Genomic DNA, 115343 nt, shown 5'->3' with positions numbered 1-115343 from the left:
CGGTCAGCAAAAACGCCGACAGGTGAATGTGACGACTCATGAATATGCTCCTGCTTATTCAGCCTTGGGCACCCAGACCGCGATGTCGGACACCTTCAGTGGCTTGGGAATCAGCTTGGCGTCGTAGTAGTAATCGGCGATGCGCTGCTGCTCGGCCAACTGGTCGATCTTGACCGGCACGATGTCGTAGCTGCGACGGCTATTGGCCAGCTCAACGGTTTCAGTCGGGATGTTGCCCCACAGCGGCGAGAGGTTTTTCGCAGCTTCCTGCGGATGGCCTTTGACCCATTGCCCGGCGTCGTGAAGGGTGTCGAACACCACCTGCAGCACCTCCGGATGGGCCTTGGCGAAGCTGGTGTTGGCGACGTAGAAACGGTTGTAGTTGGCGACGCCATCACTGCCGTCGGCGATCACCCGGACGTGATGTTCACGCTGCTGAGTCGCCAGGAACGGGTCCCAGATCGCCCACGCGTCGACGTTGCCACTGGAGAACGCCGCCACGCCGTCCGGCGCTTCCAGGTACACCGGCGTGATGTCGGCCAGGGTCAGCCCGGCCTTCTTCAGCGCGGAAATCAGCAGGAAGTTACTGCCCGAACCCTTGGAAACCGCCACCCGCTTGCCCTTCAGATCCGCGACGCTGTGAACGGGCGAGTTGTCCTGCACGATGATCGCCTGCGCGCTCGGCGACGGGTTTTCGCGGGCGTAGTAGGTCAACGGCGTGTTGGCCGCCTGGGTGAACAGCGCGAAGGCATCTGCGACATCGGCATGCAGGTCGACACTGCCCGCATTCATCGCGCTCAACAGGCCGCTACTGAACTCATGCCAGTTCACTGTGAAGCCCAGCGGCTTGAGGCGTTGCTCGATCTGGCCGTCGTTCTTGAGCAGGATCCACAACGTCGACGAGCGCTGGTAACCGATGTTGATGACCTGCTCGGCCTGCGCCGCGAGGGTCGTGAGCAGTAAGGTGGCAGTAACGAGGAGTGTGCCCAGGGGTTTACGCAGGCTCATGGCTTTCCTTTAGTGTTCAGGCATGGGGATGGCGCGAGCGCTCAGCACGGAAAAGCATGAGCGCTCAATATAAAAGTCGTTTTGATTATAAAAACTGTAGAGGATTATGAAAGAAACGTATGGGTCTAAGCTTATGCCGGCTGCCCAACGGAACGCCTGCAGAGCGCGCAGGGTCTAGGGATAAGTATTTGAATACTCGCTCACCCGCCGATTGAGGAATTGACCTTGAACATCTTTGAAGCCCTGAGAGAAAGCCATGATCGTCAACGTGGCTACGCCGATGCCCTGGTCCAGACTCACGGTGACAGTCAAGACCGTGTCGAGGCGTACAAGCAGCTGAAAGCTGAATTACAGGCTCATGAAACCGCAGAAGAGCGCTTCTTTTATATCCCGCTGATGCAGTACGACAACGGCGTGGACCTGAGCCGCCATGCGATCTCGGAGCATCACGAGATGGACGAGATGATGGAAGAACTCGACGAGACCGACATGTCCAGCCCGGCATGGCTGGCGACGGCCAAGAAGCTGTCGGAGAAGGTTCATCATCATCTGAAGGAAGAAGAGCATAAGTTCTTTCAGATGGCGGGCAAGTTGCTGGATGACAAGCAGAAAGAGACGCTGGCGGGGGATTATGTGAAGGAATATGAGGAGCAGTTGGCTGAGGCGTGAGGGGTTCTGTTTTTTAGGGCAGCGCTTTGATTGCAAGTATATCCGTAATGGGCAGCGTGGCTTATTACGGTTGCGCCCTTACGGCGGGTCACTTGGGTCAAGGGCCTAAAAATTCAAAAGCGAACACAGCGTTTGGTTTGCCACCCTATCCCCTGTAGGAGCAGTCGGAGGTTCCGACGGCCGCGATGCAGTGTATCTGACACCGCATGAGTGGCAGACATGCGCTTTCGCCACTTTCGTAACCTCAAAAAACTTACACAGGTTTGGCGGCGGGCACAATCCAGGGCCCGATACAAAAACCCTGTAGCAGAAAAGCGCGCAAATCCCAGGCTTTGCATTCGCTTTTTGCGATTTGGTCGTTTGGTTTATCGCACGAAGATCCAAGCATCAGCGTCACAAAAAAACCAACCTCAAAAACATCAAGGATCAACCTGCGCCATCAACTCCGGCACAGATTCAGTCCTGCGTGCATACCGCTGCGCCAACACCGCGCAGACCATCAACTGAATCTGGTGAAACAGCATCAACGGCAGAATCAACACCCCGATCGTACTCCCGGCAAACAACACCTGCGCCATCGGCACACCCGTCGCCAGACTCTTCTTCGAGCCACAGAACAGGATGGTAATGCGATCTTCGACACTGAACCCGAACAACCGCCCCAGCACCGTCGAAATCATCAGCACCAGCGCCAGCACCACCCCACAGACCACCACCAGGCCCGCGAGATCCCACAGCGGAATCTTGTGCCAGATCCCCTCGTTTACCGCCTCGCTGAACGCCCCATACACCACCAGCAGAATCGAACCCTGGTCCACATACTTCAGCCAGTTCTTGTTGCGTGCCACCCACGCGCCAATCCAGCGGCGGGCGATCTGACCGGCCACGAACGGCAACAGCAACTGAATACTGATCTTGATAATGGCATCCAGCGTCGAACCACCGTCGCCGTGCACATTCAACAGCAGGGTCACCAACAGAGGCGTGAGGAAAATCCCGAACAGACTCGACGCCGCCGCGCTGCAGATCGCCGCCGGAATATTGCCGCGAGCAAGCGAGGTGAAGGCGATCGCCGACTGCACCGTCGCGGGCAGCGCGCACAGGTAAAGGATGCCCATGTACAGGTCTTTGCCGATCAGCGGCGAAAGCACCGGCTTGAGCGCCAGGCCCAGCAGCGGAAAGATCACGAAGGTCAGCCCGAACACCAGCAAATGCAGGCGCCAGTGGCCGGCACCGGCGATGATCGACTCGCGGGACAGTTTGGCGCCGTGGAGAAAAAACAGCAGCGCGATCGCGAGGTTGGTCAGCCAGCCGAACCCCACCGCGACCTGGCCGCTGGCGGGGAGGATACTGGCAATGATCACCACCGCGACCAGGGTCAAGGTGAAGTTATCGGGAAGGAAACGAGGGCGACTCATCGGCGTAATCCAGTCATGACAAGGGCAATGTGCCGACTGTACGCCCCTTGCCAAGTGCCGACTAACGCCAACAAGCCCATTAATAGCGCGTAACGGACAGCGCAGGGATTACGCCAGCCCGCCTTCAATCACCCGCAACACCGTCACACGACGCTTTCCCGGGTTGTTATCGATCATTTCACTGAGCGCGGCCTGCCATTTGACGATGTCTTTTTCCTGGGACAAGGCCATCAACTGCTCCCAGCCCATCCCCTCGTTCAGAGCGCTGTTGGCACTGGCCTGCGGCGTCAGAGTTTCAAGCTTCAACAGGTTTGCTGCAATTTCCGAGAGGGTACTCACGACGGGGCTCCAGGGCGCGCGGGTCAGTGGCGCGCCGATACTTGGCTGCGGGATATGCAAGGAAGCCTCAACGTCAAAAACCGGTGAATGCGGCGCCCTGCCCCAAGGTCATAGCAAGGTTCAGACCACACGCCTGGGCCTGCAAAATGATTCGGACCAAGTGCGTCAAAAAGACGCTTCAAGAGGTCTGCGACGCGGCTTCGGCGGCCTGGGTTCGATCCACCAGACGGATGCTGTCGCGCCCGCCACGCTTGGATTCGTAAAGCGCCGCGTCGCCCTGCTCGATCAGCGCGCTGAGGCTGGCCGGGGGATGGTTGAACAGGCTGGCGCCGATGCTCAGCGTCACCGGCTCAGGGGTCGAAAACGCCTGCGAGGCCGCGTCCTGAAAGCGCTGACGCAACTGACCACCCAGATGAACGATCTGCTCATGGGTCGCGTTGTTCAGCAGGATCACGAATTCATCGCCACCCAGTCGCGCCGCCAGCGCGCCTTGGGGCAGGAGCGAACGGATCATTTCACTGAGGCTGACCAGCAAACCGTCGCCGGCGATGTGACCGTACAGGTCGTTGACGGATTTGAAGTTATCGATGTCGATCAGCAGCAATGCCCCCGGCCGCGATCCCGTGACGTCCTCGAGCAGACGCGGCGCCCGCACTTCCAGTGCGCGACGGTTGTACAGGGTGGTAAGGGGGTCCCGCGCGGCCAGGCGTTCGATGCGTTTCTCGCGGCGATAGCGCTCAGAACCTGTCATGGAGAGCGCGATCAGCATGATCGCCATCGCCCCTTCCACCAGGGAGATCTGGATGATTTCGCCACGAAAGGCCGCCAGATCGATCAAGGTGCCGGGCAAAATCGCGGTGATCGCCTTAGCCAGATAAAACAGCCCGTGACCCAGCAGCACATAACGCAGCTGGCCGGCACCGACGCTGAGCGACCTGCCGTGCGGGCGCAACAGCAGGCTGGCCTTGAACATCAGCAGCGCCACCAGCGTTGAATTGACCGCGAGCATGACCTTGGACCACCACGGCGCCTCGGGCAACAGCAACATGCCCAGCCAGACCGCGAAGATCAGGTACCAGCCCCGTGACAGCCGCGATTCGGTAAACCGTGTGACGCCCAGCAAAAACAGCCAGTGGGCGGTCACCAACAGGCCATTGGCGAACCAGATGCCGATCAGCAGAATGCCGCTGCTGCGCAGCAAGGCCAGGGTCGAGCCAAGGGTGATCGTGGCAAAGCCGGCACTCCAGAACAGCAGCGACGTTTCCCGGACATGCCGCCATTCCGCCGCAAGGTACAGCGCAGCCGCCGCGGCGAGGGCGATCGAGAGGGCCAACATGGTAACGGGGTCGAGCGCCATAAACTGCCTGGCCTTTCTGAGTTGCGATCAAAGAGGCGCCATTGTAAGCGTGCGAGCCAATTTTTGGCCTGACCGGAAGCTTAATTTTTGCCCGGTGGTCAGCTCGTCCCAGGCGGCTCGGCCAACGGACGCTTGGCTCTGCCCTGCCGAACCGTTGCTGAGGATTACAGGACTTGCTTTCTTTATTTTCCGCACGTTTCTGCTATTTCAGCGTCGATGGAAAGCGATGATGGTGGCAGGGCCCTGGTGACCTCCCTCCGGGAGCCATGCTCAGGACGTCCATCTCGAACGCCTTCTCGATCACTGGGCGGTCATCGACCGCAGGAACAGGACTGTGTGCTCTCCCAAGCCAGGCTCCACTTACCCGACGTCAGCGTCATCCATCAGCATCGTCGACGATGACGCGCAGGTTCGCAAAAGCCTGACCAACCTCCTCCGTTCGGTCGGCTACCTCGCCTCGGGCTTCGATTCCGGCGAAGCCTTCATGGCGTCGTTGAGCGAGAACCGCCCCGACGGCGTGCTGGTCGATTCGCGGATGAACGGCATGCAGGGAATTGACGTGCAGCGTCAATTGAAGTCATCGGGCATAGCACCTGCGGTGGTGTGCATGTCGGCCTTCTGGGACGACGCTACCCGCCAGGATGCGTACCGGTGGGGCGCCCATGCGTGCCTTTCCAAGCCTTTTTCAGAAGAGCTGCTGCTGGCGACCCTCAGCAACGCACTGAGCGCCAATAACTGCGCCAGCGATCAGCCCATCGAATGACCGTCGGTCATGCAGCGTCGCCCGGCGCGTTAATGAATGGGAGCAAATTCTCGACAGGTCCCAGCCTGACAAGGCAACACTCAGGCTTGCGCCAGAATGCTACCCAGCAACCCGGGAAAGCGCTGGTCGAGTTCCTCGCTACGCAACGAGTTCATGTGCGTGGTCCCGACGTTACGGGTATGAACGAGCCCGGCATCGCGCAGGACGCGGAAGTGATGGGACATGGTGGACTTGGGCCGGCCGCCGTCAAGTTCACCACAGCTGGCCTCTTCCACCCCGGCCAGGCACCGCACGATGTCCAGGCGAACAGGGTCGCTCAACGCATAAAGCAGGCGTTCGAGGGAGAACTCGGCGGGGATGGGATGTTTGAAGGCGCGCATCGGGCCATGATAGCGAGGGGTTTCATCGAACGCTATATTTCGAATACTACCGAACAAGCGAAACTTACCTACCTGGAGCTTACCCATGTCAGCATTGTTCGAGCCGTTCTCCCTGAAGGACGTCACCCTGCGCAATCGCATTGCCATCCCACCCATGTGCCAATACATGGCCGACAACGGCGTAATCAACGACTGGCACCACGTTCACCTGGCAAGCCTGGCCCGTGGCGGCGCGGGCCTGGTGGTGGTCGAAGCAACGGCGGTGTCTCCCGAGGGCCGCATCACCCCGGGCTGCGCGGGCATCTGGAGCGATGAACATGCTCAAGCCTTCGTCCCGGCGGTCAAGGCCATCAAGGCAGCAGGCGCCGTACCCGGCATCCAGATCGCCCACGCGGGTCGCAAGGCCAGCGCCAACCGCCCTTGGGAAGGCGACGACCACATCGCGCAGGGCGACGCCAATGGCTGGCAAACCATCGCTCCATCGGCCATCGCATTCGGCGCCAACTTGCCGAAAGTGCCACAGGCAATGACCCTCGCCGACATCGCTCGCGTGCGACAGGACTTCGTCGACGCCGCCCGCCGCGCCCGCGAAGCCGGTTTCGAATGGATCGAACTGCACTTCGCCCACGGCTACCTGGGTCAGAGCTTTTTCTCCGAACACGCCAACCAGCGCACCGACGCCTACGGCGGCAGCTTCGACAACCGCAGCCGCTTCCTGCTCGAAACCCTGGCTGCCGTGCGTGAAGTCTGGCCGGAAAACCTGCCGCTCACCGCGCGTTTCGGCGTGATCGAATACGACGGCCGAGATGAACAGACCCTGACCGAATCCATCGAACTGGCCCGCCGTTTCAAGGCTGGCGGCCTCGACCTGCTGAGCGTCAGCGTCGGCTTCACCATCCCCGAGACCAACATCCCATGGGGCCCGGCCTTCATGGGCCCGATCGCCGAACGCGTGCGCCGCGAAGCCGGCCTGCCCGTGACTTCGGCGTGGGGTTTTGGTACGCCGCACCTGGCGCAAAGCGCTATCGAATCGGGCCATCTGGATCTGGTCTCGGTGGGGCGCGCGCACCTTGCAGACCCACACTGGGCCTATTTCGCGGCAAAGGAATTGGGCGTCGATAAAGCGTCCTGGACCTTGCCAGCGCCTTATGCGCACTGGCTGGAACGCTATCGCTGAGACTCGAACATCTACCGACCCCGGCTCGGCAGAAAGTTCTGTCGGGCCGGATGTGGGTTTCTGAGGCAATCGCGTTAACTCACCCCTGGCGGGATGCCGTCCTTGTTGAAGTCCTTGAGCCGCTCCTTTTCTTTCTCGGTGGAGTGGGCAGGCACGTCGTTCTTGGGGGACGTGGTGTCTTTTTCACGTACAGGGGGATTTTTCCGGCTCATCGTCAAGGCCTCCTGTTCATCAACCCTGTGGGATCACACCTGTCATCGCCGTGAACTGGCTCTGCCGGTGCTGAAGTTTGTCGAGAATTTCAGGCGGCGTTGATTCGCGAAACACCACCATGTGCCCGACCTCCTTACCGCCTTCGGTGACACGCTCGATGTCGTTGATCATCCAGGTTTTCAGCTCGTCGGCGGTGATGCCCAGCTGGTCGGCCACCTGTTGGTGAAGATAGTGCGCATCGTACTGATTGAATTGATCGCTGTTCATTCGGGTATTCCTTTGCTGGCTGTAAGGATCTGGCCGCTGCGCAGGGGAACAAGTTCAGACCAATTCCTGAAATGTGTTGCGACGGTCTATGCTCAATCCAGGTCGCAAAGAGAACGGGGCGCGTCGCTTTTGTACGAATGATTCAAAATCGCCGTGCCAAGCTGTTTTCCTGCCCGACCAAGGGTGCGACACAGATCGCGCCGGGCACAACAAGATGCCCGACAAGGGTGCCCTGGCTTCGGCCTGAAAATCCACGAGCCCGTGACGTGGTCAATGCGCCGCAGCCGACACTTTCGGACAACCGACAGCCGCCTGGTTTGTCCGTGACCGTGAGGACTGCTGTATGCCTGATCAGATGTCGATTCTGCCGATGGTCAACAGCCTGCTGGAGCGCCACAAAGGCTCTCCCGGCGCCCTGTTACCCATTCTTCATGAGATTCAGGAAGGCCTCGGCTACATCCCCGATGCCGCCATCCCCGACATAGCCCACGCCCTCAATCAAAGCCAGGCTGAGGTGCGCGGTGTCATCAGTTTTTACCACGACTTTCGCACCGCGCCGCCCGCCCGGCACATTCTGCGCCTGTGTCGCGCGGAGTCCTGTCAGAGCCGCGGGGCCGAGCAGCTGGCGGCGCACTTGCGCGAGCGTCTGCAGCTGGACGATCACGGTAGCAGCATCGACGGCAACATCAGCCTGCGACCCGTCTACTGCCTGGGCGCTTGCGCCTGTTCACCCGCACTGGAGCTGGACGGCAAGGTGCATGCGCGGCTCAGCCCCGAGCGTCTGGATGCGCTGCTCGACGCTTGCCGGGAGGACGCATGATGACGCGCCTTTATCTGCCCGCCGACTCCGTGGCCCGCGCCGTAGGAGCAGATGCCGTCGCCGTGGCCCTGGCCAGCGAAGCGCGCAAACGCAACCTGCCGCTGGACCTGCACCACACCAGCTCCCGGGGCCTGTACTGGCTGGAGCCGCTGCTGGAAATCGACAGCCCGCAAGGCCGCTTCGGCTTTGGCCCGCTGACCGAAGCCGATGTGCCTGGCCTGTTCGATGCGCTGCAAGATGATCCCGCCAATCACCCGCTGGCCTTGGGGCTGGTGGAAGAACTGCCTTACCTGAAGACTCAGCAACGTCTGATCTTTACGCGCGCGGGGATTACCCAGCCCCTGTCGCTGGACGATTATCGGGCTCACGGCGGCTTTGAAGGACTGACCCGCGCCATCGCCATTGGCGGCGAAGAGACGGTCACTGCGGTGTTCGACTCCGGTCTGCGGGGGCGGGGTGGCGCGGCCTTTCCTGCTGGCATCAAGTGGCGCACGGTGCGTGGCACGCAAGCTGCGCAGAAATACGTGGTGTGCAACGCCGATGAAGGCGATTCCGGCACCTTCGCCGACCGCATGTTGATGGAAGGCGACCCTTATCTGTTGATCGAAGGAATGACCATCGCCGGCATCACCGTTGGCGCCAGCATCGGCTACATCTATATACGCTCCGAATACCCACAAGCGATCGCGACCCTGCGCGAGGCGATCAACATCGCGCGCCACGCAGGCTACCTGGGCACGGACGTTAGCGGCAGCGGCATGGGTTTTGATCTGCAAGTCCGCGTCGGCGCCGGTGCTTATATCTGTGGCGAAGAAACCGCGCTGCTGGACTCGCTGGAAGGCAAGCGCGGACTGGTGCGCGCCAAACCGCCGATTCCTGCCCTGAAGGGGTTGTTCGGCCAACCGACGCTGGTGCACAACGTGCTGACCCTGGCCTCGGTGCCGCTGATTCTGGCCAAGGGCGCACAGTTTTACCGCGACTACGGCATGGGCCGGTCAACCGGCACCATGCCCTTCCAACTGGCGGGCAATATTCGGCGTGGCGGTCTGGTGGAGCGCGCATTTGGCCTGACCTTGCGCGAACTCGTGGAAGGCTACGGCGGCGGGACTGCCAGTGGTCGCACGCTCAAAGCCGCTCAGGTCGGCGGCCCGCTCGGCGCGTGGGTGCCTCCGTCGCAGTTCGACACGCCATTGGACTATGAAGCCTTCGCGGCCATCGGCGCGATGCTCGGTCACGGTGGCGTGGTGGTTGCCGACGACACGATGGACATGGCGCACATGGCGCGTTTCGCCCTGCAATTCTGCGCCGAAGAATCCTGTGGCAAATGCACGCCCTGCCGTATCGGCTCGACCCGTGGCGTAGAGGTCATCGACCGGATACTGGCCGCCCCCGATCAGAACGCGCGGGATCAGCAGGCCATCATCCTCAGGGACTTGTGCGACACCCTGCAGTTCGGTTCGCTCTGCGCGTTGGGCGGCATGACCGCCTACCCCGTCGCCAGCGCGCTCAAGCACTTCCCCGCCGACTTTGGTCTGCACACCCTGGAGGCCGAGCAATGATCACGCTCTTCGACCCGAAAACCGACATGGATCTGGGCACGCCGGCCCGCGTAAGCGACGTGCACATCACCCTGACCATCGACGGCCAGAGCATCAGCGTGCCTGAGGGCACCTCCGTCATGCGCGCCGCGGCGCTGATGGGCACCGCTATTCCCAAACTGTGCGCCACCGACAGCCTCGAAGCCTTCGGCTCCTGCCGCATGTGCCTGGTCGAGATCGACGGCATGCGCGGCTACCCGGCCTCGTGCACTACGCCAGTCACCGAAGGCATGACCGTCCACACCCAGACGCCCAAGCTCGCGACCCTGCGGCGCAACGTCATGGAGCTGTACATCTCCGACCATCCGCTGGACTGCCTGACCTGCTCGGCCAACGGCAACTGCGAACTGCAGACTGTCGCCGGCCAGGTTGGCCTGCGCGAAGTACGCTATGGCTACGAAGGCGAAAATCATCTGGCCGACAAGAAAGACGTCTCCAACCCCTACTTCGACTACGACCCGAGCAAGTGCATCGTCTGCAGCCGCTGCGTGCGGGCCTGTGAAGAAACCCAGGGGACCTTCGCGCTGACCATCACCGGACGCGGCTTCGAATCCCGCGTGGCGGCCGCCGGCGGCGAGGACTTTCTCGATTCCGAATGCGTATCCTGCGGCGCCTGCGTGCAGGCCTGCCCCACTGCCACGCTGATGGAAAAAAGCGTGGTTGAACTCGGTCAGCCCGAACACAGCGTTATTACCACCTGCGCCTACTGCGGCGTCGGCTGCTCGTTCCGCGCAGAGATGAAAGGCGACACCCTGGTGCGCATGGTCCCGGACAAGAACGGCCAGGCCAACCACGGCCATTCCTGCGTCAAGGGCCGTTTCGCCTGGGGCTATGCCACCCATCCGGATCGCATCACCAAACCGATGATCCGCAAGCACATCAGCGACCCGTGGCAGGAAGTCAGCTGGGACGAGGCCGTGACCTACGCGGCCAGCGAAATGCGCCGTCTGCAGCAAAAATACGGTCGCGACGCCATCGGCGGTATCACCTCCAGCCGTTGCACCAACGAAGAAACCTATCTGGTGCAGAAGCTGGTGCGCGCAGCTTTTGGCAACAACAACGTCGACACCTGCGCGCGGGTCTGTCATTCGCCCACCGGTTACGGCTTGAAACAAACCCTTGGCGAGTCTGCGGGCACCCAGAGCTTCGACTCGGTGATGAAGGCCGACGTGATTCTGGTCATGGGCGCCAACCCCAGCGACGCCCACCCGGTGTTCGGCTCGCAGCTCAAGCGTCGTCTGCGTGAAGGCGCGCAACTGATCGTCATCGACCCTCGCCGTATCGACCTGGTGGACTCGGTCCATGCGCGCGCCAAGCTGCACCTGGCCCTGCGCCCTGGCACCAATGTGGCGATGCTCAATGCTCTGGCCCACGTGATCGTCACCGAAGGCCTGCTCGATCAGCCGTTCATCGACGCCCGCTGCGAAGACAATGATTTCGCCCGCTGGAGCGAGTTTGTCAGCCGTGCGGAAAACTCGCCGGAAGTGCTGGGCCTGATTTGCGGCGTGGAGGCGGCCGATATCCGTACCGCCGCGCGCCTCTACGCCAGCGCCAAAAACGCCGCCATTTATTACGGCCTGGGCGTCACCGAACACAGCCAGGGCAGCACGGCGGTCATGGGCATCGCCAACCTAGCCATGGCCACTGGCAACATCGGCCGCGAAGGCGTGGGCGTGAACCCGCTGCGTGGGCAGAACAACGTGCAGGGCTCGTGCGACATGGGCTCCTTCCCCCATGAACTGCCAGGCTATCGCCACATCTCCAACGAAGTCGTGCGCACCCAGTTCGAAAATGCCTGGAACGTCACCCTGCAACCCGACCCGGGCCTGCGCATTCCCAACATGTTCGAATCGGCGCTGGCCGGGCAATTCAAGGGCCTGTACTGCCAGGGCGAAGACATCGCCCAGAGCGACCCCAACACCCAGCATGTCACCGCCGCCCTGTCTGCGATGGAGTGCGTAGTGGTGCAGGACATTTTCCTCAACGAAACCGCCAAATTCGCCCATGTGTTTCTGCCGGGCGCCTCGTTTCTGGAAAAAGACGGCACCTTCACCAACGCCGAGCGACGCATCTCGCGGGTGCGCAAGGTCATGGACCCGTTGGGCGGCAAGGCCGACTGGGAAGGCACCGTGGCCCTCGCCAACGCCCTGGGTTACCCGATGAACTACACACATCCATCGGAAATCATGGATGAAATCGCCAGCCTGACGCCGACCTTCAGCAACGTCAGCTACGCTGCGCTGGACGCCCACGGCAGCCTGCAATGGCCGTGTAACGAAGCCGCGCCGGATGGCACGCCTACCATGCACATCGAGCAATTCGCGCGCGGCAAAGGGCGCTTCATGCTCACCGGCTACGTGCCCACTGAAGAGAAGGTCAATGCGCGCTATCCGCTGCTGCTCACCACTGGGCGCATCCTTAGCCAGTACAACGTCGGCGCCCAGACTCGGCGCACCGAAAACGTCGCATGGCATGAAGAAGACCGCCTGGAAATCAACCCCACCGACGCCGAAGGCCGTGGCATCAACGAAGGCGACTGGGTGGGTATCGGCAGCCGCGCCGGCCAGACCGTACTGCGCGCCCGGGTCACTGAACGCGTGGCGCCAGGCGTGGTGTACACCACCTTCCACTTCCCCGAGTCCGGCGCCAACGTGATCACCACGGACAACTCCGACTGGGCCACCAACTGCCCGGAATACAAGGTCACCGCCGTGGAGGTCAGCCGCGTCTACCACCCTTCCGAGTGGCAAAAACGCTACCAGGCCTTCAGCGACGAACAACAACGCCTGCTCGACGAACGTCGCCAGGCCCGTCACGCCGACGAAGCGCAGGTGCGCCGATGAGCGACGCCAACCTGATCAAAATGGCCAACCAGATCGCCAAATACTTTGCCACCGAGCCTGATGAGCAAGCGGCCGTGCTCGGCGTACGCAACCACATCCAGATGTTCTGGACGCCTGGCATGCGCAAAGAGTTGGTGGCGTTGCAGGCAGCCAATCACGGCGCGGAGCTGCATCCGCTGGCGCAGGATGCGGTGAAGGGGGCCGGGTGGTAGGGGTAGCGGTCTTCACCTGATAGAAGCCAGAAACGACAAAGCCCTGAATAATCAGGGCTTTGTCGTCTGGATATGGCGGAGGCATAGAGATTCGAACTCTAGGACCTGTTACAGTCGGCAGTTTTCAAGACTGCTGCCTTAAACCACTCGGCCATACCTCCTATTGCGTTGCGGGCGCCATAATACCGTAATGAAACAAGCTGTCAAACTCTCTGACTCGCGTGTCTCTGCGGCTCTGTTATGATCTTTGCAACTTGAGATTTCAAACCACCATTTTTCACCCACCAGGAGTAGCGCCATGCGCGAACAGGATTACGCAGTCAACCGCGTGCAGGTCGAGCAGCTAGAGGTTAGCCGCGTCCTGCGCAACACTTACGGCCTTCTGGCCCTCACCCTCGCCTTCAGCGGCATCATGGCGTTCGTCGCTCAGCAGATGCACGTGCGCTATCCGAACGTTTTCGTGGTGCTGATCGGCTTCTACGGTCTTTTCTTCCTCACCAACAAACTGCGCGATTCGGCGTGGGGTCTGGTGTCGGCGTTCGCGCTGACCGGCTTCATGGGCTTCATTCTGGGCCCGATCCTTAACCGTTACCTGGGCATGCAGGGCGGCGCTGAAGTCGTTTCTTCGGCCTTCGCGATGACGGCTCTGGTGTTTGGTGGCCTGTCGGCTTACGTGCTGATTACCCGCAAGGACATGAGCTTCCTGGGCGGCTTCATCACCGCAGGTTTCTTCGTCCTGCTGGCGGCGGTGCTGGCGAGCATGTTCTTCCAGATCAGCGGGCTGCAACTGGCGATCAGCGCAGGCTTCGTGCTGTTCTCCTCGGTGTGCATCCTGTTCCAGACCAGCGCCATCATCCACGGTGGTGAGCGCAACTACATCATGGCCACCATCAGCCTGTATGTATCGATCTACAACCTGTTCATCAGCCTGTTGCAGATCTTCGGCATCATGGGCAGCAGCCGCGACTGATCGGCAGCCTGACCCAACAAAAAGCCCGCTTCGGCGGGCTTTTTGCTGTCTCGCGTCTTTGAATTCTTTATCATTGGCCTTATTCACTCCTGCCATCCGCTGACCGAGCCGTCCATGAAGTTCGCCATCGCCCTGTATTCACCCGCCCACGCGCCCTCCTCGCGCCGCGCGCTGTTGTTCGCGCAGGCCGTGCTCGCCGAGGGGCATGACATCGTGCGGTTGTTCTTTTATCAGGACGGCGTGCACAGCGCCTCGGCCAACGTGGTCACGCCTCAGGACGAGCTGGATGTACCGGCCCTGTGGCGCGACTTCGTCACCGACAACCGGCTCGATGGCGTGGTGTGCATCGCTGCCGGCCTGCGCCGTGGCGTGCTGAATCAGGAAGAAGCCGAGCGTTATTCGCGCCCCGCCGCCAACCTGCCTGCGCCTTGGGACCTGTCCGGTCTTGGGCAATTGCACGATGCGGTGCAAGCCGCGGATCGACTGATTTGCTTCGGAGGGCCATGAGATGCCGAAGTCTCTGTTGATCATCAGCCGACAATCACCGTGGTCGGGCCCAAGCGCCCGCGAAGCCCTGGATATCGCGCTGGCTGGCGGCGCATTCGACCTGCCACTGGGCATGCTGTTTCTGGATGACGGCGTGTTGCAGCTGTTGCCCTCGCAAAACGCCAAAACCCTGCAACAGAAGGACCTCACCGCCAACCTGCAAGCGCTGTCGATGTTTGGTGTCGAGGAGCTGTTCGCCTGCCGCTCAAGCCTGGCCGAACGCGGCATGGCGTCGACCGAATCGAGCGTCGAGCCGCTGCAGATTCTGAGCGATCAGGACATCGCGGCGCTCATTGACCGTTACGACCAGGTGATCACGATCTGATGGCGACCTTGCATGTGTTATCTCATTCCCCTTTCGCCGACTCTCGCCTGAGCAGTTGCCTGCGGCTGCTGGGTGGCGACGACGCGATCCTGCTGTGCGGCGACGCCACTTATGCGCTGACGGCCTCGACTGCGCCACGTCTGGCGCTGGAGGCCAAGGCCGACAGCCTCAAGCTGTTCATCCTCGACGAGGACGCCGAGGCGCGAAATCTGACCCTGCCCGAGTGGATGAAACGCGTCGATTACCCCGGATTCGTCGCGCTGTCGGTGCAATTCGACAAGGTCAACACCTGGCTATGAAACAGCTTATCGTCGGCGCACGCACTATTGCCCTGGACAAGGACGGCAACCTCCAAGACCTGCACGATTGGTCTCGCGAGGTCGCCGAAGCGCTGGCGCGGGAAGAGGACATCACCCTGACTCCCGACCATTGGGAAGTCCTTGAGGTGTTGCGCGCGTTCTACGCCGAATTTCAGTTGTCGCCCGCCACTCGCCCGCTGGTCAAATACACCGCGCTGAAGCTGGGCGCGGAAAAAGGCAACAGCTTGCACCTCAATCGTCTGTTCAACGGCACTCCCGCCAAACTTGCCGCCAAGCTGGCGGGCCTGCCAAAGCCGACCAATTGCTTATGACCGAATTCGCCCCCCTCGTTACCGAAACGCCCGCCGAGCATCCGTTCGCCCCGTTTGTGCGCATCCTTGGCAAGGGCAAACGCGGCGCGCGCAACATGACCCGCGAAGAAGCCCGTGAAGCCATGGGCATGGTCCTCGATGAAAAGGTCGAGGACACCCAGCTGGGCGCATTCCTGATGCTGCTGCGGCACAAGGAAGAAAGCGCCGAAGAGCTGGCCGGTTTCACCGAGGCCGTGCGCGAGCGTCTGACCGCCCCGCCCCTATCCGTCGATATCGACTGGCCCACCTACGCCGGCAAGAAGCGCCATTTGCCGTGGTACCTGTTGGCGGCCAAATGCCTGGCGCAGAACGGCGTGAAAGTGCTGATGCATGGCGGCGGCGCGCACACCGCCGGACGTCTGTACAGCGAGCAACTGCTGGATCTCTTGGGCGTTCCACTTTGCCGCAATTGGCAGGCCGTGGGTCAGGCGCTCGACCAGCAGAACATCGCTTTCATTCCGTTGGGCGACTGGGCGCCGCAATTGCAGCGCATGATCGACCTGCGCAACACCTTGGGCCTGCGCTCGCCCATTCACTCCTTGGCGCGCATTCTCAATCCGTTGGGTGCACGCTGTGGTCTGCAGAGCATCTTCCACCCCGGCTATCAATCCGTGCACCGCGATGCCAGCAGCCTGTTGGGCGATCACGCCATCGTGATCAAGGGCGATGGCGGCGAAGTGGAGATAAACCCGGACACCATCAGCCATTTGTACGGCACCACTGATGGCCAGCCTTGGGATGAAGAATGGCCCGCGCTGTCGGATCGACGCCACGTCAAACCCGCGACCTTGGACCCGCAGCAGCTCATCGGCGTCTGGAAAGGCGAAATCCAGGACAGCTACCCGCAGTTGGCGCTGATTTCGACCATCGCTCTGGCCCTGCGAGGCCTCGGAACGCCGCGCGCTCAAGCCTTCGAGCATGCCGAGCAGTTTTGGACGAATCGGAACAAATCGATTTAATCGATCATTACCTCCGACTCTTTGCGCTATTTGTTCGAACGATTGTCTTTAGACTGATCTCCAACGTACGAACGTACGAGTTATGGGAGTCAGACATGGGCCTTCTCGTTGAAGGACGCTGGCACGACCAGTGGTATGAAAGCAGCAAAGACGGGGCGTTTCAGCGTGAACAGGCACAACGCCGCAACTGGGTCACCGCCGATGGTCGCCCAGGTCCTTCTGGCGAAGGCGGCTTCAAGGCCGAAGCCGGTCGCTATCACCTCTACGTTTCCCTTGCGTGCCCGTGGGCCCATCGCACGCTGATCGTGCGCAAGCTCAAGGGGCTGGAAAGCCTGATCGACGTGTCGGTGGTCAGCTGGCTGATGCGCGAAAACGGCTGGACCTTCGACAAGCAAACCGGCTCGACGGGCGATCCCCTCGACGGTCACACCTTCATGTACCAGCGCTACCTGGCCGACAACGCCGATTACACTGGCCGGGTGACAGTGCCTGTGCTGTGGGACAAACAGCTGCAACGCATCGTCAGCAACGAATCATCGGAAATCATCCGCATGTTCAACTCCGCGTTTGATGAGCTGACCGGTAACACGCTGGATTTGTACCCCAACGCGTTGCGCCCCGAGATCAATAGCCTGAACGACCGCATCTACCCGGCGGTGAACAACGGCGTATACCGCGCCGGTTTTGCGACCTCTCAGGGGGCGTACGAAGCAGCGTTTGACGACGTGTTTGCCGAGCTTGATGCGCTGGAAAAACTGCTGGGCGAGAAGCGCTATCTGGCAGGCGAGTACCTGACCGAAGCGGACGTGCGCTTGTTCACCACATTGATTCGGTTTGACGCGGTGTACCACGGACACTTCAAGTGCAACCTGCGCCGCATCGCCGATTACCCGAACCTGAGCAATTGGCTGCGCGAGATGTATCAGCTGCCGGGCGTGGCCGACACCGTCGACTTCGCGCACATCAAGCACCACTACTACGCCAGCCACGCCACCATCAACCCGACGGGAGTGGTGCCGAAAGGACCGGAGCAGGATTTCAGCGGGGCGCATGATCGTGGGCGGTTGAGCGGGAAAGGTATTTTGCAGAACGCGTGATACACACGTGCCCACCGGTGCGACGCGTATCAAGCTGTGAGAGCGAATTCAGTCGCGACAGACAGGTATGGCCGATAGCGATGTATCGTGCGTACCGCCGATTCGCGAATGAATTCGCTCCCACAGGTTTTGCCGATGGCTTTACAGGCCGCGATCAAACGCTACCCTGCGCCCCTTCGAACCACGCCAGTTTGTCCCGCAACAGCACCACTTCCCCCACGATCACCAGGGTCGGGGCATGAACCTCATGCTCGGCCACCAGTTGCGGCAGGTTGGCCAAGGTGCCGGTGAAGACGCGCTGGTTGGTCGTAGTGCCTTGCTGGATCAGCGCAGCAGGCGTGTCGCCCGAGCGGCCGTGTTTGATCAGTTCGCTGCAGATGATCGGCAAACCAATCAGACCCATGTAGAACACCAGGGTCTGCGCAGGTGAAACCAGATCCTTCCAGGGCAGGTCAGTGGTGTTGTTTTTCAGATGACCGGTGACGAAACGCACCGACTGCGCGTAGTCGCGGTGGGTCAGCGGAATACCGGCGTAAGCCGCACAACCACTGGCCGCAGTGATGCCCGGTACCACTTGAAACGGAATGCCGTGGGCCGCCAGCTCTTCGATTTCCTCGCCGCCGCGGCCAAAGATGAACGGATCACCGCCCTTGAGCCGCACTACGCGCTTGCCCTGCTTGGCCAGTGCAACCAGCTGCTGGTTGATCTGATCCTGAGGCACGGCGTGATCGGCGCGCTGCTTGCCGACATAGATCCGGTCCGCATCGCGACGGCACAGCTCGAGAATCGCCGGTGCAACCAGACGGTCGTAGAGGACGACATCGGCTTGCTGCATCAAGCGCAACGCCTTGAAGGTCAGCAGGTCCGGATCACCCGGCCCAGCACCCACCAGGTACACCTCACCCGAGGCGCTCGGCGCTTCGCCATCGATCTTCGCCTGCAACAGGCGCTCGGCTTCGGCGCCCTGCCCGGCCAGTTGCCGATCAGCGATCGGCCCCTGAAACACCTCTTCCCAAAAGGCCCGACGCTGCTGGACGTTGGGGAAAAGGTTCTTCACCTGATGACGAAAGCGTGCCGCCAGCCCCGCCAGATGGCCGTAGGTTGGGGGGATCCAGCTCTCCATCTTGGCCCGGATCAGGCGCGCCAGCACCGGCGCGTCCCCGCCGCTGGACACAGCGATCACCAGCGGCGAGCGGTCGACGATGGCCGGGAAGATCACGCTGCACAGCACCGGCGCATCGACCACGTTCACCGGCACACCGCGCTGGCGAGCATCGGCTGAGACCTGAGCGTTGAGCGGCTCATCATCGGTGGCGGCAATGATCAGCACGCAGCCGTTCAGATCCGCCTCGTCGTAACCGCGCAGAATCTGTTCGCCACCGCTGCTGTCGATCAACTCGCGCAGCTCCGTTCCGATCTCGGGTGCAACCACCCGCAGGACCGCGCCGGCGTCGGCCAGCAGGCGAGACTTGCGCAAGGCAATCTCGCCGCCGCCCACCACCAGCACGCGGGCACCCCGAAGGTTGTGGAACAGTGGCAGAAATTCCATTTAGCCGATAACCTCGATGCCACCCATCCACGGCTTGAGGACTTCCGGTACGCGGATCGAACCGTCGGCTTGCTGGTAGTTTTCCAGGACTGCCACCAGGGTGCGGCCGACTGCCAGCCCGGAACCGTTGAGGGTGTGAACCAGCTCAGGCTTGCCGGTTTCCGGGTTGCGCCAGCGGGCCTGCATGCGGCGGGCTTGGAAGTCGCCACAGTTGGAGCACGAGGAGATCTCGCGGTATTTGTCCTGGCTCGGAATCCACACTTCCAGGTCGTAGGTCTTCACGGCACTGAAACCCATGTCGCCGGTGCACAAGGCCAGTTTGCGATAAGGCAGCTCCAGCAACTGCAGGACGCGTTCGGCGTTGGCGGTCAGGCTTTCCAGGGCTTGCATGGATTTTTCAGGCTCGACGATCTGCACCATCTCGACCTTGTCGAACTGGTGCTGACGGATCATGCCGCGGGTGTCGCGACCCGATGCGCCGGCTTCGGAACGGAAGCACGGGGTGTGGGCAACGAATTTCAGCGGCAGCTGCTTGGCGTCGAGGATTTCGCCGGAGACGATGTTGGTCAGCGAAACTTCAGCAGTCGGGATCAGGTACAGATCGGCTTCGCCTTCACGAGCGATCTTGAACAGGTCTTCCTCGAACTTCGGCAGCTGGCCGGTGCCTTGCAGCGCCGGGGCCTGAACCAGATAAGGCGTGTAGGCCTCTTCGTAGCCGTGCTCGTTGATGTGCAAAGTGATCATGAACTGCGCCAGCGCGCGGTGCAGACGGGCGATCGGGCCGCGCAACAGGGCAAAACGGGCGCCGGACAGCTTGGCGGCAGTTTCGAAGTCCAGCCAGCCGAACTTCTCGCCCAGGACGACGTGGTCCTTGACCTCAAAGTCGAACGAGGCAGGCGTGCCCCACTTGCGCACTTCGACATTTTCCTCTTCGTCGGCGCCGACCGGTACAGATTCGTGAGGCAGGTTGGGCATGTTCAGCAAGATGACGTCGAGCTCGGACTGAATGCCGTCCAGCTCTTTCTTGCCGTTGGTCAGCTCTTCGGCCATGCGGTCGATGTCAGCCATCAACGGCGCGATATCTTCGCCGCGCTGCTTGGCCTGGCCGATGGATTTGGAACGGGCGTTACGCTCGGCCTGAAGCTGCTCAGTGCGGGTCTGCACAGTCTTGCGCTGGTTTTCCAGCGCTTCGATGCGGGCCACGTCCAGTGTGAAGCCACGGGAAGCCAGGCGATCCGCTACGTCCTGAAGCTGGGTACGTAACAGTTTGGAATCGAGCATATCGGTCTCTCGTTTATCTATTCGGGTCTATTAAATTCGGGTTAGCGACAAGCCAGCCCAGGTGGCGAGCAGCCCGCCGAGTACGCTGATCAACGCGTAACCAATGGCCAATGGCGCCTGACCACTTTCCAGCAGACGTATCGTGTCCAGCGAGAACGACGAAAACGTGGTCAAGCCACCTAGAAATCCCACCATCAAACCGGCGCGCAACTCGATCGGCACCTCCGGGCGAATCAGAAACAGCCCGTACAGAAAGCCGATGAGCAGACAGCCCACCAGATTGACCGCCAATGTCGCGGTGTAGAAGTAGCGAGGCCAGTTCGCGGCAACGACGTTGGAGGTGGCAAAGCGCAATAATGTACCAGCCACGCCACCAACCGACACAGCAAGAATCAACTGAATCACTATTTTCTCCGCTGACGAGGACTGGCGCGGTCGAGCGCGGCCAGATGTTTGAGCTTTTCGCCGATTTTCAGCTCGAGGCCCCGAGGAACCGGCTGGTAATACTGACGCGGTTCCAGCTCGTCAGGGAAGTAGTCTTCACCTGCCGCATAGGCATCCGGTTCGTCGTGGGCATAGCGGTATTCCTCGCCATAGCCCAGTTGCTTCATCAATTTGGTCGGCGCGTTGCGCAAGTGCAGCGGCACCTCCAGCGAACCGTGCTCGGTGGCTTCGCGCATGGCCATCTTGAAACCCATGTACACCGCGTTGCTCTTCGGCGCGCAGGCCAGATAGACGATGGCTTGCGCAACGGCCAACTCGCCTTCCGGGCTGCCCAGACGTTCCTGCACATCCCAGGCGGACATGCACAACGGCAGCGCGCGAGGGTCGGCATTACCGATGTCCTCACTGGCCATGCGCACCACGCGGCGCGCCAGATAGAGGGGATCGCAGCCGCCATCGATCATCCGCGCAAACCAGTACAGCGCCGCGTCGGGGTTGGAGCCGCGAATGGATTTGTGCAGCGCGGAAATCTGGTCGTAGAACGCCTCGCCACCCTTGTCGAAACGCCGCCGACTGTCGCCCAGCAAGCTTTGCAGCAATTCGGGCCCGATCTCGCTGCCGTCTTCAGCCAGGTCCGAGGCATTTTCCAAAAGGTTGAGCATCCGCCGGCCATCGCCGTCGGCAGCGGCCAGCAGGGTCTTGAAAGCCTCGTCGCCCAAGCTCAGATGACGCTTGCCCAAGCCGCGTTCTTCAGTGAGCGCACGATCCACCAACTGACGCAGCGCCGCTTCGTCGAGGCTTTTCAGCACATAAACCCGAGCGCGGGACAACAAGGCGTTGTTGAGTTCGAACGACGGGTTTTCGGTGGTCGCACCGATGAATATCAGCGTGCCGTCTTCGACGTAGGGCAGAAACGCATCCTGCTGCGACTTGTTGAAGCGATGCACTTCGTCCACGAACAGGATGGTTCGGCGGCCGTATTGGCCGGCCTGTTGTTTGGCGACCTCGACGGCCTGACGGATTTCTTTCACCCCGGCCAGCACCGCAGAAACGGTTTCGAAGTGCGCATCCGAGACCTTGGCCAGCAGCCGCGCCAGCGTGGTTTTACCCACGCCCGGCGGCCCCCAGAAGATCATCGAGTGCAACGCGCCCTGCTCCAGCGCCTCACGCAAGGGCTTGCCATGGGCGAGCAAGTGCTGTTGACCGACGTACTCATCCAGATTGGTCGCCCGCAAACGGGCGGCCAACGGCTGGGCAATCGGTTCACTGCTGAACAGGTCCATCAATGACGCTCTTACCTTGTGTTCCTAAAGACGCTGCAGACGCTTATTCCTGAATAACGTCAGCGCCCTTCGGAATCTGGAACTGGAATTTGCTCGCCGCGACAGGCTCGTTGGCCTTGACGCCGGTGAACAGGATATTGGTGCGCTGACCGACGCTGTCGATCAACTGCATGTCGTTGATCATGCCGTTACGGAACGACAGACGCAGGTTGTCGAACAGGGTGTCCTTGGATTTGGGCTTGAGCACGAAGTCGATCACGCCGCCCGCTTCCTTGGCGGTGATGTCGAAGCTTTCGCTGATCTTCGAGACGTCACCGGACAGCAGCAACGCCGGGGTCTGCGTCAGGCGCTGGTCAAGGGTCTTGATGGTGACCTGTTCCAGGTCCGGGTCCCACAGCGAGACTTTCTTGCCATCGGAAACCATCAGTTGCTCTTGCGGCGCGTCAGTGTGCCAGTAGAACAGACCCGGGCGCTGCAGGGTCATCTCGCCGGAGGTTTCCTGCAGCTGCGTGCCGCCGCCGTCCAGGGTCAGCTGGGAAAAACGGCCGCTGAGGGTCTTGGAGTTTTCCAGCAGTTGGGTCAGGCGCGCCACGTCCTTGCTGTCGGCGTGGGCCGGGATAGCGGAAAAAGCCAGTGCAGATACCAACAACATGCGGATAAGACGCATGGGAGTCCTCTTTGGGGTCAATTAAGACGGACGGCGCCCGCAGGCGCCATCCGGTCACACGTAATGGGTGAAGTGTCAGTCACGCATGGGGGCTGGCGCAATCACTTCCCGCGAGCCGTTGGTGTTCATCGCAGTCACGACGCCGGCCATTTCCATGGCTTCGATCATGCGCGCGGCGCGGTTGTAACCAATCTTGAGTTTGCGCTGCACGGCCGAAATGGACGCGCGACGGCTTTCCAGCACGAAATTGACCGCCTCGTCATACAGCGCGTCGGTTTCGGCGTCATCGCCGTCGCCACCACCGCTGCCGCCACCGTCGAAGCCGCTGCCAGCCTCTTCGACGCCATTGAGAATATCGTCGTTGTATTGCGGCGTGCCGCGCAATTTCCAGGCTTCGACGACGCGGTGAACCTCGTCGTCGGACACGAACGCGCCGTGAACACGAATCGGCAGACTGGTGCCCGGCGGCATGTAGAGCATGTCGCCGTGGCCGAGCAGCTGTTCGGCACCGCCCTGATCGATGATGGTGCGTGAGTCGATCTTGCTCGACACCTGGAACGCCATGCGGGTCGGAATGTTGGCCTTGATCAGACCGGTGATCACGTCGACCGAAGGACGCTGGGTCGCGAGAATCAGGTGGATACCTGCCGCACGAGCCTTCTGCGCGATACGGGCGATCAGCTCTTCGACCTTCTTGCCAACGATCATCATCATGTCGGCAAATTCGTCGACGACCACAACGATGGTCGGCAGCTTGGTCAGCAGCGGCGCTTCGTCGTGAATGCTTTCGCGGTGATACAGCGGGTCGGCGATCGGCGTGCCGGCCTCTTCCGCTTCCTTGATTTTGTGGTTGAAGCCCGACAGGTTACGCACGCCCATCTTGGCCATCAGCTTGTAGCGACGCTCCATCTCGGCCACCGACCAGCGCAGGGCGTTGGCCGCGTCCTTCATGTCGGTCACCACCGGGCAGAGCAGGTGCGGAATGCCTTCGTAGATCGACAGCTCGAGCATTTTCGGGTCGATCATGATCAGCTTGGCGTCTTCGGGGCCGGACTTGAACAGGATCGACAGGATCATCGCGTTCACACCCACCGACTTACCGGAACCGGTGGTACCGGCTACCAGAAGGTGCGGCATCTTGGCGAGGTCGGTGATGATCGGCTTGCCGCCGATGTCGTGGCCCAGCGCCAGGGTGACCGGCGATTTGAAGTTGTCGTATTCCGGAGTCGACAGCACCTCGGAGAAGCGCACGATCTGGCGGTCTTCGTTGGGGATCTCGATACCGACAGTGGTCTTGCCTGGAATCACCTCGACCACACGAACGCTGGTCACGGCCAGGGATCGCGCAAGGTCTTTGGCCAGGTTGGCGATGCGGCTGACCTTGACGCCTGCGGCCGGCTGGATTTCGTATCGGGTAATGACCGGGCCCGGATGGATCGAGTCCACACTGACCTCGACGCCGAATTCCTTGAGCTTGATTTCCAGCAGATGCCCCACTGCGGCCAAGGACTCAGGCGAATAGTTGAGCTGTTTCTTTTCGGCCGGGTCGAGAATCGAGATCGGCGGCAAGGTGCCTTCAACGGCGCTGTCGACGAACAACGGCACCTGTTTCTCTTTTTGCACGCGCTTGCTCGGCTCGGGCGGTCTGGCCGGAGCGGGTGCGATGACGGCGGGGATGTGCTTCTCGCGGGCAACCATGTGCTCGCTCAGGGCCTGTTCGCGTTCGATCAGGCGCTCCTTAGCCTTGGCCTGTTCGCGACGGTCCGGCACAACAGGGGCGACGACCTCATCGACGCGCATGTCGACTTCACGCAGCTGGGCGACCATCTGCTTGCGCTCGTTGCGCTCGGTCCACCAGCGGTTGATCGCGCCCTGGAACAGCTCGAAGAGGTCCAAAGTGATCTTGCCGGTGGTGTCCATGACCTTGAACCAGGACAAGTCAGTGAACACCGTCAGGCCAAACAGGAACAGCGCGATGAACAGCAAGGTGCTGCCCTGAACGTTCAGTGCGCGCTTGGCCAGATCCCCCAGGACCTCGCCCAGAACGCCACCGGCAGAACCCGGCAACCCGGACATCGAGTGGAAATGCAGATGCGCCAGTGCAGCGCCGGCCAGCACCAGGAACACCAGGCCGATCATGCGCCAGGAGAACAGCCAGCCGCTCCATTGCCACGGCTCGTGCCGCTGGCGGAACACCTGGTAGGCCTTGACGCCCAAGAGGATCGGGAAGATATAGGCGAAGTAGCCCAGAACCATGAACAGGATGTCGGCGGCGAATGCGCCGGCGCGGCCTGCGGCGTTTTGCACCTGCACGGAGCTGCTGGTGTGGCTCCAGCCCGGGTCGGTCTGATCGTAGGTCAACAGGGCCATGATCAGGTACAGGCACAGGAAGCCGAATGCGATCAGCGCACCTTCCTTGAGCCGGTAGTGCAAATGCTGCCGCCAGAGCGGAACGGGGCTGGGTGCTGCGGTGGATTTCTTCAAAACGCTTCAATTCCTGCGCGTTGGCGCGAACATCTGATGGTTGACTATATACGACTGCATTGGCATACGGCTGCATCGACTGGAAAGCGCAGACCGTTCCCTGACACGATGGCGTTGAATACACGCTCGACAGGCGACTTGAAATGAGGTTAAACAACGTCGGGCATTGTACGGATTTGCACGCTGCACGCCACGATAGTCTGGCGTGGACCTAGCCGATCTTCAAGCGTCGATCGCAATGGCCGATTTGAGCATGCATTTTCTTTGCTGACAAAGGCTTATGACATGTTTATCCCGCATTACAGAAGTGTCGAATGGCCATGACTGCCCTGAACGGAAAGAATTTGCCTCACCTTACGCAATCCAGTGCCGGTCAACCGCGTGTGACCGCATTCCCGGGCCGTAGTTGCACGGGCCTGAGCACTCCCCTCCCCTCTCGCACGATCGGAACGCCATGCTGACCTGGTTACAACGCGACACACTCGAATTTCCGCCACTGGAAAAAGCCATGCGCGAGCCCAACGGCCTTCTGGCCGGAGGCGGCGATCTGTCGGCTGATCGATTGATCCGGGCTTATCGTCACGGCTGTTTTCCCTGGTATCAGCAAGGCCAGCCGATTCTCTGGTGGTCGCCGGACCCGCGCACGGTGCTGTTCCCCGATGAGCTTCATGTTTCCCGCAGCCTGGGAAAACTCCTGCGCCAGCAACGCTACCAGGTGACGTTCGATCAGGATTTTCCCGCCGTGATACGCGCCTGCGCCGAGCCGCGCGCCTACACTGACGGCACTTGGATCACCGGTTCCATGCAGTCGGCGTACATAGAGCTGCATGCCCGCGGCTTTGCTCACAGCGTTGAGGTCTGGGATGAGGGCGAACTGGTGGGCGGCCTGTACGGCCTGGCCATGGGGCAGCTGTTTTTCGGCGAGTCGATGTTCAGCCGCGCCGACAACGCGTCCAAGGTCGGTTTTGCCACGCTCGTCCAGCACCTCAAACACTGGGGTTTCGTACTGATCGACTGCCAGATGCCGACGCAGCACCTGCAAAGCCTGGGCGCTCGCTCGATCCCTCGACACACCTTTGCGGACTACTTGAACAAACACCTGGATCTGACAAATTCCGCCGACTGGTTACCTAGGCGAGTTTGATTGGCCTGGCATACACTCTTACGTAAAGTTTTTCTCGAGGGTTGATCATGACCGAGCTGGCGCGGCTTAAGTTTTATGCCACTCAACCCCACTCCTGCAGCTACCTGCCCGAGGAACAAGCCACCACGCTGTTTCTCGATCCCAGCCAGCCGATGGATGTGCAGGTCTACGCCGACCTTTCCGACATGGGGTTTCGACGCAGTGGCGATCATCTCTATCGCCCGCACTGCCAGAATTGCAGCGCCTGCGTGCCTGCGCGTATTCCAGTAGGACTCTTCGTCCCTGATCGTCAGCAAAAGCGCATCTTCAAGAAAAACGCCGATATCGAAGTCTCCAGCGCCAAGCCGCATTTCAGCGAAGAATATTTCGACCTGTACCAGCGTTATATTGAACAACGCCACGCGGACGGAGACATGTATCCGCCGAGTCGCGACCAGTTCTCGACATTTCTCGTCCGCGACCTGCCTTTTTCGCGATTTTACGAATTTCGCCTCGAGGGGCGCCTGCTTGCAGTGGCCGTGACCGACTTGCTGCCCAACGGCCTGTCGGCGGTGTATACCTTCTATGAGCCGTCCGAAGAACGCCGAAGCCTTGGCCGTTATGCCATCCTCTGGCAGATCGCCGAAGCGGCCCGCCTGCAACTGCACGCCGTCTACCTGGGTTACTGGATCAAGAACTGCAAAAAGATGAACTACAAGACCCAATATCGCCCCATTGAGCTGCTGACTAATCAAAGATGGGTCACTCTTTACTGAATCCCTTGGCTTGACCCTCATTTTTCGGGCACAATGCAGCCCGCTTTTGCCTGGCTGCCGTTTGCACCGGGCCATTCATTGGATACCGAGGGCTTTACTGCATGTCGAAAGAAGACAGCTTCGAAATGGAAGGCACTGTCGTCGACACCCTGCCCAACACCATGTTCCGTGTGGAGTTGGAAAATGGGCACGTCGTAACCGCGCACATCTCCGGCAAGATGCGCAAGAACTACATTCGTATTCTTACCGGCGACAAGGTCCGCGTTGAGCTGACGCCGTATGACCTGAGCAAAGGGCGCATCACTTACCGCGCGCGCTAACAGGTCATAACAAAAACGCCCGGCACATGCCGGGCGTTTTTGTTGGCAAACTTAAACACAGCATCCTTTGTAGGAGCGCGCTTGCCCGCGATTACGGACTTCCTGATATGTATGCATTGACTGATACGACGCCATCGCGGGCAAGCGCGCTCCTACAGTTTTTTGCAGGCAACAAAAAGGCGCCTGAATCGGCGCCTTTTTGCTGTATCGCAATGAAACGTCAGGCCATTTCCGCCGTAGTCTCGTAATCGAACGTAATCTCGCCGTCCTTGTAGTCGATGTGTACAACACCGCCATGCTCGGACAACTCGCCGAAAAGAATCTCCTCGGCCAGCGGACGCTTGATCTTGTCCTGAATCAACCGCGCCATTGGGCGAGCGCCCATTGCCGCGTCGTAGCCACCTTCGGCCAGGTAACTTCTGGCGGCATCGGAGACCTCCAACAGCACCCGCTTGTCTTCCAGTTGCGCCTGAAGTTCGGTGAGGAACTTGTCCACCACGCTTTTGATGACCTCATGGCTGAGGCGACCAAATTGAATGATGGTGTCCAGGCGGTTGCGGAATTCCGGCGTGAAGCTCTTTTTGATGACTTCCATCGCATCAGACGAGTGGTCCTGATGGGTGAAGCCGATCGAAGCACGCGCCGCGGTTTCAGCACCGGCGTTGGTGGTCATGATCACGATCACATTGCGGAAGTCCGCCTTGCGGCCGTTGTTGTCGGTCAAGGTGCCGTGGTCCATTACCTGCAGCAGCAGGTTGAAGACTTCAGGATGCGCTTTTTCAATCTCATCGAGCAGCAGCACGCAGTGCGGTTGCTTGGTGATGGCTTCGGTCAACAGACCGCCCTGATCGAAACCGACATAGCCAGGCGGAGCACCGATCAGACGCGAAACGGTGTGACGCTCCATGTACTCGGACATGTCGAAACGCACCAGCTCGATACCCAGCGCCTTGGCCAGCTGACGTGCCGCCTCGGTTTTACCGACACCGGTTGGACCGGCAAACAGGAACGAACCGACAGGTTTGTCAGGGGATTTGAGCCCGGCGCGGGACAGCTTGATCGCGGTGGACAGCGAATCGATGGCCGCATCCTGACCGAATACGGTCAGCTTGAGGTCACGTTCCAGATTACGCAGCAGTTCCTTGTCGGAGCTGTTGACGTGCTTTGGCGGAATCCGCGCGATTTTCGCGACAATGTCTTCGACCTGAGGGACTTCTATACGCTTGACCCGCGACTCGACCGGCTGCAGGCGCTGGAAGGCACCCGCCTCGTCGATCACGTCAATAGCCTTGTCGGGCATGTGACGATCATTGATGTAGCGCGAGGCCAGCTCAGCCGCCGCACGCAGGGCCTCATCGCTGTACTCGATGTTGTGATGCTGCTCGAAACGACCTTTTAGGCCTCGCAGAATGCCAATGGTGTCTTCAACGGAAGGCTCGGACACGTCGACTTTCTGGAAGCGACGGGCCAGGGCACGGTCTTTTTCGAAGATGCCGCGAAATTCCTGGAAGGTGGTGGAACCGATGCAACGGATATCACCCGAAGACAGCAGCGGCTTGAGCAGGTTGGACGCGTCCATCACCCCGCCCGACGCAGCGCCCGCACCGATAATGGTGTGGATTTCGTCGATGAACAGAATGGCGTGTGGGCGCTTTTTCAGCTCGCCGAGCAACGCCTTGAAGCGCTTCTCGAAATCGCCACGGTATTTGGTACCGGCCAGCAGAGCACCGAGATCCAGGGAGTAGACGACGCTGTTAGCCAGCAGGTCCGGCACCTGGTTGTCGACGATGCGCTTGGCCAAGCCTTCGGCGATGGCGGTTTTACCGACACCGGCCTCACCGACCAGCAGCGGGTTGTTCTTGCGACGGCGCGCGAGAATCTGAGCGACACGCTCGACTTCCAACTCACGGCCAACCAGAGGATCGATGCGGCCCTGACGAGCCAGTTCATTCAGGTTGCTGGCATAGGCATCCAGAGGATTGCCCGAAGAAGAAGACTCGCCGCCCTCGTCATCCTGCATATCTTGCTCACCTTCAGAGTGATCGCCATGCCCCGGCACCTTGGAAATACCGTGAGCGATATAGTTGACGACATCGATGCGGGCCACGCTCTGCTGCTTGAGCAGAAACACAGCCTGGCTTTCCTGCTCACTGAAAATCGCCACCAGCACGTTCGCGCCGGTGACTTCACGCTTGCCGGAACTCTGCACATGGAACACGGCACGTTGAAGCACGCGCTGGAAGCCCAGGGTTGGCTGGGTCTCGCGATCCTCATCGTGTACGGGGATCAGCGGCGTGGTGGAGTCGATGAACTCCTGAAGGTCGTGTTTGAGTTTGTCGAGGTTTGCGCCGCAGGCACGCAGAACAGTGGCGGCAGCCTCATTGTCCAATAGGGCCAGCAGAAGGTGCTCCACGGTCATGAATTCATGACGTTTGGAACGGGCCTCCTTGAAAGCCAAATTGAGGGTGACTTCGAGCTCACGGTTTAACATAGCTTCACCTCATACCCAAGTGTCCGGCGTTAACCGTCCTTCTCGATCTCACAGAGTAGCGGATGCTGGCTTTCCCTGGCGTATTGGTTGACCTGCATTGCCTTTGTCTCGGCGATGTCGCGGGTAAACAATCCGCAGACTGCCCGTCCCTCTGTATGGACGGCCAGCATGACCTTGGTCGCCAGCTCACGATTCAGGTTGAAAAACACCTCCAGCACTTCGACAACAAAATCCATCGGGGTGTAGTCATCGTTAAATAAAACCACCTTGTACATCGGTGGCACCTGCAATGTCGGCTTGGCTTCCTGCACCGCGATGCCTGCCGCCTCGTCATCGTGGGGCTGCGAGTCATCCTGATTGAATGTTAGTCGAATCTTGCTCATTGCATGCATGGTAAAGAAGGTTCGCAGGGGACGAAATTAAATAGATTGGTCATGATCATGCACGTTATCGATTGGACCGCCACAAGACCTTGACTATCGGCTAATCGGTGTTACAAACAATAGAACCCACATTGGGTAAAAAGGGTCCGCGCAGTCAACCAAAATTTTTTAGGTCCGGCGGATGAGAGGTGATGATACTCCCATCGGAGTCCTTTGCAGAGGGATGTGACTATGTCAAGCGGTAAGGTCAAGTGGTTCAACAACGCCAAGGGGTATGGCTTCATCGTTGAAGAGGGCAAGTCGGAAGACCTTTTCACTCATTACTCAGCCATCCAGATGGAAGGATACAAAACGCTGAAGGCTGGTCAATCGGTCACTTTCGATATCATTCAAGGGCCAAAAGGCCTCCATGCGGTGAATATCAAAAACCCGGTAGATCCAGTGTCACTCGGCGCGAAACCCGAAAAGCAGCACGAACACAGCAAAGATCACGCCTGAGCCGGACCGTTCAAGCGCGAGACCTGAAAAGCCGGTCATGCCTCAAGGACTGACCGGCTTTTTTTGTGCCCCCTCGATCATCACCCAGGCAATTCCCTTCTCTCTATATAGGTACCTGGCCAGGCAAGCTCATGAGTCGGCAAAGACACTACTCTGGCTCCGCGCGTTCAATCATCGAACACCTGCCCCACTCCCGGTTCCGGGGCCTGCTGAAAGAATCCTCCTTTAGTCGAAATTCGACTTGCGGTTCAACCACCCTTCACTACGCTTGAACGACTGCGACAGTCTGCCGCAGCCCCCATGAGACGCGGGCTTCAAGGTTTTGAACATTTTTTGTCGTAGCGACCGGGAGGCTGAATCGATCAACTCGGGTGTCAAGCGTTCACACTACTATCGTATTAATGGCCGGGACCGGTGGTATACTCGCCGCCGGTGACCATAGGGTCATTGGGGGCCGAGCCATCTGAAACGAGACTTTCAGCCCTCGACAGGCTGGACCGTTACCGCGATCCAACCGCTTGACGCTCGACTGATGTACCCCATATCACGCGACGAAATTCTCGACTTTCGGCTCATCGATACCTTGGGCGAAAGTGCCTACCCTGCGCATCTCGAAATTTTGTGTACGCTCAGCAAAGAAGAGAGTTATCCCGAAAATGTCCAACCGCTCGAAGATCATCTATACCTTCACCGACGAAGCTCCTGCCCTCGCCACCTACTCACTGCTGCCGATCATCGAAGCGTTCACCGCTTCGGCTGACATCGCCGTCGAGACTCGCGACATCTCCCTTGCAGCCCGTATCCTTGCCAGCTTCCCTGAGCAGCTGGGCGACAAGAAGGTTTCCGACGATCTGGCAGAGCTGGGTACACTGGCGACCACGCCGGAAGCCAACATCATCAAGCTGCCGAACATCAGCGCCTCGGTTCCACAACTGAAGGCCGCGATCAAGGAGCTGCAAGCCAAGGGCTACAACGTCCCGAACTACCCGGACGAAGTCGTCACCGAAGCCGACAAGGCAGCCCAGGCGGGCTACGACAAGGTAAAAGGCAGCGCCGTGAACCCGGTTCTGCGTGAAGGTAACTCCGATCGCCGCGCACCGCTCTCGGTCAAGAACTACGCGCGCAAGCACCCGCACAAGATGGGTGCCTGGGCAGCAGACTCCAAGTCCCACGTTGCCCATATGGACAGCGGCGACTTCTACGGCAGTGAAAAATCCGCGCTGATCGAAAACGCCGGTTCCGTGAAGATCGAACTGATCGGCAAGGACGGCAAGACCACCGTTCTGAAAGAAAAGACTCCGGTTCTGGCCGCTGAAATCATCGACTGCGCCGTGATGAGCAAGAAAGCCCTGCGCGCTTTCGTGGCCAAAGAGATCGAAGACGCCAAGAAACTGGGCGTGCTGTTTTCCGTTCACCTGAAAGCCACCATGATGAAGGTCTCCGACCCGATCATGTTTGGTGAGTTCGTTGCCGAGTACTATGGGGACGCGCTGAAGAAGCACGCTGATGTCCTGAAAGAAATCGGCTTCAACCTGAACAACGGTATCGGCGACCTGTACGCCCGCATCAAGGATCTGCCCGCTGACCAGCAGGCGCAGATCGAAGCGGACGTCAAAGCCGTTTACGCGACCCGCCCTCCTCTGGCGATGGTCAACTCCGACAAGGGCATCACCAACCTGCACGTGCCGAGCGACGTTATCGTCGACGCCTCGATGCCTGCGATGATTCGTGATTCGGGCAAGATGTGGAACAACGACGGCGTCCTGCAGGACACCAAGGCCGTGATCCCGGATCGCTGCTACGCCACCATCTACCAGGCTGTCATCGAAGACTGCAAGAAGCACGGCGCCTTCGATCCGACCACCATGGGCAGCGTGCCAAACGTTGGCCTGATGGCCCAGAAAGCCGAAGAGTACGGCTCGCACAACAAGACGTTCCAGATCGAGGCTGATGGCGTGGTCCGCGTCACCGACGACAAAGGTCAGGTCCTGATGGAACAGAACGTCGAAGCTGGCGACATCTTCCGCATGTGCCAGACCAAGGACGCGCCGATCCAGGACTGGGTCAAACTGGCCGTCAACCGTTCGCGCCTGAGCAACACCCCGGCCATTTTCTGGCTGGACCCACAGCGCGCCCACGACGCCGTGATGATCAAGAAGGTCGAGCAGTACCTGAAAGATCACGATACCACCGGCCTGGACATCACCATCAAGTCGCCCGTTGACGCGATGAAGATCTCCCTGGAGCGCATCCGCGCCGGCAAGGACACCATCTCGGTCACCGGTAACGTACTGCGTGACTACCTGACCGACCTGTTCCCGATCATGGAACTGGGCACAAGCGCCAAGATGCTCTCGATCGTTCCGCTGATGAATGGCGGCGGTCTGTTCGAAACCGGCGCTGGCGGTTCGGCTCCCAAGCACGTTCAGCAGCTCAACGAAGAGAACTTCCTGCGTTGGGACTCGCTGGGCGAATTCCTGGCACTGGCCGCTTCCCTGGAGCACCTGGGCAACGTCTACAACAACCCGAAAGCATTAGTACTTGCCACTGCCCTGGACAAGGCCACCGGCCAGTTCCTGGACAACAACAAGTCGCCATCGCGTAAGGTTGGCGGTATCGACAACCGCGGCAGCCACTTCTACCTGGCGACCTACTGGGCTCAGGCCCTGGCCGCTCAGACCGAAGATAAAGAGCTGCAAGCCAAGTTCACCCAGCTGGCCAAAACCCTGACCGACAACGAAGCGACCATCGTCGCCGAATTGAACGCCGTACAGGGCAAGCCTCTGGACATCGGTGGCTACTACTTCGCCACCCCAGAACTAGCCAGCAAAGCCATGCGTCCCAGCAAGACCCTGAACGACGCGATCGACGCGCTGAAGTAAGGCTTGCCGGATCGACGGTTCAGGCCGTCGAGCGCAACAAGAAAGCCCTGGCCTTGTGCCGGGGTTTTCTTTTTTGCACGGCAACACGATCTGTGAGAGCGAATTCATTCGCGAAAAATAGCCCAGCCGACAGAGATGCATGAGCTGACAAGGCCTCTCGCGAATGAATTCGCTCCCACAGAAAATGTGCAGCTCTTTACTATCAGGCATCAGCCCCCACCCCAAAGAGTTCAACATGACCTGGCAACCCCACATCACCGTCGCCACTATCGTCGAAGACAACGGTCGCTTTCTCTTCGTCGAGGAAACCAAGCACGGCAAGCGCGTGCTCAATCAGCCTGCCGGCCATCTGGAAGCCAATGAAACCCTGCTTGAGGCGGCCATTCGCGAAACCCTTGAAGAAACCGCCTGGGACGTCGAGCTGACCGGCGTGGTTGGCATCTACCTGTACACTGCGCCCAGCAACGGCGTGACCTACCAGCGCCTGTGCTTCGCCGCCAAACCGCTCAAGCATCACCCCGAGCGTGCGCTGGATTCCGACATCGATGGCGCCCTGTGGCTGACCCGCGATGAACTGGCCAGCCAACCCGATCGCTGGCGCAGCCATCTGGTGCTGGACTGCCTTGACCACTACCTCGCAGGCCCGGTCCACAGCCTGGATGTGGTGCGCAACTGAATAGCTTTTAGCCTTGGCGTCGACTCCCTGATAGAATCGCGTCCTTTTCCAGACTACCCATCGAAACCCTATGTCTGATTCAGCTTCCAACACAGAAAAGAAACGCGTCATTGTCGGCATGTCCGGCGGCGTGGATTCTTCGGTCTCCGCCCTTCTACTCATCGAGCAGGGGTATCAGGTGGAAGGCCTGTTCATGAAGAACTGGGAAGAAGACGACGGAACGGAATACTGCACCGCCATGGACGACCTCGCGGACGCCCAGGCCGTGTGCGACCGGATCGGTATCAAACTGCACACTGTGAACTTTGCCGCCGAGTACTGGGATAACGTCTTCGAGCACTTCCTCGAAGAGTACAAGGCCGGCCGCACGCCGAACCCGGACATCCTGTGCAACCGCGAGATCAAGTTCAAAGCCTTCCTGGACTACGCTTTTATGCTCGGCGCCGACCTGATCGCCACCGGCCATTACGTGCGTCGTCGCGACATTGATGGCCGCACCGAGCTGCTCAAGGGCCTGGACCCGAACAAGGACCAAAGCTATTTCCTCCACGCCGTCGCGGGTGAACAGATCGCCAAGACCCTGTTCCCGGTCGGCGAGCTGGAAAAACCGCAAGTACGCGCCATCGCCGAGAAGTACGAACTGGCCACCGCCAAGAAGAAGGATTCCACCGGGATCTGCTTCATTGGCGAGCGTCGCTTCACCGACTTCCTCAAGCAGTACCTGCCTGCGCAACCGGGCGAGATCAAGACCACTCAGGGCGAAGTCATCGGCCGTCATGCGGGCTTGATGTACCACACCATCGGCCAGCGTCAGGGCCTGGGCATCGGCGGTCTGAAAGACGCCGGCGACGAGCCGTGGTACGTGCTGGAGAAGGATCTGGTCAACAACGAGCTGATCGTCGGCCAGGGCAACGACCACCCGTGGTTGTTCTCCCGCGCCCTGCTCGCCTCGGACATCTACTGGGTCAATCCGATCGACCTGAGCACCCCGCGCCAGCTGACCGCCAAGGTCCGCTATCGCCAGAGTGACCAGAGCTGCACGCTGGAACGCACCGCGACCGGCTACCGCGCCACCTTCGACGAACCCCAACGCGCCGTGACCCCGGGTCAGTCCGTGGTGTTCTACGACGGCGAAATCTGCCTGGGCGGTGGCGTCATCGAAATCGCCGAACCCTGGCACAGCAAGGACCCTCGTTGATGAGTCCGATTCAAGAGCAACTCACCGCCCTGGGCGGCGTGTTTCAGGCCGCCGTGCTGGTGGACCGCATCGCCAAGACCGGCCAGGCCGGCGAAGCCGCGGTGGGCTGCCTGATCGGCAGCCTGTTGAACATGGACCCCAGGGACACGCTGGACGTATTCGGCGGCGATGACCTGAACCTGCGCGAGGGCTACCGCGCCCTGGCCAGCGCTCTTGAACGCGACCCCGGCACCCTGCAACGCGAGCCATTGCGTTATGCGCTGGCCATGCTGGGCCTGGAGCGCCAGCTGTCCAAGCGTGACGACATGCTCGACACCATCGGCAAGCGCCTGCCGCAAATCAAGTCCCAGGTCGAGCATTTCGGCATCGTTCACGAGAACGTGATCGCCGCCAGCGGTGCGCTGTATCAGGACACCCTGAGCACATTGCGCCAGCGGATTCAGGTCCACGGCGACATGCGCAACCTGCAGCAGCCCAACAACGCCTCGAAAATTCGCGCCCTGCTGCTGGCCGGAATTCGCTGTGCGCGACTTTGGCGACAAGTGGGCGGCCATCGCTGGCAACTGGTCATCAGCCGTCGCAAGCTATTGAAAGAACTGTATCCCTTGATGCACGGCTGATTGCCCGACACCAGCAAACAGCCCCGGAAACACCCATGGCGCAATCCAGGACGGCCAACCGACCTCGGCTGAGCCGTTTTTTCGTGTATGATACGCGCCCTTCTCAAAGCCCGACTGTCCGAGAGCACCCCATGCAGCTTTCTTCGCTCACTGCGGTTTCCCCTGTAGACGGCCGCTACGCCGGTAAAACCCAGGCCCTGCGCCCCATTTTCAGCGAATACGGTCTGATCCGTTTCCGCGCCCTGGTCGAGGTTCGCTGGCTCCAGCGCCTGGCGGCTCACCCGCAAGTCCCTGAAGTCCCGGCGTTCTCCGCCGAAGCCAACGCCATCCTGAATGCACTGGCCGATGACTTCGCCCTCGAGCACGCCGAGCGCGTCAAAGAGATCGAGCGCACCACCAACCACGACGTGAAAGCGATCGAGTACCTGCTCAAGGAGCAGGCCGCGAAGCTGCCGGAACTGGCCAAGGTCAGCGAGTTCATCCACTTTGCCTGCACCAGCGAAGACATCAACAACCTGTCCCACGCCCTGATGCTGCGTGAAGGCCGCGATACCGTGCTGCTGCCGTTGATGCGTCAGATCGCCGAATCCATTCGCGAACTGGCGATCCGCTTCGCCGCGGTGCCGATGCTGTCGCGCACTCACGGCCAGCCAGCGTCGCCGACCACTCTGGGTAAAGAGCTGGCCAACGTCGTCTACCGTCTGGAGCGTCAGATCGCTCAGGTCGCCGCCATTCCGCTGCTGGGCAAGATCAACGGCGCCGTCGGCAACTACAACGCGCACCTGTCGGCCTACCCGGACATCGACTGGGAAGCCAACGCCCGCGCCTTCATCGAAGACGAGCTGGGCCTGGGTTTCAACCCGTACACCACGCAGATCGAGCCGCACGACTACATCGCCGAGCTGTTCGATGCGATCGCCCGTTACAACACCATCCTGATCGACTTCGACCGCGACATCTGGGGTTACATCTCCCTGGGTTACTTCAAGCAGAAGACCGTCGCGGGCGAAATCGGCTCTTCGACCATGCCGCACAAAGTCAACCCGATCGACTTCGAAAACTCCGAAGGCAACCTAGGCATCGCCAACGCACTGTTCCAGCATCTGGCCAGCAAGCTGCCAATCTCCCGCTGGCAGCGCGACCTGACCGACTCCACCGTATTGCGCAACCTCGGCGTGGGCTTCGCTCACAGCGTGATCGCTTACGAAGCCAGCCTGAAAGGGATCGGCAAACTGGAGCTGAACGAGCAGAAGATCGCTGCCGACCTGGACGCCTGCTGGGAAGTCCTGGCTGAGCCGATCCAGACCGTCATGCGTCGCTACGACATCGAAAACCCGTATGAGAAACTGAAGGAATTGACGCGCGGCAAGGGCATCAGCCCTGAAGCATTGCTGACCTTCATCGATGGTCTGGACATGCCTGCCGAGGCCCGCGCCGAGCTGAAAAAGCTCACTCCGGCCAACTACATCGGCAACGCCGTGGCACAAGCCAAGCGCATCTGAGCGCACGGCACACGCTCTGGACGCCCGGCTGAGCCGGGCGTTTTTATTCCAGTGTGAAAAACAGCTTTTTTCAATAGGTTACACATGAATCCTGACATTCCTCTTCAGTTGCTTGGCGGCATCACCGCGCGCGAATTCCTGCGTGATTACTGGCAGAAAAAACCCCTGCTGATCCGCCAGGCGATCCCGGACTTCGAAAGCCCGATCGACGCTGACGAGCTGGCCGGCCTGGCATTGGAAGAAGAAATCGAGTCGCGCCTGATCATCGAAAACGGCGTGCGCCCGTGGGAAATGCGTCGCGGCCCGTTCGCCGAAGACGAGTTCAGCAAGCTGCCGGAAACCGAATGGACCCTGCTGGTTCAGGCCGTTGACCAGTTCGTGCCTGAAGTGGGCGAGTTGCTGGAGAGCTTCCGCTTCCTGCCGAGCTGGCGCATCGACGACGTGATGATCAGCTACGCCGCACCGGGCGGCAGCGTTGGGCCGCACTTCGACAACTACGATGTGTTCCTGCTGCAGGGTCACGGCAAGCGCCACTGGAAAATCGGCCAGATGTGCGACAGCGAAAGCCCGCTGATCGAGCACGCCGACCTGCGCATCCTCGCCGAATTCGAGGGTACAGACGAATGGACGCTTGAGCCAGGTGACATGCTCTACCTGCCGCCGCGCCTGGCCCACTGGGGCGTGGCCGTGGATGACTGCCTGACCTACTCGGTCGGTTTCCGCGCGCCGAGCGCCGCCGAAGTGCTGACCCACTTCACCGATTTCCTCAGCCAGTTCATGTCGGACGAAGAGCGCTACACTGACGCCGACGCGCAACCGGTCAGCGATCCGCACCAGATCCAGCGCGATGCCCTGGATCGCCTCAAGGCGCTGCTGGCCGAGCACATGAGCGACGAGCGCCTGCTGCTGACTTGGTTCGGCCAGTTCATGACCGAGCCACGCTACCCGGAACTGGTCACTGGCCCCGAGCTTGACGACGCCGAGCTGCTCGACAGCATGGAACAGGGCGCCATCCTGATTCGCAACCCGAGCGCGCGTCTGGCCTGGTCCGAGGTTGACGAAGACCTGCTGCTGTTCGCCAGCGGCCAGAGTCGCTTGCTGCCCGGTCGTCTGCGCGAACTGCTGAAACTGATCTGCGCGGCCGATGCACTGCATATGGATAATCTGGGCAACTGGCTGGCCGACGACGATGGCCGCAGCCTGCTTTGCGAGCTGGTCAAACAAGGAAGTCTGGGGTTTGCTGATGAATAAGATCCGCGTACGGGTAGCCGACTGGCAGAAAGACAACGCCGATATCCGGCGTATTCGCGAAGCCGTGTTCATTGCCGAGCAATCGGTGCCGCCTGAACTGGAATGGGACGCCGAGGACGCAGGCGCACTGCACTTCCTGGCATTTGAAGGCGACTACCCGATCGGCACGGCGCGCCTACTGGCGGACGGTGAAATCGGCCGGCTGTCGGTGCTCAAGGACTGGCGCGGCCTGCACGTGGGCGACGCGTTGCTCGATGCAGTGATCAAGGAAGCCGAAAACCGCGACCTGAACAAGCAGAAGCTGAGCGCTCAAGTGCACGCCACCGCGTTCTACGAGCGTGCAGGCTTCACTGTGGTCAGTGAAGAGTTCCTTGAAGCTGGCCTGCCCCACGTGGCCATGGTGCGCAACTCGCACTGAAAACGTTTTCTCGCAACACCCTGAACGCCCTGTCGTTAACGCTTCGGCTGACTATGCTGAAACCTGAACACGGGGCGTTCTGCTCTCTGCAATTCAATTTGAGCGGATCCGGGCCGACACACTGGCATGACACACTGGCAAACTGAACGCTTAGATGCGCCCCCTCGCGGAGATCACACCGATGTCGTTACGCACCTTGCTCGCTTCAGCGCTGTTGGCTTGCAGCTTCACGGCCGTTGCCGCCACCGAAGTCATTCCCCTGAGTTACCGCACCAGCGATGATCTGATGCCCACCGTGAAGTCTTTTCTGGGCAACGACGGCAGCGTCAACGCCTATGGCAACAAGCTCATCGTCAACGCCGAACCCGATAAGATCAGCGAACTTCGCGACCTGCTCTCGCAGCTGGACACCGCGCCCAAGCGTCTGATGATCAGCGTCGACACCAGCGACAACACCATTCAGAGCGACCAGGGTTACTCGGTCAACGGCACCGTTCGCTCGCAGAACGGCCGTATCAGCGCCGATGGCAAGACCCGAATCATCAATTACGGCACGGCCAGCCGCGACGGCGGCGTGCAGTCGGTTCAGGCCAACGAGGGCACCCCCGCGCTGATTCAAGTGGGCCAGAGCATTCCGATCACCAACGTGCAGACCGACTCCTACGGCTACGCGCAGACCAACACCCAATACCGTAACGTCACTCGCGGGTTCTACGTCACGGCCAACATCACCGGCGACATTGTTCACCTGAGCATCAGCACCAACAACGACCGCATGAGCCAGCAACAGGCCGACGCAATCAAGGTGCAGAGCACCGACACCCAGGTTAGCGGGCGCTTGGGCGAGTGGATCACCCTGGCCGGTGTTAGCGATCAGTCCCGCGCCGACGAACAGGGCGTGACCCGCCGCTATTCCACCCAGGGCCGCGACGACATGACCCTGCGCGTAAAAGTCGACAGCCTGGACTGAGCGCCTCCCGAGACGCCGCACATTTCTCTGTAGGAGCGAATTCATTCTGGGCGGCATTCCGACGAAAGATTTTTCAGGCGACAGTTCTGTATCGCCAGATCCTTCTTCGCGAATGAATTCGCTCCCACAGTCTTTCAACCGCAGGCATCCACAGCCCACCGACCAAAAGTCTTTTCCCATTGATTATGTAGTGCTCGCTGACGCACTACATACCTGACCTCCCCGTGACCAGCCAGTGCTGCAGCTGACTCATCCTTCCCAGCACCAAAAGGCCCGAAACTGACTGATGAGTCGTATTAGACAAAAGATGTAGTGCTCTGAAAATATCACTACAAAGTGTTTGACGACGCCAGAATGCCGAGGCATGATGGCCTCGCTCCCGCAAATCGGAGGTTTTGCAGAAAGCCTCAGGATCGTGCTCGAACTCAACCAGATTGAGCAGGTTTGCGTCTTTTCCGCCCAAAAGGCAGCGTCATCGCGTCACCACCGTGAACGCGAAAAATACCCAGGCTGTTACCCAATGCTTTCCGATTCTGTGAGCACCCATAAATGCGCCTTCAAGAAACCTTGAGGCGCTGGCAGAGCAAAGCGCTTCATCTCAAGACTCACAAGACCAAGCGACGAGGTTTACCCCATGGCACTGACACGCGAACAACAAATTGCAGCCATCGAGAAAGACTGGGCCGAGAATCCACGCTGGAAAGGCGTGACCCGCACCTACTCTGCTGCTGACGTCGTCCGCCTGCGTGGCTCGATCCAGCCAGAACACACGTTTGCCAAATTGGGCGCTGAAAAACTCTGGAACCTGGTGACTCAGGGCGCCAAACCGTCCTTCCGTCCCGACAAGGACTTCGTCAACTGCATGGGCGCCCTGACCGGCGGCCAGGCCGTGCAACAGGTCAAGGCCGGTATCCAGGCGATCTACCTGTCCGGCTGGCAAGTGGCCGCGGACAACAACTCTGCCGAGTCCATGTACCCCGACCAGTCGCTGTATCCGGTGGATTCGGTTCCAACCGTGGTCAAGCGCATCAACAACTCGTTCCGCCGCGCCGACCAGATCCAGTGGAAAGCGGGCAAGAATCCGGGCGACGAAGGCTACATCGATTACTTCGCGCCCATCGTGGCTGACGCCGAAGCCGGTTTCGGCGGCGTCCTGAACGCCTACGAACTGATGAAGAGCATGATCGAGGCAGGCGCTGCCGGCGTGCACTTCGAAGACCAACTGGCCTCGGTAAAAAAATGCGGCCACATGGGCGGCAAGGTACTGGTACCCACCCAAGAAGCAGTGCAAAAGCTGGTGGCTGCGCGCCTGGCGGCTGACGTCGCGGGCGTTCCGACCATCATTCTGGCCCGTACCGATGCCAACGCGGCGGACCTGCTGACGTCGGACTGCGACCCGTACGACCAGCCGTTCGTCACCGGCACCCGCACCCCTGAAGGCTTCTACAAGGTGCGCGCCGGTCTGGATCAGGCGATCGCCCGCGGCCTGGCCTACGCGCCGTACGCCGACCTGATCTGGTGCGAAACTGCCAAGCCGGATCTGGACGAGGCCCGTCGCTTCGCTGAAGCGATCAAGAAGGAGTACCCGGACCAGCTGCTGTCGTACAACTGCTCGCCTTCCTTCAACTGGAAGAAGAACCTGGATGACGCGACCATCGCCAAATTCCAGCGCGAGCTCTCGGCGATGGGCTACAAGCACCAGTTCATCACCCTGGCCGGCATCCACAACATGTGGCACAGCATGTTCAACCTGGCGCACGACTACGCCCGCAATGACATGACCGCTTACGTGAAGCTGCAGGAGCAGGAGTTCGCCGACGCCGCCAAGGGTTACACTTTCGTGGCGCACCAACAGGAGGTGGGCACCGGCTACTTCGACGACATGACCACCGTGATTCAGGGTGGCCAGTCCTCGGTCACCGCCCTGACCGGCTCGACTGAAGAAGAACAGTTCCACTGATTGACAGCCGTTTCGCAGAAGCCGCCTTCGGGCGGCTTCTGTCGTTTTGAGGTCTTTAATGACCTACCGAAGTAGTAGGTCTTTCGTCGATAGACACGACAAATCGACGTACAAAAGTTAATTAAAGGCGACGCAGGCAAAACCTTCATTTGACGAATGCAGTAACGTCAACTTCGCTAACTCCCAGAGCAACGAAGCCAGCAACGCTTCAAATGATATTGATTATCAATTAAGGAGCAGAACTTTCATTACCGAATGAGGGAAACATAATTAACAAAACGGGCGCTAATGCCCGTGCCATAAGGCCTCGCGCACCAAAACCGTGATCTGGCTCATTAATCCCGTGAATAAATTTGATGTAGAAAATTTACTTGCTCTTCTTTTGCACATAAAATCCCGGAATTGATCGCACTGCGACATATCGTCACTGCCTCTACTTCTTTTCAAGCTCAGAGACCCTTGCTCTCTGTTAAGGATTGCCAGCATGTCCGAATCGACAGGTTTGATTGCCCACAACTGGGGCTTCGCCATTTTCCTTTTGGGCGTCATCGGCCTCTGTGCCTTCATGCTTGGCCTGTCCAGCCTGCTCGGCTCCAAAGCCTGGGGTCGCAGCAAGAACGAACCGTTCGAATCCGGCATGTTGCCTACAGGCGGCGCCCGCCTGCGGCTTTCCGCAAAATTCTATCTGGTCGCGATGCTGTTCGTGATTTTCGATATTGAAGCCCTTTTTCTGTACGCCTGGTCTGTGTCCGTCCGCGAAAGCGGCTGGACCGGCTTCGCCGAAGCTCTCGTTTTCATAGCAATTCTGTTGGCAGGTCTTGTCTACCTATGGCGGGTAGGGGCGCTCGATTGGGCTCCCGTTGGTCGTCGTAATCGGCAGGCGAAGCTAAAACAATGAGGCTTTGGCAATGCAATACAATCTCACCAGGATCGACCCCGATGCTCCTAACGAGCAGTACCCCATCGGCGAACGGGAAACCGTTTCCGATCCGTTAGAGGATCAAGTCCACAAAAACATCTTCATGGGCAAGCTCGAAGACGTGCTGAGCAATGCTGTCAACTGGGGTCGCAAGAACTCCCTTTGGCCGTACAACTTCGGCCTGTCCTGCTGCTACGTGGAAATGACCACCGCCTTCACGGCGCCCCACGACATTGCGCGCTTCGGCGCCGAGGTTATCCGGGCATCGCCGCGTCAGGCGGATTTCATGGTTATTGCCGGCACCTGCTTCATCAAGATGGCACCGATCATCCAGCGTCTCTACGAGCAAATGCTTGAGCCTAAATGGGTCATTTCCATGGGTTCGTGCGCCAACTCCGGTGGCATGTATGACATCTACTCCGTGGTACAGGGCGTGGACAAGTTCCTGCCCGTAGATGTTTACGTGCCCGGCTGCCCGCCCCGCCCAGAGGCATTCCTGCAAGGCCTGATGCTGCTGCAGGAATCCATTGGCCAGGAGCGTCGCCCGCTTTCCTGGGTCGTCGGCGACCAAGGCGTTTACCGCGCCGAGATGCCGTCGCAGAAGGAACAGCGCCGCGAACAGCGAATCGCAGTGACCAATCTGCGCAGCCCCGACGAAGTCTGATCCAGTTTTCTTTATAAAAAGAAGCCTGAGCCTGGATTCATTCTGTACGTTGACCGATAGCGATCGAGACCTATGACTGCAGACACCGCTCTGTACATCCCGCCTTACAAGGCTGACGACCAAGAGGTCGTCGTTGAACTGCACAACCGTTTTGGCGCCGACGCGTTCACCGCTCAATCCACTGTCACAGGCATGCCTGTGCTGTGGGTGGCGCGCGCCAAGCTGTTCGAAATCCTGACGTTCCTGCGCCACGTGCCCAAGCCGTACTCGATGCTGTACGACCTGCACGGCGTGGACGAGCGCCTGCGCACCAAGCGCCGTGGCTTGCCGGACGCCGATTTCACCGTGTTCTACCACCTGTTGTCGGTAGAGCGTAATAGTGACGTGATGATCAAGGTGGCCTTGTCCGAAGGCGACCTCAGCGTGCCTTCCATCACCAGCATCTGGCCCAACGCCAACTGGTACGAGCGTGAAGTGTGGGACATGTTCGGGATCGACTTCCCGGGCCACCCGCACCTCTCGCGCATCATGATGCCGCCGACCTGGGAAGGTCACCCGCTGCGCAAGGACTACCCTGCCCGCGCCACTGAATTCGACCCCTACAGCCTGACGCTGGCCAAGCAGCAACTGGAAGAAGAAGCCGCGCGCTTCCGTCCGGAAGACTGGGGCATGAAGCGTTCCGGCACCAACGAGGACTACATGTTCCTCAACCTGGGCCCGAACCACCCTTCCGCTCACGGTGCGTTCCGTATCGTGCTGCAGCTGGACGGCGAAGAGATCGTCGACTGCGTGCCTGACATCGGTTACCACCACCGTGGCGCCGAGAAGATGGCCGAGCGTCAGTCCTGGCACAGCTTCATTCCCTACACCGACCGTATCGATTACCTCGGTGGCGTGATGAACAACCTGCCGTACGTGCTCTCGGTCGAGAAGCTGGCCGGCATCAAGGTGCCCGAGAAGGTCGACGTCATCCGCATCATGATGGCCGAGTTCTTCCGCATCACCAGCCACCTGCTGTTCCTGGGTACGTACATCCAGGACGTTGGGGCCATGACCCCGGTGTTCTTTACCTTTACCGACCGCCAGCGCGCGTACACTGTGATCGAGGCGATCACCGGTTTCCGTCTGCACCCTGCCTGGTACCGCATCGGCGGTGTCGCACACGACTTGCCTCGCGGCTGGGACAAGCTGGTCAAGGACTTCGTCGAGTGGCTGCCCAAGCGGCTGGACGAATACACCAAGGCCGCATTGCAGAACAGCATCCTCAAGGGCCGTACCGTCGGCGTCGCTGCCTACAACACCAAAGAGGCTCTGGAGTGGGGCGTCACGGGGGCCGGTCTGCGCTCCACCGGTTGCGATTTCGACCTGCGCAAGGCGCGCCCTTACTCGGGCTACGAGAACTTCGAATTCGAAGTGCCGCTGGGGCACAACGGCGATGCCTATGATCGCTGCATGGTCCGCGTCGAAGAGATGCGCCAGAGCATCAAGATCATCGACCAGTGCCTGCGCAACATGCCGCAAGGCCCGTACAAGGCGGATCACCCGCTGACCACGCCGCCACCGAAAGAGCGCACCCTGCAGCACATCGAAACCTTGATCACGCACTTCCTGCAGGTTTCGTGGGGCCCGGTCATGCCGGCCAACGAATCCTTCCAGATGATTGAAGCGACCAAGGGCATCAACAGTTATTACCTGACGAGCGACGGCGGCACCATGAGCTACCGTACCCGGATTCGCACCCCAAGCTACCCGCACCTGCAGCAGATCCCTTCGGTGATCAAAGGCAGCATGGTCGCGGACTTGATCGCGTACCTGGGTAGTATCGACTTCGTTATGGCCGACGTGGACCGCTAAGCATGAACAGCACGCTTATCCAGACAGACCGTTTCGCCCTGAGCGAATCCGAGCGCTCGGCCATCGAGCACGAAATGCATCACTACGAGGACCCGCGCGCGGCGTCCATCGAAGCCCTGAAGATTGTTCAGAAGGAACGCGGCTGGGTGCCGGACGGCGCCATTTACGCCATCGGCGAAGTGCTGGGCATCCCTGCCAGCGACGTTGAAGGCGTGGCCACGTTCTACAGCCAGATCTTCCGTCAGCCTGTGGGCCGTCACATCATCCGCGTCTGCAACAGCATGGTCTGCTTTATCGCCGGTCACGAAGACATCGTCGGCGAAATCCAGAGCAAGCTGGGCATTGGCCTGGGTCAGACCACCGCCGATGGCCGCTTCACGCTGCTGCCGGCCTGCTGCCTGGGCAACTGTGACAAGGCGCCGGCGGTCATGATCGACGACGACACTTTCGGCAATCTGCAGCCTGCTGGCGTTGCCCAGCTGCTGGAGGGTTACGTATGACCATCACTTCCTTCGGCCCGGCCAACCTGATTCAGCGCACACCGGAAACCCACCCGCTGACCTGGCGTCTGCGCGACGACGGCGAGCCGGTGTGGTTCGACGAATACGTGGCCAAAGACGGCTACGCGGCAGCGCGCAAGGCCTTCGCCCAGCAATCGCCTGACGAAATCGTGCAGTCGGTCAAGGACTCAGGCCTCAAGGGTCGCGGCGGTGCAGGCTTCCCCACTGGCGTGAAGTGGGGCCTGATGCCCAAAGACGAATCCATGAACATCCGCTACCTGCTGTGCAACGCGGATGAAATGGAACCCAACACCTGGAAGGACCGCATGCTGATGGAGCAACTGCCCCATCTGCTGGTCGAGGGCATGCTGATCAGTGCTCGCGCGTTGAAAGCCTACCGCGGCTACATCTTCCTGCGTGGCGAGTACGTGACTGCCGCCAAACACCTGAACCGCGCCGTGGCCGAAGCCAAGGCTGCGGGTCTGCTGGGCAAGAACATTCTGGGCAGCGGCTTTGACTTCGAGCTGTTTGTCCACACCGGCGCCGGGCGTTACATCTGCGGTGAAGAAACCGCGCTGATCAACTCCCTGGAAGGCCGCCGCGCCAACCCGCGCTCCAAGCCGCCCTTCCCTGCCGCCGTGGGCGTGTGGGGCAAGCCGACTTGCGTGAACAACGTCGAAACCCTGTGCAACGTCCCGGCGATCGTGAACAACGGCAACGACTGGTACAAATCGCTGGCCCGCGAAGGCAGCGAAGACCACGGCACCAAGCTGATGGGTTTCTCCGGCAAGGTGAAAAACCCCGGCATTTGGGAGCTGCCGTTCGGCCTGCCAGCGCGCGAGCTGTTCGAGGACTACGCAGGCGGCATGCGCGACGGGTACAAGCTCAAGTGCTGGCAGCCAGGCGGCGCCGGCACCGGTTTCCTTCTGCCTGAGCACCTCGATTGCCAGTTCTATGCAGGCGGCGTGGCCAAGGTCGGCACCCGGATGGGTACGGGCCTGGCGATGGCGGTGGACGACAAGGTCAACATGGTGTCGCTGCTGCGCAACATGGAAGAGTTCTTCGCCCAGGAGTCGTGCGGATTCTGCACACCTTGCCGCGATGGCTTGCCATGGAGCGTAAAAATGCTGCGTGCCCTCGAAAAAGGCCAAGGACAACCGGGCGACATCGAGACGCTGCTGGGGCTGGTCAACTTCCTCGGCCCGGGCAAGACCTTCTGCGCCCACGCACCGGGCGCCGTGGAACCTCTGGGCAGCGCGATCAAATACTTCAGATCCGAATTCGAGGCTGGCATCGCACCCGCACGTGCGGGCGACCTCACCCAGGTCAAGAGTCCGACGATAGCGGGCGCATAAAAAGACAGACCCGATGGCGGCTCCGAAACGAGTCGCCGTCCTTGCATCCGACGACGCCGTAAGGCTGTTTGAGTCGGATGGCACCGAGATTCCATTAGCCACGCCCGCTGACACCGGGCCAACGAAGAACTTTGAACCATGGCTACTATCCACGTAGACGGCAAAGCGCTCGAAGTCGATGGCGCAGACAACCTGTTACAGGCCTGTCTGTCGCTGGGGCTCGACATCCCTTATTTCTGCTGGCATCCAGCCCTTGGCAGTGTTGGCGCCTGTCGCCAGTGCGCGGTCAAGCAGTACACCGACGAGAACGACACCCGCGGTCGTATCGTCATGTCCTGCATGACCCCCGCCACGGACAACACCTGGATTTCCATCGACGACGAAGAATCCAAGGCGTTTCGCGCCAGCGTCGTCGAATGGCTGATGACCAACCACCCGCACGACTGCCCGGTCTGTGAGGAAGGTGGTCACTGCCATCTGCAGGACATGACCGTGATGACCGGCCACAACGAGCGCCGGTATCGCTTCACCAAACGCACCCACCAGAACCAGGAACTGGGGCCGTTCATCGCGCACGAGATGAACCGCTGCATCGCCTGCTATCGCTGCGTACGCTTCTATAAAGACTACGCCGGTGGCACTGACCTCGGCGTATTCGGCGCCCACGACAACGTGTACTTCGGTCGCGTCGAAGACGGCACGCTGGAAAGCGAATTCTCCGGCAACCTCACCGAGGTCTGCCCGACCGGTGTGTTCACCGACAAGACTCACTCCGAGCGTTACAACCGCAAGTGGGACATGCAGTTCTCGCCGAGCATCTGCCACGGCTGCTCCAGCGGTTGCAACATCAGCCCGGGCGAGCGTTATGGCGAAATCCGCCGTATCGAGAACCGCTACAATGGTTCGGTGAACCAGTATTTCCTGTGCGACCGCGGCCGTTTTGGCTACGGCTACGTCAACCGCAAGGATCGTCCGCGTCAACCGCTGCTGGCCGAAGGCAACGTCAAGCTGAGCCTGGACGCTGCGCTGGACAAGGCCGCTGACCTGCTGCGCGGTCGCAACATCGTTGGTATCGGTTCCCCGCGTGCCAGCCTGGAAAGCAACTTTGCCTTGCGCGAACTGGTCGGTGCCGAGCACTTCTACTCGGGTATCGAAGCCGGTGAGCTTGAGCGTCTGCGCCTGATCGCGCAGGTTTTGAAAGACAGCCCGCTGCCGATTCCGACCCTGCGTGAAGTCGAAGAGCACGATGCCGTGTTCATCCTTGGCGAAGATGTCACCCAGACCGCTGCGCGCATGGCACTGGGCCTGCGTCAGTTGGTGAAGAACAAGGCCGAAGACATGGCCGCTGCGATGAAAGTCCAGCCATGGCTCGACGCTGCCGTGAAGAACATCGGTCAGCACGAGCTGAACCCGCTGTTCATCGCAAGCCTGGCTGACACCCGTCTGGACGACATCGCCGAGGAATGCGTTCACGCCGCGCCCGACGATCTGGCCCGCATCGGTTTCGCCGTGGCACATGCCATCGACCCAAGCGCTCCGGCCGTCACCGGTCTGGACAGCGAAGCACTGGAACTGGCCCAACGCATCGCCGACGCACTGCTGGCTGCCAAGCGTCCACTGATCGTCTCCGGCGCCTCGCTGGGCTCCAACGCGCTGATCGAAGCGGCGGCGAACATCGCCAAAGCCCTGAAACTGCGCGACAAGAATGGCTCCCTGAGCCTGATCGTGCCGGAAGCCAACAGCATGGGCCTGACCCTGTTCGGTGGCGAGTCGGTCGACGCCGCACTGCAGGAAGTGATTTCGGGCAAGGCCGACGCCATCGTCGTGCTGGAAAACGATCTGTTCACCCGCGTCGATGCCGCGACTGTCGACGCTGCGCTGAAAGCCGCGAAAGTGGTGATCGTTGCCGACCATCAGAAGACCGCGACCACCGACCGGGCCGACCTGATACTGCCGGCCGCCAGCTTCGCTGAAGGCGACGGTACCCTGGTCAGCCAGGAAGGTCGCGCCCAGCGCTTCTTCCAGGTTTACGATCCGACCTACCTGGACGCGAGCATCCAGATCCACGAAGGCTGGCGCTGGCTGCACGCCCTGCGTGCGACCCTGCTGAACAAGCCGGTGGACTGGACGCAACTGGACCACGTCACCGAAGCCTGTGCGGCAAGCAACGCGCAACTGGCCGGTATCGTTGGCGCCGCGCCTTCTGCCGCGTTCCGCATCAAGGGCCTGAAGCTGGCTCGCGAACCGCTACGTTACAGCGGCCGTACCGCCATGCGCGCCAACATCAGCGTGCACGAGCCTCGCACATCGCAGGACAAGGACACCGCGTTCTCGTTCTCGATGGAAGGCTACTCGGGCTCTGCCGAACCGCGCTCCCAGGTGCCTTTCGCCTGGTCGCCGGGCTGGAACTCCCCGCAAGCGTGGAACAAGTTTCAGGACGAAGTCGGTGGTCACCTGCGCGCGGGCGACCCGGGCGTACGCCTGATTGAAAGCAGCGGCGACAAGCTGAGCTGGTTCGCAGCTGTGCCGCGTGCGTTCTCCCCTGCCCAGGGCACCTGGCAGGTCGTGCCGTTCTTCCACCTGTTCGGCAGCGAGGAAAATTCCTCGAAAGCCGCGCCGGTTCAAGAGCGGATTCCTGAAGCCTACGTCGCACTGGCCAAGTCCGAAGCGGACCGCCTGGGCGTCAACGACGGTGCCCTGCTCAGCCTCGACGTTGCCGGTCAGACCCTGCGTCTGCCACTGCGCATCAACGAAGAGCTGGGTGCAGGTCTGGTGGCACTGCCATCGGGTCTGGCCGGCATTCCTCCGGCGCTGGCCGGGAAAACCGTTGAGGGTCTGCAGGAGGCAGCACAATGACGTGGTTTACCCCTGAAGTGATCGACTCGATCATCGCGGTCCTCAAGGCCATCGTGGTGTTGCTCGCCGTGGTGGTCGCAGGCGCCTTGCTCAGCTTCGTCGAACGTCGTCTGCTGGGCTGGTGGCAGGACCGTTATGGTCCGAACCGCGTCGGCCCGTTCGGTATGTTCCAGATCGCAGCGGACATGCTGAAGATGTTCTTCAAGGAAGACTGGAACCCGCCGTTCGTCGATCGCATGATCTTCACCCTGGCGCCGGTCGTGGCCATGAGTGCGCTGCTGATCTCGTTCTCGATCATCCCGGTGACCCAGACCTGGGTCATCGCGGACCTGAACATCGGCCTGTTGTTCTTCTTCGCCATGGCGGGGCTCTCGGTCTATGCGGTGCTGTTCGCAGGCTGGTCGTCGAACAACAAGTACGCCCTTCTGGGCAGCTTGCGCGCCTCGGCACAGACCGTGTCGTACGAAGTGTTCCTGGGCCTGTCGCTGATGGGCATCATCGTGCAGGTCGGCTCGTTCAACATGGGCGACATCGTTCAGTACCAGGCCGATCACCTGTGGTTCATCATTCCGCAGTTCTTCGGCTTCTGTACCTTCTTCATCGCAGGCGTGGCCGTGACTCACCGTCACCCGTTCGACCAGCCGGAAGCGGAACAGGAACTGGCCGACGGTTACCACATTGAATACGCCGGCATGAAATGGGGCATGTTCTTCGTCGGTGAGTACATCGGCATCATCCTGATTTCGGCGCTGCTGGTGACGCTGTTCTTCGGTGGCTGGCACGGTCCGTTCAATATCCTGCCGCAACTGTCGTTCATGTGGTTCGTACTGAAAACCGCGTTCTTCATCATGCTGTTCATCCTGCTGCGCGCTTCCATCCCGCGTCCGCGTTATGACCAGGTGATGGACTTCAGCTGGAAGTTCTGCCTGCCACTGACCCTGATCAATTTGCTGGTGACCGCTGCGGTCGTCCTGGCGGCTCAGTGAGGATTTGACCCATGTTCAAGTATATTGGCGACATCGTTAAGGGTACGGGTACCCAGCTGCGCAGCCTGGTCATGATTTTTGGCCATGGTTTTCGCAAGCGCGACACCCTGCAATATCCGGAAGAAGCTGTGTACCTGCCGCCGCGCTACCGCGGTCGTATCGTCCTGACTCGCGACCCCGACGGCGAAGAGCGCTGCGTGGCCTGCAACCTGTGCGCCGTGGCCTGCCCGGTCGGCTGCATCTCGCTGCAGAAAGCCGAGACCGAAGACGGTCGCTGGTACCCGGACTTCTTCCGCATCAACTTCTCGCGTTGCATCTTCTGCGGTCTCTGTGAAGAAGCCTGCCCGACCACCGCGATCCAGCTGACGCCGGATTTCGAAATGGCCGAGTTCAAACGTCAGGATCTGGTGTACGAGAAGGAAGATCTGTTGATCTCCGGTCCCGGCAAGAACCCTGACTACAACTTCTACCGCGTTGCAGGTATGGCGATCGCTGGCAAGCCCAAAGGCGCTGCCCAGAACGAAGCCGAGCCGATCAACGTCAAGAGCTTGCTGCCTTAAGGAAGAAAGATGGAATTCGCTTTCTATTTCGCATCCGGTATTGCTGTTGTGGCCACCCTGCGGGTGATTACCAACACGAACCCGGTGCACGCCCTGCTCTACCTGATCATTTCGCTGATCGCCGTGGCCATGACCTTCTTCAGCCTCGGAGCGCCGTTCGCCGGTGCCCTGGAAGTGATCGCCTACGCTGGCGCCATCATGGTGCTGTTCGTGTTCGTGGTGATGATGCTGAACCTGGGTCCGGCCTCGGTTCAGCAAGAGCGCGCCTGGCTCAAGCCTGGGATCTGGCTCGGCCCGATCCTGTTGGGCGGTCTACTGCTGGCCGAACTGATCTACGTGCTGTTCGCCAACTCCACCGGGGCCTCGATCGGCCACACCACGGTGGATGCCAAGGCCGTCGGCGTCAGCCTGTTCGGCCCTTACCTGCTGGTTGTCGAACTCGCGTCGATGCTGCTGCTTGCCGCAGCCGTGACCGCGTTCCACGTCGGCCGCAACGAGGCGAAGGAGTAAACCATGCACTCAGCTATCCCTCTGGAACATGGCCTGGCGGTTGCCGGTGTCCTGTTCTGCCTCGGCCTGGCGGGCCTGTTGGTACGCCGCAACATTCTGTTCGTGTTGATGAGCCTGGAAGTGATGATGAACTCTGCCGCCCTGGCCTTCGTGGTCGCGGGCAGCCGCTGGGCACAGCCTGACGGTCAGGTGATGTTCATTCTGGTGATCAGCCTTGCCGCCGCCGAGGCCAGCATTGGCCTGGCGATCCTGCTGCAGCTGTATCGCCGCTTCCACACTCTCGATATCGACGCTGCCAGCGAGATGCGCGGATGAACCTACTCTTTCTGACTTTCGTATTCCCTCTGATCGGCTTTGTGCTGCTGTCGTTCTCGCGCGGCAAATGGTCGGAAAACCTGTCTGCCCTGGTCGGCGTTGGCTCCATCGGCCTGTCGGCCATCGTCGCCGCCTATGTGATCTGGCAGTTCAACGTGGCGCCGCCTGAAGGCGGTCACCTGACTCTGGTGCTGTGGCGCTGGATGTCGGTTGACGGCTTCGACCCCAACTTCGCCCTGTATGTCGATGGCCTGTCCATCACCATGCTCGGTGTCGTGGTCGGCGTGGGCTTCCTGATCCACCTGTTCGCGTCCTGGTACATGCGTGGTGAAGACGGCTATTCGCGCTTCTTCGCCTACACCAACCTGTTCATTGCCAGCATGTTGTTCCTGATCTTGGGCGACAACCTGCTGTTCATCTACTTCGGTTGGGAAGGCGTGGGCCTGTGCTCGTACCTGTTGATCGGTTTCTATTACAGCAACCGCAACAACGGCAACGCAGCACTCAAAGCCTTCATCGTGACCCGCATCGGCGACGTGTTCATGGCCATCGGCCTGTTCATCCTGTTCCAGCAACTGGGCACGCTGAACATTCAGGAACTGCTGGTTCGCGCCCCTCAACACTTCAAGGTCGGCGATTTCTGGATCGTGCTGGCGACCCTGATGCTGCTGGGCGGCGCTGTTGGTAAATCCGCGCAACTGCCGCTGCAAACCTGGCTGGCGGATGCGATGGCCGGTCCTACCCCGGTTTCGGCACTGATCCACGCCGCAACCATGGTGACCGCGGGCGTCTACCTGATCGCCCGTACCCACGGCCTGTTCGCCCTGGCGCCGGACATCCTGCACCTGGTCGGTATCGTCGGCGGTGTGACCCTGGTGCTGTCCGGTTTCGCAGCACTGGTGCAAACCGACATCAAACGTATCCTCGCCTACTCGACCATGAGCCAGATCGGCTACATGTTCCTGGCGTTGGGTGTGGGTGCATGGGAAGGCGCGATCTTCCACCTGATGACCCACGCGTTCTTCAAGGCCCTGCTGTTCCTCGCTTCGGGTGCGGTGATCGTTGCCTGCCACCACGAGCAGAACATCTTCAAGATGGGCGGTCTGTGGAAGAAACTGCCACTGGCCTACACGAGCTTCATCGTCGGCGGCGCGGCTCTGGCGGCATTGCCGATCCTGACCGCAGGCTTCTATTCCAAGGACGAGATCCTCTGGGAAGCCTTCGCCAGCGGCCATCAGTATCTGCTCTACGCAGGTCTGGTCGGTGCCTTCATGACCTCGCTGTACACCTTCCGCCTGATCTTCATCGCCTTCCATGGCGAAGCGAAGACCGAAGCTCACGCAGGCCACGGGATTTCCCACTGGTTGCCGCTGAGCGTGCTGATCGTGCTGTCGACCTTCATCGGCGCCTGGATTCATCCGCCACTGGCCGGTGTACTGCCGCAAAGCGCGGGTCACGCTGGCGGCGAAGCCAAGCACAGCCTGGAAATCGCCTCGGGCGCCATCGCCCTGGCCGGTATCCTGCTGTCCGCGCTGTTGTTTCTGGGCAAGCGTCGTCTGGTCACGGCCATCGCCAACAGCGGTCCGGGTCGCTTCCTGTCCGCCTGGTGGTTCGCGGCATGGGGCTTCGACTGGGTTTACGACCTGCTGTTCGTCAAACCTTACCTGGCTATCAGCCGCCTCCTGCGTGGCGACCCCCTGGACCACACCATCGGTGTGATTCCGCGTCTGGTCAAAGCCGGTAACGGTCTGATGAGCCGCACCGAAACCGGTCAGCTGCGCTGGTATGCCGCTTCGATCGCCGCAGGTGCCGTACTGGTGCTTGGCGCGATTGTGCTGGTCTGATGAGTCGATCTGACATGAACCTTGCGACTTTGCGAAAGGAATTGAGCCCGTCATGATTCTGCCTTGGCTAATCCTGATCCCCTTCATCGGCGGCCTGCTGTGCTGGCAAGGTGAGCGCTTCGGCCCTACCCTGCCGCGCTGGATTGCGCTGATTACGATGTCCCTTCTCACAGCCCTGGCGCTGTGGCTGTGGACGACCGGTACCTACACTTACGCGCCAGTGCCTGGCGCTGACCCAAGCTGGGCCGTTGAATTCAAGGCCCAGTGGATCCAGCGTTTCGGCATCAGCGTGCACCTGGCACTCGATGGTCTGTCGCTGCTGATGATCCTGCTGACCGGCCTGTTGGGTGTTCTCTCGGTCCTCTGCTCGTGGAAAGAGATCCAGCGTAACGTCGGTTTCTTCCATCTGAACCTGATGTGGATCCTGGGCGGCGTCGTCGGCGTGTTCCTCGCCATCGACCTGTTCATGTTCTTCTTCTTCTGGGAAATGATGCTGGTGCCGATGTTCTTCCTCATCGCGCTCTGGGGTCACAGCTCGGCAGACGGCAAGAAGACCCGGATCTACGCGGCGACCAAGTTCTTCATCTTCACGCAGGCCAGCGGCCTGATCATGCTGGTGGCGATCCTGGGCCTGGTGCTGGTGCACTTCAATCAGACCGGCGTGATCACCTTCGCTTACGCCGACCTGCTGAAGACCAAGCTGTCCCACAGCACCGAGTACATCCTGATGCTGGGCTTCTTCATCGCCTTCGCGGTGAAGCTGCCGATCGTGCCGCTGCACTCCTGGTTGCCTGACGCTCACGCCCAGGCGCCGACCGCAGGTTCGGTGGATCTGGCGGGTATCCTGCTCAAGACCGCTGCCTATGGTCTGCTGCGTTTTGCCCTGCCGCTGTTCCCGAACGCTTCGGCCGAGTTCGCCCCGATCGCCATGGCCCTGGGCCTGATCGGCATCTTCTACGGTGCCTTCCTGGCCTTCGCCCAGACCGACATCAAGCGCCTGATCGCGTTCTCCAGCGTCTCGCATATGGGCTTCGTGCTGATCGGTATCTACTCCGGCAGCCAGCAAGCCCTGCAAGGTGTCGTGGTGCAGATGCTGGCTCACGGTCTGTCGGCCGCCGCACTCTTTATCCTCAGCGGTCAGCTGTACGAGCGCCTGCACACCCGTGACATGCGCGAAATGGGCGGCCTGTGGAACAAGATCGCTTACCTGCCGGCCATCAGCCTGTTCTTCGCGGCCGCGTCGCTGGGCCTGCCAGGCACCGGTAACTTCGTTGGCGAGTTCCTGATCCTGATCGGCACCTTCGTCAGCGCACCGTGGATCACCGCCATCGCCACCTCGGGCCTTGTGTTCGGTTCGGTCTACTCGCTGATCATGATCCACCGCGCCTACTTCGGTCCGGCAAAGACCGAAGAAATCTACAAAGGCATGGATGGACGGGAATTGATCATGGTGCTGGGTCTGGCGGTGTTGCTGGTGCTGCTGGGTGTGTACCCGCAGCCGATCCTGGACACCTCTTCGGCGACCATGCATGGCGTGCAGCAATGGCTCGGCACCGCCTTCACTCAACTCGCTTCGGCCCGGTAAGAGCGCTATGGACCTGACGATTCAACACTTTATTGCGCTGGCGCCGCTGCTGATCACCAGCATCACCGTTGTGGTGGTGATGCTGGGCATCGCATGGCGTCGCAATCACTCGCAATCGTTCCTGCTGACTGTGGCGGGACTCAACCTGGCCCTGCTGTCGATCTACCCGGCCCTCAAGGTCGCGCCGCTGGCGGTCACTCCGCTGCTGCAGATCGACAGCTTCGCCCTGCTGTACATCGGCATCATCCTGGTCTCGACCCTGGCCTGCGTCACCCTGGCTCACGCCTATCTGGGTGAAGGCAAGGCCGGCTATCCGGGCAACCGCGAAGAGCTGTACCTGCTGATCCTGATGGCTGCAGCCGGCGCCATGGTGCTGGTTGCGACCAAGCACCTGGCGGGCCTGTTCATCGGTCTGGAACTGCTCTCGGTGCCGGTCTACGGTCTGGTAGCCTATGCCTTCTTCAACAAGCGTTCGCTGGAAGCCGGTATCAAGTACATGGTGCTGTCGGCGGCAGGCTCTGCATTCCTGCTGTTCGGCATGGCGCTGCTGTACGCCGAAGCCGGCAGCCTGAGCTTCATCGAGATCGGCAAGGCTCTGGCGGCCACCGGTCTGCCTAGCCCGGTGGCAAGCCTGGGTCTGGGCATGATGCTGATCGGCCTGGGCTTCAAGCTGTCGCTGGTGCCGTTCCACCTGTGGACCCCGGACGTGTACGAAGGCGCCCCTGCCCCGGTGGCGGCGTTCCTGGCCACCGCCAGCAAGGTCGCGGTGTTCGGTGTGCTGGTTCGCCTGTTCCAGATCTCGCCTGCGGCCACCAGCGGCGTGCTGAACGATGTCATGTCGGTCATCGCCGTGGCCTCGATCATCATCGGTAACCTGCTGGCCCTGACCCAGAACAACCTCAAGCGTCTGCTGGGTTATTCGTCCATCGCGCACTTCGGCTACATGATGATCGCGATGGTTGCCAGCAAAGGCATGGCGGTCGAAGCCATCAGCGTGTACCTGGTGACCTACGTGCTGACCAGCCTGGGCGCGTTCGGTGTGATCACCCTGATGTCGTCGCCGTACAGCGGCCGCGACGCCGATGCGATGTTCGAATACCGCGGCCTGTTCTGGCGTCGTCCGTACCTGACGGCGGTCCTGACCGTGATGATGCTGTCCCTGGCCGGTATCCCGCTGACCACCGGCTTCATCGGCAAGTTCTACATCATCGCCACCGGCGTCGAGGCTCACCTGTGGTGGCTGACCGGTTCGCTGGTCATCGGCAGCGCCATCGGCGTGTTCTACTACCTGCGTGTGATGGTGACCCTGTACCTGCAGGACTCCAAGATCCAGCGCCACGATGCTCCGTTCAACTGGGCGCAGCGTGCAGGCGGTGTGATGCTGCTGGGCATCACCCTGCTGGCGTTCTTCCTGGGTGTCTACCCGCAGCCGCTGTTGAGTCTGGTGCAACACGCCGGGCTGTGACGGTCGGATGAGCTGCAAAAAACCCTGCTCTTGAGCAGGGTTTTTTTATGGGCGGGCGCAGGCATTGATTCTGTCCCACCGCCCTCTTGGTTTGATCCCTGAGCGCCACACACCTTCATCCGGCACTAGTTTCGGGGTGTCCAGTCCGGCACCTCTGAATACGCATGCCGTGTTCTCGCTGGATCACCACGGAAAACCTCTGGCCTGATGAATGATGAAATCTGCGCTCATCGGGTCATAGACATGTTTGAAATCGCCGAAGCTTCTGGGCATGAAGAATCCGGCCGTTTGCAGTTCAAAACGCAGCTGTTGGGGCTGTATCGGAAACACTCGCAGGGGGTAACAAGCGCCATCGGCAAAGGTGTAGACCCACTCGCACAGCGACGGGTTGAGCTCGCCCAGCGTGACCTGCGCCGTCTTGCCGCAGTAGTAATAGCGCCCGGACGCTGCAAACCTGCCGTTGAGAATCGCTTGAAAATTGCGCTGGTCGATCAGCAGCACCCCACCGGGACGCAGCAGCTGGCGAAAACGCTGCAAGGCCTCGACACGCTCGCTTTGCTCAAAGAGATGGCAGATCGAGCTTCCCAGGCAGAGCACCGCATCGAACCTGCCCAGTTGCCTTGGATCAAGCTCGCGCCAGTCGCTGCAGATGATGGGGATGTCCAGTCCGCGACTGGCAAAGTTGGCCTTGGCTCGCCGCACCATGGTCGGGCTGCCGTCGCAGGCCGTCACATCGAACCCGGCACGGCGCAGCTGCACGGCATGAAATCCGCTGCCGGTTGAGGCATCGAACACCCGGCAGGCGCCGATCCTGAGCAGTTGCTGAATAAAAAAATCGCCCTCCCCCTGCGCCCGCATGTTCCAGTCGATGAGCTCATCCCAGCGACTGACGAAGTCAGCGTTGTACTGCCGGGCGTAGTCCTGATCCAGCGCCCGGGTTGAATCGACGCTCGACGGTGCTGTGTTGACTGACATGGCTGCTCACTCCCTGTTGGCGAATCTGCTCGGCGAAAGCCTGGTATTTGCGGCCCAGTTCATGGGCCCGTCCGGCCGCTTCCTGAACGTTCATTTCGGGCATGAAAAAACCCAGCATCTGTTCCATCACACTCATCTGCTCGGGCTCGAACCGGATACTGCCGTCAGCACGTATCTCTGCGATGCCGTCCTGGCTGAGGCCATCCTTGTTGATCTGAATCGCCACCTCTCGCCTGATCTCGTGGGGCAGGTCCAACAACACCTGCCCCATACCGAGCTTGATCGGGTAGCCCCCCGGCAAGCCGTCAGGCCCTGGCGCATGCACGTGCACCTCGTGATCGGCGAACAGGTTTTCCACTACCGAAATCGCCGACATGGCGGTCAGGTATTGCCCGTCGACGCCGCCCAGACGACGGAAGTGATCGGCCACACTGCCAAAGATGGTTTCAGCGTCGAACCGGTCGCTGCATTCATACCCGTCGATCCAGTAACACAGGTGGAATCTGGGGTCGTCGGGGAGCCCGTAACGGGGCACGTAATGGCTGAAATAGTGCGGCCCTACCAGCTTGACCTTTACCTGTGTCGGCTCGCAGCGGGCCAGACGCGCAATGGCGCTACGAGTGGCGGGCACCAGATTGGCGATGCTGCCGACTCCGATATCCGGGGCCATGCCGACCTTGTACAAGACAGTATTAACAGCGTCCGGAAATGCCGCGTTGACCACCAGCGCCCTTGGGCAGGCCTGTTTGACCGAGCGCATCAGCGCATAGGCCGGCGCCAGATGCATGGGCAGCCAAGGGCCCAGTTGCGCCTGATCGAGCGCTTCGAACGACGCTTCGGGCAGTTGCGTGATGACCCGCCAGGACTGCAAGGACGCGCAGTTGAGGATGATGTCCGGCTTGATCCGCGCCAAGGTTTCGGCGTTGTCGGCAATGCGCGATTCGATCAGGTCCATCTCCCAGCATTCGATCCGCGCGCAGACCTCTTGCTGCAGGGCAGCCTGGCGCAGCAGATTGCACAGGCGTGCGGTGTGCTCCAGATTGCGGCTCGCCACATGAAACTCGAACTGATTGCGTGGCACCAGCACCTGCAGGATCTGCAGACACAGATGACCCCCACCGACAATAAGCAGTTTTTTCCGTTGCATGACATTTCTCCCTGTTGTCTGTGTGTTGCCGGAGCTGTCAGCGGGGGTAGGCACCTTTGTCTACCTCGATGACTTGGCCGGTTAGGTGACGACTCTGATCAGACAGCAGGAACATGATCACGTCGGCGACGCCTTCGGGCTCGAAGGGCTCGTGCAGTACCGCTTGCGGTTGGTATTTCATGCGCCGATCTTCGGCAATGCGGTCGCGCGTCGACGGGCTGCGGATCAGCGCCGGCGACACCGCGTTGACGCGCACCCGTGGGGCGAAATTCCACGCATTGGCCTTGGTCAGGCCGATCACCCCGGCCTGGGTCGCGCCATACAGCGCTTCCCCGTAGCCGACCTCGCCGGCCACCAGGGTGATGTTGATGATGCTGCGGCTGTGTGGGGCCTGCTGCTCGTGCAGGGCAAAGTCCTTGGACAGGTACCCCAGCGACTTGAGGTTGACGGCCCGGATTTCATCGACCTCGTCGTGGCTGTAGTCGTAAACGCTTTTGCCGTGATGCAGGCCTGCGTTGTTGACCAGACCGTGCAGCATGCTGTGGTGCCGATACAGGTTGCTGATGAAGCTCTGGTAGACCTCGGGCCGAGAGAAGTCCACCAGGTGTGTTTCCAGACGATGCGGGGCGACGATGTTCTGCAAATCCTGCAGCCCATGGCGGTCGTTGTCGGCGGCGATGACGAAATACCCGGCGTCGATGCAGGCCATGGCCGTGGCTTTGCCAATGCCATTTGCGGCGCCGGTGATGACGATCTTTTTCATGAGCCTGCCTGTTGGGCGAATAAATTCATGCGTTCTTGGAGCGGTCGGTATGCCTGAACACGCGCTCAAGCCGTGGGACAAAAACGATATCGGACAACCTACAAGTTATATAATCGAGGGTTTTCGCTAATGCCGCTAAAACCTGTATCGCTCAAGGAAAAAGTCGTCGCGTAATAGCCTTTCGATATATTAAGACGTATCCAGATATTTCAGAATCATTGTTGGCTTTAAACTTTCATGGGCAGCGGACGCGCTATTACCCACAACTTTCGAGTCAAGATTTTGCTGATTAAAAAGGCAAGTCAATCCGGGGACATCCATGTGTAGAGTCCTTGCATATGTGTTCATCAGAAACATCCAAGCTCTCAGGCGAAGCTGGCCAATAGCCAACAGAGACGGCTGGTCGTTGCCGACCGCAGGCGATCAGGGTGTAAAGATGGATCCAATTGAATGCGCTGTCAAACGCGTTATGATGGAAAGGTAATGACGAATAATTCTAAATTAATCACTTTTTAGAATTAAATCCTCAAAACCCTTTATCGCCGCGACCTACATCCAACTGAATATCCCCGTGCGAGTGTTTATATAAGAGCGCGAAAACAGCGACTATAAACAATCAAAGCGCCTCAATTGAATGCAGTTCACTCATTTAACTTGCCCTATAGGCATTCGCGTGGTTTCCACACCGAGGTCAAACTTGAGTATTTACTTAACGCACTCGATGCATTGGGGGATGAGGCGCTGTGCGTTAACGTTTCCTATTGCGGCACGAAAATTAAAGGTAAAGGAAGGCACGCAGCGCTTGAGATTTGCCATAACCTGCGGCAATCATCGTGCTCATAACGCAAAGCCCTGTTCGAACAGGGCGCGAGATTACCCAAACCAAGGAGCCTGACCGTGAGTAAACCGTTGAATTCTGAGCGCTACAGCTACCGGGCCCGCTGGTTGCATTGGGTGATGGCCATCCTCATCGTGCTGGCCTACGCGCTGATCCTCAGCCGCAGCCAGTTCCCCAAGGGCACCGATTTGCGTACTTTGGTGGTGCAGTCGCACTTCTGGGTGGGCATCGTGGTGTTGGTCATGGCGTTTTTCCGCGTGGCGGAGCGCCGTCGGCATTCCCCCCCTGGCATCACCCCGCCGCTGCAAGGTGTGCTGCATCTGGCGGCCACCGTGTCGCATTACGCGCTCTACGCCTTTCTGTTCGCGCAGCCGCTGCTGGGGTTGTTTACCGTATTGCTTGAGCGCGGTGCCCTGCCGATCCCTCTGACTTCACTGAGCATTCCCGCGCCGTTCGCGATTGCCAAGGACACCGCCGAGAGCCTGGAACACTTCCATGTGTTGTTGGGCACCATCTTCTATTACGTCATCGGCCTGCACGTCGTGGCCGCCCTCTGGCACCACTTCGTGCGTAAGGACAACACCGTGCGGCGCATGGTCTAGCCCTTTACGCTGGCCTCTTTGAGCAGCTGCTGGATCACCTGTTCCTGGGTGTCGTAGCTGCCTTCGCCAAAATGGGTGTAACGGATCTGGCCCTGTGCGTCGATCAGGTAATGCGCAGGCCAGTACTGATTGCCGAAGGCGCGCCAGATCGCGTAGTTGTTATCGATGGCGATCGGGTAATTCAGGCCCAGCTTCTCGACGCTCTTGCGCACATTGTCGATGACCCGCTCATAGGGGTACTCGGGGGTGTGCACGCCAATCACTAACAACCCGTCCTTCTCGTACTTCTTCGCCCACGCGTTGACGTAAGGGATGCTGTGCTGGCAGTTGATGCAGTCGAAGGTCCAGAAATCCACCAGCACCACCTTGCCGCGCAAGGACTCCTTGGTCAGGGCCGGTGAATTCAGCCACTGCACCGCACCGGACAGCGACGGCATTTCATCCTTGGCACTGACATCCGGCTCGGTGGCGGCTTTGACGCTGTCGACCAGATAGTCGATGACCTTCGGCACACCGCTGAGCACGCCCTGCTCCACTGCTGCCGCCCCTTGTGAGGACGTTCCGGCCAGCAACTGACTCTGGGCGCCACTGGCGATCATCCCGGCGACCAGCAAGGCCGCGCAACCTGCACCGCGTCGCAGCCATGTCGTCACCGGCAACGACAGTTTCAGGCGGGCCATCAGGCCTCGTCCTGCGAAGATCAACACGCCCAGCGACACCGCGCTGCCCAGCCCGTAGGCCAACAGCAACAGGCTGGTCTGTGCGCTCGGGCCTTGCAGCATGGCGCTGGTCAGAATGATCCCCAAAATCGGCCCCGCGCAGGGCGCCCAGAGCAGCCCCGTGGCAATGCCGATCAGCAGCGCCCCCGATGGCCCAGACAGCCTGCGAGTCGCCGGATCGAGCCGATTGCCCAGGGTTATCAGCGGCCACATCAGCCAGTTACCCAGTCTTGCCGAGAGCAGCGACAGGGCAAACAGCACCAGCACCACCAGCGCGATATGACGACCGACGCCGTTGGCCGCTACCACCCAGTCGCTGCTGACCACGGCCAGGCTTGAGACTCCCGCGAAGGTCAGTACCAGCCCCAGCAACGTCCACAATACCGACGCAGCCGAGCGATCGGCGCGAGCGAACAGAAACGGGACCACCGGGAGAATGCACGGGCTGAGGATCGTGACGATCCCGCCAAGAAAAGCGATCAGGAACATGGCGCTACCTGCTTGTCGAGTAGAGGCAGCGCTTACGTGCACTGCCTGGCTTGAGACTGTCGTGGATGTATCAGTTGTCGTGGCAGCCGCCGGAGAAGCTCTGGTAATCGAGCTGGTGGGTCTGGTCCATCGAGTCCAGGTAGGTCAGGCGCGAGGTGACGACGCTGCAGGCCGGGCTCGTGGTTTCTTTCGACGACAGCACCTGCTTGATGTCCAGGTGCTGGCCGTACATGTAAGTCTCAGGCTTGACCACGTCCTGGGCCTGAGCAGACAGGGCACCCAGACTCAGGGCGGCGAACAGGGTGGCGATTGAGAGGTTTTTCCAGTTCATGGCGATCTCCAGTGCTTGATAAGCGATGTGTTCAAGTGGGCCGGGGCGTTGTGCCTCGATGGAGCCTATTGAACGGTCTGGAGGTATCGCGGATGTGTCGGTCAAGCGGGGCAATTGACTCGGCACGTGTCTGTGCGCGGGGTGGATACAGTGGGATACAAATTAAGGGCGTGCCAGATGCATTTTGTAGCAGCACGGCTTGCTGGCGGTTGCGTCCCCACCCTCACCGCCGCCGGCAAGCCGTGCTGCCAAAGAAGCGTCAATGCTGCGTATCAACACTCCCATCCACCGGATCCGGCGGCACGGGGCCGTCCTGGCTGGTGTCGATGCTGACCACCACCGACATGCCCGGTCGCAGGTGCTCGACGCCATCCTGATCGTTGTCCACGGTGATGCGCACAGGGATGCGCTGGGCGATCTTGACGAAGTTGCCGGTGGCGTTGTCGGCGGGTAACAGACTGAACTCGGAGCCCGCCGCTGGAGAAATCCGCTGCACACGACCGCGCATCTTGCGGTTCTCCAGGGCGTCGACGGTGAAGCTCACCGGCTGGCCCAGACGCACGTTGGCCATCTGGGTTTCCTTCATGTTGGCGATGATCCAGCGTGGGCGCGGCACCAGCGCCATCAGCTGCGCCCCGGAGTTGACGTACGCCCCAAGCCGCGTGCCGATCTGCCCCAGCTGACCGTCGCGGGGCGCGGTAATGCGCGTATTGGAGAGGTCGATGCGCGCCAGCTCGATGGAGGCTTCGGCGTTTTTCACCGAGGCCTCAAGAGAACCGCGGTTGACGATCACTGTCTGCAGATCCTGCCGGGCGATTTCCAGCGTCGCCTTGGCTTCGGCCAGCGCCGCCTTGGCCTGGGCATCGGCGGCGCGGGTGACGTCCAGTTCACTCTTGGACACCGAGCCGTCCGTCACCAGCGCGCTGCTGCGACGCAAATCCGCCGCTGCCTTCTCGCTCTGAGCCTGGGCGCTGGCCAACGTGGCCTGACGCTGCACGATGGTAGCCTCGGCACTGCGGCGCTGTTGCAGGTTATTGTCCAGCGCGGCCTTCTGAATGCCCAGTTGCGCCAGGGCCTGATCCAGATGCTGTTGGTAGATGCGGTCATCGATGCGCACCAGCAGATCGCCCTGCTTGACCCACTGGAAATCCTGCACCGGCACCTCATACACGTAGCCGCTCAGTTGCGGACCGATGATCGTGGTCTGGCCCCTGACCTGGGCGTTCTCGGTGCTTTCAATGGGGCTGCTGAACGGCGGCAACTGCCAGGCGTACAGCACGATCAACACCCCGGCCAGGGCGATGCCGCCGAACAGGATCGACGACACCAGCCGCACCCGCGCCGAACGTGGTTGAGTGGTGGCGGGCATGACCGCCGGAGCGGGTGCGGCGGCCTGTGGGGCGGAACTGTTACCTGAGCTGTTGCCTGAAGAGCCAGTAGAACTGCCAGAAGGTTTGCCGGGTTCAGTCATGAAGGTTGAGCGCCAGAAGGTTGAACGGAAGTGGCTGCCGGGGTAGTCGGCGTAAAGGGTGCGACCGGCTCGGTGGTGATCCACAGCCAGGTCGCGCGGCTGGTGATCCAGACCGCCGTGAGGATCGCGATCAGGGCAATCAGCATGAACACATCGTTATAGGCCAGGGTGTTGGCTTCCCGCGTAGCCGCCGTCGCCAGCGCGCGAATCCCCTGATTGGTGCGCGCCGACGGGTCGGCAATGGCTTGAGCATAGGACGCCGCCGAGCTTTGCAGACGCGATTGCACCTGTGGGTCGAGCAGCGTGATGTGCTCGACGATGTGCGCCGAATGGAATTTCTCGCGCCAGACCTGAAACGTGCCCAGCAGCGCCGAGCCGATCAGGCTGCCGACGTTTTGGCAGATCCCGAACATCACCGAAAAACTGACCATGTTGCGCGGGTTGCTGATCACCCCGCTCATGCCCAGCACCAGCGTCGGCCCCAGAAAGAACGTACCGCCGAAGGCCAGCAGAAACTGGCTGAGATACATCTGCGGGCCACGGGTGATGCTGGTGGAAAAACTGTCCATGATCGAGCCTGCGGCCATCAGCGCCAGCGAGATGATCAAGGGCTTGAACAGGTGCTGCGGATTGATCGTCAGGGCGCTGACCGCAAGCCCCGCGACACTGCCCAGCAGCATGAACAAATACAGCGTGTGCAGCTGTTGCGTGCCCTGATTGAGCCCCTGCAGAAACCCCACCGCCCCCGTCGCCTGCTCGGACAGCACGATGCGGGTCAGCAGCACGCCAAGGGCAAAACGGAGCATCCGCCCACTGCCCAGCCAGCGCGTAATCAGCAACGGTCGCGTGCGGTTATGTTCGATGCACAGCCCCGCCAGAATGGTGACGATGGAGAACACCAGCGCCAGGCCGATCCACGGCTCCTCCAGCCACCACTCGATGCGCCCCAGCGACAACGCCGCACACAACGCCGCAAAGCCCGAGGCGAGCAAGGCGAAGGTCAGAAAATCAAGCTTTTCGAAGGCTTTGAAGCGGTCCCCTGGCGGCAACTTGAGGATCAGCACGCAACCCAGCGCCAACAGGCACATGCCCAATTCGAACAGGTACAGCCCGCGCCATTCGGCGATCTGCAGCAGGTCTTCAGACACCAGCCTGGCCAAAGGCGTGGCCAGTTGCGCCGTGCCAAGGCCCAACACCAGCGCCTTCATCCGCCACTTCTGCGCGAAGGCCTGGATCATGTAATACAGCCCTAGCGAACTGAGCGCCGCGCCGACCATGCCGTGGGCCGCACGCACGGCGATGGCCGACTCGATGTCGTTGACGAACAGGTGCGCGAAGGTCACCAACGCATACAACACCAGAAACACTTCGGTGAACGCGCGCAAGCCGAACTGCTGACGAAATTTCACCAGCAACAGGTTCATCGAAACGTTGGTCATCACATACGCGGCAGGCAGCCAGGCAATTTCCGCCTGCGTGGCCCCCAGCGCGCCCTGCAAGTATTGCAGGTTGGCGACCACCAGGGCGTTGCCCAGCCCGCCGGTCAACGCGACGATCACCCCGACCACGGCAAACGCCAGGCGCTTGGGTGTGGGGTGCAACGGTGTGGAAGGCGAGCCCGGTATCGTCGGCCGCTCGTGGGGCGCCCAGTCATGGGGTTTGTACTTGTCGTTCATCGAGCAGACCTGATGGATGCGATGCTGAGACCGTGACCCGAGCGATATTACTCAACGCCCACTCGTACGGTGTGACGACTCGGCGCTTTCTGCAGGCAAATGGGCTGGTTTGGGGTGGGAGTTTAGTTAATTGCCGCCTGTCTGTCTGAGCTCGAGCGACAGTCTTGCGGTATCGAGAAAATCGGCAGCGATTTCCGACGCTACGGGTCCAATCGATCCGGTTTTTCCGACCAATACACGGCCACTCCCGATCAGCCCGTCTACACTGGCTTTCCTGCCCAACGCCCGCTTTTGCTGCCGGGCGTTCCTATCGGATCAACAGGATTCATCGTCATGAAAATTCCAGGTCCCGATCATCCCATCACGATTTCCCCACTCAAGGGCCGCGTGACGGTTCAGTTCAAGGGTGTGCGTGTCGCGCAGAGCGACAAGGCGCTCGAACTCAAGGAGGCGAGTTATCCGGCGGTGATTTATGTGCCCCGCTCGGATATTTCGATTGAACATTACGTTAGAACTGAACATCGAACCCATTGCCCCTACAAGGGCGACGCCAGCTATTTCAGCCTCAGCGCCGATGGCCAGACCGCTGAAAACGCTGTCTGGACATACGAAGAGGCGTATCCGTCGGTCAAGGAGATAGAAGGTCACGTGGCCTTTTATCCGGACAAGGTGACCCTCGACGTTCATTGACGCCGCCCTGCTCCAAGCGCCTTCGCTACCCGACACCGGAGAGAACCGATGCGTCACTCACGCCAGCTACGCGAAACCCCTGCCACGCAGCCGCTGTGCAAGCGCTATCAGAGCGTTCGTCGTCACACCGAGCAACTGGTCGCCCCGCTCAGCGCCGAAGACATGGTCGTGCAGTCGATGCCCGATGCCAGTCCGGCCAAGTGGCACATGGCGCACACCACCTGGTTCTTCGAAACCTTTCTGCTGATGCCCAACGTGACGGATTACAAGGCGTTCGATCCGACCTTCGGTTATCTCTTCAACTCGTATTACGAAGCTGTCGGCCCGCGTCATCCGCGCCCGCAACGGGGGCTGATGACCCGGCCGGGGGTCGATCAGGTGAAGGCTTATCGCAGCTACGTCGATGAGCACATGGGCAAGCTGTTGATGGGTTCGGTGTCCGATGAAATGGCGAGCCTGATCGAGCTGGGCCTGGCCCATGAAGAGCAGCATCAGGAACTGCTGCTGATGGACATCCTGCACCTGTTCAGCCTGTCCTCGCTCAAGCCCGCCTATGACCTGGCCTGGCCGAAAGACGCCGCTGGCCGTCGGGGCCAGTTCAAGCCGCTGAGCAACGGGCTGACGCAGATCGGCCATGGCGGCAAATCCTTCGCTTTCGATCATGAAGGCCCGCGCCACACCACCTATCTGCAATCCTTTGAAATCAGCGATCGGCTGGTCACCAACGGCGAGTGGCTGAGCTTTATCGCCGATGGCGGCTATCACACGGCTGCGCTGTGGCTGTCCGAAGGCTGGACGTTGATTCAGGAACTGGACTGGAACGCGCCGCTGTACTGGCAGCACGACGACAACGGCTGGAAACGCATGAGCCTGCGCGGTCTCGAAGACATCGACCCGGCAGGCCCTGTCACCCACATCAGCTATTACGAAGCCGCCGCCTTCGCCACCTGGGCCGGTGCCCGTTTGCCCACCGAGGCCGAATGGGAAGCCGCAGCCCGCGCGGGCCTGCTCGAACAAGTGGACGATGTGGCCTGGCAATGGACCCAGAGTGCCTACAGTGCCTACCCAGGCTTCAAGCCATCGGCGGGCGCGGTGGGCGAGTACAACGGCAAGTTCATGGTCAACCAGATGGTGCTGCGCGGTGGCGCCAGCGTGACGTCCCCCGATCACTGCCGGCTCACCTATCGCAACTTCTTCCCGACCGACAAACGCTGGATGGTCGCCGGGTTGCGCCTGGCTCGCGACAGCCGCCAGCCGGGCGTGGTCAACCCGAACGACAGCGAATTCGCTCGAGACGTGGTCGCAGGGCTGTCCGCGCCAGTCAAATCACTGTCGCCGAAATACTTTTACGATGCCGCTGGGTCCGACCTGTTCGAGGCCATCTGCGAAACCGCCGAGTACTACCCCACTCGCGCCGAAACCGGTTTGCTCAAAGGCATCGCCGGACAGATTGCCGCGTCGATTCCCGAAGGTGCAGCTCTGGTTGAATTCGGCAGTGGCGCCAGCGAAAAAACCCGGCTGGTGCTCGACGCGGCGCCCCACATTGCGGTCTATGTGCCCATCGACATCAGCGCCACGGCCCTGAACAAGGCCGCCAAATCCCTAAGCCAGAAGTACCCGAAACTCGTGGTTGCACCACAGGTCGATGACTTCACCCGCGTACTGACGCTGCCCAAAGAAGCCAACGGTCACACCCGCGTCGGTTTCTTCCCTGGTTCGACCATCGGCAACTTCACCCACGATGAAGCGGTGGCGTTTCTGCATTCGGCCCATGAAGTGTTGGGTCCGCAGGCGCATTTCATCGTCGGCGTGGACATGGTCAAGGATGCCGACACGCTGGTAGCGGCCTACGACGACGCCGAGGGCGTCACCGCGCGCTTCAACAAGAACCTGCTGGTGCGGATCAATCGCGAGCTGGGGGCGGATTTCAATGTCGATGCGTTCCGCCACGAAGCGGTGTGGAATGACGAACAAGCGCGCATGGAAATGCATCTGGTGAGTCAGGTCGAACAGGTGGTGAGCGTTGCCGGCCAGCGCTTTCACTTCGCGGCGGGTGAGCGGCTGCACACCGAGAATTCGCACAAGTTCACGGTCGAGTCGTTCACTGAGCTGGCGGCGCGAGCGGGCTGGCGTGTGAGTCAGCACTGGATCAGTGATGCGCCCGAGATGGCGTTGTTTAGCTTGCGGGCATAGTAACGGTCAGGTGCGGTAAAACCTGTGGGAGCGAATTCATTCGCGAGACGGTATTTCAGGCAACAAAGATGTATCGCCTGTGCTGTCCCCTCGCGGATGAATTCGCTCCCACAGTGGATCGTAGGCCTGGCCTAGCAGCGGTTTACAGCCATCGATCTTGGGCGGCCCATGCAAATATGCACACCGAGGGTGCACGATTCTTCATTGTCATTTGCAAAATTGCGCTGTTAGCATCCTTGCTGCATCTCACGGAGCGCGGCCCCCTGCGGGTCGGCTGAACGAGCAAAAAGAACAAAAGCCACAGGGAGTCAGCAATGACGGCACAGGTAGCATCGGCCACGTCTTCAGGCCAGGAACCGGCTTGCGACACCGTTCTGTCCGAAGTACGCAATCACATCGGCCACATCACCCTCAATCGTCCGCAAGGGCTGAACGCCATCGATCTTGAAATGGTCCGCCAGCTGCAACAGCAGCTCGATGCGTGGGCCGATGACGACAAAGTTTACGCCGTCGTCCTGCGCGGCGCCGGTGAAAAAGCCTTCTGCGCCGGTGGCGACATTCGCGCGCTGTACGACAGCTTCATGGGCCGTCGAACCGAGCATCAGGATTTCTTCGTCGAAGAATACGCCCTGGACCTCACTCTGCATCACTACCGCAAACCCGTCATGGCGCTGATGGACGGCTTCGTGCTCGGCGGCGGCATGGGCCTGGCACAGGGCGTTGACCTGCGCGTGGTCACCGAACGCACCCGCTTGGCGATGCCGGAAGTGGCCATTGGTTATTTCCCTGACGTGGGCGGCAGTTATTTCCTGCCTCGGGTGCCGGGCGAGCTGGGCATCTATCTGGGCGTGACCGGCGTGCAGATTCACGCTGCCGACGCGCTGTATTGCGGTCTGGCTGACTGGTACCTGCAAAGCGCACGGCTGGCGGATCTGGATCGCCAGCTCGACACGCTGAAATGGACCCTGACTCCGCTCAAGGACTTGCAAGGCGCGCTGGCGAAAATAGGCGTTCAGCAATTGCCTGACGCGCCGCTGGCCCGCCTGCGCCCGGCCATCGATCATTTCTTTGCCCTGCCGGACATCCCGAGCATCATCGAACAGCTGTTGGAGGTGAACGTCGCCGACACCCATCACTGGGCCGTGGATACCGCCAACCTGATGAAAACCCGCTCACCACTGGCCATGGCCGTGACCCTGGAGCTGCTGCGCCGCGGTCGTCATCTGCCACTGGAAACCTGCTTCGACCTGGAGCTGCATCTGGATCGTCAGTGGTTCGAACGGGGCGACCTGATCGAGGGCGTGCGCGCCCTGATCGTAGACAAAGACAAGAAACCGCACTGGAACCCGCCCACCGTGCAGGCACTGGATGCCGAGCACGTGGCGAGCTTCTTCAGCGGTCATGAGGCGTGACCTATGCAAGACCTTGAACTGACCGAAGAACAGATCATGATTCGCGACATGGCGCGCGAATTCGCCCGCAACGAGATCGCGCCCCACGCCAGGCGGTGGGAAGACGCTGGCTGGATCGACGATGCCCTGGTCGCCAAGCTGGGCGAACTGGGCCTGTTGGGGATGATCGTTCCCGAGCAATGGGGCGGCACCTACATCGACTATGTGGCCTATGCGCTGGCAGTCGAAGAAATCTCCGCAGGCGATGCGGCCACTGGCACCCTCATGAGCGTGCACAGCTCGGTGGGCTGCGGCCCGGTGCTCAACTACGGCAGCGACGAGCAGAAAAACCAGTGGCTGGAAAAACTCGCCTCCGGCCAGGCCATCGGTTGCTTTTGCCTGACCGAACCCCAGGCCGGTTCCGAAGCCCATAACCTGCGTACCCGCGCCGAGCTCAAGCATGGCCAATGGGTGCTCAATGGCGCCAAACAGTTCGTCAGCAACGGCAAGCGGGCACAGCTGGCGATTGTGTTTGCCGTCACCGACCCGGATCTGGGCAAAAAAGGCATTTCGGCGTTTCTGGTGCCCACCGACAACCCCGGTTACACGGTCGATCGCATGGAACACAAGATGGGCATCAAGGCCTCGGACACCTGCGCCGTGACCCTGAGCGACTGCCGCATCCCCGAAGCCAACCTGCTGGGCGAGCGCGGCAAGGGCCTGGCCATCGCCCTCTCCAACCTGGAAGGCGGTCGCATCGGCATTGCCGCGCAAGCCTTGGGCATCGCTCGCGCGGCGTTTGAAGCCGCGCTGGTCTATGCCCGTGAGCGGGTGCAGTTCGACAAGCCGATCATCGAGCACCAGAGCGTCTCCAATCTGTTGGCCGACATGCACACCCGCATCAACGCCTCACGCCTGATGGTGCTGCACGCCGCGCGCCTGCGCACGGCGGGCAAGCCCTGTCTGTCGGAAGCCTCGCAGGCCAAGCTGTTCGCCTCCGAGATGGCCGAGTGGGTCTGCTCCAAGGCGGTCCAGATCCACGGCGGCTACGGTTATCTGGAAGACTACCCGGTGGAAAAATACTACCGGGACGCACGCATCACCCAGATCTACGAAGGCTCCAGCGAAATCCAGCGATTGCTGATTGCTCGAGAGTTGCGTCGCTACACGTTATAAATCCCGCGCGTGCCGGGCCCTCAAGGGCTCGGCGCAAAGCTGTGCCGCCCCAGCCGCAGGATCAACAGAATCAGCGAGTCGGCATTGTTCAACATGATCAGACTGCGGCGGCTGACATCCGACAGAAACACGTCTCGTGCCTGATCCAGATTTTTCGCCCCGGTAATACGCAGAATGAGATTGTAGCCACGGTCATCGTTGGGTTTCATATCCCGCAACCGCCCTGCCTCGTACGTCGTGAACAGGCTGGCTTTTTTGGTTCGATGGGACAAGCGATGCTCCTGCAGGCGTTCCACCTGAGTCTTCGTCCTGAGGTTCTCGGCGCTGTCCACAGCGAGCAAATCAGGATACGGCGCCATCACTTCCAGGTAGGCGATATCTTCCGTATCGAGGATCTGATGCGACAACTCATGCAGCAGGATCGCCGCCCGATGATGGATCGACGATTCAAAACCCTGTGCCGCCGCTTGAGGGGTCAGCGAGTAACGCGCTGGGTGAAAATACTGCTCGCTCAGAAACACGCGGCGCTGGACGTCGTCCTTGATGACGAAGGCTGTCACGGCCTCATGTCCTGGCCGGTTGGACCCCACGATGAAGCGCGGCGATGAAAAGGGTGACAACGACGGGTCCGTAACTGCATCGAACAATGCCTTGATCGACTTTTCGACGCGGATCAGCAGCGCTCTGTCAGGCGTCTGAACCCCGAAAAAATCACCAATGATACGCATGACCCGGGGGTCCAGCGGGGCTCCCGGTTGAGCAAGGTTGAGGTTATCCAGGCTGTTTTGCAGATATTGCCTGGCCTGCAGGTGCGCCTGGACGATGCGCCTGGCGCGGTCGCGGTACAGCAATCGAATATCAGGCATGCCGCTGGCTTCGATAATCATGGCATTCGCCACACTGCGCTCGACATTGCTGACAGCGAGCTTACCGACAACGCCGCCTCCTCCTCGTAGACGCAGGTTCACATCCAACTGCCAATGCTGATTACTGTCGATCGTCAGCCCTGGGCCGGGCGCGCCATCGGCCCCGACGATGGTCCAATCACCGCTCTGGGGTATACGCCTGACCTGATACACCTTGCCGGCAACCACGGCGTAAGGGATATCGTCTTCCTGGGTGAAATAGAGGTTGAGCAGCTTGTCATGACGCATCTGCTCAAGCGCCACGTTTCGGGCTTCCAGTGCCTGCAGCCGTGCACGTTGCTCGACAGTCAGCGGCGTATCACGCCAGGAAAAAACCGCAGGCGCCTGCCCCTCTTGATCCACGGCAAGTTCGCTGCCGGGTTGATCCTCTGCGGCCTGCTCTCGGGTCGAGACCATGACCGCCAGCGCCGCAGAAAACTCGGACAGCGCCTCGCCCCAACGGCGCCCCGAAGCGGATGCGGCGGATGCGCGAAACCAGGTCTGGGCTTGCCAGAGCGTAATCAACGCCGCCAGCTTGCTCGGCAGCAGGTTAAGTACCTGCTCGACACCCAGCGTGGCGAGAAAGGTTGTGCCTGCCCGATCGGCCTGCGAGTTGGTCACGGCGTTGGAGATGCCCTCGTCGAGTAACAGCCTGACCGTGCCGGTGAACATCGACTGCAACGCGTTGCCCTTGATTTCCGTGACCCCAAGCGTCACCGGGCCGGGTGCACGCAGCGGCACATTACCGAATCCCTCGACCGAAAACGGCAGGTGCGGCTCGACAAAACCGCCGTGGGCGTAACGGCGATGAACTTCGGGCTCGACCCGATCAAGCACAAGCTGCTGCAACGCCTCTTCGCTGCGAATGGCCGCCAGCAACTGGGCCTGACTGGCAAACTCACGGAAGGTAAAAGGCCCATGGTGAATCGCCAGAAGCACCACTGGACCAGCGTCGGCCGCCGATGGGCAGATCATGTACACACCGGTTACCGGATCCGGGGTCATCCCCGCATCGGCGACCAATTGCAGCGGGGTAAGGATCACACGCACCCCGTCGACCGGTTCGCGGGCGATACCGTCAGGCATCTCCAGCACCCGCGATACATATTGATAGGCCTTCGCGCTTAGTTTGCCCTGAATCTTCTCCGGCAACGCGACCGTCAGCAGCGTCAACGGCAGTTGCTCGATGAACAGCCGTTTGCGCAATGCATAGTTTTCATCGCCCGCAGTCAGCGCTTTGCGCAGCAACGTCACATAGCCGGTGCCGACGTCCAAGCGCGTGACCAACTGGCGCAGATAGGCAGGCGTCAGCACGCGGGCGATCGATGCATGCGCTTCACACTCGACACTGAGCATGGCATCCGGTTCGTTGACAAAACGGTTGATCGCAAACGCGGTCAGCGATTGGCGGTCTATCAGCGTCGCCGCTGGTATCGCAGACGGCAATTGGCCCACCGCCGGAATCGCCGTGGCATAGCGGCGCGCAATCACGGTGATCTGATCGGGGTCCAGTGACTGCCCGGGAAAGTCTTGAGCCAACTGTTTCAACAGTTGCTCACGGGCGTACCCCTGCTGAGTGGGGATATCGAACAGAAAATCCTTGCCGCCGTCGCTGACCAGGTAATAGCGCGCCAACAAATCGCAATAACGCTTGAGATCCAAAAGCGGCGCGGACTTGAGCCATGGCGGCAGCAGCGCCTCGAATAAATTGTTATCCACCCGCACCGAGAGCCCGTCGAGCATGTTGCACAGCGATGCGTCGACCTGCGCTTGTGCAGCCAGACGCGTGAACAGCCCGGCTTCGAAACGGCAGCGTCTGGCGCGTACACAGAGCTGGCGCAGGTTCTGCTTCTGATGGTCAAGCACGGTTTGCTGCAAAGCCTGGATCGCGTGCCCGTCCACCGGGTTCAGGACCACCTGTATCGAGTTGCCCGAGGGCTGGACCAAGTGCGCGCGCAAGGCACGTCTATCAGCTTCGCCGACCCGTTCCAGCCAGCGCTCGCGGTGAGGGCCGCCTAGCTCGCGTTGCAGGAGTGTCTGCAATGCCTGCAACGAAGCAAAGGGCCGCCAGCCAGACTCGGTGGTCCAGAGCAGGCCTGGCCGTTGTGGGCCGAGCGGCTGGCGCAAGACCAGGATGTCGCAAAGCGGCGCTGTGTTTCCCGCGTACACCAACGACAGGGTATAGGCCTCAGTCACCGGCTCGGCCAACGCCGTGCGCAGAGCGCGAACCGGGCGGGATAATACTTGCTGCGCCATGTTCACTACCCCGTCGTCGAATCGGTGCGTGCGCCCAGCCAGTGCCAGGTCCAGCCGCATGCCGCCCTCGCGCAGGCGTTGCGCCTCCCATTCAGCAAGCACCTGTTGATTGTCCCATCGCTGGGTAACGCTCATGGACTGCTCGAACGCGCTGACGTAGAGCTCCGGGAAGCGGGGGGCGATCTTGTCCAGCATCCGCTGCACCCACTCGATCTGCAGTTGCCCTGCCAGGCTCGGCGAAGCCAACACAAGCTGTGCCCCAGCGGGAAGTGTCCGGGAGCGATGGCCACTGACACATTCAAGCAGCAGAGACGGCAGATCCATGGAAACCGCGCGCTGTGACTCGCTCACAGCAGTCGCCGCCGTTTCGACATCCGAGGCGTCCTCGGCGGCCGACTCCAGCCACCGCACGCGAATGTCTGTGGCGTTTACCTGATCGCGAACGAGCACGCACAGGTAACGCTGCAGCGCCTGCTCGGCACACCCGCGTAACGTGCTGCCCTGACGTCGCAGACGCTCGGCCCGCAAGTCGAAATCCTTGGTTTGCTGCTGCCAGGACGGCAGTTGCGTAGGTGCGTTGTCGGCATCGGGATCGGGATCGGCCGCAGCTGGCAATCGAGCGCTTTGCTGTACGTCGGCTCGGGGCTTGACCCAGGCATCGTCGAAGTCGAACCAGGCGCCTGCCTGCCAGCGCCCTGCATTGAATCGCAGCTGCGTCGGATCCAGCAGGCGGCGTATATCCAGCGCATCGTCGAGCATTGCCACACGCGCTTGCGGTGTACTGGTCAACCCTAATGCATAAGCAAGATTGCGCGCCTGTACGGCGATAATCGAATCCACCCGTTCGGCGAACAGCGGTGTGGCAATGGCCAACAGCTCGACCTGCCACTGGCCGGTTTGCTCCAACATCGGCTGATCCTGCAGCGCCAGCGCCGGTCGCAGCTTCTGGTGTCCCTCAACCGTGGAGAGGAACTCGGTCAGCGCCTTCAGATCGGCGAAATCGAGCCACTGATGGTCCGGCGTAAACCACAGCAGCGAACCATCACCTGGGGTCTGCGACTTGACCACGAATGTGCCGGCCAAATCACAGCCAACGCGGCTGCCAACCTTGAGGGTCATGCGATAGCCGTTATTCGCCGTATCCTGCTGCAGCAGCCCGATGAGCCTTTGCGTACTTTTGTTGTCTGCATGGCAACGGTCGTAAATCTGATGACGCACACTGTCGCCAAAACGCTCGATGGCCAGCGCCCGGCGCGTGCTGTTTTCTGCCCATTCAGCCCCCCAGAACGTCTTGAGCAGGTCGCCGTAACAGGTGGCGACATCTTTTTTCGAATCGGCCAACGCCTTACTGAACACCGCGGCCTCGGTGGCACTGGCAATTGTCCCTTTGGCATCGAGAAAGCGCCGCTGCTGGCCCTCGGGCAGAGGCACCGCGCAGTAGTCCTCGAAAGCGGCGCGGGCCAATGTTTGCGTGGTTACGACCGACCCGCCATCATTGCTGGCCGTGGTGACCTGTTGCAGCAGATGAGTGGCAGGGTCGAGCGTCTTGTAGGCCTCAATGGTGTGCAGCTGAGCACCGAGCGAGGCGCTCGACGCGGCCTCAAGGGATGGCGTCTGCCTGAATTCATGGGTCAAGTGCGTAATCCGTGCAACCTGGTGCTCGACGATCGCCAGCATTTGCACCTTGAAGGGATCGCCGTCGATTTTCTGCGCTTCGAAAATCGCATTCGCGTGCCCATCGGCAGACCGTGCTCGTAGCGCGGACAACAGCGCGGCGCGATCACTGAACACCTCGATGCCTCTGGCCAGGGTGTGCAGGTACACGCGCCTGTCATCGGTCAGCGTATGGCTCAACAGCAGCGCGGCCGACAGCTCCAGGGATTGGAGGCAAATGTCGTCAACGGTGAGCCGATCGACCCTCACCGGATCGGTGTCATCGGCAACCGGTGTGCGGGTCAGACCGAGCAGCCAACGGCGCTCATCAGACCCAAGACGTTCAGTGTGCAGCGCCAGGTCAAGCTCATCGATAAAACGTTGTCTGAGTGAGACCGTGTGGAAATAACGGGAGGGTGCAGTAGCCATCAATAGCTCCTTATTGCAGAACGGCTCAAACCCGATGAACGACCGAGCCTGAGCGGGATTTCCAAGGAGCGTAAGGAGAACCGGTGCCTGCACTGCACTACATATTGCTGTGCGTAGAGGCACCGGTCAGGTACTAAAAGAAGCAGACGGGCAGCAGCTTTACTTCAGCCCGCCAGGCAAGTGAACCTGCCAGGTCGACGGACCTTGCCAACCCGCAACGCCTGAGCTCAGGGGGTGGTCAGGGCATAATTGCGCCGTCCCAGGTGCGATATCAACAGCGCTACGGAATCGGCGTTCTTGAGCATCACCTGGCTGCGCTTGTCGACGTCAGACAGAAAAACGTCGCGGGCCTCGTCCAGCGTTTTGGTCCGGGTAATCCGCAAGATCGAGCTGTATCCCAGGCCATCTGCAGGTTTGAGTGCGCGCCATTTGCCATCTTCGAGCAGCACAAACAAGTCACTTTTACGGCTGCGATGGGACAGGCGATAGTTGTGCAGGCGCTCGGTATCACTGTATCGGCGCAGCGCGCCCGGCGTGTTTTGCGGTAACAGATCCAGATGTGGCGCATTGGATTGCAGGTAAGCGATATCTTTGGTGTCGAGCGCCAGGTGGGAAAGTTCATGAAGCAAGGTCGTCGCCTGGAAATGAGCGCGCTGCTTGAACCCCTGGCGAGCCGCTTGCGGCTTGAGACGATAGGTTCGCACGTTGAAGAAGCGCTCCGTCAGGAAAATCCGCCGTTGTGGATCCAGCATGATCACAAAAGCGGTCACCCGTTCACTGCCCGGACGATTGACGCCCATCACGAAACGCTCCGATGAGAAAGGCGACAAGGAAGGGTCCATGATTTCATCGAACAGGGCTTTGACCGTGCGCTCGATTCGGCTCAACAACGGCTGATCAGGGTTAGCACTGCCAAAGAAGTCGCCAATGATACTGGCCACACGAGGGTCCAACGCAGCGCCTCTGCGGTTCGTGGCGAGATTATCCAGACAGTTTTCCAGGTACTGCTTGGCCTGCAGATGCGCCTCACCGATCTGTCTGGCCCGGTCGCGGTAATGCAAGCGAATTTCGGGCATCCCGCTGGCCTCGATGATCAGCACATGTTCGGCGCTGGACGCTGTGATCGACGTCTTGATTCTACTGACGGTGCCGCCACCGCCCCTCAAACGCAGATTCAGATCCAGTTGCCAATGCTGATTGTTGTCGAGCAGCAACCGTGGCCCCGCGCAGCCCTCAGCGCCGACGATCATCCAACGCCCCTCTTCGGCTACCCGCTTGACCTGGTATACCCTGCCGGTCACAACGGCGTAGTGGGCGTCGGTTGTCTTGTCCAGATAGAGATTGAGCAAGCTGTCGTGATGCAGCGTATCAAGCGCCACGTCCTGCGCTTCGAGTCCTTGAAGCCGCTGCTGTTGCTCCGCGGTCAGTGACGAAGAAGACCAGGAAAAGGCCGTAGCCATTGCGACCTCTTCCTCACTGACGCCTGCTTCGTGGGCATTGGAGCCATTGCTATCGTGCGACTGCTCACGCGTCGTCAGCATCAGTCCCAATGCCGAGGTGAACTCAGAGAGTGCCTGGCCCCAGTGACGTCCGGACATCGACCTCACGGAAGCGCGGATCAGCGTGTGGCTCTGCCAAAGGGTCAGCAACGTCGCCAATTTGCTTGGCAACAGCGCCAGCGCCTGACTCAACGTCAGGGTCGCCAGAAATGCCCGCCCAGCCCGATCGGCTTCCTCGGTGGTGACTGAACTGGCCTGGCCCATTTGCAGCAGCAATTGGCAGGTGCCTTTGAACAGAGTTTGCAAGGCATTACCCTTGATCGGCTTCACGCTCAGCGCGACCGGACCAGGCCTGTGCAATGGAACGTCGAAGTCGAACAATCCGACGGACGACGCCAGGTGGGGCTCGTGAAATCCGCCGTTGGCATAACGACGATGCACCGCTGGATCAAGACGTTCCAACAGCAGTTGTTGCAGTGCCCCATCGCTGCGAATCTGGCTTACCAGCGTCGTTCGATCAGTGTATTCGCGAAAGATAAAATCCGAATGGTAGGTCGCATAGAGCAATACCGGGCCCTTGTCCGCGTCCGCCGGTGCAATCAAGTACACGCCGCTGACCGTATCAGGGCTCAATCGCTTGTCGGCCAGCAGTTGCAGCGGGCTGAGGATTACCCGCACATCGTCGACCTTTTCCCGAGCGATGCCGTCGGGCATGTTGACCACGCTCGAAATGAAGTCATAGGCCCGCTGACTGAGTTTGCCCTGCATGCGCTCAGTCAGGGCCACGGCGAGCAGAGCCGGGGGCAGCTGCTGAATGAAGCAGCGTTCGCGCGCCCGGTACTGCGCATCATTGGGGGACAGCGCCTTGCGCAACAACGCCCTGTAGGCGGCGCCGACGTCCAGACGCCGCACCAGCTGAGTCAGGTAATCGGGCGTCAGCAACTGCACGGCCTGCGCTTGCCCCTCGGAATCGATGCTCAGCGCTGTGTCCTGCGCGTCGATAAAACGATTCACTGCGTATTGGGTCAGCGACTCACTGTTGCTTATCGTGGCCGCGGGTATGGCAGAGGGGAGGTCTCCGAGGGCTGGCAATGCACTTACATAACGACGGGAGGTCACGGCGATTTGATCGGGGTCCAGCGCTTGACCGGGGTAGTCCTTGTTCAGTTGAGTGACCAGTCGCTCCCGGGCCAGGGCGTTTAGCGAAGGCAGATCAAAGAGGAAATCCTTGCCGCCGTCACTGGCCAGATAAAAGCGCCTGAAAATCCTGTAATAGAGCTTGAGGTCGGCGCTCGATGCCTTGGCCAGCCAGGACGGCATCATCGCGACGAATATGCTGTTTTCGATTCTCAATGCCAGCCTGTCGAGCATCGATATCAAAGGGGCATTGAGTTCGGTTGCGTCGGCAAGCCGAATGAACATACCGGCTTCGAAACGGCAGCGCACCGCACGCAGACACAGCTCTTTTACCTCCCGCCGTTCACAGCGCGAAGCGGCCTGCTGCAGGGCTTCTATCGCATGCCCCTCAACGCGTTCCAGACGAAACCTGACTGCATTGTTGCGGACCTTGGCCAACTGCGTTTGCAACTGCGCGCGATCACTGGTCGCGACAAGCGTCAGCCAGCGCTCGGCCAAGTCGTGACCAAGTTCGTCCTGCAAGGTTGCCTGTAGTTGCTCCAGTGAATCGAACGGTTGCCACCCGACCGAACCACGCCACAACATCAGCGCGCCATCCTGCTTGAGCGGCTGCCTGACCACCAGCGCGTCGCACACCGCAATTGCAGGATGGGTGCCGTATACCAGCGACACAGTAAAGGCTTCTGCCGTATCGATGCCCAGCACGGTTCGCAATGAACGCACCGGTCGATCCAGCACCTGACGGACCATGCTGAAAGCCGCGTCGTCGAAGCGCTCCTGACGCTTGCCCACCGCCAGATCGAGCCTGACCGCGTCTTCACGCAGGCTGAGCGCCTGCGCTGCCAGCTGATAACATCGGTCGCCCTGACGCTGAACCTCAAGGCGGCACGTCTTGAACCGTTCCTCATAGCCCTTGAGGAAACCGTCAGCAAGCTTGCCCAACATGTGATTGATCAACTCGATCTGCACCCCGCTGGCTTGCGTCGAGGCGTCGAGCCTGACCTGTGCGGCCGCGGGTAGCGTGCGCGAACGATGACCGGTGACACATTCGAGCAGCCAGGACAACAGATCCCTTGAGAGTGCCTGCTGCGACTCGCTCACAGGCACGGGCAGCGTCTCGACGTCCGACGGATCGACAGGGCTGGACTCCAGCCAGTGCACCCGCAGGTTGCGCGCTTGCACATCCCCTCCGAGCAGCACGCACACATAGCGCTGCAACGCCTGCTCGGTAAAGTCGAGCAGCACGTTGTCAAGCCTGCGCAGACGTTCAGTCCGCGAATCGAAGGTCTGGGCCAGCTCGCGCCAGGAAGCGGACAGGATCATTTCAACGGGCGCTGCTGGAGCGGCGGCGACAGATTCAGGCTTGAGCCAGACATCGGCGAAATCGATCGGGGCCTCTCGCCGCCAGCGTCCTTCGTTGAGCTGCAAGAGACGCGGATCAAGCAGCTGGCGCACATCCAGCGCGTCATCGATCATCGCGGTCATGTCAGTGACCATCCTCGATAATCCGGTGACGTAGCGCAGATTGCGCGCCTGCAGGGCGATGATCGAATCGAGGCGCTCGGCAAACAGCGGGGTCACGATCCGCTCAAGGGTTATCTGGACCTGCCCGCTCTTGCGCAACATCGGCTGATCCTCGATTGCCAGCCCCGGCCGGAGTTGCTGACGAGCTGACGCGGTTTCGAAATACTTCGCCAGCGCCTGGGTGTCATCGAAGCGCATCAATTGCTGGTCGGTGGAGAACCAGAGCACCGCGTCATCGTTGTCATCGGCTTGCGTGATAGCGAAGGTGCCGGCCAGCGAGCAGGCCGCACTGTCGCCGATGCGGATCGTCAGCCGATGGCACTGCACCGCCGTGTCGGACGGCAGATCGTCCGAAACCCGCTCCAGCAATAGCATCAGTGCCGTGACCAGGGTTTTATCGAGCACGCCGCTGTGGCGTTGGGTGTAGATATCCCGGCGCAAATTCTGGCGAATGCTCTCGATGCCCAAGTCCCGACGGGTGCGCGTACCGTTCAAGGGTTCGGCCCAGAATGCGACTAGCAATTGTGCGTATTGCTCGTTCACCCCGGCGACGGCATCGCTCAATGCCTTGGTGAACGATATCGCTTCGGCAGGACTGGCCACTCGCCCCTGGGCGTCGAGAAAACGTCGTTCGAACCCCTTCTCTATCCTGACCTTGCAATAGTCGTCCAGGGTCGCTTGGGTGAGCGTTTGCGTGACCGGCGTGGTCTCGACATCGCCGTTGCAACCGCCAACGATTTGCAGCAGGTGAGTGTCTGGATCGATCGCCATCGTCGGGAGGGCATCACGCAACTGCGCGGCAATCGAGGCATCCGTCGCCATCGTCAGTGAAGGCGTCATCCTGAGCTGTGCACTCAGTTGCTCAAGATGATCGACCTGATGATCGACGATTGCCAGCATCTGCGCCCTGAATGGATCCGCCTCGATGAGTTCATACTCGATCAGCGCACTGTCATCTGACTCCACAAAGCGGGGGCGCAACGCTGTGGCAAGGGCGTGGCGGTCACTGAAAACCTCGATACCATCGGCCAAGGTAAACAGGTACATCCGTGCATCATCGGTCACCGCATGGCTGACCAGTAATGCGGCGCGAAGCTCGAAAGGCTCGAAGGCCGCTTGACTGGACATGAGCCGATCGACCCTCGCAGGGTCCGGGTCGTTCACGCCCGGTGTGCGTGCCAGCGCCTGCAACCAGAAGCGCTCCTGGGCGCTGATACGCTTGGTGGTCAGGGCGTGATCGAGGGCGTCGAAGTACCGTTGGCGCAGCGAGGCGGTGTGAAAGTAAAGAGAATTGGCGGTCGTCATGAAAGCTCCTTATGGCAGGCCTGCCTCGCCCCGGCATAGCGCCGGAGCTGGGCAGTATTTGCGCCGAGCGTAAGGACAAAACCGGCACGCAATGCGCTACATAATGCTGTGCACACTTGTCGTCATTTCAGATTGACTGGCTGACCAAAGCCTCCCCTGTCGTAGCCACTTCCCGACGGTCACGGCGTCGGCATCACCCAGTTGCGGCGCCCCAGACGCGCTATCAGCAGCGTCACCGAGTCGGCATTGCTGAGCATGATTCGGCTGCGCGTGTGTACGTCAGAGAGGAACACCTCGCGCGCCTGCTCCAGAGTTCGCGCGCCGCTGATCCGCAGGATCGTTGCAAAGCCTCGGGCATCCCCACGATTGAGGTCACGCCAGCGGCCAAAGTCCTGCACCTTGAACAACTCGTCCTTGCGCGTGCGATGGGACAACCGATGCGCATGCCGGCGTTCGATATCGGCGCGTATCCTGACGTTGGCAGCGGTATCTTCGGCCAGCAGCTCCACAGGCGGCGCGTTAGCCTCCAGATACGCAATATCCTTGGTATCGAGCACCAGATGCGACAGCTCGTGAATCAAAGTGCCTGCCTGAAAATGATCCGCCAGCTGTGAATGCTCCTTTTCTTGAGACACCCATGACCGGTTCCGAACCGGCCATGGGCCACATGCCAAGGAGCGTAGGGAGAAACGTCACACGGGCTGCGCTATATAATGCTGTACATCCGCGTCGACATTTACGATTGACTGGATCAGGTACGCAGTGCCTTCAGATTCTGTGCAGCGCCTTGTGCTTCGGGCAGTTCAACGACGGCGGGGCGACTGTTCCAGTGCGGGATGAGCACCAGCGCCGAGACCATCGCGCAGGCCGCGAAGACAATGAAAACCGTCACGGTGTCGAAGTAACCCGGTAGCAAGCCACCGAGAATCGCCCCCACCGAGCCGCAGCCGTTGACGAAACCCGAGGCCGTCGCGGCGGCTCTGGCGGTGCCGAAATCGATGGCCGCCGTGCTGCTGATCATCGAATCCGGCCCGTACAGGGTCAGGCCCATGACGAACAACAGCCCCACCACCAACATCACGCTGCCGGTGTGCATGGCGCCCATGAACAGGCCGAGCGCGACGGTCAGCGCCACCAGACTCAAGACACAGGCCGGCATGCGCCGCGCGCCGAACAGTTTGTCCGAGGCCAGGCCGATCATGATCGGGCCCAACAACCCGGCCAGTTCAAACGCGGTCGGCACGATGGCCGCGCCGACCTTGCCAACGTTGGGCATCTGCTCGAACACGATCACCGGGCCCCATAACAGAATCGCGTAGCGCGCAGGCTTGAGCAGAAAATACGCCAGGCCCAGAGTCAGCACGGTGCGATTGCGCAGGATCTCCTTGAGCGGCGTCCACACGCTCATGCCCTTCTGCGCGTCGATCTGCGCAGCACTCAACTCGGGCTCGGGCTCCACCGCTGGCAGCCCGACATCCTCCGGCGTGTTGCGCTGAAAAATGAAAAACAGCACCGCCACAAAGGCAACCACCGCTGCGCTGGAAAAGAACGCCGCATGCCAGGTGCCGATCAAGCTATAGGCCCACCAGCCAGCGAACGGCGAGGCCACCAGACCGCCAAAGGCGTAGCAGGAACTCCACAGCCCCAGCACGCGCCCGCGCTGAATGGCCGGGAAAAACGCGCCGATGTTCTTGCACAGCCCTGACCAGCCGGTGGACTGCGCCAGGCCCTGAATCAGCATGCAGGTGGCAAAGATCGGCAGCGTGGCGAAGCTGCCCATGACCACCGCAGCGCCTGCGGAAATCAGCAAGCCGCCGAGCACCACCACCCTTGGGCCAAAACGGTCGGCGAGCATGCCCCAGGTGAATTGGCCCACGGCGTAGGCGGTCAGGTAGATGGCGTCCATGTTGGCCATGGCCATCTTGTCCAGATGAAAAGTCGGATCTTCGGCGATGCCCAGCTTGGCGACCGAGAAGGCTTTGCGAGTGAAATAGAAAGCAGCGTAGGCAAGCCAGGTGATGGCGAAAATCTGCACGCGCCAGCGCTTTATCGTTGCGACGGTATGGCTCATTGGATCTGACCTCGGGGTTGAGTGTGCCGGCAGAAATCGAAGGAATAACGCCTGTGTTCTTATTGGTGTAAGCACGGCATCCACCGCCTTTTGAGTGGCAGCGAATGGTCAGATGAGTCGCCAACGGACTGCCGCGTGCACACAGCCCCCGTTGGTCGCTCATGGCCTCGACCGGCAAGTCGTGTCACGACCGTCGCTCGGGCTGGAGGGGATAAAAGCAAGTGCAGACTAATAAGTGAAATCGATTTATCGTATTTCAAATATAAGTTCAGCTTGTAACAGGTGATTGCATGTCTATGTCCCACGCGCAGTTGAAAGCTTTCCACGCCGTTGCCCAGCACGGCAGCTTCACCGTTGCGGCCCAAAAGCTGTTCCTCACCCAGCCGGCGATTTCCGATCAGGTGCGCAAACTCGAAGAGCGCTACGGAGTGATGCTGTTTCATCGAAACAAGCGTTCGGTGAAGCTCACTGACTTGGGCGAGCGCCTGCTGGGTATCACCCAACGGCTGTTTGCGGTGGAGATGGAAGCCGAAGAACTGCTGCAGGATTCGCAGTCCCTGCAAACCGGCAGCCTGACCCTGGCGGTGGATGCGCCGGTGCACGTGCTGCCGCAGATCGCCCGCTTCTGCGAACGCTACCCCGGCATCACGGTGAAGATCGAAACCGGCAACACCGACGAATCGCTGCATCGGCTGTTCAACTATCAGGCGGACCTGGCCTTGCTCGGGCGGGATGTCAGTGACGACCGGCTGCTGTCGATTCCCCTGCGCAGCGACCCGTTCGTGGCGTTCGTTGCGTTGAGTCACCCTTGGGCGACGCGCGCTTCGATCACCCTGGCGGACTTGCACGACACACCTTTGGTGTTACGTGAACCAGGTTCGGTGACGCGACAGATTGTCGAGGAGGAGATGAATCGGCTGGGCATGAAAATCCGTCCGGCGATTCAGGTCGAAGGGCGCGAGGCGGCGCGGGAGGCGGTGGTGGTGGGGATTGGCGTGGGGGTGGTGTCGGCAGCGGAGTTCGGGGCGGATTCGCGGGTGATTGCGCTGCCGATTCTGGACTGCAGCCGGCGGATGACCGAAACGCTGGTGTGTTTGCCCGAGCAGAGTTCACGGCGGGTGGTGGCGACGTTTCTGGAGATGGTGAATGAAGCGCTGACAACTTAGCCCTATCGGCCCTGCTTGCTTACGTCAGCAATCCGTCCCCTGTGGGAGCGAAGTCATTCGCGAGAGGCAGGTACATCCGACGTAGATCTGCCAGGTGTCCCACCGTATCGCGAATGAATTCGCTCCCACAGGATTCATCACCACGTCACGACCGGGGGCGGGTTTTAACCTACCGCCAGCTCAAAAAATGCGTTGATCAAGCGCAACTCCCGGCGCCGTTCCAGGCAGCCGATAAAGTGCTGGTTGAGCAGCCCCTCCCCGGCCAGTGGCACAGCCACCACTCTGGGGTCGTGGCTGACTTCCACCGATGACACGATGCCAATGCCCAGATCCGCCGCCACCGCTTCGGTCACTGCTTCGCGACTGTCCAGTTCCAGTAGCACCAACGGGCTGACCCCGGCCACCGAACAGGCCTCGTCAAAGGTGCGGCGGGTGATCGACGTCGGTTCGCGCAGCACCATAATCTGCTGATTCAACCGTTCAAGCGCGATCTCGCCCTCGCCCGCCCACTCATGCCGAGCAGGCAACAGCGCGCAGATCCTCGACTGCGCCAGGCTCTGCAAATGCATGCCCTTGCGCGACTCCACCTCGGTGAGCACCGCGACATCCGCATGCTCGGACACCAGCGCCGCCAGGGTTTCCTGGGCATTACCCAGACGCAGATTGACCGTGATCCCCGGAAACTTCGCCCGCAGCCGCGCCAGCATCGGCATGACCATGTGCGGGCCGTCCGCCGCCACCTCCAGCCGCCCGGTGAGCAATTGGCGATTGGCCTCCAGCAAAGCCCGGGCCTCTTCAGCCATACCGAACATCGCGCGAGTGATCGCCGCCAGCTTGATGCCCTCCTCGGTCAGCTCGACCCGGCGTGCCGTTCGTCGCAACAGGGTGATCTGGTAGTGATCCTCCAAGGCCTTCACGTGCCCGGTCACCGCTGGCTGGCTGATAAACAGGCGGGCAGCAGCGCGGGTGAAGCTGCCTTCCCGAGCGACGGCGTCGAAGGCGCGCAGTTGGAAGAGGTTCATGAATCGGCCTGACTTATAGTTCGGATAACAACAAGCAATTTGATTGATAGCTGACTGAACGTCAACGTATGCCCGTCGCTTCCGATCCCCTGACGCTTCGAGGACACGCCTATGAGCATTGCGCAACCGATCCTGCTGACTCCCGGCCCGCTGACCACTTCCGCCCGCACCCGTCAGGCGATGATGGTCGACTGGGGCTCGTGGGACGACCGCTTCAACAAGCTGACCGCCAGCTTGTGCTGGCAGCTACTGGACATCATCAACGGCCACGAAACTCACCGTTGCGTCCCTCTGCAAGGCAGCGGCACCTTTGCCGTGGAAGCGGCCATCGGCACCCTCGTCCCTCGCGACGGCAAGGTGCTGGTGCTGATTAACGGCGCCTACGGCAAGCGTCTGGCGAAGATTTGCGAAGTGCTGGGCCGAGATTTCTGCACCTTCGAAACCGCTGAAGACCAACCCACCACCGCTGCCGATGTCGAAACGATGCTGCAGACCGACCAGCGCATCACCCACGTCGCGCTGATTCATTGCGAGACCAGCACCGGCATTCTCAACCCGCTGCCGGAAATCGCCGAAGTCATCGCCCGCACCGGCAAACGTCTGATCATCGACGCCATGAGTTCCTTCGGCGCGCTGCCGGTAGACGCTGGAAAAATCCCCTTCGACGCGCTGATTGCAGCTTCCGGCAAATGCCTGGAAGGCGTGCCGGGCATGGGTTTTGTCTTCGCCCGCAAAGAGGCGCTGGATGCCGCTGCCGGCAACTCGCACTCACTGGCGATGGACCTGCACGATCAATACACCTACATGGCCAAGACTGGCCAATGGCGCTTCACCCCGCCGACCCACGTGGTCGCGGCGCTGCATGAAGCCCTGCTGCAATACAAGGAAGAAGGCGGCCTGCCTGCCCGCAACGCGCGCTACGTCGACAACTGTAAGGCGCTGCTGGACGGCATGGCCGAACTGGGCCTGCGCAGCTTTCTGTCTGCTGCGATTCAGGCGCCGATCATCGTCACCTTCCACGCCCCGCGCGATGCGCGCTATCAGTTCAAGGACTTCTACGAGCGGGTCAAGGCCAAGGGTTTCATCCTCTATCCGGGCAAGCTGACCCAGGTCGAAACCTTCCGCGTCGGCTGCATCGGCCACGTGGACGCCAAGGGCATGCAGGCGGCGGTCGATGCCATCGGCCAAGTGCTGCGCGAAATGGAAGTGCTCGACATCTGAGCCTGACCACCCGTTTGAAACCCTGATCTGACACCCTGACTTCGCTACGACTTTGAGGATTGACCCATGAACTACAGCAACCCGACCCAACTGCAAGCCGCGATTCTCGACTGGGCCGGCACCGTCGTCGACTTTGGCTCGTTCGCCCCGACGCAGATTTTCGTCGAGGCCTTTGGCGAGTTTGACGTGCAGGTCTCCATTGAAGAAGCCCGCGGTCCGATGGGCATGGGCAAGTGGGACCACATCCGCACCCTGTGCGACCAGCCGCAGATCGCCGAGCGCTACCGCAAGGCCTTCGGCCGCACGCCAACCGACGATGACGTCACCGCCATTTACGAGCGCTTCATGCCGCTGCAGATCGAGAAGATCGCCACTCACTCGGCGCTGATTCCAGGCGCCCTGGACACCCTCACCGGACTGCGTCAGCAAGGGCTGAAGATCGGCTCCTGCTCGGGTTACCCGGCCGTGGTGATGAAGAAAGTCGTCGAACTGGCGGCGAAGAACGGTTACGTCGCCGATCACGTGGTGGCCACCGACGAAGTGCCAAACGGTCGCCCATGGCCCGCTCAGGCGCTGGCCAACGTGATTGCCCTGGGGATCGATGACGTGGCGGCGTGCGTCAAGGTCGACGACACCGTGCCGGGGATTCTCGAAGGACGTCGCGCGGGGATGTGGACCGTGGCGCTGGTGTGCTCCGGCAACGCGCTGGGCCTGACCTACGAGCACTATCAGGCGCTGTCGCCAGAAAAGCTGGACGCCGAGCGCAAGCGCATCCACGCCATGTTCGAAGGCTCACGCCCGCATTACCAGGTGGACACCATCAATGAGTTGCCAGAGGTGATCGCCGACATCAACCGGCGTCTGGCCAGGGGTGAGATGCCGCAGAGCGTCTGAGGGCTGCGCGTTGAACGCTTCTGCGCGCAGGACGTAGGAGCTGCCAGGGTGGCGCTCCTACGCCCTGCGGGCAGAATCAAAAGCCAGCGTCACTACGCCTTGAGGGTGCGCGCCACATGCCCAGCGAAGGCATCGATGATGCTCTGCAGGAACGGCCGGGTTTTCTCGCTCAGCTTGCCCTGCTCGTCAAAGAAACTTCCCGCACCACCCAGATACGCCTCGGGCTGCTGCATGCACAGCACGTCGAGGAACACGAAGCTCTGGCGCAGATGCTGGTTGGCGCCGAAGCCGCCGATGGCACCCGGCGACACGCTGACCACCGCCGCAGGCTTGGCCTTGCCCCAGGAACTCTTGCCGTACGGACGCGAGCCGACGTCGATGGCGTTTTTAAGCACGCCAGGCACTGAACGGTTGTATTCCGGGGTAACGAACAGAAAACCGTCCGCGCCTTGCAGGGCCTGGCGGAATGCGGTGTAGGAAGCAGGAGGGGAATCGAGGTCGATGTCTTCGTTGTACAGGGGCAGATCGCCGATTTCGACAATGCTCAGCTTGAGGCTGGGGGGTGCCAACTCGGCCAGTGCGCGGGCGACTTTGCGGTTGAGGGAATCTTTGCGCAAGCTGCCGACAATCACTGCAATCGAATGAACCTGGCTCATGAACCGGACCTTCTTCTAGGGGAGGAATGGACAGTTATAGATGAAAGACGGCGTTTGTTCAGCGCTGTTTTTTGTTGTCACTGATCGAGAGAGCCGATCTTTGGCGGTCGCCTCGGGTCATTTTTGACGACCGCTGGTCGAGACTATTTTTTCCCGTCCCGAAAACTCCCTTCGAAAACGGCGGTCTCAAAGCCTTGAGCGAGGAATGCGCCTACAGGTCCTACAGAACGACCTTACGAACGGACATGGAATCACGGCTCGCGGTGGTACGATGCGAGCGAAAACGAGCAGTTATTTCCAGAGGTTACAAAGCTAATGGCTTCAAATGATCATGTCGCACAATTCCATGCACGAGATGCAGAGCGACGCATCTACCTCGTGCGGGAATTCCATGATTTCAAGCCAGACGAAACCGGCGAGCTGAAACAGGTCATTACCTATCGGCTGGTCATCGGTGATCGCGTGAATCATCTGGGTGGCGATGAGTTCGAGCTGGTTCAATCCGGAATCAAGCTGACCCGCACCAGCTAAGCGCAGCACCCAGCGGCACCTGAGGGCCGAACTACGTGGTTCGGCGTGTGGCTTGCAGCTTCAAGCGTGCCGCTCAAACAGCAGATACCAGAATATCGCGGACTCTCGCGTGGTCGGATCGATCGCGCGATAGCGCAGGTGGTCCACCCCGCCGACCACGAACCCGTACCCCTCATACAAACGGCACGCTGCCAGATTGTTGTTCTGGGTTTCCAGCATGATGCCCGGCAGGTTGTGCTTGCGACTCCAGAACTGCGCGACATCCAGCAGCTTGCGCGCCACGCCGTTGCGTCGCGCGACCGTGTCCACAGCCAGCTCATCGATGTGGGCAAAACCGTTCCAGTGCTTGCTGATCACCACATGGCCTACCGGGTCCTTACCCTGCCAGGCAACCAGCACCGTGCCATCACCGCCGTCGCGATAATCGCAAAACTCTTCGGAATCGATGCCGTAGTTTTTAAGGTAGGGTTCGACCGCGTCGACCGGCCATTGCGCCACAGGCTGACCAATCTGCACGTGGGCGTAACCGGTCACCATGAAGGTGAATTCGCAGTTGAGGATGTAATCCTCGAAACATTCGTCTGCGACGCGAATGCTCAAAGCCGGACTCGACGTTGTCACCCTGGAGCCTCCCGCGCCATCGATGAAGGGGCCGTCGCCAACGCGACCCTGCCCCTGCGTCCTGAAAAATCAGCCTTGCTGGGCCTGCGCTTCGAGCAGCTGCGTCCACAGTGCCGGTGCGCCAGCCGACTTGGCGATGACCGCCAGACGTGCCTCATGCTCGGCAATTTCGGCCTCGCTGGCCATGACGATGCGGCCCGGCGTGCGACCGGTGATCTTGCGCACTTCAGAGGGACGATCCGCCCCGCCCTCGCCATCATTGGTGCCTGCCAGCGACAAGGTGGTCTGGCCACCGGTCATCGCCAGATAGACGTCGGCCAGAATCTCGGAGTCGAGCAAGGCGCCGTGCAGCTCACGGCCCGAGTTGTCGACATCGTAGCGTTTGCACAGGGCGTCGAGGCTGTTGCGTTGGCCCGGGTGACGCTCGCGGGCCATGGCCAGGGTGTCGAGGATCGAGCAATAGCTCGCCAGGTTAGCGCGATCGTGCTGACCGATCAGGGCGAATTCATTGTTAAGGAAGCCAACGTCGAAGGGCGCGTTGTGGATGATCAACTGCGCGCCCTTGATGAATTCGTAGAACTCATCGGCGACTTCGGCAAAACGCGGCTTGCCGATCAGGAACTGGTCGGTGATGCCGTGAACGCCGATGGCACCCTCGTCACTGTCGCGATCCGGTTGCAGATAAACGTGAAAATGCCGCCCGGTCAGCCGCCGGCCAATCACTTCCACACAGCCGATCTCGATCACCCGGTGGCCGTCGGTGACGGGCATACCGGTGGTTTCGGTGTCGAGTACGACCCGACGTTCAGTGATGATGTTTTGTGCAGTCATTGCCTGGCGCCTCGATTTCAGGCGCGGATGTTAACACGGGTGTCCGAATGGATCAGCCATGCTTGATCCCGCGCACCTCATCCACGCCACGGTTGGCCAACTGGTCGGCGCGTTCGTTGCCGTGGTGGCCGATGTGCCCGCGCACCCATTTCCAGGTGACCTTGTGACGATTGACCTGCTCGTCCAGCTGCTTCCACAGGTCGGCGTTCTTCACCGGCTCCTTGGCTGCGGTCTTCCAGCCGCGCTTCTTCCAGTTGACCATCCACTCGGTGATGCCTTTCATCACGTATTGCGAGTCGGTCACCAGAATCACCTCGCACGGCCGCTTGAGCTCCTCAAGGCCGCGAATCGCGCCCAGCAGTTCCATGCGGTTGTTGGTGGTGTTGGCTTCACCGCCCCAGAGTTCCTTTTCCACGCCCTTGCACACCAACAGCGCGCCCCAGCCGCCAGGGCCGGGGTTGCCTTTGCAAGCGCCATCGGAGAAGAGTTCGACGGTATCGGTATCGCTCATTACGCTCGTTCCACAAATGATGGAGCCCGGCTATCAACAATCCAGCTTCAAGGCTCAGGGGGATGCCGATTGACCTTGGCCATCGGCAGCGGCAGCAGTTTGCCCATGGGCTCGCGACGGGGCATGCGCACCGGACGCAGGCCCACGACGAGTTTGCGTGCCACTAATAAATAGAAGCCACCGCCCGGGCTCTGCCAGCCACCGCCCAGACGTTCCAGGCCCGACAAGCGGCTCTGCCAGGCAGGCGACGCGAGCGGCGGACGATAGCACCCGAACCGGCGTTTCTCCAGCGCAAAGCCCAGCAGGTTGAGCCAGTCACCGACCCGCGATGGCGAGATGCAGCGGGCGCGGCGCAAGGCGTCATTGGCAAAGAAATGGCGAATGCCCCAGGTGCTCCAGGGGTTGATGCCGACGATCAGCAAATGGCCCCCCGGGCGCACGCTGCTGGCCGCTTCGCGAAGCAGGCCGTGGGGCGAGAGGCAGAAATCCAGCCCGTGCTGCATGACCACCACGTCGGCGGCATGCTCGCTCAAGGGCCAGGCCTGTTCCTCACAGACGATCTCGACCCCCGGCAGCGGCGCCCCCAGACGCACGTTGCGCTGCACCTGCCTGGCCGCGGGCGGGGTTTGTGCCGACGGGCCGTAATGCACCAAATAGCCGCCGAAGAAGCGTTCAAGCTCTTCCTCAAGCACGCGTCGCTCTTCTTCGAGCAGCAATTGCCCCACAGGCCCGGACAACCATTCTCGGGCAGAGCTGATCAGCTCAAGCCACTCGGGGTCGGCCTGGGCGAACGCTTCATCGGTCATTTCCGGTCTCCATGAGAAGTCCTGCGCGAGAGGTGCTCGCCTGGAACCTGTTCAGACTCTAAGATTGCGCTTTGTTTCCAGCCAAGTGAATCGCGCCATGATACAGATCGACGCCCTGCCCGCTTTCACCGATAACTACATCTGGTTGTTACAAGACAATGCCAACAAGCGTTGCGCGGTAGTCGACCCGGGCGATGCCGCGCCAGTGCTGGCATGGCTGGACGCCCATCCGGGCTGGCAACTGAGTGACATTCTGGTCACTCATCACCATGCCGATCATACCGGTGGCGTCGCCGAACTGAAGACTGTCACCGGCGCCAAGGTCTACGGGCCGGTCAACGAGAAAATTCCGGCAAGGGACGTCGCCCTTTCCGACGCGGACCAGATCACCGTACTCGGCCTGCCGTTCGCCGTCCATGCGGTGCCGGGCCACACCCTGGGGCACATTGCCTTTTATCACGCCGATGCGCAGACCCCGCTGCTGTTCTGTGGCGACACCCTGTTCGCCGCTGGCTGCGGTCGCCTGTTCGAAGGCACGCCCGAGCAGATGCATCACTCGCTGAGCCGTCTGGCGGCGCTGCCGGACACCACGCAGGTTTACTGCGCCCACGAATACACCCTGAGCAACCTGCGGTTTGCAGTGGCGGTGGAGCCGAACAACCCGGACGTGACCGGCCGTTTCGAGCAGGTGACCCGCTGGCGCGAGGAAAACCGCATCAGCCTGCCGTCCACTCTTGCCTTGGAACACAAGACCAATCCGTTTCTGCGCGTGTCCGAGCCGTCGGTCAAACAGAAAGCAGACGAACGGACCGGTACGGACAACGCCTCGCCTGTAGCGGTTTTTGCCGCGTTGCGAGCCTGGAAAGATAAGTTCTAATCAGGTGGCGGATCGGCACAAAAATTCTGAAAGGTTGACCGTTGTTAAGACGCTTTCTAGAATCGCCCGACATTTTCGACTGGAACTATCCACCAGCCAATGTCGTCATCTACACGTAAAACCTTTAATTGCGACGCATTGACTCGGTTGGCACAGGCAATCGCGGTGGTCGCGAGCGCTACGTTGGCAGGCTGCCAGACCACCAGCAGCCTGGAGCCTGGCGGCTCGGCCAATGCCACGCAGTCCCCGGCCAGCGTCAAGCCAAAGCCCGTCTTCGTCGCCCGCAAACCTGCGCCTCTGGCACCGCCCCACGATGTCTGGGAGCGCATGCGTCAGGGCTTCCAGCTGCAGGACGGCAACGACCTCAACCCGCGTATCGACCAACAGCGCCTGTGGTTCGCCAACAACCCGTCGTTCCTTGAAACGGCCGGTGAGCGTGGCAGCCTCTATATGCACTACATCGTCGAGCGCCTGGAAGAACGCAACATGCCGCTGGAGCTGGCCCTGCTGCCAGTGATCGAAAGCGCCTACAACCCGATGGCCCTTTCGCGCAGCGATGCTGCAGGTATCTGGCAGTTCATCCCCTCCACCGGGCGCTACTTCAATCTGCGTCAGACCAATTTCTACGATGGACGCCGCGACATCACCGCGTCCACCGCTGCAGCGCTGGACTACCTGACCAAGCTGCACGACATGTTCAACGGCGACTGGCTGCTGGCCCTGGCGGCCTACAACGCTGGCGAAGGCACCGTCAGCCGCGCCATCGAACGCAACGAAAAGCTCAACCTGCCGACCGACTACTGGAACCTGCCCCTGCCGCAGGAAACCCGTGACTACGTGCCCAAACTGTTGGCCTTGTCGCAAGTGGTGATGTCGCCCGAGGCCTATGGCGTCAACCTCAGCCCGATCGACAACAAGCCGTACTTCGAAGTCGTCGAGCTGAACCAGCGCATGGACCTGTCCAAGGTCGCGCAGATGGCCAACATCGATGAAGACGAGCTGATGCAGCTTAACCCGGCGTTCAAGAAGCGCCTGACCATCGACGGCCCACAGCACCTGCTGGTGCCGACCTCCAAATCGCAACTGCTCACCGCCAGCCTGTCGAACATGAAGCCTGAAGAGCTGGTGGACTGGCAGCAATACCGCGTGCGTCCGGGCGACAGCCTGGCCAGCATCGCCAGCCGCTACAAGGTCTCGACCAGCACGATCAAGGATTTGAACAAGCTGTCCGGCAATCACCTCAAACGCGGGCAAGCCCTGACCATCCCAGTTCAACCGGGCATGAAAATGGCGATGCCGGTGTTCGAGGAAGTGGCCGAAATTGACGAAAAACCTGCGCGCACGCGCACTTACACGGTGAAAAAAGGCGACAACCTGGGCCAGATCGCGCGCATCAACAAGGTTGAAGTCAACGACCTGCAGCATTGGAACAAGCTGTCGGGTTACAACCTGAAGGTCGGCCAGACCCTGGTCATGCAGGACAACAGCAAGCCGGCCAAGAGCACGTCTCGCGCCGTGGCCAAGGCCGACACCAGCCCCAAAGGCGCTGACGGCAAGCCGATGCAGTACAAGATCCAGAAAGGTGATTCGATGTATCTGGTTGCCAAACGTTTCAACGTCGAAATGCAGCACCTTAAACGCTGGAACCCTCGCAGTGGTCAGGCGCTGAAGCCTGGGCAGACGTTGACGGTTTATCTGCCGCATTGATCTGCCCGCACCCGGCATAGGGTGAACACCTGTGGGAGCGAATTCATTCGCGAGAGCCCGGTACATTCGACACATATCCGTCGGAGGGCCCATTGCATCGCGAATGAATTCGCTCCCACAGGGTTTTGCATCAACCTGCCGTAACACTCGCACCTTGGCCCCCACCTTTTTCCAGCCCATACAAGCTGTTACTGTGACCGACCGCTGCCTGGATCGAACCCCGATTTGATACGCCTCTTGCTGCTGATATTCAGCCTGGTCTTGAGCACGACAGCCGCCGCGACCATCAGCGAAAGCCATGGTTACGCCCAGTTCGGTGTCCTCAAGTATCCGGCCAGCTTCACGCATTTCGACTGGGTCAATCCCGAGGCGCCGAAGGCTGGCACCTTGCGAATCATGGCCAATGGCACGTTCGACACCCTCAACCCCTACACTTTCAAGGGCAGCAGCCCGATCTCCACCCCCAATTTCGGCCAGTATGGCGTCAGCGAGTTGAACGAGCCGTTGATGGTCGGCACCGGCCAGTACGACCCGTCCGGCGACGAACCCACCTCCAGCTACGGCCTGATCGCCAGGACCGTCGAATACAGCGAAGACCGCAGTTGGGTGGTGTTCAACCTGCGCCCGGAAGCACGCTTTCACGACGGCAAGCCGATTACCGCGTTTGATGTGGCGTTCTCCTACAGAACGCTGTTACGTGACGGACACCCGCAATACCGCACAGCGCTGCAGGAGGTGCAGCGGGTCGACATCCTCAACCGCCATCGCATTCGCTTCGTGTTCAAGCGCTCCGGCAACCCGTTGCTGATCCTGCGCCTGGGCGAGTTGCCGGTGCTGGCGCAGCATTACTGGAAGAACCGCGACTTCAAGGCCACCACCTTCGCCCCCCCCGTGGGCAGCGGCCCGTACCGCATCACCCAAGTCCGTCCGGGGCGCAGCCTAGTGTTCGAGCGGGTCAAGGATTACTGGGGCAAGGACCTGCCGGTCAATCGCGGCAAGTACAACTTCAACCGCGTGGAAGTCGAGTTCTACCGCGACGCCGACGTTGCCTTCGAAGCCTTCAAGGCGGGCGAATTCGACATCTACATCGAGCATCAGGCCAAGAACTGGTTCACCGGCTACGACTACCCCGCCGTCAACGAGGGCCGCGTGATCAAGGCGCAGATTGCGCATCAGATCCCCACCCAGACTCAGGGCCTGTTCATGAACACCCGGCGCAACACCTTCGCCGACATCAAAGTGCGCGAAGCCTTGGGGCTGATGTTCAACTTCGAGTGGACCAATCGCACGCTGTTCAACGATGCCTACAAGCGCTCGGTGAGCTACTACCCCAACAGCGAATTCACCGCCAGCGACGTGCCGGCCGGTCGCGAGTTCCTGATCCTCTCGCCCTACCGCGCGCAACTGCCGCCCCAACTGTTCACCCAGCCGTTTGCCGTTTCCAGGACCGATGGCGGCGGCGTGCCTCGCGACACGATTCGCCGCGCCCTTGGCCTCTTGGCAGAAGCGGGCTGGAAATTCACCGACCACGGCCTTGCGAACAGCGCCGGGCAGCCGTTGCGTTTCGAAATACTTCTGGTCAATCCGAGCCTCGAACGAATCCTGCAGCCCTACATCGAAGACCTCACGCGGATTGGCATCGACGCCCGCCTGCGCACGGTAGATCGCGCTCAATACAAACAGCGGCTGGACCAGTTCGATTTCGACATGATTCTGATGACCCTGAACCAGACGCTAAGCCCCGGCCTTGAGCAATGGCAGTATTTTCATTCCAGCCAGGCCAACATCAAGGGCAGTAAGAACTACGCAGGCGTCGTCAACCCGGTGGTGGACAACCTCCTCAACCAGCTGCTGGCCGCGAAAACCCGTGACGATCAGGTTGCGACCACCAAAGCCCTGGACCGCGTTCTGCTCTGGCAGCACTACATGATTCCCAACTGGTACCTCAACACGCATCGTCTGGCGTACCGCAATCGCTTCGCCTTCGTCACCACCCCGCCCTACACCCTGGGCCTGCGTGCGTGGTGGCTCAAGCCTTCGGAGAAAACCCAATGACTGCCCTGCGCTCCCTTTCGCGGGCTGGCGGCCTGTTTCTGCTCGGTCCTCTTTTGCTGGGAATGTCCTGCGCATCCCAAGCGGCCCCGCAACACGCCATCACGCTGTACAACGAAGCACCGAAATACCCGGCCGACTTCAAGCACTTCGACTACGTCAACCCCGACGCCCCCAAGGGCGGTATCCTGCGCAGCGCCGGCTTTGGCGGCTTCGACAGCCTTAACCCGTTCATCAGCAAAGGCGTTCCCGCCGATGATATTGGCTTGATCTACGACACCCTGATGCGCCAGGGCCTGGACGAGCCGTTCACCGAATACGGCCTGATCGCAGGCAAGATCGAAAAAGCCCCGGACAACAGCTGGGTGCGCTTTTTCTTGCGACCCGAAGCCAAATTCAACGATGGCCATCCGGTGCGCGCCGATGACGTGGTGTTCAGTTTCAACACCCTGATCAAGGATGGCTCACCGCTCTACCGCAGTTACTACGCCGACGTCGATCAGGTCGTCGCCGAAGACCCGCTGACCGTGCTGTTCAAGTTCAAGCACAACGACAACCGGGAACTGCCGTTGATCATCGGTCAATTACCGGTGTTGCCCAAGCACTGGTGGGCGACTCGCGACTTCAGCAAAGGCAACCTGGAAATCCCGCTGGGCAGCGGGCCGTACAAGGTGGTCGAGGTCAAGGCCGGGCGCTCGGTGCGCTATGAGCGGGTCAAGGATTACTGGGGCAAGGACCTGCCGGTCAACAAGGGTTTCTACAACTTCGACACGCTGTCCACCGACTACTACCGCGACAACACCGTCGCCCTCGAAGCCCTGAAAGCCGGAGCCTTCGACTTCTGGCAGGAAATGGCCGCGAAGAACTGGGCCACCGCCTATGACGTACCCGCCGTGCGCGAGGGCAAGCTGATCAAGGAAGAAATCCCCAACGGCAACCCGCAAGGTATGCAGGGCTTCATTTTCAACCTGCGCAAGCCGATGTTCCAGGACGTGCGCGTGCGTCAGGCCCTGAGCCTGCTGCTGGATTTCGAGTGGACCAACAAGCAACTCTTTTTTGGCAGCTATACACGCACAAAAAGCTATTTCGATAACTCGGACATGGGCGCTCGCGGACTGCCCTCCGAGGCCGAGCTAAAAATCCTCGAACCGCTGCGCGACAAACTGCCGCCTGCGTTGTTTACCGAGGAATTCAAACTGCCGGTCACCGATGGCAGCGGCATGATTCGCGAACAGCAGCGCAAGGCCTTCGCGCTGCTCAAGGAAGCGGGCTGGAAGATCGTCGGCGACAAGATGGTCGACACCGAAGGCAAGCCGGTCAGCATCGAATTCCTCCTGGCCCAGACCGAGTTCGAGCGCGTGCTGCTGCCGTTCAAACGCAACCTGGCGGACATCGGCATCAACCTGGAGATTCGCCGGGTCGACGTCTCGCAATACATCACCCGCCGTCGCTCGCGGGACTACGACATGATCGTCGGCAGCTTCCCGCAGTCCAGCTCGCCGGGCAATGAACAACGCGAATACTGGGATTCTTCGGCCGCCGACAAACCGGGCAGCTACAACCTGATTGGTCTGAAAGACCCGGCGGTCGATACGCTGGTCAGTGGGCTGATCAATGCCGACTCGCGCCAGAGCCTGATCAACCACACCCGCGCCCTGGACCGCGCGCTGCTCTGGGGCTACTACGTGATCCCCAACTGGCACATCAAGACCTGGCGTCTGGCGTACTGGAATCACCTGGGGCACCCGGCAAAATCGCCGCTGTACGACATTGGCAGCATGACTTGGTGGGTCAAGCCTGACGCGACGCCTGCCATTCCCGTGCAGCCAGCGCAGGACACAGCACCTTCCAAGGACACGGAGCAATAACATGCTGGCGTACATTCTGCGGCGCTTGCTGCTGATCGTGCCGACCCTGTTCGGCATTCTGCTGATCAACTTCGTGATCATCCAGGCCGCCCCCGGTGGCCCGGTGGAGCAGATGATCGCCAAACTTGAGGGCTTCGAAGGCGCCACCAGCCGCATCGCCGGTGGCGGCGCGGAGGTCTCGGTGGCGGGCTCGACCTACCGCGGCGCCCAGGGTTTGGACCCGGCGCTGATCAAGGAAATCGAGCACATGTACGGCTTCGACAAGTCGGCGCCGGAACGCCTGTGGATCATGGTCAAGAACTACGCGCGCCTGGACTTCGGCGACAGCTTCTTCCGCGACGCCAAGGTCATCGACCTGATCGTCGAGAAAATGCCGGTGTCGATCTCGCTGGGGCTGTGGAGCACGCTGATCATGTACCTGGTGTCGATCCCGCTGGGCATCGCCAAGGCCACGCGACACGGCAGCTACTTCGACGTCTGGACCAGCTCGGCGATCATCGTCGGCTACGCGATCCCGGCTTTCCTGTTCGCCATTCTGCTGATCGTGGTATTCGCGGGCGGCAGTTATTTCGACTGGTTCCCGCTACGCGGCCTGACCTCCAGCAACTTCGACGAACTGAGCTGGCTGGGCAAGGTCGGTGATTACTTCTGGCACCTGGTCTTGCCGATCACGGCCCTGGTGATCGGCAACTTTGCCACCATGACCCTGCTGACCAAGAACAGCTTTCTCGATGAAATCGGCAAACAGTATGTGATCACCGCCAAGGCCAAGGGCCTGACCCAGCGTCGCGTGCTCTATGGCCATGTGTTCCGCAACGCGATGCTGCTGGTGATCGCCGGTTTCCCGTCGGCCTTCATTGGCATTTTCTTCACCGGCTCTTTGCTGGTGGAAGTGATCTTTTCCCTCGACGGCCTGGGCCTGATGAGCTTCGAAGCGGCGATCAACCGCGACTACCCGGTGGTGTTCGGCACGCTGTTCATCTTCACCCTGCTGGGGCTGGTGGTGAAACTGATCGGCGACCTGACCTACACGCTGGTTGACCCACGTATCGACTTCGACCGCAGGGATCATTGATATGACGTTGTCCCCTCTCAATCGACGCCGTTTCGAACGCTTCAAGGCCAACAAGCGTGGCTGGTGGTCGCTGTGGCTGTTTGTCATTCTTTTCGGTCTCAGCCTTGGCGCTGAACTGATCGCCAACGACAAACCGCTGATCGTCAAATACGACGGTCAATGGTATTTCCCGGTGTTCCAGCGCTACCCGGAAACCACGTTCGGCGGCGAATTCCCGCTGGAGGCGAACTACAAGAGCCCCTACATCAAAGAGCTGATCGCGGCCAAGGGCGGGTGGTCGCTGTGGGCGCCGATCCCTTACAGCTACCAGAGCATCAACTATGACCTGAAAGTCCCGGCTCCGGCGCCGCCATCGCGCGACAACCTGCTCGGCACCGACGATCAGGGCCGCGATGTGCTGGCCCGGGTGATCTACGGCTTTCGTGTGTCGGTTTTGTTTGCCCTGACCCTGACCGTGCTCAGCTCGATCATCGGCGTCGTCGCGGGGGCCTTGCAGGGCTTCTACGGCGGCTGGGTCGATCTGGTCGGCCAGCGCTTTCTGGAAATCTGGTCAGGCCTGCCGGTGCTGTACCTGCTGATCATTCTCGCCAGCTTCGTGCAGCCCAATTTCTGGTGGCTGCTGGGCATCATGCTGCTGTTCTCTTGGATGAGCCTGGTGGACGTGGTGCGCGCCGAATTCCTCCGTGGTCGCAACCTCGAATACGTGCGCGCAGCCCGGGCACTGGGCATGCAGAATGGCGCCATCATGTTCCGTCACATCCTGCCCAACGCCATGGTCTCGACCATGACCTTCATGCCTTTCATCCTCACTGGCGCGATCGGCACGCTGACCGCGCTGGACTTCCTGGGCTTCGGCCTGCCCGCCGGCTCCCCTTCCCTGGGCGAGCTGGTCGCACAGGGCAAATCCAACCTGCAGGCGCCGTGGCTGGGCATCAGCGCTTTTGCCGTGCTGGCGATCATGTTGAGTTTGCTGGTGTTCATCGGCGAATCCGCCCGTGACGCATTCGACCCGAGGAAATGAGATGAATCAGGACAATCTGATCGAAATCCGCAACCTGTCGGTCGAGTTCGTCAGCGGCCAGAAAACCCAGCGCGTGGTCGAAGGCATCAGCTTCGACATTCGCAAGGGCGAGACCCTGGCCCTGGTAGGGGAAAGCGGATCGGGCAAGTCAGTCACCGCCCATTCGATCCTGCGACTGTTGCCCTACCCGCTGGCGCAACACCCCACCGGCACCATTCAGTACGCTGGCGATGAGCTGCTGACGGTGAGCGAAAAACGCATGCGCGCCATCCGCGGCAACCGTATTGCGATGATCTTTCAGGAACCGATGACCTCGCTGAACCCGCTGCAGTCCATCGAAAAGCAGATCAACGAAGTGCTCGGCCTGCACAAGGGCCTGACCGGCAAGGCGGCCACACGGCGCACGCTGGAGCTGCTGGAGCTGGTGGGCATCCCTGAACCGCTCAAACGCCTCAAGGCCCTGCCCCACGAGCTCTCAGGGGGGCAGCGTCAGCGCGTAATGATCGCCATGGCCCTGGCCAATGAGCCGGAACTGCTGATCGCTGACGAGCCGACCACCGCGCTGGACGTCACCGTCCAGCTGAAAATCCTCAAACTGCTCAAGGAATTGCAGGCCCGTCTTGGCATGGCATTGTTACTGATCAGTCACGATTTGAACGTCGTTCGACAAATTGCCAACCGAGTATGTGTCATGCAGCGCGGTTGCATCGTCGAACAGGCATCGTGCGAAGAACTGTTCCGCGCACCGCAGCATCCGTACACCCGCGAATTGCTCGGGGCCGAACCCAAAGGGGGGCCGGCGGACAACGTTCCGGGGGCGCCGATGCTGGAAGTCGAGGACTTGAGGGTCTGGTTTCCGATCAAGAAAGGCGTGTTCAAACGCACCGTCGATCACGTCAAGGCCGTGGACGGCATCCACTTCAGTCTGCCCAAGGGCCAGACGCTGGGGATCGTCGGCGAAAGCGGCTCAGGCAAATCGACGTTGGGCCTGGCGATTCTGAGGTTGATTCGTAGCGAAGGCGAGATACGCTTTCAGGGCGATTCGCTGGCCTGCCTCAAGCAGGATCAGGTACGCCCGCTGCGGCGGCAGATGCAAGTGGTGTTTCAGGACCCGTTCGGCAGCCTGAGCCCGCGCATGTCGGTGTGTGACATCGTTGGCGAAGGCTTGCGCATTCACAAGATCGGCACGCCCGCGGAACAGGAAGCGGCGGTGATCGCAGCGCTCAAGGAAGTGGGTCTGGACCCGGAAACCCGGCACCGCTACCCTCACGAGTTTTCCGGCGGGCAGCGGCAAAGGATCGCCATCGCACGGGCATTAGTGTTAAAACCGGCGCTGATTTTACTGGACGAGCCGACTTCGGCCCTCGACCGGACCGTTCAGCGCCAGGTGGTGGAGCTTTTGCGCTCCCTGCAAGCGAAGTACAACCTGACGTATTTGTTTATCAGCCATGACCTGGCGGTAGTCAAAGCGCTGAGCCACCAGCTGATGGTGGTCAAGCAAGGCCAAGTGGTCGAACAGGGTGCGGCAGAAGACATCTTCGCCGCACCGCAACATCCTTATACACAGCAGTTGCTGGAGGCCGCTTTTCTGGCACCGGCAACTGTCGATTAACCTGAAGAGGAACAAACCATGGGTTTTCTCGCCGGTAAGCGCGTCCTGATCGTCGGTGTCGCCAGCAAACTGTCCATCGCATCCGGTATCGCTGCCGCCATGCACCGTGAAGGCGCTGAACTTGCCTTCACCTACCAGAACGAAAAACTCAAGGGTCGCGTCGAAGAATTCGCCGCTGGCTGGGGTTCGAACGCTGACCTGTGCTTCCCTTGCGACGTGGCCAGCGACGAAGAAATCGCCAAGGTCTTCGAAGAACTGAGCAAAAAGTGGGACGGCCTGGACTGCATCGTGCACTCCGTGGGCTTCGCTCCGGGCGACCAACTGGATGGCGACTTCACCCAAGCCACAACCCGTGACGGTTTCCGCATCGCCCATGACATCAGCGCCTACAGCTTCGTGGCCCTGGCCAAGGCCGGTCGCGAACTGATGAAAGGCCGCAACGGCAGCCTGCTGACCCTGTCGTACCTGGGCGCCGAGCGCACCATGCCGAACTACAACGTGATGGGCATGGCCAAGGCCAGCCTGGAAGCCGGTGTTCGTTACCTGGCACGCAGCCTGGGCCCGGATGGCACCCGCGTGAACGCGGTGTCGGCAGGTCCGATCCGTACCCTGGCCGCTTCGGGTATTTCGAACTTCCGCAAGATGCTGGCGGCCAACGAAGCGCAAACTCCATTGCGTCGCAACGTGACCATTGAAGAAGTGGGTAACGCTGGCGCGTTCCTGTGCTCTGACCTGGCATCGGGTGTGAGTGGCGAGATCATGTACGTCGACGGTGGTTTCAACACCACTGCGATGGGTGATCTGGAAGGCTGATGTTTTCAAGCTTTTCGCGATGACTGAAAGCCCCGGTTCTTTTGAGCCGGGGCTTTTTTGTTTGAAGAGCTGACGCTGTATCTGCGGGAGTGAATTCATTCGCGGAGAAGGTTCAGACGATGCAAATGTGGTGTCTGTACCGGCCCATCGCGAATGAATTCGCTCCCACAGGAATCTCCAGCGTGGAGCTTACCGATCCTGCGCTATTAACCTTGATCTTCTTATGCAACAGCTCAGATACCAAGGCACGTCCAACGCCAACCCAAAACCAAAAAGCCCCGATTCTCTCGAACCGGGGCTTTTTGTTTCAGCAAATATTACGACGAATCAGTACTTCTCGATCTTCGCAGCCGATTGCAGCTGTGCCTGATACGACTCGAAGTCCTGACGGCCTTCACGTGACGCCAGGAAGCGACGGTACTGGGTCTTCTCGGCATCGGTCGCTGGAGCCGCCTGATTCACGCCATTGAGGCGCACAACCACGAAGCTGCCATCGGCAGCGGTGAGGCTGCTGTAAACCGGCTTGTCCTTGCCCTCAGGCTTGGGCATACGGAACAGCGCCTGCAGCACCTGAGGATCAACACCCTCCTGACCACGGGACGCCGCTTCCACGACCTTCCAGTTCTGCCCTTCCTGCTTGGTGGCGGTGTACGGCACCTTACCATCGCGCAGACCCGCCAGCAGCGTCTCGCCCTTGGCCTTGATGGCCTCGCTCGCATGGTCCTTGGTCAACTGCGCACGAATCGCGCTGGAGACCGCTTCCAAAGGCAGCTGCTCAGGTTGACGATGCTCCTTGACGTGCACCACCACGATGGTTTCAGGGTCCAGCTCCAGCGCCGAGCTGTTGGACCCCTCTTCCATCACTTCAGGGCTAAACGCGGCCTGGATGACAGCGCGGTTGGCAGCGATGCCTTCGCCACCCTCGCGACCGAACGGTGCGGTGGTCTGAACCTTCAGGCCCAAGTCCTGCGCGGGTTGGGTCAGGTCAGACGCTTCGTATGCAGCGTCTTGCAGTTTTTTGCTGGCATCGACGTACTTCTGCTCGACCTGTTGGGATTTCAGGTCGTGGGTCAGTTTCTCTTTCAGGCTGGCGAAGGTTGGAACCGACGGAGCTTCTACGCCCAACAGCTTGATCAGGTGCCAGCCGAACTGGCTCTTAACCGGGGCCGATACCTGGTCCTTGTTCAACGCATACAGCGCGTCTTCGAAGGCCGGGTCGTAAACGCCCTTGCCCGCGTAACCCAGGTCACCGCCCTTGGCCGATGAACCCGGATCCTGCGAAAACTCCTTGGCCAGCGCCGCGAAGTCTTCACCCTTGGCCAGACGCTGCTGGATTTCTTCGATCTTCGCCTTGGCCTGGGCATCGGTGGCCTTGTCGTTGACTTCGATCAGGATGTGCGCAGCGCGACGCTGCTCGGCCAGGTTGGCGATTTCAGTCTGGTAGGCCGCCTGCAGGTCCTCATCCTTGACCGACACCTTGTCAAAGAAGGAAGACTTCTTCAGCTCGATGTAGTCCAGCACAACCTGTTCAGGGCTGAGGAATTCCTTGGCGTGCTGGTCGTAGTGCGCCTTGATCTCGTCGTCAGTGACTTTCACGTTGGAAGGATCGGCCGGCAGGGTCAGGGTTGCGAAATCGCGGGTCTGTTTTTCCAGACGGGCGAAAGCGTCGACCTGCGCGTCGGTAACGAACGCACTGCCGCCAATGCCTGCACGGATCTGGCCGATCAGCATTTCCTGGCCGAGGATCTGGCGGAATTGCATGCGGCTGTAGCCCAGTTGGCGAACGACCTGATCGAAACGATCAGCGTTGAATTTGCCGTCCACCTGGAATTCAGGCGTCAGCAGAATCTGCTGGTCAAGCGCGGCTTCCGAAAAGCTGAATTTGGCATCTGCCGCACCTTGCAGCAGCAGCTTGCGATCGATCAGGCCTTTGAGGGCCGAATCGCGCAGCATCTTTTCATTGAGCATCGCAGGATCGAAATCCTTGCCCAGCTGTTGCATGAGCTGGCGGCGTTGCATTTCAACGGCCTGCCCCAGATCGGCCTGAGTGATTTCATCGCCATTGACCTTGGCAGCATCCTGGCTGTGGCTGGTCGCCCTGAAAATGGCATCGAAACCCGTCAGGGCCATCAGCGCCATGACAACGCCGATGATGGTCTTGGCAATCCAGCCTTGTGAATTGTCCCTGATATTCTGCAGCATGCGTCCCCCAGAGGGTTGTACTCAACTCACCAAGCTGCGACACACGGAGCGGAGCGTGGGTGTATTCCGGATAGAAGAAAGGCGCATCCCAGGATGCGCCTTCTCGTAACGTGCAAAGCGGACGGGGTTCGATGTGCGTTCCCCGGAGGTGACAGGCCAGCGCTTGACCAACCGCACTTGCCGCTTCACGACCAGGACAGAGTTACGCTGTCCTGGGGTAGGCAAAGGTAGAAAGAAACTTAGTTGACCGCTTCTTTCAGAGCTTTACCGGCTTTGAAACCTGGCTTCTTGGCTGCCGGGATTTCCAGAGTCTTACCGGTCTGTGGGTTACGGCCGGTACGGGCAGGACGATCAGTAACGGAGAAAGTGCCGAAACCAACCAGTACAACAGAGTCGCCAGCCTTGAGAGCGCCAGTGACGGATTCGATTACTGCGTCCAGCGCACGGCCAGCAGCAGCTTTCGGGATGTCAGCGGATGCGGCGATAGCATCAATCAGTTCCGACTTGTTCACTCTAAGTCCCCTTATCTCTATCTATATTGAGTATATTTTCTAAGTTTTCTGGTAAAGCCAAACAAACGCTGAATGGCCTGCTGACGCTGGAAAGAGCCGCTTTATAACAAGGGCTCTAAAAAGCTGTCAAGGAAGGCCCCCCAGACTAATGCGTGCTAATTCTTTCCTTAGAGTCAGACTCGCGTTTTTCATCCTTCGCAACCATCTCCGGAGCCACATCCGGCAAGGGCTCCGGCGCGTATTGCAGCGCAATTTGCAGGACTTCGTCAATCCATTTAACAGGTTTGATTTGCAGGTCTGCCTTGATATTGTCGGGAATTTCCTTCAAATCACGTACGTTTTCTTCAGGAATAATCACCGTTTTAATTCCGCCGCGGTGCGCGGCCAACAGTTTTTCTTTCAAACCGCCAATCGCCAGCACCTGACCACGCAGGGTGATTTCACCCGTCATGGCCACGTCGGCACGCACCGGGATCTGCGTTAGCGCCGAAACCAGCGCCGTACACATACCTACGCCCGCACTAGGGCCGTCTTTGGGCGTTGCCCCTTCCGGCATGTGGATGTGGGTGTCGCGCTTCTCGTGGAAGTCCAGAGGGATACCCAGGCTCTTGGCGCGGCTGCGCACAACGGTCTGTGCAGCGGTGATCGATTCGACCATGACATCGCCCAGCGAGCCGGTCTTGATCAACTGACCCTTACCGGGCACGACGGCCGCTTCGATGGTCAACAGTTCGCCACCCACTTGAGTCCAGGCAAGGCCGGTCACTTGACCGATCTGATCCTGCTGCTCGGCCAGGCCGTAGCGGAATTTGCGCACACCCAGGTAGTTTTCAAGCATCGCGGCAGTGACGACCACGGCAAAACGCTTCTCGCCGGCGTGCTCCTTGACCGCCTTGCGGCAGACCTTGGCGATCTGACGCTCCAGGCTACGCACGCCCGCTTCACGGGTGTAATACCGGATAATGTCGCGGATGGCCTCTTCTTCGAACTCGACTTCGCCCTTCTTCAGGCCGTTGGCAGCGATCTGCTTGGGCGAGAGATATTTTGTAGCAATGTTGATCTTCTCGTCTTCGGTGTAACCCGGCAGACGGATCACTTCCATACGGTCCAGCAGGGCCGCAGGAATGTTCATCGAGTTGGCGGTGCAGAGGAACATCACATCCGACAGGTCGTAGTCGACCTCCAGATAGTGGTCGTTGAAGTTGTGGTTCTGCTCCGGATCGAGCACTTCGAGCAGTGCAGATGCAGGATCGCCGCGCATGTCGCTGCCCATTTTGTCGATTTCGTCGAGCAGGAACAGCGGGTTGCGCACGCCAACCTTGGTCATTTTCTGGATCAGGCGACCCGGCATCGAACCAATGTAGGTACGACGGTGACCACGGATTTCAGCTTCGTCACGTACGCCACCCAGGGCCATGCGCACGAACTTGCGATTGGTGGCGTGAGCGATCGACTCGGCCAGCGAAGTCTTGCCCACGCCAGGAGGACCCACCAGGCACAGCACCGGGCCACGAATTTTCTTCACGCGCTTTTGCACAGCGAGGTATTCGAGGATGCGCTCTTTGACTTCTTCCAGGCCGTAGTGATCGGCGTCGAGAATGTCTTCAGCACGCGCCAGGTCCAGACGCACCTTGCTCTGGGCCTTCCACGGCACCTGAACCAGCCAGTCGATATACGAGCGCACGACAGTGGCTTCGGCCGACATCGGCGACATTTGCTTGAGCTTGTTCAGCTCGGCGGTGGCTTTGGTCATCGCGTCTTTGGGCAGGCCGGCGGCATCGATGCGCTTTTTCAGCTCTTCGATTTCGTTGTGGCCTTCGTCGCTGTCGCCGAGCTCTTTCTGAATGGCCTTCATCTGCTCATTCAAGTAGTACTCACGCTGGCTGCGCTCCATTTGTTTCTTCACGCGACCACGGATGCGCTTCTCGACCTGCAGCAGGTCGATCTCGGCATCCAGCAGGGCCAGGACGTGTTCCACGCGACCGCCCAGCTCGATGATTTCAAGGATTTCCTGCTTCTGCTCGATCTTCAGCGCCATGTGGGCAGCCATGGTATCGACCAGGCGCCCCGGCTCATCGATGCTGTTGAGCGAGGACAGGACTTCAGCCGGGACCTTTTTGCCCAGCTGCACATACTGTTCGAACTGTGACAGCAGACTGCGCACGAACACTTCGGATTCGCGGTCAGGGGCGTCGGCTTCATCGATCAGCGCCACTTCGGCGCGGCAGTGGCCATCCACTTCGATGAAACGCTCCACAGAACCACGCTGCTCACCCTCGACCAGCACCTTGACGGTGCCATCCGGTAATTTCAGCAGCTGCAATACGGTTGCAATCGTACCCACGCTATAAAGAGCGTCTTCACCCGGGTCATCATCTGCGGGATTTCTCTGGGCGAGCAGCAGAATCTGCTTGTCGCCGGTCATCGCAGACTCGAGGGCCTCGATGGATTTTTCGCGACCCACGAACAGTGGGATCACCATGTGCGGATACACCACGACATCGCGCAATGGCAAAAGAGGCAGTTCAATGGTCGTCTTCATGATTTCGCCTCTACGGCGGCCTTAAGGCCATGGACAGATAGAAATGAGCTGAAAACCAAGATGGGGGTAGCTTTGCAAAAAAACAAGCGTCGGTTCGAGTTAATGCGAAAGAGCCGCTGAAACACGAAAGGGGCCCGAGGGCCCCTGTCGTTTTCCAGTCGCCCGGTGCGCCAGCCTGAAGGCTTACGCGTCGGGAGCCGCCTTGGCGGGTGGCTCGCTGTTCTCGTAGATCAGCAGCGGTTTGGAGGTACCTTCGATGACGCTCTCGTCGATCACCACTTTGCTCACGTCAGGTTGCGACGGGATTTCGTACATGGTGTCGAGCAGTACGCCTTCGAGGATGGAACGCAGACCACGGGCACCGGTCTTGCGCTCCAGCGCGCGACGGGCAACCGACTTGAGTGCATCGGTGCGGAATTCGAGGTCCACACCCTCCATTTCGAACAGCTTGCCGTACTGCTTGGTCAAGGCGTTCTTCGGCTCGGTCAGAATCTGCATCAGTGCAGCTTCGTCCAGCTCGTCCAGGGTCGCAAGTACTGGCAGACGGCCCACGAATTCCGGGATCAGACCGAACTTGACCAGATCGTCAGGCTCGACTTCACGCAGGGACTCGCCAACCTTCTTGCCCTCCTCCTTGCTGCGAACCTCGGCGTTGAAGCCGATGCCGCCCTTGGTGGAGCGATTCTGGATGACCTTTTCGAGGCCCGAGAATGCGCCGCCGCAGATGAACAGGATGTTGCGCGTGTCCACTTGCAGGAATTCCTGCTGCGGATGCTTGCGACCACCTTGCGGCGGAACGGAAGCCACGGTGCCTTCAATCAGTTTCAACAGAGCCTGCTGCACGCCCTCGCCCGAAACGTCACGGGTGATGGACGGGTTGTCGGACTTGCGCGAAATCTTGTCGATTTCGTCGATGTAGACGATACCCATCTGGGCCTTCTCGACATCGTAGTCGCACTTCTGCAACAGCTTCTGAATGATGTTTTCCACGTCCTCACCCACATAACCAGCTTCGGTCAGGGTGGTGGCGTCGGCGATGGTGAACGGTACGTTGAGCAAACGTGCCAGCGTTTCGGCCAGCAGGGTCTTGCCGGAGCCCGTAGGGCCGATCAGCAGGATGTTGCTCTTGCCCAGTTCAACGTCGTCGTTTTTCTTGTCGCGCTGGTTCAGACGCTTGTAGTGGTTGTACACCGCTACTGCGAGAACCTTTTTGGCACGCTCCTGACCGATGACGTACTGGTCAAGGATGCCGCTGATTTCTTTAGGCGATGGCAATTTATGCGCGCTGCTTTCTGCCTGTGCTTCCTGCACCTCCTCGCGGATGATGTCATTGCACAGGTCGACGCACTCGTCACAGATAAATACCGAGGGGCCGGCAATCAACTTGCGCACTTCATGCTGGCTTTTGCCGCAGAAGGAGCAATAAAGCAGTTTGCCGTTGTCCTCGCCGTTGCGGGTGTCAGTCATTCGATCGATCCAATCCGGTAGGCTTGCAACACAAGATGAAGGCAATTGCGGGCTTTTTCAAGTCCGCAGGTGGCACGGGAGTCCCGACCACCCGGGATTACTGCCATTCAAGCAATCATTTGATCATTTGACGTTTGTCGAGCACCGAGTCCACCAGACCGTATTCAGCAGCGCGCTCGGCGCTCATGAAGTTGTCGCGGTTGGTATCACGCTCGATGGTTTCCAGCGACTGACCGGTATGGTGCGCCAGCAGTTCGTTCAGGCGCTGGCGAATGTACAGGATTTCCTTGGCGTGAATGTCGATGTCCGACGCCTGCCCCTGGAAACCGCCCAGTGGCTGGTGAATCATCACGCGGGAATTCGGCAGGGCGAAACGCTTGCCCTTGGCGCCGCCCGCCAGCAGGAACGCGCCCATGCTGCAGGCCTGACCCATTACGGTGGTCGAAACGTCCGGCTTGATGAACTGCATGGTGTCGTAGATCGCCATGCCCGCAGTCACCGAACCGCCTGGGGAGTTGATGTAGAGATGGATGTCCTTGTCCGGGTTTTCCGCTTCAAGGAAGAGCAACTGCGCCGAGATCAGGTTGGCCATGTAGTCTTCAACCGGACCGACCAGGAAAATGACGCGTTCCTTGAGCAGGCGGGAGTAGATGTCATAGGCACGTTCGCCACGGGCGGACTGCTCGATAACCATCGGGACCAAGCCGCCAGCGGCCTGGATGTCAGAGTTCTGCTGAATATAAGAATTGCGGGACATGTCTCGCATTCACTCCCAAATAGTCATGTCTTGAATACGCATAAGCCAGCGCGAAGGCTGGCTTATGGTGTTTTCGAACGAGAGAAAGAAATCAGTCGGCTTGTGGAGCTTCAACCGGCTTGACGGCTTCTTCGTACGAGACCGCTTTATCGGTCACGCTCGCTTTCTGCAAAACAGTATCCACAACTTGTTCTTCCAGCACAACCGAACGCACTTCGTTCATCTGCTGTTCGTTCTTGTAGTACCAGGCCACGACCTGCTCTGGCTCCTGGTAGGCGGAAGCCATTTCCTGGATCAGCTCGCGAACACGGGCTTCGTCAGGCTTGAGGTCGAACTGCTTGACCACTTCAGCAACGATCAGGCCCAGCTCGACGCGGCGCTTGGCTTGCTCTTCGAACAGCTCGGCTGGCAGTTGGTCAGGCTTGATGTTGCCACCGAACTGTTGAACGGCCTGAACGCGCAGACGGTTCACTTCGTTTTCCAGCAGGGCCTTTGGCACTTCGATCGGGTTGGCAGCCAGCAGGCCGTCCATCACTTGGTTCTTGACCTTGGACTTGATCGCCTGACGCAGTTCGCGCTCCATGTTCTTGCGAACTTCGGTGCGGAAACCTTCCAGGGTCGCTTCCTTGATGCCGAACTGATTGAAGAAGGCTTCGTTCAGCTCTGGCAGGGTCGGTGCAGATACCGAAGTCACAGTCACAGTGAACTCAGCGGCTTTGCCGGCCAGTTCCAGGTTCTGATAGTCCTCAGGGAAGGTCAGGTTCAGAACGCGCTCTTCGCCGGCTTTGGCGCCAACCAGACCGTCTTCGAAACCAGGGATCATGCGCCCCGAGCCCAGTACCAGCTGAGTGCCGGTCGCCGAACCACCCGCGAAGGCTTCGCCGTCGATCTTGCCGACGAAGTCGATGGTCAGCTGGTCTTCGTTGGCAGCAGCGCGATCGACGGCTTCGTAACGAACGTTCTGCTTACGCAGGATTTCCAGCATGTTGTCCAGATCGGAATCAGCGACGTCAGCCGACAGACGCTCGACAGAAACGGACTCGAAACCGGCAACGGAGAATTCAGGGAACACTTCGAAAGTAGCGATGTACTCGAGGTCCTTGCCTTTTTCGAAGGTTTTTGGCTCAACGGAAGGTGCGCCAGCCGGGTTCAGCTTTTGCTCTACGACAGCTTCGTAGAAGGTGGCCTGGATCAGGTCGCCCAGGGCTTCCTGACGGGCACCGTCTTCATAACGCTGGCGGATCACGCTCATAGGCACTTTGCCTGGGCGGAAGCCCGGGATCTTGGCTTTACGTGCGGTCTGCTGCAGACGCTTGTTGACTTCGGTCTCGATGCGCTCAGCTGGCACGCCAATGGTCATGCGGCGCTCGAGAGCGGAAGTGTTTTCAACAGAAACTTGCATGGATATTCCTCGTTGCACAGACGTTAGCCGGCCGTTTCCGACCCCAGAATCAAGGGCAAGCATTCTAGTGGGTCAATCTCAAGAAGTCACCCTACTGAAGAAGGGTAAATACGGTGGAATGCAACCTGAAGGGAAAGGACGAAGATTCAAACCTTCGCAAGCGGTCTGGAACGCGCCCTGCGCCCCTCTATATAAAAGGAAGCGAGGCACGACCGAATGTCGATCCAACCCCCGGAAACACTCCGGAAAAGCCCGACATCAACAGCATGGCGGACTTGTTCCAGCGTGAAACCAATGCGCTGAAACAAAAAAAGCCGCACGGGGCGGCTTTTTCAACCCCTGAAAAGGCGATGCCTGTTCAGGGTTTTAACTGGTGCGGACGAAGAGACTCGAACTCTTACGCCTCGCGGCGCTGGAACCTAAATCCAGTGTGTCTACCAATTCCACCACGTCCGCGTTTGAAGCGCTTAAAGCAAAGGCGCCAGATTATGAATCTGGCGCCTTCTTCGAATATGGGGTGGACGATGGGGATCGAACCCACGACAACAGGAGTCACAATCCTGTGCTCTACCAACTGAGCTACGCCCACCATATTGCGTTGTTACTTACTTGTGCCAAAGCTGCCTTTAGTGGCGCACCCGGCAGGACTCGAACCTGCGACCATCCGCTTAGAAGGCGGATGCTCTATCCAGCTGAGCTACGGGCGCTTGGTTAATCTGCATTCTTTCGACTGCAAATTAAGAGCTTTCAATCACGCTGAGCCGATCTGAACTCTACCTGACTTAATCAACCTTTCGACTTGATGAACCGCTTCCGGCTTATCCTGTGTGGGGTTGTGCCCGACAAGTGCGACGAATCTTATAGACGGTCTCAAAGGTCGTCAACACTTTTTTCTAAAAAATTCAGATAATTAAAGGGCTTAGCTTATTAAGCGGACCAACCGCCTTTGCCCATCGGCCAGGTCATGCGAGAATGCGCGCTCTTTTTCCCTCCCTTCCGATGGTTAATCACGCGTAATGACTGCAAAACTAATAGACGGCAAAGCGATCGCAGCCAACCTGCGCCAGCAGATCGCCCAACGAGTTGCCGAACGTCGCGAGCAAGGGCTGCGCACGCCGGGCCTCGCGGTGATTCTGGTCGGCAGCGACCCCGCCTCTCAGGTTTACGTCTCGCACAAACGCAAAGACTGTGAAGAGGTCGGCTTCATCTCCCGGGCCTACGACCTGCCCGCCACTACCTCCCAGACCGAGCTGACCGATCTGATCGACAGCCTCAATGACGATCCGGCCATCGACGGCATCCTGCTGCAATTGCCGCTGCCTGAACATCTGGACTCCTCGCCGCTGCTGGAGCGCATTCGTCCGGATAAGGACGTCGACGGTTTCCACCCTTATAACGTCGGCCGCCTCGCCCAGCGCATCCCGCTGCTGCGCCCCTGCACTCCGAAAGGCATCATGACCCTGCTGGAAAGCACCGGTGTGGACCTGTACGGCAAGGATGCCGTGGTGGTGGGCGCGTCCAACATCGTCGGGCGCCCGATGGCCATGGAACTGCTGCTGGCCGGCTGCACCGTAACCGTGACCCACCGCTTTACCCAGGATCTGGCAGGCCATGTCGGCCGCGCCGATCTCGTGGTCGTGGCCGCTGGCAAACCGGGTCTGGTCAAAGGTGAGTGGATCAAGGAAGGCGCGATCGTGATCGACGTCGGCATCAACCGCCAGGACGACGGCAAGCTGGTGGGCGACGTGGTCTACGAGACCGCCCTGCCCCGCGCTGGCTGGATCACTCCGGTGCCAGGTGGCGTCGGCCCGATGACCCGCGCGTGCCTGCTGGAGAACACGCTGTATGCGGCGGAAACGCTGCACGGTTGATTGGCGTTGTGCGTAAGAGAACGGCGCCTGTTGGCGCCGTTTTTTTATGTGGGGGTTTTATCAGAGGTGGCGGGTCATTGAGTATTGCGGTGCCCTGGGGTGTTCTGGCTAACGCCAGACCTGTTTCGACTTCGTCGAGTTACTTTGTTTCGGCAAAGTAACCAAACCATGAACTGACCCCCAAAAGTTGGACAAAAAGCGCTAGAGGCTCATGGCCTGGGTTCGAAACTGCACCGGACTCAGGCC

Annotated in this window: 97 protein-coding genes and 4 tRNA genes (1 of these 101 running past the window's edge); 58 read left to right on the top strand and 43 right to left on the bottom strand. The window is 60.3% G+C overall.

Going from position 1 to position 115343, the window contains the following annotated elements; translation table 11 throughout:
- Together AC07V9_RS08045 and AC07V9_RS08040 are read right to left on the bottom strand one after the other, a co-directional pair.
- Window positions 1-40 carry the 5' end (the start) of an LLM class flavin-dependent oxidoreductase gene (locus AC07V9_RS08045; protein ID WP_495015198.1) on the bottom strand. Its footprint begins 1286 nt before the window's first position, so only the first 40 of its 1326 coding nucleotides appear in the window; its start codon is at window positions 38-40; its stop codon lies beyond the left edge, outside the window.
- A 14-nt stretch (window positions 41-54) separates the two neighbouring features.
- The gene (locus AC07V9_RS08040) at window positions 55-1008 is read right to left on the bottom strand and encodes an aliphatic sulfonate ABC transporter substrate-binding protein (protein WP_495015197.1); all 954 of its coding nucleotides are present in this window, start codon (window positions 1006-1008) and stop codon (window positions 55-57) included.
- Window positions 1009-1233: 225 nt separating this feature from the next.
- On the opposite strand from AC07V9_RS08040, the gene AC07V9_RS08035 reads away from it, so the two are divergent.
- Window positions 1234-1677 (top strand): hemerythrin domain-containing protein, encoded by a 444-nt coding sequence (locus AC07V9_RS08035; protein ID WP_495015196.1) that lies wholly within the window; start codon window positions 1234-1236, stop codon window positions 1675-1677.
- Window positions 1678-2096: 419 nt separating this feature from the next.
- Here the strand turns inward: AC07V9_RS08035 and AC07V9_RS08030 are convergent, their stop codons facing one another.
- The 3 genes from AC07V9_RS08030 to AC07V9_RS08020 form a co-directional block, all read right to left on the bottom strand.
- Window positions 2097-3095, bottom strand: a complete 999-nt coding sequence (locus AC07V9_RS08030) for a bile acid:sodium symporter family protein (protein ID WP_495015195.1) — start codon at window positions 3093-3095, stop codon at window positions 2097-2099.
- Between the two features lie 108 nt (window positions 3096-3203).
- Complete coding sequence (locus tag AC07V9_RS08025; RefSeq protein WP_495015194.1) at window positions 3204-3434, bottom strand: hypothetical protein; 231 nt, start codon at window positions 3432-3434, stop codon at window positions 3204-3206.
- 178 nt (window positions 3435-3612) lie between these two features.
- Window positions 3613-4791, bottom strand: a complete 1179-nt coding sequence (locus AC07V9_RS08020; protein WP_495015193.1) for a GGDEF domain-containing protein — start codon at window positions 4789-4791, stop codon at window positions 3613-3615.
- Window positions 4792-5125: 334 nt separating this feature from the next.
- Between AC07V9_RS08020 and AC07V9_RS08015 the strand changes: the two genes are divergently transcribed.
- Window positions 5126-5554: a response regulator transcription factor gene (locus tag AC07V9_RS08015; protein ID WP_495015192.1), complete on the top strand. Its 429-nt coding sequence runs from the start codon at window positions 5126-5128 to the stop codon at window positions 5552-5554.
- An 80-nt stretch (window positions 5555-5634) separates the two neighbouring features.
- On the opposite strand, the gene AC07V9_RS08010 is transcribed toward AC07V9_RS08015, so the two are convergent.
- Window positions 5635-5934, bottom strand: a complete 300-nt coding sequence (locus AC07V9_RS08010) for an ArsR/SmtB family transcription factor (RefSeq protein ID WP_495015439.1) — start codon at window positions 5932-5934, stop codon at window positions 5635-5637.
- Window positions 5935-6019: 85 nt separating this feature from the next.
- Between AC07V9_RS08010 and AC07V9_RS08005 the strand changes: the two genes are divergently transcribed.
- Entirely contained in the window at window positions 6020-7111 is a 1092-nt protein-coding gene (locus AC07V9_RS08005) for an NADH:flavin oxidoreductase/NADH oxidase (RefSeq protein ID WP_495015191.1), read from the top strand.
- Window positions 7112-7185: 74 nt separating this feature from the next.
- On the opposite strand, the gene AC07V9_RS08000 is transcribed toward AC07V9_RS08005, so the two are convergent.
- Window positions 7186-7323: a hypothetical protein gene (locus AC07V9_RS08000; protein WP_495015448.1), complete on the bottom strand. Its 138-nt coding sequence runs from the start codon at window positions 7321-7323 to the stop codon at window positions 7186-7188.
- A 19-nt stretch (window positions 7324-7342) separates the two neighbouring features.
- The gene (locus AC07V9_RS07995; protein ID WP_495015190.1) at window positions 7343-7591 is read right to left on the bottom strand and encodes a hypothetical protein; all 249 of its coding nucleotides are present in this window, start codon (window positions 7589-7591) and stop codon (window positions 7343-7345) included.
- 343 nt (window positions 7592-7934) lie between these two features.
- On the opposite strand from AC07V9_RS07995, the gene AC07V9_RS07990 reads away from it, so the two are divergent.
- The 4 genes from AC07V9_RS07990 to AC07V9_RS07975 are packed head-to-tail and all read left to right on the top strand — an operon-like array spanning window position 7935 to window position 13064.
- On the top strand, window positions 7935-8411 hold the full coding sequence (locus tag AC07V9_RS07990) for a formate dehydrogenase subunit gamma (protein ID WP_495015189.1): 477 nt from the start codon (window positions 7935-7937) through the stop codon (window positions 8409-8411).
- The gene (locus tag AC07V9_RS07985) at window positions 8408-9970 is read left to right on the top strand and encodes an NADH-ubiquinone oxidoreductase-F iron-sulfur binding region domain-containing protein (protein ID WP_495015188.1); all 1563 of its coding nucleotides are present in this window, start codon (window positions 8408-8410) and stop codon (window positions 9968-9970) included. The genes AC07V9_RS07990 and AC07V9_RS07985 overlap by 4 nt, the downstream gene beginning before the upstream one ends.
- Window positions 9967-12852: a formate dehydrogenase subunit alpha gene (gene fdhF / locus AC07V9_RS07980; protein ID WP_495015187.1), complete on the top strand. Its 2886-nt coding sequence runs from the start codon at window positions 9967-9969 to the stop codon at window positions 12850-12852. The genes AC07V9_RS07985 and fdhF overlap by 4 nt, the downstream gene beginning before the upstream one ends.
- On the top strand, window positions 12849-13064 hold the full coding sequence (locus AC07V9_RS07975) for a formate dehydrogenase subunit delta (protein ID WP_495015186.1): 216 nt from the start codon (window positions 12849-12851) through the stop codon (window positions 13062-13064). Before fdhF ends, AC07V9_RS07975 begins: the two co-directional genes overlap by 4 nt.
- A gap of 73 nt (window positions 13065-13137) precedes the next feature.
- Here the strand turns inward: AC07V9_RS07975 and AC07V9_RS07970 are convergent.
- Window positions 13138-13225 (bottom strand) — tRNA-Ser (locus AC07V9_RS07970).
- Window positions 13226-13362: 137 nt separating this feature from the next.
- Between AC07V9_RS07970 and AC07V9_RS07965 the strand changes: the two genes are divergently transcribed.
- From AC07V9_RS07965 to AC07V9_RS07935, 7 genes are all read left to right on the top strand, one after another.
- Window positions 13363-14034: a Bax inhibitor-1/YccA family protein gene (locus AC07V9_RS07965; RefSeq protein ID WP_495015185.1), complete on the top strand. Its 672-nt coding sequence runs from the start codon at window positions 13363-13365 to the stop codon at window positions 14032-14034.
- A gap of 114 nt (window positions 14035-14148) precedes the next feature.
- On the top strand, window positions 14149-14541 hold the full coding sequence (tusD, locus tag AC07V9_RS07960; RefSeq protein WP_495015184.1) for a sulfurtransferase complex subunit TusD: 393 nt from the start codon (window positions 14149-14151) through the stop codon (window positions 14539-14541).
- Between the two features lies 1 nt (window position 14542).
- The gene (gene tusC, locus AC07V9_RS07955; protein ID WP_495015183.1) at window positions 14543-14905 is read left to right on the top strand and encodes a sulfurtransferase complex subunit TusC; all 363 of its coding nucleotides are present in this window, start codon (window positions 14543-14545) and stop codon (window positions 14903-14905) included.
- On the top strand, window positions 14905-15204 hold the full coding sequence (gene tusB, locus AC07V9_RS07950) for a sulfurtransferase complex subunit TusB (protein WP_495015182.1): 300 nt from the start codon (window positions 14905-14907) through the stop codon (window positions 15202-15204). The genes tusC and tusB overlap by 1 nt, the downstream gene beginning before the upstream one ends.
- Window positions 15201-15536, top strand: coding sequence for a TusE/DsrC/DsvC family sulfur relay protein (locus tag AC07V9_RS07945; RefSeq protein ID WP_495015181.1), 336 nt, complete (start codon window positions 15201-15203; stop codon window positions 15534-15536). The genes tusB and AC07V9_RS07945 overlap by 4 nt, the downstream gene beginning before the upstream one ends.
- Complete coding sequence (locus tag AC07V9_RS07940) at window positions 15533-16534, top strand: glycosyl transferase family protein (protein ID WP_495015180.1); 1002 nt, start codon at window positions 15533-15535, stop codon at window positions 16532-16534. The genes AC07V9_RS07945 and AC07V9_RS07940 overlap by 4 nt, the downstream gene beginning before the upstream one ends.
- Window positions 16535-16629: 95 nt before the next feature.
- Complete coding sequence (locus AC07V9_RS07935; protein WP_495015179.1) at window positions 16630-17631, top strand: glutathione S-transferase family protein; 1002 nt, start codon at window positions 16630-16632, stop codon at window positions 17629-17631.
- 154 nt (window positions 17632-17785) lie between these two features.
- Here AC07V9_RS07935 and cysG read toward each other — a convergent pair whose 3' ends face one another.
- The 6 genes from cysG to AC07V9_RS07905 all read right to left on the bottom strand — a co-directional run bounded on the left by cysG (window position 17786) and on the right by AC07V9_RS07905 (window position 25339).
- Window positions 17786-19180 (bottom strand): siroheme synthase CysG, encoded by a 1395-nt coding sequence (cysG, locus tag AC07V9_RS07930; protein WP_495015178.1) that lies wholly within the window; start codon window positions 19178-19180, stop codon window positions 17786-17788.
- On the bottom strand, window positions 19181-20461 hold the full coding sequence (serS, locus tag AC07V9_RS07925; RefSeq protein WP_495015177.1) for a serine--tRNA ligase: 1281 nt from the start codon (window positions 20459-20461) through the stop codon (window positions 19181-19183).
- Window positions 20462-20491: 30 nt separating this feature from the next.
- The gene (gene crcB, locus AC07V9_RS07920; RefSeq protein WP_495015176.1) at window positions 20492-20866 is read right to left on the bottom strand and encodes a fluoride efflux transporter CrcB; all 375 of its coding nucleotides are present in this window, start codon (window positions 20864-20866) and stop codon (window positions 20492-20494) included.
- Window positions 20866-22188, bottom strand: coding sequence for a replication-associated recombination protein A (locus AC07V9_RS07915; RefSeq protein WP_495015175.1), 1323 nt, complete (start codon window positions 22186-22188; stop codon window positions 20866-20868). Before AC07V9_RS07915 ends, crcB begins: the two co-directional genes overlap by 1 nt.
- A 43-nt stretch (window positions 22189-22231) precedes the next feature.
- Complete coding sequence (gene lolA, locus AC07V9_RS07910; RefSeq protein ID WP_495015174.1) at window positions 22232-22855, bottom strand: outer membrane lipoprotein periplasmic chaperone LolA; 624 nt, start codon at window positions 22853-22855, stop codon at window positions 22232-22234.
- Between the two features lie 75 nt (window positions 22856-22930).
- Window positions 22931-25339, bottom strand: coding sequence for a DNA translocase FtsK (locus tag AC07V9_RS07905; RefSeq protein WP_495015173.1), 2409 nt, complete (start codon window positions 25337-25339; stop codon window positions 22931-22933).
- Window positions 25340-25793: 454 nt separating this feature from the next.
- Here AC07V9_RS07905 and aat point away from each other — a divergent pair, with 454 nt between their 5' ends.
- The 3 genes from aat (at window position 25794) to infA (ending at window position 27558) form a co-directional block, all read left to right on the top strand.
- Window positions 25794-26483: a leucyl/phenylalanyl-tRNA--protein transferase gene (aat, locus tag AC07V9_RS07900; protein ID WP_495015172.1), complete on the top strand. Its 690-nt coding sequence runs from the start codon at window positions 25794-25796 to the stop codon at window positions 26481-26483.
- A 47-nt stretch (window positions 26484-26530) separates the two neighbouring features.
- Entirely contained in the window at window positions 26531-27238 is a 708-nt protein-coding gene (locus AC07V9_RS07895) for an arginyltransferase (protein WP_495015171.1), read from the top strand.
- 101 nt (window positions 27239-27339) lie between these two features.
- Window positions 27340-27558, top strand: coding sequence for a translation initiation factor IF-1 (gene infA / locus AC07V9_RS07890; protein ID WP_002553999.1), 219 nt, complete (start codon window positions 27340-27342; stop codon window positions 27556-27558).
- A 220-nt stretch (window positions 27559-27778) separates the two neighbouring features.
- Here infA and clpA read toward each other — a convergent pair whose 3' ends face one another.
- Window positions 27779-30049: an ATP-dependent Clp protease ATP-binding subunit ClpA gene (gene clpA, locus AC07V9_RS07885; RefSeq protein ID WP_495015170.1), complete on the bottom strand. Its 2271-nt coding sequence runs from the start codon at window positions 30047-30049 to the stop codon at window positions 27779-27781.
- Between the two features lie 29 nt (window positions 30050-30078).
- A complete protein-coding gene (gene clpS / locus AC07V9_RS07880) occupies window positions 30079-30441 on the bottom strand; it encodes an ATP-dependent Clp protease adapter ClpS (RefSeq protein WP_495015169.1) in 363 nt (120 codons plus the stop codon).
- A gap of 222 nt (window positions 30442-30663) precedes the next feature.
- Between clpS and cspD the strand changes: the two genes are divergently transcribed.
- The 23 genes from cspD (at window position 30664) to nuoN (ending at window position 57820) form a co-directional block, all read left to right on the top strand.
- Entirely contained in the window at window positions 30664-30930 is a 267-nt protein-coding gene (cspD, locus tag AC07V9_RS07875; protein WP_495015168.1) for a cold shock domain-containing protein CspD, read from the top strand.
- 656 nt (window positions 30931-31586) lie between these two features.
- Entirely contained in the window at window positions 31587-33812 is a 2226-nt protein-coding gene (locus AC07V9_RS07870; RefSeq protein ID WP_495015167.1) for an NADP-dependent isocitrate dehydrogenase, read from the top strand.
- Window positions 33813-34047: 235 nt separating this feature from the next.
- A complete protein-coding gene (locus tag AC07V9_RS07865; protein ID WP_495015166.1) occupies window positions 34048-34488 on the top strand; it encodes an NUDIX hydrolase in 441 nt (146 codons plus the stop codon).
- Between the two features lie 70 nt (window positions 34489-34558).
- Window positions 34559-35686 carry a tRNA 2-thiouridine(34) synthase MnmA gene (gene mnmA / locus AC07V9_RS07860; RefSeq protein ID WP_495015165.1) on the top strand — a complete coding sequence of 376 codons (1128 nt, stop codon included), beginning with the start codon at window positions 34559-34561 and terminating at the stop codon, window positions 35684-35686.
- Complete coding sequence (gene hflD / locus AC07V9_RS07855; protein WP_495015164.1) at window positions 35686-36306, top strand: high frequency lysogenization protein HflD; 621 nt, start codon at window positions 35686-35688, stop codon at window positions 36304-36306. Before mnmA ends, hflD begins: the two co-directional genes overlap by 1 nt.
- 131 nt (window positions 36307-36437) lie before the next feature.
- Window positions 36438-37808, top strand: a complete 1371-nt coding sequence (gene purB / locus AC07V9_RS07850; RefSeq protein ID WP_495015163.1) for an adenylosuccinate lyase — start codon at window positions 36438-36440, stop codon at window positions 37806-37808.
- Window positions 37809-37892: 84 nt separating this feature from the next.
- Complete coding sequence (locus AC07V9_RS07845) at window positions 37893-39059, top strand: ribosomal protein uL16 3-hydroxylase (RefSeq protein WP_495015162.1); 1167 nt, start codon at window positions 37893-37895, stop codon at window positions 39057-39059.
- The gene (locus tag AC07V9_RS07840; protein WP_495015161.1) at window positions 39052-39477 is read left to right on the top strand and encodes a GNAT family N-acetyltransferase; all 426 of its coding nucleotides are present in this window, start codon (window positions 39052-39054) and stop codon (window positions 39475-39477) included. The genes AC07V9_RS07845 and AC07V9_RS07840 overlap by 8 nt, the downstream gene beginning before the upstream one ends.
- A 181-nt stretch (window positions 39478-39658) precedes the next feature.
- Window positions 39659-40447, top strand: a complete 789-nt coding sequence (locus AC07V9_RS07835) for a secretin N-terminal domain-containing protein (RefSeq protein ID WP_495015160.1) — start codon at window positions 39659-39661, stop codon at window positions 40445-40447.
- Between the two features lie 634 nt (window positions 40448-41081).
- Window positions 41082-42407: an isocitrate lyase gene (gene aceA, locus AC07V9_RS07830; RefSeq protein ID WP_495015159.1), complete on the top strand. Its 1326-nt coding sequence runs from the start codon at window positions 41082-41084 to the stop codon at window positions 42405-42407.
- 484 nt (window positions 42408-42891) lie between these two features.
- On the top strand, window positions 42892-43305 hold the full coding sequence (locus AC07V9_RS07825; RefSeq protein ID WP_108239282.1) for an NADH-quinone oxidoreductase subunit A: 414 nt from the start codon (window positions 42892-42894) through the stop codon (window positions 43303-43305).
- 10 nt (window positions 43306-43315) lie between these two features.
- Entirely contained in the window at window positions 43316-43990 is a 675-nt protein-coding gene (locus AC07V9_RS07820; RefSeq protein ID WP_495015158.1) for a NuoB/complex I 20 kDa subunit family protein, read from the top strand.
- A gap of 72 nt (window positions 43991-44062) precedes the next feature.
- Window positions 44063-45844 carry an NADH-quinone oxidoreductase subunit C/D gene (nuoC, locus tag AC07V9_RS07815; protein WP_495015157.1) on the top strand — a complete coding sequence of 594 codons (1782 nt, stop codon included), beginning with the start codon at window positions 44063-44065 and terminating at the stop codon, window positions 45842-45844.
- 2 nt (window positions 45845-45846) lie between these two features.
- Entirely contained in the window at window positions 45847-46344 is a 498-nt protein-coding gene (gene nuoE / locus AC07V9_RS07810; protein WP_093466804.1) for an NADH-quinone oxidoreductase subunit NuoE, read from the top strand.
- Window positions 46341-47699: an NADH-quinone oxidoreductase subunit NuoF gene (nuoF, locus tag AC07V9_RS07805; RefSeq protein WP_495015156.1), complete on the top strand. Its 1359-nt coding sequence runs from the start codon at window positions 46341-46343 to the stop codon at window positions 47697-47699. Before nuoE ends, nuoF begins: the two co-directional genes overlap by 4 nt.
- Before the next feature lie 138 nt (window positions 47700-47837).
- Window positions 47838-50555: an NADH-quinone oxidoreductase subunit NuoG gene (nuoG, locus tag AC07V9_RS07800; protein ID WP_495015155.1), complete on the top strand. Its 2718-nt coding sequence runs from the start codon at window positions 47838-47840 to the stop codon at window positions 50553-50555.
- A complete protein-coding gene (gene nuoH, locus AC07V9_RS07795) occupies window positions 50552-51541 on the top strand; it encodes an NADH-quinone oxidoreductase subunit NuoH (RefSeq protein ID WP_495015154.1) in 990 nt (329 codons plus the stop codon). The genes nuoG and nuoH overlap by 4 nt, the downstream gene beginning before the upstream one ends.
- A gap of 11 nt (window positions 51542-51552) precedes the next feature.
- The gene (gene nuoI / locus AC07V9_RS07790; RefSeq protein ID WP_047227738.1) at window positions 51553-52101 is read left to right on the top strand and encodes an NADH-quinone oxidoreductase subunit NuoI; all 549 of its coding nucleotides are present in this window, start codon (window positions 51553-51555) and stop codon (window positions 52099-52101) included.
- Between the two features lie 9 nt (window positions 52102-52110).
- Window positions 52111-52611 (top strand): NADH-quinone oxidoreductase subunit J, encoded by a 501-nt coding sequence (nuoJ, locus tag AC07V9_RS07785; protein ID WP_495015153.1) that lies wholly within the window; start codon window positions 52111-52113, stop codon window positions 52609-52611.
- 3 nt (window positions 52612-52614) lie between these two features.
- The gene (nuoK, locus tag AC07V9_RS07780) at window positions 52615-52926 is read left to right on the top strand and encodes an NADH-quinone oxidoreductase subunit NuoK (protein ID WP_404631048.1); all 312 of its coding nucleotides are present in this window, start codon (window positions 52615-52617) and stop codon (window positions 52924-52926) included.
- Window positions 52923-54770 carry an NADH-quinone oxidoreductase subunit L gene (nuoL, locus tag AC07V9_RS07775; protein ID WP_495015152.1) on the top strand — a complete coding sequence of 616 codons (1848 nt, stop codon included), beginning with the start codon at window positions 52923-52925 and terminating at the stop codon, window positions 54768-54770. Before nuoK ends, nuoL begins: the two co-directional genes overlap by 4 nt.
- Before the next feature lie 52 nt (window positions 54771-54822).
- On the top strand, window positions 54823-56355 hold the full coding sequence (gene nuoM, locus AC07V9_RS07770; protein WP_495015151.1) for an NADH-quinone oxidoreductase subunit M: 1533 nt from the start codon (window positions 54823-54825) through the stop codon (window positions 56353-56355).
- 7 nt (window positions 56356-56362) lie between these two features.
- Complete coding sequence (nuoN, locus tag AC07V9_RS07765) at window positions 56363-57820, top strand: NADH-quinone oxidoreductase subunit NuoN (protein ID WP_495015150.1); 1458 nt, start codon at window positions 56363-56365, stop codon at window positions 57818-57820.
- Window positions 57821-58003: 183 nt separating this feature from the next.
- On the opposite strand, the gene AC07V9_RS07760 is transcribed toward nuoN, so the two are convergent.
- The 3 genes from AC07V9_RS07760 to AC07V9_RS07750 are packed head-to-tail and all read right to left on the bottom strand — an operon-like array spanning window position 58004 to window position 60705.
- The gene (locus AC07V9_RS07760) at window positions 58004-58795 is read right to left on the bottom strand and encodes a class I SAM-dependent methyltransferase (protein ID WP_495015149.1); all 792 of its coding nucleotides are present in this window, start codon (window positions 58793-58795) and stop codon (window positions 58004-58006) included.
- Window positions 58716-59942, bottom strand: coding sequence for a hypothetical protein (locus tag AC07V9_RS07755; RefSeq protein ID WP_495015148.1), 1227 nt, complete (start codon window positions 59940-59942; stop codon window positions 58716-58718). The genes AC07V9_RS07760 and AC07V9_RS07755 overlap by 80 nt, the downstream gene beginning before the upstream one ends.
- Before the next feature lie 37 nt (window positions 59943-59979).
- A complete protein-coding gene (locus tag AC07V9_RS07750; RefSeq protein WP_495015147.1) occupies window positions 59980-60705 on the bottom strand; it encodes an SDR family NAD(P)-dependent oxidoreductase in 726 nt (241 codons plus the stop codon).
- Between the two features lie 897 nt (window positions 60706-61602).
- Here AC07V9_RS07750 and AC07V9_RS07745 point away from each other — a divergent pair.
- Complete coding sequence (locus AC07V9_RS07745) at window positions 61603-62145, top strand: cytochrome b (protein WP_495015146.1); 543 nt, start codon at window positions 61603-61605, stop codon at window positions 62143-62145.
- On the opposite strand, the gene AC07V9_RS07740 is transcribed toward AC07V9_RS07745, so the two are convergent.
- The 4 genes from AC07V9_RS07740 to AC07V9_RS07725 form a co-directional block, all read right to left on the bottom strand.
- Window positions 62142-63353 carry a cytochrome c biogenesis protein DipZ gene (locus AC07V9_RS07740; protein WP_495015145.1) on the bottom strand — a complete coding sequence of 404 codons (1212 nt, stop codon included), beginning with the start codon at window positions 63351-63353 and terminating at the stop codon, window positions 62142-62144. The genes AC07V9_RS07745 and AC07V9_RS07740 overlap by 4 nt on opposite strands.
- A gap of 70 nt (window positions 63354-63423) precedes the next feature.
- The gene (locus AC07V9_RS07735; RefSeq protein ID WP_495015144.1) at window positions 63424-63684 is read right to left on the bottom strand and encodes a DUF2790 domain-containing protein; all 261 of its coding nucleotides are present in this window, start codon (window positions 63682-63684) and stop codon (window positions 63424-63426) included.
- Window positions 63685-63943: 259 nt separating this feature from the next.
- On the bottom strand, window positions 63944-65155 hold the full coding sequence (locus AC07V9_RS07730; RefSeq protein ID WP_495015143.1) for an HlyD family secretion protein: 1212 nt from the start codon (window positions 65153-65155) through the stop codon (window positions 63944-63946).
- On the bottom strand, window positions 65152-66831 hold the full coding sequence (locus AC07V9_RS07725) for an MFS transporter (RefSeq protein ID WP_495015142.1): 1680 nt from the start codon (window positions 66829-66831) through the stop codon (window positions 65152-65154). Before AC07V9_RS07725 ends, AC07V9_RS07730 begins: the two co-directional genes overlap by 4 nt.
- A gap of 333 nt (window positions 66832-67164) precedes the next feature.
- Between AC07V9_RS07725 and AC07V9_RS07720 the strand changes: the two genes are divergently transcribed.
- The 4 genes from AC07V9_RS07720 to AC07V9_RS07705 all read left to right on the top strand — a co-directional run bounded on the left by AC07V9_RS07720 (window position 67165) and on the right by AC07V9_RS07705 (window position 72281).
- The gene (locus AC07V9_RS07720) at window positions 67165-67521 is read left to right on the top strand and encodes a DUF427 domain-containing protein (RefSeq protein WP_495015141.1); all 357 of its coding nucleotides are present in this window, start codon (window positions 67165-67167) and stop codon (window positions 67519-67521) included.
- Between the two features lie 48 nt (window positions 67522-67569).
- Window positions 67570-69714: an ergothioneine biosynthesis protein EgtB gene (gene egtB / locus AC07V9_RS07715; RefSeq protein WP_495015140.1), complete on the top strand. Its 2145-nt coding sequence runs from the start codon at window positions 67570-67572 to the stop codon at window positions 69712-69714.
- A gap of 314 nt (window positions 69715-70028) precedes the next feature.
- Complete coding sequence (locus AC07V9_RS07710; protein ID WP_495015139.1) at window positions 70029-71126, top strand: enoyl-CoA hydratase/isomerase family protein; 1098 nt, start codon at window positions 70029-70031, stop codon at window positions 71124-71126.
- Between the two features lie 3 nt (window positions 71127-71129).
- Window positions 71130-72281 (top strand): acyl-CoA dehydrogenase family protein, encoded by a 1152-nt coding sequence (locus tag AC07V9_RS07705; RefSeq protein ID WP_495015138.1) that lies wholly within the window; start codon window positions 71130-71132, stop codon window positions 72279-72281.
- Window positions 72282-72301: 20 nt separating this feature from the next.
- Here AC07V9_RS07705 and AC07V9_RS07700 read toward each other — a convergent pair whose 3' ends face one another.
- From AC07V9_RS07700 to AC07V9_RS07685, 4 genes are all read right to left on the bottom strand, one after another.
- Entirely contained in the window at window positions 72302-77524 is a 5223-nt protein-coding gene (locus AC07V9_RS07700; RefSeq protein ID WP_495015137.1) for a hypothetical protein, read from the bottom strand.
- A 227-nt stretch (window positions 77525-77751) separates the two neighbouring features.
- Complete coding sequence (locus AC07V9_RS07695) at window positions 77752-82989, bottom strand: dermonecrotic toxin domain-containing protein (protein ID WP_495015136.1); 5238 nt, start codon at window positions 82987-82989, stop codon at window positions 77752-77754.
- Between the two features lie 179 nt (window positions 82990-83168).
- Complete coding sequence (locus AC07V9_RS07690; RefSeq protein ID WP_495015135.1) at window positions 83169-83624, bottom strand: hypothetical protein; 456 nt, start codon at window positions 83622-83624, stop codon at window positions 83169-83171.
- A gap of 116 nt (window positions 83625-83740) precedes the next feature.
- Window positions 83741-85060, bottom strand: a complete 1320-nt coding sequence (locus tag AC07V9_RS07685; RefSeq protein WP_495015134.1) for an MFS transporter — start codon at window positions 85058-85060, stop codon at window positions 83741-83743.
- Window positions 85061-85350: 290 nt separating this feature from the next.
- Between AC07V9_RS07685 and AC07V9_RS07680 the strand changes: the two genes are divergently transcribed.
- Window positions 85351-86226, top strand: a complete 876-nt coding sequence (locus AC07V9_RS07680) for a LysR substrate-binding domain-containing protein (RefSeq protein ID WP_495015133.1) — start codon at window positions 85351-85353, stop codon at window positions 86224-86226.
- Window positions 86227-86390: 164 nt separating this feature from the next.
- On the opposite strand, the gene AC07V9_RS07675 is transcribed toward AC07V9_RS07680, so the two are convergent.
- Complete coding sequence (locus tag AC07V9_RS07675; protein ID WP_495015132.1) at window positions 86391-87248, bottom strand: LysR substrate-binding domain-containing protein; 858 nt, start codon at window positions 87246-87248, stop codon at window positions 86391-86393.
- Between the two features lie 111 nt (window positions 87249-87359).
- On the opposite strand from AC07V9_RS07675, the gene AC07V9_RS07670 reads away from it, so the two are divergent.
- Both AC07V9_RS07670 and phnX read left to right on the top strand, forming a co-directional pair.
- Window positions 87360-88469, top strand: a complete 1110-nt coding sequence (locus AC07V9_RS07670) for a 2-aminoethylphosphonate--pyruvate transaminase (RefSeq protein ID WP_495015131.1) — start codon at window positions 87360-87362, stop codon at window positions 88467-88469.
- Window positions 88470-88535: 66 nt separating this feature from the next.
- Entirely contained in the window at window positions 88536-89363 is an 828-nt protein-coding gene (gene phnX / locus AC07V9_RS07665) for a phosphonoacetaldehyde hydrolase (protein ID WP_495015130.1), read from the top strand.
- Between the two features lie 92 nt (window positions 89364-89455).
- On the opposite strand, the gene AC07V9_RS07660 is transcribed toward phnX, so the two are convergent.
- Window positions 89456-90019 carry an NADPH-dependent FMN reductase gene (locus tag AC07V9_RS07660; RefSeq protein ID WP_495015129.1) on the bottom strand — a complete coding sequence of 188 codons (564 nt, stop codon included), beginning with the start codon at window positions 90017-90019 and terminating at the stop codon, window positions 89456-89458.
- 315 nt (window positions 90020-90334) lie between these two features.
- Between AC07V9_RS07660 and AC07V9_RS07655 the strand changes: the two genes are divergently transcribed.
- Complete coding sequence (locus tag AC07V9_RS07655; protein ID WP_495015128.1) at window positions 90335-90550, top strand: hypothetical protein; 216 nt, start codon at window positions 90335-90337, stop codon at window positions 90548-90550.
- Window positions 90551-90610: 60 nt separating this feature from the next.
- Here the strand turns inward: AC07V9_RS07655 and AC07V9_RS07650 are convergent, their stop codons facing one another.
- From AC07V9_RS07650 to AC07V9_RS07635, 4 genes are all read right to left on the bottom strand, one after another.
- The gene (locus AC07V9_RS07650; RefSeq protein WP_495015127.1) at window positions 90611-91171 is read right to left on the bottom strand and encodes a GNAT family N-acetyltransferase; all 561 of its coding nucleotides are present in this window, start codon (window positions 91169-91171) and stop codon (window positions 90611-90613) included.
- A 69-nt stretch (window positions 91172-91240) separates the two neighbouring features.
- The gene (dnaQ, locus tag AC07V9_RS07645) at window positions 91241-91984 is read right to left on the bottom strand and encodes a DNA polymerase III subunit epsilon (protein WP_495015438.1); all 744 of its coding nucleotides are present in this window, start codon (window positions 91982-91984) and stop codon (window positions 91241-91243) included.
- Between the two features lie 70 nt (window positions 91985-92054).
- Window positions 92055-92513, bottom strand: a complete 459-nt coding sequence (rnhA, locus tag AC07V9_RS07640; RefSeq protein ID WP_495015126.1) for a ribonuclease HI — start codon at window positions 92511-92513, stop codon at window positions 92055-92057.
- A 47-nt stretch (window positions 92514-92560) separates the two neighbouring features.
- A complete protein-coding gene (locus tag AC07V9_RS07635; protein WP_495015125.1) occupies window positions 92561-93319 on the bottom strand; it encodes a class I SAM-dependent methyltransferase in 759 nt (252 codons plus the stop codon).
- A 97-nt stretch (window positions 93320-93416) separates the two neighbouring features.
- On the opposite strand from AC07V9_RS07635, the gene gloB reads away from it, so the two are divergent.
- The 8 genes from gloB (at window position 93417) to fabI (ending at window position 104344) form a co-directional block, all read left to right on the top strand.
- A complete protein-coding gene (gene gloB, locus AC07V9_RS07630) occupies window positions 93417-94196 on the top strand; it encodes a hydroxyacylglutathione hydrolase (protein WP_495015124.1) in 780 nt (259 codons plus the stop codon).
- A gap of 99 nt (window positions 94197-94295) precedes the next feature.
- On the top strand, window positions 94296-95903 hold the full coding sequence (locus AC07V9_RS07625; protein ID WP_495015123.1) for a LysM peptidoglycan-binding domain-containing protein: 1608 nt from the start codon (window positions 94296-94298) through the stop codon (window positions 95901-95903).
- A gap of 225 nt (window positions 95904-96128) precedes the next feature.
- On the top strand, window positions 96129-97958 hold the full coding sequence (locus tag AC07V9_RS07620; protein ID WP_495015122.1) for an extracellular solute-binding protein: 1830 nt from the start codon (window positions 96129-96131) through the stop codon (window positions 97956-97958).
- Window positions 97955-99823 (top strand): extracellular solute-binding protein, encoded by a 1869-nt coding sequence (locus AC07V9_RS07615; protein WP_495015121.1) that lies wholly within the window; start codon window positions 97955-97957, stop codon window positions 99821-99823. The genes AC07V9_RS07620 and AC07V9_RS07615 overlap by 4 nt, the downstream gene beginning before the upstream one ends.
- Before the next feature lies 1 nt (window position 99824).
- Complete coding sequence (locus tag AC07V9_RS07610) at window positions 99825-100898, top strand: microcin C ABC transporter permease YejB (RefSeq protein ID WP_495015120.1); 1074 nt, start codon at window positions 99825-99827, stop codon at window positions 100896-100898.
- A gap of 1 nt (window position 100899) precedes the next feature.
- A complete protein-coding gene (locus AC07V9_RS07605; RefSeq protein WP_495015119.1) occupies window positions 100900-101919 on the top strand; it encodes an ABC transporter permease in 1020 nt (339 codons plus the stop codon).
- Window position 101920: 1 nt separating this feature from the next.
- On the top strand, window positions 101921-103531 hold the full coding sequence (locus AC07V9_RS07600) for an ABC transporter ATP-binding protein (protein ID WP_495015118.1): 1611 nt from the start codon (window positions 101921-101923) through the stop codon (window positions 103529-103531).
- Window positions 103532-103549: 18 nt separating this feature from the next.
- Window positions 103550-104344, top strand: coding sequence for an enoyl-ACP reductase FabI (gene fabI / locus AC07V9_RS07595; RefSeq protein WP_495015117.1), 795 nt, complete (start codon window positions 103550-103552; stop codon window positions 104342-104344).
- A gap of 327 nt (window positions 104345-104671) precedes the next feature.
- Here the strand turns inward: fabI and AC07V9_RS07590 are convergent, their stop codons facing one another.
- The 9 genes from AC07V9_RS07590 to AC07V9_RS07550 all read right to left on the bottom strand — a co-directional run bounded on the left by AC07V9_RS07590 (window position 104672) and on the right by AC07V9_RS07550 (window position 113933).
- Entirely contained in the window at window positions 104672-106546 is a 1875-nt protein-coding gene (locus AC07V9_RS07590) for a SurA N-terminal domain-containing protein (RefSeq protein ID WP_495015116.1), read from the bottom strand.
- Window positions 106547-106785: 239 nt separating this feature from the next.
- Window positions 106786-107058 (bottom strand): HU family DNA-binding protein, encoded by a 273-nt coding sequence (locus AC07V9_RS07585; RefSeq protein WP_003183171.1) that lies wholly within the window; start codon window positions 107056-107058, stop codon window positions 106786-106788.
- 145 nt (window positions 107059-107203) lie between these two features.
- Window positions 107204-109600 (bottom strand): endopeptidase La, encoded by a 2397-nt coding sequence (gene lon / locus AC07V9_RS07580; RefSeq protein WP_495015115.1) that lies wholly within the window; start codon window positions 109598-109600, stop codon window positions 107204-107206.
- A 183-nt stretch (window positions 109601-109783) separates the two neighbouring features.
- Complete coding sequence (clpX, locus tag AC07V9_RS07575; protein WP_495015114.1) at window positions 109784-111067, bottom strand: ATP-dependent Clp protease ATP-binding subunit ClpX; 1284 nt, start codon at window positions 111065-111067, stop codon at window positions 109784-109786.
- Between the two features lie 115 nt (window positions 111068-111182).
- Window positions 111183-111824: an ATP-dependent Clp endopeptidase proteolytic subunit ClpP gene (gene clpP, locus AC07V9_RS07570; protein WP_062390604.1), complete on the bottom strand. Its 642-nt coding sequence runs from the start codon at window positions 111822-111824 to the stop codon at window positions 111183-111185.
- 91 nt (window positions 111825-111915) lie between these two features.
- Entirely contained in the window at window positions 111916-113226 is a 1311-nt protein-coding gene (tig, locus tag AC07V9_RS07565; RefSeq protein WP_495015113.1) for a trigger factor, read from the bottom strand.
- Between the two features lie 371 nt (window positions 113227-113597).
- Window positions 113598-113682 (bottom strand) — tRNA-Leu (locus AC07V9_RS07560).
- Window positions 113683-113739: 57 nt separating this feature from the next.
- Window positions 113740-113815 (bottom strand) — tRNA-His (locus AC07V9_RS07555).
- A 41-nt stretch (window positions 113816-113856) separates the two neighbouring features.
- Window positions 113857-113933 (bottom strand) — tRNA-Arg (locus AC07V9_RS07550).
- 309 nt (window positions 113934-114242) lie between these two features.
- Here AC07V9_RS07550 and folD point away from each other — a divergent pair.
- Window positions 114243-115097: a bifunctional methylenetetrahydrofolate dehydrogenase/methenyltetrahydrofolate cyclohydrolase FolD gene (gene folD / locus AC07V9_RS07545; RefSeq protein WP_495015112.1), complete on the top strand. Its 855-nt coding sequence runs from the start codon at window positions 114243-114245 to the stop codon at window positions 115095-115097.
- The last annotated feature ends 246 nt before the right edge of the window (window positions 115098-115343 follow it).

The organism is Pseudomonas sp. GW821-FHT02A11 (genome assembly GCF_059421985.1).
Note: the sequence above shows the minus strand (reverse complement) of the source record. Positions and strands in the feature narration are given on the sequence as shown.

Coding starts and splice junctions, on each gene's coding strand:
- AC07V9_RS07730 (WP_495015143.1), bottom strand. CDS start 65,155: ATGACTGAACCCGGCAAACCTTCTGGCAGTTCTACTGGCTCTTCAGGC.
- AC07V9_RS07590 (WP_495015116.1), bottom strand. CDS start 106,546: ATGCTGCAGAATATCAGGGACAATTCACAAGGCTGGATTGCCAAGACC.
- AC07V9_RS08030 (WP_495015195.1), bottom strand. CDS start 3,095: ATGAGTCGCCCTCGTTTCCTTCCCGATAACTTCACCTTGACCCTGGTC.
- AC07V9_RS07760 (WP_495015149.1), bottom strand. CDS start 58,795: ATGTCAGTCAACACAGCACCGTCGAGCGTCGATTCAACCCGGGCGCTG.
- AC07V9_RS07735 (WP_495015144.1), bottom strand. CDS start 63,684: ATGAACTGGAAAAACCTCTCAATCGCCACCCTGTTCGCCGCCCTGAGT.
- clpS (WP_495015169.1), bottom strand. CDS start 30,441: ATGCATGCAATGAGCAAGATTCGACTAACATTCAATCAGGATGACTCG.
- nuoF (WP_495015156.1), top strand. CDS start 46,341: ATGACCATCACTTCCTTCGGCCCGGCCAACCTGATTCAGCGCACACCG.
- AC07V9_RS07895 (WP_495015171.1), top strand. CDS start 26,531: ATGACCGAGCTGGCGCGGCTTAAGTTTTATGCCACTCAACCCCACTCC.
- hflD (WP_495015164.1), top strand. CDS start 35,686: ATGAGTCCGATTCAAGAGCAACTCACCGCCCTGGGCGGCGTGTTTCAG.
- nuoE (WP_093466804.1), top strand. CDS start 45,847: ATGAACAGCACGCTTATCCAGACAGACCGTTTCGCCCTGAGCGAATCC.
- AC07V9_RS07945 (WP_495015181.1), top strand. CDS start 15,201: ATGAAACAGCTTATCGTCGGCGCACGCACTATTGCCCTGGACAAGGAC.
- clpP (WP_062390604.1), bottom strand. CDS start 111,824: ATGTCCCGCAATTCTTATATTCAGCAGAACTCTGACATCCAGGCCGCT.
- AC07V9_RS07700 (WP_495015137.1), bottom strand. CDS start 77,524: ATGGCTACTGCACCCTCCCGTTATTTCCACACGGTCTCACTCAGACAA.
- AC07V9_RS07680 (WP_495015133.1), top strand. CDS start 85,351: ATGTCTATGTCCCACGCGCAGTTGAAAGCTTTCCACGCCGTTGCCCAG.
- clpX (WP_495015114.1), bottom strand. CDS start 111,067: ATGACTGACACCCGCAACGGCGAGGACAACGGCAAACTGCTTTATTGC.
- nuoK (WP_404631048.1), top strand. CDS start 52,615: ATGCACTCAGCTATCCCTCTGGAACATGGCCTGGCGGTTGCCGGTGTC.
- AC07V9_RS07820 (WP_495015158.1), top strand. CDS start 43,316: ATGCAATACAATCTCACCAGGATCGACCCCGATGCTCCTAACGAGCAG.
- AC07V9_RS07825 (WP_108239282.1), top strand. CDS start 42,892: ATGTCCGAATCGACAGGTTTGATTGCCCACAACTGGGGCTTCGCCATT.
- AC07V9_RS07605 (WP_495015119.1), top strand. CDS start 100,900: ATGACGTTGTCCCCTCTCAATCGACGCCGTTTCGAACGCTTCAAGGCC.
- AC07V9_RS08010 (WP_495015439.1), bottom strand. CDS start 5,934: ATGCGCGCCTTCAAACATCCCATCCCCGCCGAGTTCTCCCTCGAACGC.
- gloB (WP_495015124.1), top strand. CDS start 93,417: ATGATACAGATCGACGCCCTGCCCGCTTTCACCGATAACTACATCTGG.
- AC07V9_RS07975 (WP_495015186.1), top strand. CDS start 12,849: ATGAGCGACGCCAACCTGATCAAAATGGCCAACCAGATCGCCAAATAC.
- fabI (WP_495015117.1), top strand. CDS start 103,550: ATGGGTTTTCTCGCCGGTAAGCGCGTCCTGATCGTCGGTGTCGCCAGC.
- nuoL (WP_495015152.1), top strand. CDS start 52,923: ATGAACCTACTCTTTCTGACTTTCGTATTCCCTCTGATCGGCTTTGTG.
- mnmA (WP_495015165.1), top strand. CDS start 34,559: ATGTCTGATTCAGCTTCCAACACAGAAAAGAAACGCGTCATTGTCGGC.
- AC07V9_RS07940 (WP_495015180.1), top strand. CDS start 15,533: ATGACCGAATTCGCCCCCCTCGTTACCGAAACGCCCGCCGAGCATCCG.
- AC07V9_RS07755 (WP_495015148.1), bottom strand. CDS start 59,942: ATGCAACGGAAAAAACTGCTTATTGTCGGTGGGGGTCATCTGTGTCTG.
- nuoN (WP_495015150.1), top strand. CDS start 56,363: ATGGACCTGACGATTCAACACTTTATTGCGCTGGCGCCGCTGCTGATC.
- nuoM (WP_495015151.1), top strand. CDS start 54,823: ATGATTCTGCCTTGGCTAATCCTGATCCCCTTCATCGGCGGCCTGCTG.
- tusC (WP_495015183.1), top strand. CDS start 14,543: ATGCCGAAGTCTCTGTTGATCATCAGCCGACAATCACCGTGGTCGGGC.
- AC07V9_RS08005 (WP_495015191.1), top strand. CDS start 6,020: ATGTCAGCATTGTTCGAGCCGTTCTCCCTGAAGGACGTCACCCTGCGC.
- fdhF (WP_495015187.1), top strand. CDS start 9,967: ATGATCACGCTCTTCGACCCGAAAACCGACATGGATCTGGGCACGCCG.
- AC07V9_RS07725 (WP_495015142.1), bottom strand. CDS start 66,831: ATGAACGACAAGTACAAACCCCATGACTGGGCGCCCCACGAGCGGCCG.
- nuoG (WP_495015155.1), top strand. CDS start 47,838: ATGGCTACTATCCACGTAGACGGCAAAGCGCTCGAAGTCGATGGCGCA.
- nuoC (WP_495015157.1), top strand. CDS start 44,063: ATGACTGCAGACACCGCTCTGTACATCCCGCCTTACAAGGCTGACGAC.
- tusD (WP_495015184.1), top strand. CDS start 14,149: ATGAAGTTCGCCATCGCCCTGTATTCACCCGCCCACGCGCCCTCCTCG.
- cspD (WP_495015168.1), top strand. CDS start 30,664: ATGTCAAGCGGTAAGGTCAAGTGGTTCAACAACGCCAAGGGGTATGGC.
- AC07V9_RS07635 (WP_495015125.1), bottom strand. CDS start 93,319: ATGACCGATGAAGCGTTCGCCCAGGCCGACCCCGAGTGGCTTGAGCTG.
- tig (WP_495015113.1), bottom strand. CDS start 113,226: ATGCAAGTTTCTGTTGAAAACACTTCCGCTCTCGAGCGCCGCATGACC.
- clpA (WP_495015170.1), bottom strand. CDS start 30,049: ATGTTAAACCGTGAGCTCGAAGTCACCCTCAATTTGGCTTTCAAGGAG.
- AC07V9_RS07655 (WP_495015128.1), top strand. CDS start 90,335: ATGGCTTCAAATGATCATGTCGCACAATTCCATGCACGAGATGCAGAG.
- aceA (WP_495015159.1), top strand. CDS start 41,082: ATGGCACTGACACGCGAACAACAAATTGCAGCCATCGAGAAAGACTGG.
- AC07V9_RS07935 (WP_495015179.1), top strand. CDS start 16,630: ATGGGCCTTCTCGTTGAAGGACGCTGGCACGACCAGTGGTATGAAAGC.
- AC07V9_RS07995 (WP_495015190.1), bottom strand. CDS start 7,591: ATGAACAGCGATCAATTCAATCAGTACGATGCGCACTATCTTCACCAA.
- aat (WP_495015172.1), top strand. CDS start 25,794: ATGCTGACCTGGTTACAACGCGACACACTCGAATTTCCGCCACTGGAA.
- AC07V9_RS08020 (WP_495015193.1), bottom strand. CDS start 4,791: ATGGCGCTCGACCCCGTTACCATGTTGGCCCTCTCGATCGCCCTCGCC.
- tusB (WP_495015182.1), top strand. CDS start 14,905: ATGGCGACCTTGCATGTGTTATCTCATTCCCCTTTCGCCGACTCTCGC.
- AC07V9_RS07675 (WP_495015132.1), bottom strand. CDS start 87,248: ATGAACCTCTTCCAACTGCGCGCCTTCGACGCCGTCGCTCGGGAAGGC.
- AC07V9_RS07660 (WP_495015129.1), bottom strand. CDS start 90,019: ATGAGCCAGGTTCATTCGATTGCAGTGATTGTCGGCAGCTTGCGCAAA.
- AC07V9_RS07985 (WP_495015188.1), top strand. CDS start 8,408: ATGATGACGCGCCTTTATCTGCCCGCCGACTCCGTGGCCCGCGCCGTA.
- AC07V9_RS07625 (WP_495015123.1), top strand. CDS start 94,296: ATGTCGTCATCTACACGTAAAACCTTTAATTGCGACGCATTGACTCGG.
- AC07V9_RS07685 (WP_495015134.1), bottom strand. CDS start 85,060: ATGAGCCATACCGTCGCAACGATAAAGCGCTGGCGCGTGCAGATTTTC.
- nuoJ (WP_495015153.1), top strand. CDS start 52,111: ATGGAATTCGCTTTCTATTTCGCATCCGGTATTGCTGTTGTGGCCACC.
- AC07V9_RS07965 (WP_495015185.1), top strand. CDS start 13,363: ATGCGCGAACAGGATTACGCAGTCAACCGCGTGCAGGTCGAGCAGCTA.
- AC07V9_RS07915 (WP_495015175.1), bottom strand. CDS start 22,188: ATGGACCTGTTCAGCAGTGAACCGATTGCCCAGCCGTTGGCCGCCCGT.
- AC07V9_RS07610 (WP_495015120.1), top strand. CDS start 99,825: ATGCTGGCGTACATTCTGCGGCGCTTGCTGCTGATCGTGCCGACCCTG.
- AC07V9_RS07705 (WP_495015138.1), top strand. CDS start 71,130: ATGCAAGACCTTGAACTGACCGAAGAACAGATCATGATTCGCGACATG.
- folD (WP_495015112.1), top strand. CDS start 114,243: ATGACTGCAAAACTAATAGACGGCAAAGCGATCGCAGCCAACCTGCGC.
- AC07V9_RS08000 (WP_495015448.1), bottom strand. CDS start 7,323: ATGAGCCGGAAAAATCCCCCTGTACGTGAAAAAGACACCACGTCCCCC.
- AC07V9_RS07835 (WP_495015160.1), top strand. CDS start 39,659: ATGTCGTTACGCACCTTGCTCGCTTCAGCGCTGTTGGCTTGCAGCTTC.
- nuoI (WP_047227738.1), top strand. CDS start 51,553: ATGTTCAAGTATATTGGCGACATCGTTAAGGGTACGGGTACCCAGCTG.
- infA (WP_002553999.1), top strand. CDS start 27,340: ATGTCGAAAGAAGACAGCTTCGAAATGGAAGGCACTGTCGTCGACACC.
- cysG (WP_495015178.1), bottom strand. CDS start 19,180: ATGGAATTTCTGCCACTGTTCCACAACCTTCGGGGTGCCCGCGTGCTG.
- AC07V9_RS07845 (WP_495015162.1), top strand. CDS start 37,893: ATGAATCCTGACATTCCTCTTCAGTTGCTTGGCGGCATCACCGCGCGC.
- AC07V9_RS07990 (WP_495015189.1), top strand. CDS start 7,935: ATGCCTGATCAGATGTCGATTCTGCCGATGGTCAACAGCCTGCTGGAG.
- AC07V9_RS07840 (WP_495015161.1), top strand. CDS start 39,052: ATGAATAAGATCCGCGTACGGGTAGCCGACTGGCAGAAAGACAACGCC.
- serS (WP_495015177.1), bottom strand. CDS start 20,461: ATGCTCGATTCCAAACTGTTACGTACCCAGCTTCAGGACGTAGCGGAT.
- AC07V9_RS07670 (WP_495015131.1), top strand. CDS start 87,360: ATGAGCATTGCGCAACCGATCCTGCTGACTCCCGGCCCGCTGACCACT.
- rnhA (WP_495015126.1), bottom strand. CDS start 92,513: ATGAGCGATACCGATACCGTCGAACTCTTCTCCGATGGCGCTTGCAAA.
- lon (WP_495015115.1), bottom strand. CDS start 109,600: ATGAAGACGACCATTGAACTGCCTCTTTTGCCATTGCGCGATGTCGTG.
- phnX (WP_495015130.1), top strand. CDS start 88,536: ATGAACTACAGCAACCCGACCCAACTGCAAGCCGCGATTCTCGACTGG.
- AC07V9_RS07600 (WP_495015118.1), top strand. CDS start 101,921: ATGAATCAGGACAATCTGATCGAAATCCGCAACCTGTCGGTCGAGTTC.
- AC07V9_RS07720 (WP_495015141.1), top strand. CDS start 67,165: ATGAAAATTCCAGGTCCCGATCATCCCATCACGATTTCCCCACTCAAG.
- AC07V9_RS07750 (WP_495015147.1), bottom strand. CDS start 60,705: ATGAAAAAGATCGTCATCACCGGCGCCGCAAATGGCATTGGCAAAGCC.
- AC07V9_RS08040 (WP_495015197.1), bottom strand. CDS start 1,008: ATGAGCCTGCGTAAACCCCTGGGCACACTCCTCGTTACTGCCACCTTA.
- AC07V9_RS07870 (WP_495015167.1), top strand. CDS start 31,587: ATGTCCAACCGCTCGAAGATCATCTATACCTTCACCGACGAAGCTCCT.
- AC07V9_RS07615 (WP_495015121.1), top strand. CDS start 97,955: ATGACTGCCCTGCGCTCCCTTTCGCGGGCTGGCGGCCTGTTTCTGCTC.
- AC07V9_RS07740 (WP_495015145.1), bottom strand. CDS start 63,353: ATGTTCCTGATCGCTTTTCTTGGCGGGATCGTCACGATCCTCAGCCCG.
- purB (WP_495015163.1), top strand. CDS start 36,438: ATGCAGCTTTCTTCGCTCACTGCGGTTTCCCCTGTAGACGGCCGCTAC.
- egtB (WP_495015140.1), top strand. CDS start 67,570: ATGCGTCACTCACGCCAGCTACGCGAAACCCCTGCCACGCAGCCGCTG.
- AC07V9_RS07695 (WP_495015136.1), bottom strand. CDS start 82,989: ATGACGACCGCCAATTCTCTTTACTTTCACACCGCCTCGCTGCGCCAA.
- AC07V9_RS07710 (WP_495015139.1), top strand. CDS start 70,029: ATGACGGCACAGGTAGCATCGGCCACGTCTTCAGGCCAGGAACCGGCT.
- lolA (WP_495015174.1), bottom strand. CDS start 22,855: ATGCGTCTTATCCGCATGTTGTTGGTATCTGCACTGGCTTTTTCCGCT.
- AC07V9_RS07865 (WP_495015166.1), top strand. CDS start 34,048: ATGACCTGGCAACCCCACATCACCGTCGCCACTATCGTCGAAGACAAC.
- nuoH (WP_495015154.1), top strand. CDS start 50,552: ATGACGTGGTTTACCCCTGAAGTGATCGACTCGATCATCGCGGTCCTC.